The 93,220-nt window shown below is 69.1% G+C and carries 88 protein-coding genes; 52 read left to right on the forward strand and 36 right to left on the reverse strand.

Going from position 1 to position 93,220, the window contains the following annotated elements; translation table 11 throughout:
* Positions 1-404: 404 nt before the first annotated feature.
* From IEZ09_RS32165 to IEZ09_RS32180, 4 genes are all read right to left on the reverse strand, one after another.
* Positions 405-1,076: a lysophospholipid acyltransferase family protein gene (locus tag IEZ09_RS32165; protein ID WP_189257567.1), complete on the reverse strand. Its 672-nt coding sequence runs from the start codon at positions 1,074-1,076 to the stop codon at positions 405-407.
* 135 nt (positions 1,077-1,211) lie between these two features.
* Positions 1,212-2,252 carry an anthranilate phosphoribosyltransferase gene (gene trpD / locus IEZ09_RS32170; protein ID WP_189257568.1) on the reverse strand — a complete coding sequence of 347 codons (1,041 nt, stop codon included), beginning with the start codon at positions 2,250-2,252 and terminating at the stop codon, positions 1,212-1,214.
* Between the two features lie 6 nt (positions 2,253-2,258).
* On the reverse strand, positions 2,259-2,669 hold the full coding sequence (locus IEZ09_RS32175) for a hypothetical protein (protein WP_189257569.1): 411 nt from the start codon (positions 2,667-2,669) through the stop codon (positions 2,259-2,261).
* A 65-nt stretch (positions 2,670-2,734) separates the two neighbouring features.
* Positions 2,735-3,124, reverse strand: coding sequence for a hypothetical protein (locus tag IEZ09_RS32180; RefSeq protein ID WP_189257570.1), 390 nt, complete (start codon positions 3,122-3,124; stop codon positions 2,735-2,737).
* A gap of 106 nt (positions 3,125-3,230) precedes the next feature.
* On the opposite strand from IEZ09_RS32180, the gene ctaE reads away from it, so the two are divergent.
* From ctaE to qcrB, 4 genes are all read left to right on the forward strand, one after another.
* A complete protein-coding gene (ctaE, locus tag IEZ09_RS32185) occupies positions 3,231-3,842 on the forward strand; it encodes an aa3-type cytochrome oxidase subunit III (protein WP_189257571.1) in 612 nt (203 codons plus the stop codon).
* 61 nt (positions 3,843-3,903) lie between these two features.
* Positions 3,904-4,716: a cytochrome bc1 complex diheme cytochrome c subunit gene (qcrC, locus tag IEZ09_RS32190; protein WP_189257572.1), complete on the forward strand. Its 813-nt coding sequence runs from the start codon at positions 3,904-3,906 to the stop codon at positions 4,714-4,716.
* Entirely contained in the window at positions 4,713-5,837 is a 1,125-nt protein-coding gene (gene qcrA, locus IEZ09_RS32195) for a cytochrome bc1 complex Rieske iron-sulfur subunit (protein ID WP_189257573.1), read from the forward strand. Before qcrC ends, qcrA begins: the two co-directional genes overlap by 4 nt.
* Positions 5,834-7,498: a cytochrome bc1 complex cytochrome b subunit gene (gene qcrB / locus IEZ09_RS32200; RefSeq protein WP_189257574.1), complete on the forward strand. Its 1,665-nt coding sequence runs from the start codon at positions 5,834-5,836 to the stop codon at positions 7,496-7,498. Before qcrA ends, qcrB begins: the two co-directional genes overlap by 4 nt.
* 70 nt (positions 7,499-7,568) lie before the next feature.
* On the opposite strand, the gene IEZ09_RS32205 is transcribed toward qcrB, so the two are convergent.
* The 3 genes from IEZ09_RS32205 to IEZ09_RS32215 form a co-directional block, all read right to left on the reverse strand.
* Positions 7,569-7,856, reverse strand: coding sequence for an Lrp/AsnC family transcriptional regulator (locus IEZ09_RS32205; protein ID WP_045309335.1), 288 nt, complete (start codon positions 7,854-7,856; stop codon positions 7,569-7,571).
* 93 nt (positions 7,857-7,949) lie between these two features.
* Positions 7,950-8,318 (reverse strand): VOC family protein, encoded by a 369-nt coding sequence (locus tag IEZ09_RS32210; protein ID WP_189257575.1) that lies wholly within the window; start codon positions 8,316-8,318, stop codon positions 7,950-7,952.
* Positions 8,319-8,717: 399 nt separating this feature from the next.
* Positions 8,718-10,466, reverse strand: a complete 1,749-nt coding sequence (locus tag IEZ09_RS32215; protein ID WP_189257576.1) for a DEDD exonuclease domain-containing protein — start codon at positions 10,464-10,466, stop codon at positions 8,718-8,720.
* 128 nt (positions 10,467-10,594) lie between these two features.
* Between IEZ09_RS32215 and IEZ09_RS32220 the strand changes: the two genes are divergently transcribed.
* From IEZ09_RS32220 to IEZ09_RS32235, 4 genes are all read left to right on the forward strand, one after another.
* Complete coding sequence (locus IEZ09_RS32220; RefSeq protein WP_189257643.1) at positions 10,595-11,950, forward strand: NYN domain-containing protein; 1,356 nt, start codon at positions 10,595-10,597, stop codon at positions 11,948-11,950.
* Between the two features lie 91 nt (positions 11,951-12,041).
* On the forward strand, positions 12,042-13,046 hold the full coding sequence (locus IEZ09_RS32225) for a C40 family peptidase (protein ID WP_189257577.1): 1,005 nt from the start codon (positions 12,042-12,044) through the stop codon (positions 13,044-13,046).
* 10 nt (positions 13,047-13,056) lie between these two features.
* Positions 13,057-13,824: a hypothetical protein gene (locus tag IEZ09_RS32230; RefSeq protein ID WP_189257578.1), complete on the forward strand. Its 768-nt coding sequence runs from the start codon at positions 13,057-13,059 to the stop codon at positions 13,822-13,824.
* A gap of 10 nt (positions 13,825-13,834) precedes the next feature.
* Complete coding sequence (locus tag IEZ09_RS32235) at positions 13,835-14,938, forward strand: glycosyltransferase family 4 protein (RefSeq protein ID WP_189257579.1); 1,104 nt, start codon at positions 13,835-13,837, stop codon at positions 14,936-14,938.
* Here IEZ09_RS32235 and IEZ09_RS32240 read toward each other — a convergent pair.
* Entirely contained in the window at positions 14,928-17,792 is a 2,865-nt protein-coding gene (locus IEZ09_RS32240) for an AfsR/SARP family transcriptional regulator (protein ID WP_189257580.1), read from the reverse strand. The two genes, IEZ09_RS32235 and IEZ09_RS32240, sit on opposite strands and share 11 nt — an antisense overlap.
* Positions 17,793-18,040: 248 nt before the next feature.
* A complete protein-coding gene (locus IEZ09_RS32245) occupies positions 18,041-19,837 on the reverse strand; it encodes an AMP-dependent synthetase/ligase (protein ID WP_189257581.1) in 1,797 nt (598 codons plus the stop codon).
* Between the two features lie 98 nt (positions 19,838-19,935).
* Between IEZ09_RS32245 and IEZ09_RS32250 the strand changes: the two genes are divergently transcribed.
* From IEZ09_RS32250 to IEZ09_RS32275, 6 genes are read left to right on the forward strand one after another with little or no spacing between them, the layout of a single operon-like run.
* A complete protein-coding gene (locus IEZ09_RS32250; protein WP_189257582.1) occupies positions 19,936-20,316 on the forward strand; it encodes a polyketide cyclase / dehydrase and lipid transport in 381 nt (126 codons plus the stop codon).
* A 39-nt stretch (positions 20,317-20,355) separates the two neighbouring features.
* Positions 20,356-21,144 carry a metallophosphoesterase family protein gene (locus tag IEZ09_RS32255; RefSeq protein ID WP_189257583.1) on the forward strand — a complete coding sequence of 263 codons (789 nt, stop codon included), beginning with the start codon at positions 20,356-20,358 and terminating at the stop codon, positions 21,142-21,144.
* Between the two features lie 23 nt (positions 21,145-21,167).
* Positions 21,168-21,608, forward strand: a complete 441-nt coding sequence (locus IEZ09_RS32260; protein ID WP_189257584.1) for an SRPBCC family protein — start codon at positions 21,168-21,170, stop codon at positions 21,606-21,608.
* Complete coding sequence (locus IEZ09_RS32265) at positions 21,605-22,813, forward strand: ArsA family ATPase (protein WP_189257585.1); 1,209 nt, start codon at positions 21,605-21,607, stop codon at positions 22,811-22,813. The genes IEZ09_RS32260 and IEZ09_RS32265 overlap by 4 nt, the downstream gene beginning before the upstream one ends.
* Positions 22,814-22,826: 13 nt before the next feature.
* Positions 22,827-23,177 carry a hypothetical protein gene (locus IEZ09_RS32270; RefSeq protein ID WP_189257586.1) on the forward strand — a complete coding sequence of 117 codons (351 nt, stop codon included), beginning with the start codon at positions 22,827-22,829 and terminating at the stop codon, positions 23,175-23,177.
* Positions 23,177-24,151 carry an ROK family glucokinase gene (locus tag IEZ09_RS32275; RefSeq protein ID WP_229813147.1) on the forward strand — a complete coding sequence of 325 codons (975 nt, stop codon included), beginning with the start codon at positions 23,177-23,179 and terminating at the stop codon, positions 24,149-24,151. The genes IEZ09_RS32270 and IEZ09_RS32275 overlap by 1 nt, the downstream gene beginning before the upstream one ends.
* 273 nt (positions 24,152-24,424) lie before the next feature.
* Here IEZ09_RS32275 and IEZ09_RS32280 read toward each other — a convergent pair whose 3' ends face one another.
* Positions 24,425-26,122, reverse strand: a complete 1,698-nt coding sequence (locus IEZ09_RS32280; protein ID WP_189257587.1) for a M16 family metallopeptidase — start codon at positions 26,120-26,122, stop codon at positions 24,425-24,427.
* Positions 26,123-26,449: 327 nt separating this feature from the next.
* Here IEZ09_RS32280 and IEZ09_RS32285 point away from each other — a divergent pair, with 327 nt between their 5' ends.
* A complete protein-coding gene (locus tag IEZ09_RS32285; protein WP_189257588.1) occupies positions 26,450-28,762 on the forward strand; it encodes a beta-L-arabinofuranosidase domain-containing protein in 2,313 nt (770 codons plus the stop codon).
* Between the two features lie 218 nt (positions 28,763-28,980).
* On the opposite strand, the gene IEZ09_RS47535 is transcribed toward IEZ09_RS32285, so the two are convergent.
* A complete protein-coding gene (locus IEZ09_RS47535; RefSeq protein ID WP_268247662.1) occupies positions 28,981-29,112 on the reverse strand; it encodes a hypothetical protein in 132 nt (43 codons plus the stop codon).
* Positions 29,113-29,178: 66 nt separating this feature from the next.
* Positions 29,179-29,649 (reverse strand): hypothetical protein, encoded by a 471-nt coding sequence (locus IEZ09_RS32290; protein ID WP_229813148.1) that lies wholly within the window; start codon positions 29,647-29,649, stop codon positions 29,179-29,181.
* Between the two features lie 179 nt (positions 29,650-29,828).
* Between IEZ09_RS32290 and IEZ09_RS32295 the strand changes: the two genes are divergently transcribed.
* From IEZ09_RS32295 to IEZ09_RS32305, 3 genes are all read left to right on the forward strand, one after another.
* Positions 29,829-30,563 carry a lysophospholipid acyltransferase family protein gene (locus IEZ09_RS32295; RefSeq protein WP_189257589.1) on the forward strand — a complete coding sequence of 245 codons (735 nt, stop codon included), beginning with the start codon at positions 29,829-29,831 and terminating at the stop codon, positions 30,561-30,563.
* A 22-nt stretch (positions 30,564-30,585) separates the two neighbouring features.
* Positions 30,586-31,098, forward strand: coding sequence for a polyadenylate-specific 3'-exoribonuclease AS (locus tag IEZ09_RS32300; RefSeq protein ID WP_189257590.1), 513 nt, complete (start codon positions 30,586-30,588; stop codon positions 31,096-31,098).
* 76 nt (positions 31,099-31,174) lie between these two features.
* On the forward strand, positions 31,175-32,203 hold the full coding sequence (locus tag IEZ09_RS32305; RefSeq protein ID WP_189257591.1) for a 6-phosphofructokinase: 1,029 nt from the start codon (positions 31,175-31,177) through the stop codon (positions 32,201-32,203).
* A 117-nt stretch (positions 32,204-32,320) separates the two neighbouring features.
* Here the strand turns inward: IEZ09_RS32305 and IEZ09_RS32310 are convergent, their stop codons facing one another.
* The gene (locus IEZ09_RS32310; protein ID WP_189257592.1) at positions 32,321-33,328 is read right to left on the reverse strand and encodes a DUF2891 domain-containing protein; all 1,008 of its coding nucleotides are present in this window, start codon (positions 33,326-33,328) and stop codon (positions 32,321-32,323) included.
* A 149-nt stretch (positions 33,329-33,477) separates the two neighbouring features.
* On the opposite strand from IEZ09_RS32310, the gene IEZ09_RS32315 reads away from it, so the two are divergent.
* Entirely contained in the window at positions 33,478-34,866 is a 1,389-nt protein-coding gene (locus IEZ09_RS32315) for a class II 3-deoxy-7-phosphoheptulonate synthase (protein WP_189257593.1), read from the forward strand.
* Between the two features lie 73 nt (positions 34,867-34,939).
* Here the strand turns inward: IEZ09_RS32315 and pknB are convergent, their stop codons facing one another.
* Positions 34,940-36,955, reverse strand: a complete 2,016-nt coding sequence (pknB, locus tag IEZ09_RS32320; protein ID WP_189257594.1) for a Stk1 family PASTA domain-containing Ser/Thr kinase — start codon at positions 36,953-36,955, stop codon at positions 34,940-34,942.
* Between the two features lie 77 nt (positions 36,956-37,032).
* On the opposite strand from pknB, the gene IEZ09_RS32325 reads away from it, so the two are divergent.
* Together IEZ09_RS32325 and IEZ09_RS32330 are read left to right on the forward strand one after the other, a co-directional pair.
* Complete coding sequence (locus tag IEZ09_RS32325; protein WP_253730459.1) at positions 37,033-37,398, forward strand: Rv2175c family DNA-binding protein; 366 nt, start codon at positions 37,033-37,035, stop codon at positions 37,396-37,398.
* 69 nt (positions 37,399-37,467) lie between these two features.
* Entirely contained in the window at positions 37,468-37,866 is a 399-nt protein-coding gene (locus IEZ09_RS32330) for a hypothetical protein (protein WP_189257596.1), read from the forward strand.
* Positions 37,867-37,874: 8 nt separating this feature from the next.
* Here the strand turns inward: IEZ09_RS32330 and IEZ09_RS32335 are convergent, their stop codons facing one another.
* The 3 genes from IEZ09_RS32335 to IEZ09_RS32345 form a co-directional block, all read right to left on the reverse strand.
* A complete protein-coding gene (locus tag IEZ09_RS32335; protein WP_189257597.1) occupies positions 37,875-38,750 on the reverse strand; it encodes a phytoene/squalene synthase family protein in 876 nt (291 codons plus the stop codon).
* Positions 38,747-40,261 carry a polyprenol phosphomannose-dependent alpha 1,6 mannosyltransferase MptB gene (gene mptB / locus IEZ09_RS32340; RefSeq protein ID WP_189257598.1) on the reverse strand — a complete coding sequence of 505 codons (1,515 nt, stop codon included), beginning with the start codon at positions 40,259-40,261 and terminating at the stop codon, positions 38,747-38,749. Before mptB ends, IEZ09_RS32335 begins: the two co-directional genes overlap by 4 nt.
* Positions 40,262-40,365: 104 nt before the next feature.
* Positions 40,366-41,433, reverse strand: a complete 1,068-nt coding sequence (locus IEZ09_RS32345) for a polyprenyl synthetase family protein (protein ID WP_308202442.1) — start codon at positions 41,431-41,433, stop codon at positions 40,366-40,368.
* Between the two features lie 104 nt (positions 41,434-41,537).
* Between IEZ09_RS32345 and metF the strand changes: the two genes are divergently transcribed.
* Entirely contained in the window at positions 41,538-42,419 is an 882-nt protein-coding gene (gene metF / locus IEZ09_RS32350; protein WP_189257599.1) for a methylenetetrahydrofolate reductase [NAD(P)H], read from the forward strand.
* On the opposite strand, the gene IEZ09_RS32355 is transcribed toward metF, so the two are convergent.
* Positions 42,416-43,069, reverse strand: a complete 654-nt coding sequence (locus IEZ09_RS32355) for a DUF3153 domain-containing protein (RefSeq protein WP_189257600.1) — start codon at positions 43,067-43,069, stop codon at positions 42,416-42,418. The two genes, metF and IEZ09_RS32355, sit on opposite strands and share 4 nt — an antisense overlap.
* A gap of 106 nt (positions 43,070-43,175) precedes the next feature.
* Between IEZ09_RS32355 and IEZ09_RS32360 the strand changes: the two genes are divergently transcribed.
* Complete coding sequence (locus tag IEZ09_RS32360; protein WP_189257601.1) at positions 43,176-44,828, forward strand: DUF885 domain-containing protein; 1,653 nt, start codon at positions 43,176-43,178, stop codon at positions 44,826-44,828.
* A 131-nt stretch (positions 44,829-44,959) separates the two neighbouring features.
* Here IEZ09_RS32360 and IEZ09_RS32365 read toward each other — a convergent pair whose 3' ends face one another.
* Positions 44,960-45,355, reverse strand: a complete 396-nt coding sequence (locus tag IEZ09_RS32365) for a hypothetical protein (protein WP_189257602.1) — start codon at positions 45,353-45,355, stop codon at positions 44,960-44,962.
* A gap of 63 nt (positions 45,356-45,418) precedes the next feature.
* Positions 45,419-45,913, reverse strand: coding sequence for a VOC family protein (locus tag IEZ09_RS32370; protein WP_229813149.1), 495 nt, complete (start codon positions 45,911-45,913; stop codon positions 45,419-45,421).
* A 24-nt stretch (positions 45,914-45,937) separates the two neighbouring features.
* On the opposite strand from IEZ09_RS32370, the gene IEZ09_RS32375 reads away from it, so the two are divergent.
* Positions 45,938-47,503 (forward strand): alkaline phosphatase D family protein, encoded by a 1,566-nt coding sequence (locus tag IEZ09_RS32375; protein WP_189257604.1) that lies wholly within the window; start codon positions 45,938-45,940, stop codon positions 47,501-47,503.
* Here the strand turns inward: IEZ09_RS32375 and IEZ09_RS32380 are convergent.
* Positions 47,480-48,226 (reverse strand): maleylpyruvate isomerase N-terminal domain-containing protein, encoded by a 747-nt coding sequence (locus IEZ09_RS32380; protein ID WP_229813150.1) that lies wholly within the window; start codon positions 48,224-48,226, stop codon positions 47,480-47,482. The two genes, IEZ09_RS32375 and IEZ09_RS32380, sit on opposite strands and share 24 nt — an antisense overlap.
* Complete coding sequence (locus IEZ09_RS32385) at positions 48,223-48,627, reverse strand: SAV_6107 family HEPN domain-containing protein (protein WP_189257605.1); 405 nt, start codon at positions 48,625-48,627, stop codon at positions 48,223-48,225. Before IEZ09_RS32385 ends, IEZ09_RS32380 begins: the two co-directional genes overlap by 4 nt.
* 203 nt (positions 48,628-48,830) lie before the next feature.
* Between IEZ09_RS32385 and IEZ09_RS32390 the strand changes: the two genes are divergently transcribed.
* Both IEZ09_RS32390 and IEZ09_RS32395 read left to right on the forward strand, forming a co-directional pair.
* The gene (locus IEZ09_RS32390) at positions 48,831-49,319 is read left to right on the forward strand and encodes a YbaK/EbsC family protein (protein ID WP_189257606.1); all 489 of its coding nucleotides are present in this window, start codon (positions 48,831-48,833) and stop codon (positions 49,317-49,319) included.
* Complete coding sequence (locus IEZ09_RS32395; RefSeq protein WP_189257607.1) at positions 49,316-49,876, forward strand: GNAT family N-acetyltransferase; 561 nt, start codon at positions 49,316-49,318, stop codon at positions 49,874-49,876. The genes IEZ09_RS32390 and IEZ09_RS32395 overlap by 4 nt, the downstream gene beginning before the upstream one ends.
* Here IEZ09_RS32395 and def read toward each other — a convergent pair.
* Entirely contained in the window at positions 49,873-50,385 is a 513-nt protein-coding gene (gene def / locus IEZ09_RS32400) for a peptide deformylase (RefSeq protein ID WP_189257608.1), read from the reverse strand. The genes IEZ09_RS32395 and def overlap by 4 nt on opposite strands.
* 51 nt (positions 50,386-50,436) lie before the next feature.
* On the opposite strand from def, the gene IEZ09_RS32405 reads away from it, so the two are divergent.
* Together IEZ09_RS32405 and IEZ09_RS32410 are read left to right on the forward strand one after the other, a co-directional pair.
* Positions 50,437-51,072, forward strand: a complete 636-nt coding sequence (locus tag IEZ09_RS32405; protein ID WP_189257609.1) for a GntR family transcriptional regulator — start codon at positions 50,437-50,439, stop codon at positions 51,070-51,072.
* Positions 51,069-52,055, forward strand: coding sequence for a 1-aminocyclopropane-1-carboxylate deaminase (locus IEZ09_RS32410; protein WP_189257610.1), 987 nt, complete (start codon positions 51,069-51,071; stop codon positions 52,053-52,055). The genes IEZ09_RS32405 and IEZ09_RS32410 overlap by 4 nt, the downstream gene beginning before the upstream one ends.
* Here the strand turns inward: IEZ09_RS32410 and IEZ09_RS32415 are convergent, their stop codons facing one another.
* Positions 52,056-56,600: an ATP-dependent helicase gene (locus tag IEZ09_RS32415; RefSeq protein WP_189257611.1), complete on the reverse strand. Its 4,545-nt coding sequence runs from the start codon at positions 56,598-56,600 to the stop codon at positions 52,056-52,058. It lies immediately after the preceding gene.
* A gap of 109 nt (positions 56,601-56,709) precedes the next feature.
* Here IEZ09_RS32415 and IEZ09_RS32420 point away from each other — a divergent pair, with 109 nt between their 5' ends.
* The 8 genes from IEZ09_RS32420 (at position 56,710) to IEZ09_RS32455 (ending at position 63,801) form a co-directional block, all read left to right on the forward strand.
* The gene (locus tag IEZ09_RS32420; protein ID WP_189257612.1) at positions 56,710-58,554 is read left to right on the forward strand and encodes an Hsp70 family protein; all 1,845 of its coding nucleotides are present in this window, start codon (positions 56,710-56,712) and stop codon (positions 58,552-58,554) included.
* Positions 58,555-58,607: 53 nt separating this feature from the next.
* A complete protein-coding gene (locus tag IEZ09_RS32425) occupies positions 58,608-59,858 on the forward strand; it encodes an MFS transporter (protein WP_189257613.1) in 1,251 nt (416 codons plus the stop codon).
* Positions 59,859-59,867: 9 nt separating this feature from the next.
* Positions 59,868-60,062, forward strand: a complete 195-nt coding sequence (locus IEZ09_RS32430) for a DUF3046 domain-containing protein (RefSeq protein ID WP_189257614.1) — start codon at positions 59,868-59,870, stop codon at positions 60,060-60,062.
* A 146-nt stretch (positions 60,063-60,208) separates the two neighbouring features.
* Complete coding sequence (recA, locus tag IEZ09_RS32435) at positions 60,209-61,255, forward strand: recombinase RecA (protein ID WP_189257615.1); 1,047 nt, start codon at positions 60,209-60,211, stop codon at positions 61,253-61,255.
* Positions 61,256-61,268: 13 nt separating this feature from the next.
* Positions 61,269-61,778 (forward strand): regulatory protein RecX, encoded by a 510-nt coding sequence (locus IEZ09_RS32440; protein WP_189257616.1) that lies wholly within the window; start codon positions 61,269-61,271, stop codon positions 61,776-61,778.
* Positions 61,775-62,389, forward strand: a complete 615-nt coding sequence (locus IEZ09_RS32445) for a nucleotidyltransferase family protein (RefSeq protein WP_229813151.1) — start codon at positions 61,775-61,777, stop codon at positions 62,387-62,389. The genes IEZ09_RS32440 and IEZ09_RS32445 overlap by 4 nt, the downstream gene beginning before the upstream one ends.
* A gap of 45 nt (positions 62,390-62,434) precedes the next feature.
* Entirely contained in the window at positions 62,435-62,887 is a 453-nt protein-coding gene (locus tag IEZ09_RS32450; RefSeq protein ID WP_189257617.1) for a MarR family winged helix-turn-helix transcriptional regulator, read from the forward strand.
* A gap of 113 nt (positions 62,888-63,000) precedes the next feature.
* Entirely contained in the window at positions 63,001-63,801 is an 801-nt protein-coding gene (locus IEZ09_RS32455; RefSeq protein WP_189257618.1) for an alpha/beta fold hydrolase, read from the forward strand.
* A gap of 50 nt (positions 63,802-63,851) precedes the next feature.
* Here the strand turns inward: IEZ09_RS32455 and IEZ09_RS32460 are convergent, their stop codons facing one another.
* Complete coding sequence (locus IEZ09_RS32460) at positions 63,852-64,655, reverse strand: S1 family peptidase (RefSeq protein ID WP_189257619.1); 804 nt, start codon at positions 64,653-64,655, stop codon at positions 63,852-63,854.
* 185 nt (positions 64,656-64,840) lie between these two features.
* Between IEZ09_RS32460 and IEZ09_RS32465 the strand changes: the two genes are divergently transcribed.
* From IEZ09_RS32465 to IEZ09_RS32480, 4 genes are read left to right on the forward strand one after another with little or no spacing between them, the layout of a single operon-like run.
* On the forward strand, positions 64,841-65,584 hold the full coding sequence (locus IEZ09_RS32465; RefSeq protein ID WP_189257620.1) for a hypothetical protein: 744 nt from the start codon (positions 64,841-64,843) through the stop codon (positions 65,582-65,584).
* Positions 65,585-65,626: 42 nt separating this feature from the next.
* Positions 65,627-66,394: an RNA ligase family protein gene (locus IEZ09_RS32470; RefSeq protein ID WP_189257621.1), complete on the forward strand. Its 768-nt coding sequence runs from the start codon at positions 65,627-65,629 to the stop codon at positions 66,392-66,394.
* Entirely contained in the window at positions 66,387-67,520 is a 1,134-nt protein-coding gene (locus IEZ09_RS32475) for an AAA family ATPase (RefSeq protein WP_189257622.1), read from the forward strand. Before IEZ09_RS32470 ends, IEZ09_RS32475 begins: the two co-directional genes overlap by 8 nt.
* A gap of 57 nt (positions 67,521-67,577) precedes the next feature.
* Positions 67,578-67,958 (forward strand): hypothetical protein, encoded by a 381-nt coding sequence (locus tag IEZ09_RS32480; protein WP_189257623.1) that lies wholly within the window; start codon positions 67,578-67,580, stop codon positions 67,956-67,958.
* Positions 67,959-68,131: 173 nt separating this feature from the next.
* On the opposite strand, the gene IEZ09_RS32485 is transcribed toward IEZ09_RS32480, so the two are convergent.
* Positions 68,132-69,349, reverse strand: coding sequence for a DUF4142 domain-containing protein (locus tag IEZ09_RS32485; RefSeq protein ID WP_189257624.1), 1,218 nt, complete (start codon positions 69,347-69,349; stop codon positions 68,132-68,134).
* Positions 69,350-69,619: 270 nt separating this feature from the next.
* On the opposite strand from IEZ09_RS32485, the gene IEZ09_RS32490 reads away from it, so the two are divergent.
* From IEZ09_RS32490 to IEZ09_RS32500, 3 genes are all read left to right on the forward strand, one after another.
* On the forward strand, positions 69,620-70,147 hold the full coding sequence (locus IEZ09_RS32490) for a sigma-70 family RNA polymerase sigma factor (protein ID WP_189257625.1): 528 nt from the start codon (positions 69,620-69,622) through the stop codon (positions 70,145-70,147).
* Between the two features lie 34 nt (positions 70,148-70,181).
* On the forward strand, positions 70,182-70,574 hold the full coding sequence (locus IEZ09_RS32495; RefSeq protein WP_189257626.1) for a zf-HC2 domain-containing protein: 393 nt from the start codon (positions 70,182-70,184) through the stop codon (positions 70,572-70,574).
* A gap of 210 nt (positions 70,575-70,784) precedes the next feature.
* Positions 70,785-73,325: a BREX system ATP-binding domain-containing protein gene (locus IEZ09_RS32500; protein WP_189257627.1), complete on the forward strand. Its 2,541-nt coding sequence runs from the start codon at positions 70,785-70,787 to the stop codon at positions 73,323-73,325.
* On the opposite strand, the gene IEZ09_RS32505 is transcribed toward IEZ09_RS32500, so the two are convergent.
* The 4 genes from IEZ09_RS32505 to edd form a co-directional block, all read right to left on the reverse strand.
* Complete coding sequence (locus IEZ09_RS32505; protein ID WP_189257628.1) at positions 73,285-74,520, reverse strand: MFS transporter; 1,236 nt, start codon at positions 74,518-74,520, stop codon at positions 73,285-73,287. The genes IEZ09_RS32500 and IEZ09_RS32505 overlap by 41 nt on opposite strands.
* Positions 74,520-76,487, reverse strand: coding sequence for a PEP/pyruvate-binding domain-containing protein (locus IEZ09_RS32510; RefSeq protein ID WP_229813152.1), 1,968 nt, complete (start codon positions 76,485-76,487; stop codon positions 74,520-74,522). The genes IEZ09_RS32505 and IEZ09_RS32510 overlap by 1 nt, the downstream gene beginning before the upstream one ends.
* 214 nt (positions 76,488-76,701) lie before the next feature.
* On the reverse strand, positions 76,702-77,325 hold the full coding sequence (gene eda / locus IEZ09_RS32515; protein ID WP_229813153.1) for a bifunctional 4-hydroxy-2-oxoglutarate aldolase/2-dehydro-3-deoxy-phosphogluconate aldolase: 624 nt from the start codon (positions 77,323-77,325) through the stop codon (positions 76,702-76,704).
* A 323-nt stretch (positions 77,326-77,648) separates the two neighbouring features.
* Entirely contained in the window at positions 77,649-79,505 is a 1,857-nt protein-coding gene (gene edd / locus IEZ09_RS32520) for a phosphogluconate dehydratase (RefSeq protein WP_189257630.1), read from the reverse strand.
* A 227-nt stretch (positions 79,506-79,732) separates the two neighbouring features.
* Here edd and IEZ09_RS32525 point away from each other — a divergent pair, with 227 nt between their 5' ends.
* From IEZ09_RS32525 to IEZ09_RS32540, 4 genes are all read left to right on the forward strand, one after another.
* Positions 79,733-80,023 (forward strand): Rv0250c family protein, encoded by a 291-nt coding sequence (locus tag IEZ09_RS32525; RefSeq protein ID WP_109640511.1) that lies wholly within the window; start codon positions 79,733-79,735, stop codon positions 80,021-80,023.
* An 85-nt stretch (positions 80,024-80,108) separates the two neighbouring features.
* Entirely contained in the window at positions 80,109-80,873 is a 765-nt protein-coding gene (gene sdhC / locus IEZ09_RS32530; protein WP_189257631.1) for a succinate dehydrogenase subunit SdhC, read from the forward strand.
* A gap of 9 nt (positions 80,874-80,882) precedes the next feature.
* Positions 80,883-82,751, forward strand: coding sequence for a fumarate reductase/succinate dehydrogenase flavoprotein subunit (locus IEZ09_RS32535; protein ID WP_189257632.1), 1,869 nt, complete (start codon positions 80,883-80,885; stop codon positions 82,749-82,751).
* Positions 82,748-83,497 (forward strand): succinate dehydrogenase/fumarate reductase iron-sulfur subunit, encoded by a 750-nt coding sequence (locus tag IEZ09_RS32540; protein WP_189257633.1) that lies wholly within the window; start codon positions 82,748-82,750, stop codon positions 83,495-83,497. The genes IEZ09_RS32535 and IEZ09_RS32540 overlap by 4 nt, the downstream gene beginning before the upstream one ends.
* Here IEZ09_RS32540 and IEZ09_RS32545 read toward each other — a convergent pair whose 3' ends face one another.
* Entirely contained in the window at positions 83,498-84,145 is a 648-nt protein-coding gene (locus IEZ09_RS32545) for a response regulator (protein ID WP_189257634.1), read from the reverse strand.
* A 127-nt stretch (positions 84,146-84,272) separates the two neighbouring features.
* On the opposite strand from IEZ09_RS32545, the gene IEZ09_RS32550 reads away from it, so the two are divergent.
* Positions 84,273-84,554 (forward strand): hypothetical protein, encoded by a 282-nt coding sequence (locus tag IEZ09_RS32550; protein ID WP_189257635.1) that lies wholly within the window; start codon positions 84,273-84,275, stop codon positions 84,552-84,554.
* 91 nt (positions 84,555-84,645) lie between these two features.
* Here IEZ09_RS32550 and IEZ09_RS32555 read toward each other — a convergent pair whose 3' ends face one another.
* From IEZ09_RS32555 to IEZ09_RS32570, 4 genes are all read right to left on the reverse strand, one after another.
* The gene (locus tag IEZ09_RS32555; protein ID WP_189257636.1) at positions 84,646-85,542 is read right to left on the reverse strand and encodes an amino acid ABC transporter permease; all 897 of its coding nucleotides are present in this window, start codon (positions 85,540-85,542) and stop codon (positions 84,646-84,648) included.
* Entirely contained in the window at positions 85,539-86,186 is a 648-nt protein-coding gene (locus tag IEZ09_RS32560) for an amino acid ABC transporter permease (protein WP_189257637.1), read from the reverse strand. Before IEZ09_RS32560 ends, IEZ09_RS32555 begins: the two co-directional genes overlap by 4 nt.
* A gap of 78 nt (positions 86,187-86,264) precedes the next feature.
* Complete coding sequence (locus IEZ09_RS32565; protein WP_189257638.1) at positions 86,265-87,155, reverse strand: glutamate ABC transporter substrate-binding protein; 891 nt, start codon at positions 87,153-87,155, stop codon at positions 86,265-86,267.
* 39 nt (positions 87,156-87,194) lie between these two features.
* Positions 87,195-87,923, reverse strand: a complete 729-nt coding sequence (locus IEZ09_RS32570) for an amino acid ABC transporter ATP-binding protein (protein ID WP_189257650.1) — start codon at positions 87,921-87,923, stop codon at positions 87,195-87,197.
* A 159-nt stretch (positions 87,924-88,082) separates the two neighbouring features.
* Here IEZ09_RS32570 and IEZ09_RS32575 point away from each other — a divergent pair, with 159 nt between their 5' ends.
* Complete coding sequence (locus tag IEZ09_RS32575) at positions 88,083-88,760, forward strand: response regulator transcription factor (protein ID WP_189257639.1); 678 nt, start codon at positions 88,083-88,085, stop codon at positions 88,758-88,760.
* A gap of 31 nt (positions 88,761-88,791) precedes the next feature.
* Positions 88,792-90,177: a sensor histidine kinase gene (locus IEZ09_RS32580; protein ID WP_189257640.1), complete on the forward strand. Its 1,386-nt coding sequence runs from the start codon at positions 88,792-88,794 to the stop codon at positions 90,175-90,177.
* 28 nt (positions 90,178-90,205) lie between these two features.
* Here the strand turns inward: IEZ09_RS32580 and IEZ09_RS32585 are convergent, their stop codons facing one another.
* Positions 90,206-91,120, reverse strand: coding sequence for a TAXI family TRAP transporter solute-binding subunit (locus IEZ09_RS32585; protein ID WP_229813154.1), 915 nt, complete (start codon positions 91,118-91,120; stop codon positions 90,206-90,208).
* Positions 91,121-91,177: 57 nt separating this feature from the next.
* Here IEZ09_RS32585 and miaB point away from each other — a divergent pair, with 57 nt between their 5' ends.
* Together miaB and IEZ09_RS32595 are read left to right on the forward strand one after the other, a co-directional pair.
* Positions 91,178-92,644, forward strand: coding sequence for a tRNA (N6-isopentenyl adenosine(37)-C2)-methylthiotransferase MiaB (gene miaB, locus IEZ09_RS32590; protein WP_268247663.1), 1,467 nt, complete (start codon positions 91,178-91,180; stop codon positions 92,642-92,644).
* Positions 92,641-93,108 carry an Rv2732c family membrane protein gene (locus tag IEZ09_RS32595; protein WP_229813156.1) on the forward strand — a complete coding sequence of 156 codons (468 nt, stop codon included), beginning with the start codon at positions 92,641-92,643 and terminating at the stop codon, positions 93,106-93,108. The genes miaB and IEZ09_RS32595 overlap by 4 nt, the downstream gene beginning before the upstream one ends.
* Positions 93,109-93,220 lie beyond the last annotated feature (112 nt).

The raw sequence follows: 93,220 nt of genomic DNA on the forward strand, positions 1-93,220 counted from the left end.
AAGCTCCTGGCCCAAGCCAGTTGATCAGTTGTGTTGCGACGACCCCTAGAACTCGCCACGGAGGGGGCCCCAGTCGTTGAGGGGCTCAGTCGTTGAGGGGCTCAGTCGTTGAGGGGCTCAGTCGTTGAGGGGCTCAGTCGTTGAGGGGCCTCGGTCGTTGAGGGGCCTCGGTCGTTGAGGGCCTCAGTCGTTTCTGCGCTTGTGCGGCCCGATATCCCGCATGTGATACATCGCATACCGGATATCGCCGGGGTGTCGTCGTTCGCCCAATATCCCATATGCGATGTATCGGTCCGATATCCCATATATCGCATCTCGCGCGCGATATATCACGCGAAAGGGCCCTCCCCGCCGTGTGGTGGCAGGAAGGGCCCTTCGCAGGTCCTGAGTGCGCCGTTGAGGCGCTACGCGGCGACCGGGGTCTTCTGGTACGCGTCGACGTACTCCTGGCCGCTCAGGTCCAGGATGCGGTAGATGATCTCGTCGGTGACGCTGCGCAGCACCGGCAGCGACTCCTGCATGCCGTCGTAGCGGCTGAAGTCGAGCGGCTCGCCGAAGCGGACCGTCACAGGGACGATCTTCGGGATCTTGCTGCCCACGGGCTGCACCTTGTCCGTGCCGATGATGCCGACCGGCACGACCGGCGCCCCGGACTCGAGCGCCATGCGAGCCACACCGGTGCGGCCGCGGTGCAGCTTGCCGTCGAGCGAGCGGGTGCCCTCCGGGTAGATCGCGAAGGCCTCACCGCGCCCGAGGATCTCGGCGGCGGTGTCGAGCGCGGCGCGCGCGTCGCGGCCCTTGCCGCGGTGCACCGGCACGTGGCCGAGCGACGAGAAGAACCAGCGGGACAGCGACCCCTTCACCCCGGTACCGGTGAAGTACTCCGCCTTCGCGAGGAACGACACGCGCCGCGGCACGACCATGGGGATCACGACGCTGTCGATGAAGCTGAGGTGGTTGGCAGCCAGGATGACGGGGCCGTCGGTGGGGATGTTCTCCAGACCGTCGACCACCGGGCGGTAGACGAGACGGGCTGCGCGCGCGACGACATGCTTCATCACCGGGTAGAGGACCATGCCTCCAGCATTCCAGGTGGCGATTGCCGACGCGTTACCACGTGGTGCGCATCTCCGGCCGGTCACTCGCTCGGACTACACCGATGCGGCGGCCGTGCGAGCAGGGTCACGCACCGGGGACGGCGCGTGACCGAACTAGCCCTTCAGAGCCGTGGAGAGCTCCACCCAGCGGCTCAGCAGCGTCGCCGCCGCACCCGAGTCGACGGCGTCCGCCGCACGGCTCAGTGCGGCAGCCAGGTCGGCGTGCAGGTCGTCGGAGAACCCGCCGTGCGCCGCGATCGCGCCGGCGGCGTTCACGAGCACCGCGTCCCGCACCGAACCCGTCTTGCCGGCCACCAGGTCTCGGACCACCTGGGCGTTGACGGACGCGTCGCCGCCCTTCAGGTCCTCCTCGCGCGCGGGCTTCACCCCGAGCACGGCAGGGTCGATGGTCGCCGTGCGCACGACACCGTCCTGGGCGAGCCAGGCCGACGTCGTCGTGGTCGTCGTGATCTCGTCGAGGCCGTCGTCGCCCCGCACCACCAGCGCGGTGTTGCGGCGACGGGCGAAGACGCCGGCGATCAGCGGTGCCGCGGCGGCGCGTGCGCAGCCGATGAGGCCGACGCTGGGCTGGGCCGGGTTCGTCAGCGGGCCGAGCAGGTTGAACGACGTCGGGATGCCGATCTCGCGGCGCACCGGGCCCGCGTGCCGGAAGCCGGGGTGGAACACCGGGGCGAAGCAGAACCCGACGCCCAGCTGCCGCACCGTCTCCTGCACGCCCTCCGGCGGCAGGTCGATCGCGACGCCCAGCGCCTCCAGCACGTCCGCCGTGCCGCACTGGGACGACGCCGCGCGGTTGCCGTGCTTCACCACGGGCACGCCAGCGGCGGCCGTGACGATCGCGGCCATCGTCGAAATGTTCACCGAACCGGAATGATCGCCGCCGGTGCCCACGATGTCCGTCGCCCGCACGTCCACCGTGAAGCGACGCGCGTGGTTCAGCATCATGGTCGCGAGGCCGTCGATCTCCTCCGGCGTCTCACCCTTGGCGCGCAACGCGACGATGAACGCCGCGACCTGCGCCGGGGTCGCCTCGCCGGACATCACCTGGTCCATTCCCCAGGCGGTGTCGTCGGCGGTCAGGTCGACGCCGTCGAGCAGCCGGTTGAGCAGCGAGGGCCAGGTGCGCTGGCTCATGGCCGATCAGCCCTTGACGGCAGGAACAGCCGAGCCCCGCAGCACCTCGGCCACGGTCTCGGCGGCGGCCAGCGGGTCCAGCGGGTGCACGAGCACCGCGTCGGCCTGCGACCACGTCGCGAGCCAGCGGTCGTCCTTGCGGCGGACCGCGACGACGATCGGCGGGCAGTTCGTGATCTCGTCCTTGAGCTGGCGCGACAGGCCCATGCCGCCGGTCGGCTGCGCCTCGCCGTCGAGGATCAGCAGGTCGACCGAGCCGTTGTCGACCTCGTAGAGGACGTCGGCGATCGCACCGGCCTCGACGTAGTCGACGCGCGGCAGGTCGGGCGCGGGACGGCGGCCGACGGCAGTGATGATCGTCTCACGCACCTCGGGCCGGTGGCTGAACACCAGGATCTTCGTGGTCTGCGTGCTCATCTCACGATCCTCCGCTGCTGCTGCGACTGCGGTCCTGAAGAAAAGTGACCAAGGTCGCCGCGATGCTATCGGGCGGGCTGCAGGGCGTCCCACCCCAGGGCTTCGCCGCCGAGCCGCTGGGCGAGCGACGCCATCCGCGACCGCTCCTGGGCGCAGTGCAGAGCGTCGAGCTTCTGCACGCGGCTGATATGCGATATATCACCTGCGACGAGCACCCAGCCGTCCGGCGTGAGCAGCTCTCGCGCGCGTTCTACCTGGTCAGCGGGGATGCGGACGTGGTGTCGCAGCACCGCGGGCTCGTCCGCGCGCCACTGCGGGGAACGCGCCAGAGCTGCCGAATCGGCCTCCGCGATGTCGAAAGCCTCGACGACCACGACGAGGTCCGGGTCGTCGATCGACAGCGCCGGCTCGTCCTGTCGGTGCAGCAAGTCCCGCAATCGGCCCAGCAAGCCCATCCGTTGATCTCCTCGCGATCACCCGCCAGGATCACGCACGGTGTGACCCAGCCGACCCATGATCCGCCCAGGACCCGATGGGCGGACGGAAATAGCGCAAGCAATAATGCTGCCCGTGACCACGGCAGCGCCTTCAATCGGCCAGCGCGTGCACTCGCTGAACCGTCCGAACATGGTCAGCGTCGGCACGATCGTCTGGCTGTCCAGCGAGCTCATGTTCTTCGCTGGCCTCTTCGCCATGTTCTTCACGGTGAAGGCCCAGAACGACACGGGGCATTGGCCACCACCGCCAACCCACCTGAACATCCCCTACGCGTCGTTCTTCACGATCATCCTCGTGGCGTCGTCGTTCACGTGCCAGTGGGGCGTGTTCGCGGCGGAGCGGGGTGACGTCTTCGGTCTGCGTCGCTGGTACATCGTGACGCTGATCATGGGCGCGATCTTCGTCGGCGGCCAGGCGGGGGAGTACTTCAACCTGGTCCACGAGGGAACGACCATCCCGTCGTCGGCCTACGGCACGGTCTTCTACCTGACGACGGGCTTCCACGGCCTGCACGTCATCGGTGGTCTGATCGCGTTCGTCTACCTGTTGATCCGGACGAAGCTCAGCAAGTTCACCCCGGCGCAGGCCACCTCGGCGATCGTCGTGTCGTACTACTGGCACTTCGTCGACGTCGTGTGGATCGGCCTGTTCGCCGTCATCTACATCGTGCCCTGACCTAGTCAGCACACAGCAAAGCCACGAGCTCCCGAACTGACAGCAAGGGTTGCCGCACACCATGACCACCACTACGAAACGCCCTCGCGGCGCCCGCACGAAGCTGCGCCGCCGGGTCGCCGGCCTGCTCGCGCTGGGCTTCGGCCTGCTGAGCGCCGGCATGCTGTTCGCCGCGTTCGCGCCCCAGGCGCAGACCGCCAACGCACAGCAGCAGGACGCACTGGTCCGCCAGGGCGAGCAGATCTACCTCAACACCTGCCTGAGTTGCCACGGCAACTCGCTCGAGGGTGTCAAGGACCGCGGGCCGAGCCTGATCGGCGTCGGCGACGCCGCGGTCTACTTCCAGACTTCCTCCGGCCGCATGCCCATGGCGCGGCAGGAGGCGCAGGCCATCCGCAAGCCCGCGAAGCTCTCCCCCGAGGAGATCAACGCGCTGATGGCCTACATCACCGCGAATGGCGGCGAGGGCCCGAAGAAGCCCGCCGAGACCGGTGAGGCCCTGCGCGGCGACAACCCGGCGCGCGGTGGCGAGCTCTTCCGCCTCAACTGCGCCAGCTGCCACAACTTCACGGGTCGTGGTGGCGCGCTGTCGTCCGGCAAGTTCGCGCCGACGCTCGACGGTGTGGCCGAGGAGCAGATCTACACGGCGATGCTGACCGGCCCGCAGAACATGCCGAAGTTCGGCGAGCGCCAGCTCACGCCGGAAGAGAAGAAAGACATCATCGCGTACGTCAAGTCGGTCACCGACGGAAACAACAACTCCGGCGGTAACCCCCTGGGCGGGTTCGGACCCGTGTCCGAGGGATTGATCGCGTTCATCGTGGGTATCGCCGCGCTCATCGGCGTGACCCTCTGGATCGGAGCCAAGGCATGAGCGGCGACAAGCCGACCGAGCTGCCCAGCGAGGCAGAGCTCGCGGAGATGAGCCGGGACGACCTCGTCAAGCTCGGCACCAAGCTGGACGGCGTCGAGCTCGTCCACTACGAGGAGAAGTGGCCGGTCCCCGGCACCCGTGCCGAGCGTCGCGCTCAGCGGGTCGTCGCGCTGTGGTTCGCGATCTCCGCGCTGTCGGGTCTCGCCTTCCTCGGCGTGTTCCTGTTCTGGCCGTGGCAGTACGAGGCCCCGCACACCGACGGCCACCTGCTGCACACGCTCTACAACCCGCTGATCGGCTTCTTCCTGGGCCTGTCGGTGGTGGGCCTGGGCGTCGGCGCCCTGCTCTACACCAAGAAGTTCATCCCGGACGAGCTCGCGGTGCAGCAGCGCCACGACGGCCCGTCGGCCGAGGTCGACCGCGCCACGCTCGTCGCGGAGCTCTCCGACGCCGGTGAGCGCAGCGGCATCGCCCGCCGCAACATGATCAAGCGCACCGCGGGCCTCGGCGCCGGCGTGCTCGGTCTGAGCGTCGCGGCCGTCCCGCTGGGCGCGCTGATCAAGAACCCGCACTCGGACAGCGAGACCAAGAACTCGCTGTGGCACACCGGCTGGAAGTCGGAGAAGGGCGAGAAGGTCTACCTCCGCCGCCACACCGGCAACTTCCACGAGGTCTCCCTGGTGCGTCCCGAGGACGTCGAGCCGGGCGGCTTCGAGACGGTGTTCCCGTTCCGCGAGTCGGAGCGCAACGACGAGCACGCGCTGGTCGCGGCCCTCAAGCGGGCCGACGCGCCGGTCATGCTCATCCGCATGCGCCCGAACCAGGCGATCACCAAGCGCGCGGGTCAGGAAGACTTCAACTACGGCGACCTGTACGCGTACTCGAAGATCTGCACGCACCTGGGTTGCCCGACCTCGCTGTTCGAGCAGCAGACCGGTCTGCTGCTCTGCCCGTGCCACCAGTCGCAGTTCGACGTGTTCGAGTACGCCAAGCCGCGGTTCGGTCCGGCGACCCGTCCTCTTCCCCAGCTTCCTATCACTGTGGACGAAGAGGGATACTTGGTTGCCCGCAGCGACTTCATCGAGGCTGTGGGTCCGGCGTTCTGGGAGCGGAAGTCATGAGTGCCATCACCACGCCGACGAAGCCGGCCAACGCGGCCGCGCGCGTCGCAGGGGCCGCGGCCAACGCTGCCGACGAGCGGTTCCACGCAGCCTCTGGCCTGCGCAAGCAGCTGAACAAGGTCTTCCCGACGCACTGGTCGTTCCTGCTCGGTGAGATCGCGCTGTACAGCTTCATCGTGCTGCTGCTGTCGGGTACGTACCTGGCGTTGTTCTTCGACCCGTCGATGACCGAGGTCACCTACAACGGCGCGTTCGAGAACCTGCGCGGCATCGAGATGTCGCGCGCGTTCGCCTCGACCCTCGACATCTCGTTCGAGACGCGCGGTGGCCTGTTCGTCCGCCAGGTGCACCACTGGGCGGCGCTGCTGTTCATGGCCGCGATCGTCGTGCACATGTTCCGGATCTTCTTCACCGGCGCGTTCCGCAAGCCGCGTGAGATCAACTGGGTCATCGGCATCGTGCTGTTCATGCTCGGCGCGATCGAGGGCTTCCTCGGCTACTCGCTGCCGGACGACCTGCTCTCCGGTACCGGCCTCCGCGTCATGGCGGCACTGCTGATCTCGATCCCGGTCATCGGCACGTGGCTGAACTGGCTGATGTTCGGCGGGGAGTTCCCCGGCACGGACATCATCCCGATGCTCTACACCGCGCACATCCTGATCATCCCGGCGATCATCCTCGGCCTGATCGCGGCGCACCTCGCGCTGGTCTGGTACCAGAAGCACACGCAGTTCCCCGGCGTGGGCCGCAAGGAGACCAACGTCGTCGGCGTCCGCATCATGCCGGTGTTCGCGGCCAAGGGCGGTGGCTTCTTCGCCATCGTCGTCGGTGTCATCGCGATCATGGGTGGCGTCTTCCAGATCAACCCGATCTGGAACTTCGGCCCGTACAACCCCGCGCAGGTCTCCGCCGGTTCGCAGCCGGACTGGTACATGGGCTGGACCGACGGCCTGGTCCGCATCTGGCCCGCGTGGGAGTTCTACCTGGGTAACTACACGATCCCTGCGCCGTTCCTGCCGTTCATCCTCGGTCTGCCGCTGCTGACCGGCATCGCGGCGGTCTACCCGTGGATCGAGCGCAAGATGACCAAGGACTACGCGCACCACAACCTGCTGCAGCGCCCGCGTGACGTGCCCGTCCGCACCGCGCTCGGCTGGATGGCGATCACGTACTTCATGGTCCTGCTGCTCATGGGCGGCAACGACATCTTCGCGTACAAGTTCGACATCTCGTTGAACCTGACGACGTGGATGGGCCGCATCGGCATGCTGATCCTGCCGCCGATCGCGTACTTCGTCGCCTACCGCATCTGCATCGGCCTGCAGCGCGGCGACCGCGAGGTGCTCGAGCACGGTGTCGAGACCGGCATCATCAAGCGCCTGCCGCACGGCGAGTTCATCGAGATCCACCAGCCGCTCGGCCCGGTGGACGACCACGGCCACCCGATCCCGCTCGCCTACCAGGGCGCGTCGGTGCCGAAGAAGATGAACAAGCTCGGCTCGGCCGGTCACCCGGTCCCCGGCAGCACGTGGTCGCCGGACCCGGTCGAGGAGACCGTGGCCCTGGAGAACGCGCGCAAGAAGGCGCACGCCTCCGAGGAGATCAGCGCAGAGGACAAGGCAGGCGAGCTCGCGGGCAAGCCGGCCGACCCGAAGGCCTGACCTTCTGCAACTGCGAAAGCCCCCGTGATGGTTCACGGGGGCTTTCGTTTGCGCTGGGTTCCGGTGACGACTACTGCGCGTCGTCCAGGCCGATGGCGAACGCCGCCTCGTCGTCGCGCTTCGAGTAGCTGCGGAACGCGATGTGCGTGTCGGTGTTCAGCACGCCGGCGACCTTGCTGATCTTGCCCGGCACCAGCGCGGCCAGGTCCTCGTGCTTGCTCACCCGCACGAGCGCGATCAGGTCCACGTCACCGGCGCAGGAGTACACCTCCGTGACTCCGTCGATGTCGGCGATCTCCTGCGCCGCCTCGGGAATGCGTTCGGCGGCGGCCTGGATCAGCACGATGGCGGTGACCACGGCGTCCTCCTCTGGTCTCAGCACGGGTGACTAAAGCACTCGTAGTCTGCCCTACCGGCTCCTCGCCGACGTGAGGACGTCGCCGCGGACTCGTCACGCGGGCGTCATGAACTCCAGCCGGTTGCCCACGTTGTCGAACGTGTGGAAGCGGCGGAAGGCGGGGAAGTTCTCGTCCCACGTGATCTCGGTGCCCGCGCCGACGAGCCGCTCGGCAAGCGCGTCCAGGTCGCTGACGAGGATGCCGGGGTGCCCTTTGCGGGCCGGGCGGAAGTCCGCCTCGACCCCGAGATGGATCTCCAGCGACCCCGACCGCACCCACAACCCGCCGCGCGCCGCGAGCGCCGGGGGCTTCTCCACCTCTTCCATGCCGAGCACGCCGACGTAGAAGGCGCGGCAGTCGTCCTCGGCGCCCGCCGGGATCGTCAGCTGGACGTGGTGCAGTGCGTACCCGATCTCGCTCATGATCGCGATTCTGCGCTCGCAGCGTGCCCGGCGTGCCAAAACCGATATATCAGTTGCCAGCATCGCGCTGACCTGCGCCTTAGCAATGAGACTTTGGACTTCGTCCGCAAAACACTCATTGCTAAGGGCGCGGCGTGGGTCAGGTCCGGCGGTCGTGCTGGGGGTCTGTGGCTTGTTCGGCTGACGGCAGCCAAGCTGCGGCGACGCCAGGGAGGAGGGCAGGACTCGTCGGCGTAGACCAGGCCGGGCTGGTCTACGCCGAGGGGGGACGTCGCAGGTTTCTTCGGGCGGTTCGCTGGGCCGGCGGTCGGCACGACTGTTTCGCCGATGCGACGAGTGTCGACAATCGGCGGCGGGCGCGTGCTCAAGGAGGACGACGCCAGTGGAGGCGCAGCGGGGTCAGGTCCAGCGGTCGTGCAGGGGGCGGGCGCCCGCGGCTTGTTCGGCCCAAGGCAGCCAGGCTGCGGCGGCGCCGACAGGGGAGGACCAGGGCTCGTCCGCGTACACCAGGCGGGTGCCCGGCTGGTCGAGCCAGCGCAGCACGACGCCGGTCTCCTCGGGTGGTGCGCCGCGCAGGGGACCGGCGGTCGGGACGACCGTCTCCGCCGACGCGACGAGTGCGTCGACCACCGGCATCGGGCGGGTGCCGCGGCGGGCGACGCCGGCGGAGGCGAGGCGGCCGTAGCGGACGACCGAGAACTCCCAGCCGCCCTCGCGGTCCGGGCGGGCCGCCACGAGTTGGGGCAGCGCGGCGAGGGCGGCCAGGCGCTGGGCGCGGTCGAGTGACCGGACCAGGCCGGCCAGGCGGTCGCGGCGGGTTGCCGCTTCCTCGAAGCGTTCGGCTGAGGCCAGGGTGCCCAGGTGGTCGATGAGTTTGCGTAACGGGTCGGCGCTGCGGCCGACGACGAGATCGCGGACCGCCACGACTGCGGGCGAGTACTCCTCGACGGTCTGACGGCCCGCGCACGGGGCCTGGCAGCGGCCCAGCTCGGCCAGGGCGCAGGGGGAGGCCCGCTGGTTGGTCGCCGGGATCTTGATCGTGCACGAGCGCAGCGGCACGGCGTCGAGCAGCGCGCTCGCCACCGACTCGGCTGCCTGGCGCGTGCGGAACGGGCCCAGTGCGCCGTCGCGCGGGGTCCTGACCATGGACAGCCGCGGGAAGGGCTCGTCGGTCAGCACGAGCCACCACGCGTGGTGCGGGTTCTTCGATCTGCGGTTGTAGGCCGGACGGTGCGCTCGCAGAAGCCGCAGTTCGCGCACCTCGGCTTCCAGGGCGTGGGCGCACTCGACGGCGTCGACGCGGACGGCGAGCGCGACCATCTCGCGGAGCCTGCGTCTGCCCTCGCTGGCGGTGAAGTACTGCCGGACGCGGCGGCGCAGATCCGACGCCGTGCCGACGTAGAGCACCTCTTCCTTGGGGCCGCGGAAGAGGTACACGCCCGGCTTGGACGGCAGGTGCGCGGCCAGGGAGCGCTTGCGGCGTTGTTCCGGCGTCACCTCCGGCAGATAGGCCAGCAGTTCTTCCAGGGAGTGCACGCCCACGTTGCCGACCCGCTCCAGCAGCGAGTGCAGCACCTCGACCGTGGCCTGGGCGTCGGCCAGCGCCCGGTGCGTCGGTCTGGTCGACGTGTGGAAGAGGTCGGCCAGCGCGGACAGGCGGCACGACGGCGCCTCGTCGCGGCTCAGCACGCGCCGCGCCAGCTTTACCGTGCAGACCACCGGCGGTTTCGGCCAGCGGTAGCCGTACCGCTCGCAGGCCGCCTTGAGGAAGCTGATGTCGAAGCCGGAGTTGTGCGCCACCAGCACCGCTCCGGCGGCGAACTCGAGGAACGCCGGCAGCACCGTCTGCAGCCTCGGCGCGCCCGTGACCATCAGCTGCGTGATACCGGTCAGCTGCGCCACCTGGACGGGGATGCCGCGCTCCGGGTCGACCAGCGTCGCGAACTCGCCCAGCACCTCGCCGCCGCGCACCTTCACCGCGCCGATCTCGGTGACGGCGTCCTCCTCGGCGCTTCCGCCCGTCGTCTCCAGGTCGAAGACGACGAACGTCGTGTCGCGCAGGGGCGTCCCAAGCTCGTCGAAGGACAGTTGACCGGTCACGATGTGGGACGGTAGCGGCGGGGTCTGACAATTTTCGGCCGCGATCATCCGCGGGGGCGTTGACCTGCGGTTGTCAGGCCGCGTGGTGGGCTTGTCCAGATCGTTGTTCCGAAGGCTGGAGATGTCCGTGCGCTGCTCAAGCGCCGGGGCTCTAGCCTGTTGGGGTGCCAGACCCGATGCCCGAGCCCGAGTTCGACCAGCCCGCCGAGGAGGTGGGCGAGTCCGCGGACGATTCCCCAGAGGAATCCACTGTGGACTGGTCGGCCCTGCCGGAGCCGTTGCGGGTGAGGCTGGCGGAGCTCGGTGCCGACGCGCTGGGCGAGATGGCGAAGGTCGACGTTCCCCAGCACCTGCGTCCGGTGGCGAAGTTCGCCCCGACGAAACGCGCCCGGCTGGGCGGGGCTCAGGTCGTCGCCGGCCTGCGGAACTCGGCGAACTTCCGCACCGCTGTCGTGGAGTGGTTGCGCAAGAACAGGCCGTCGACGCTGGAGGTGACCTCGCCGGACCCGGTGACGGCCGCCGCGGCGGCGGTGCTGACCGGTGACGAGGTCGCGCCGCACTACGTGGAACTGGTGTCGCGGCGGGTCGGCGACGCGACGTTGCGCGCCGAGCGGGATGCCGCGGTGGCACGAGCGGAACGGCTCGAGAGCGAGCTGGAACGGCTGAAGGCCGAACGCAGCCAGCTCGACGGCGCCGCCGAACGCGTCCGCGCGGACGCCGAGATCGAACTGGAACGACTGCGCAAGCGGTTGCGCGAGCAGGGCGTGAAGCTGCGCGAGGCCAAGGACGCCGCGGAGGCCGCCGCCGCCGAGGTGGAGAAGATCCAGGTACGCACGGCCGAGGAGGTCAAGCGCCTCACCGCCGAGCGCGACCGGGAACGGGAACGGGCGGAGACCGAGCGGGCCAAGGCACAACGGGCGATCGCCGACGCCGAGGTCGCGCGCCAGTCCGCTCGGGAGGCACGGCAGGCCGACGAGGTGCGGCTCGCGCTGCTCGTCGACACGCTCGACGGTGCCGTGACGGGCCTGCGTCGTGAGCTCGCGCTGGGCGGCACCGGGCCGCGTCCTGCCGACCTCGTGCGAGGCGCGAGTGCGTCGCAGGGTGCCGTTGGACGCGTGGAGGACCCCGCCGCCCTCGATCGGCTGCTGGCGTTGCCGGCTGTCCACTTGGTGGTGGACGGCTACAACGTCACGAAGACCGGCTATCCGGAACTGTCGCTGTCGGACCAACGGGATCGGCTCGTGCACCAGCTGGCCGTGCTGGCCGCGCGCACGGGTGCCGAGGTCACGCTGGTGTTCGACGGCGCCGGGGTGGTGGCTGTCCCCGCGGCGGCGCCACGGGGCGTGCGCGTCCTCTTCAGCGATCCCGGTGTTCTGGCCGACGACGTCATTCGTGCACTGGTCACCGCAGAGCCGGAGGGGCGTCCCGTGGTGGTGGTGACGTCGGACCGCGCGGTCGCCGACTCGGTGCGCCGGCGTGGTGCGCACCCGGTGCCGTCCGCGGTGTTGCTGGCCCGTCTCGGGCGCGTTTGATCACCCGGTAGCCTGACGCGCATTCGATCTTCGGGTCGATCTCCGGCTCAATCTTGACGGTCTTGTTCTCGCGAAGGGGATCGGCGACGTGATGTCGCGCAAGCTCACCCGCGGTGTTCTGGTTACCGCCCTGCTCTTCTCCGCACTCCCGGCCGTGTCGTTCGCCGCACAGCCGGCGGATCCGGCGCGCGCGTACGCCGATCTGACCGCACAGGCGACAAAGCTCAACGAGGAAGTGCTGCGCGCACAGGAGGATCTCGTCCAGCGACGCGCCGAGCTCGAACGCGCGACCGCGGATGTCGCGGCGGCACAGCAGATCGAGCGGCAGGCGAAGTCCGAGGAGGACGACTTCCGCGGCCAGGTCGACCTCATCACGCAGGCGTCGTTCGAGGGCGCGCGGTTCAACCAGCTGTCGGCGCTGCTCGTCGCGGACTCGCAGCAGGACTTCCTGAACCGCCTGGAGATGATGCGGGTGCTGGCTTCCGACAAGGCCGACTCGCTGGCACGGCTGTCCGGTGCGGTGGAGAAGGCCCGTCAGGCGCACCAGGCGGCGGAGAACGCGCGCACCCGTGCCGCCGAGGCCACTGCGGCGGCCGAGAAGCTGAAGAGCGACCTGGACGCGCGCAACCGCGCGTTGCAGGCCCAGATCGGCGAGGTGCGCGCGGCGTTGACGCGGCTGCCCGCGCCGGTTGTGAACCAGCTGCGCGATCCGGGCGACAGGTCACCGGTCCGCGTGCCCGAGGGCGCGGCCGGCATTGCGCTGGCGTTCGCGCTGGCGCAGCGCGGCGACGAGTACCAGTACGGCGCGACCGGGCTCGACAAGTGGGACTGCGCCGGTCTGACGATGAAAGCGTACGCGGCTGCCGGGTACGCGATTCCGCGCACGTCCGGCGGACAGGCCGCGATCGGACGGGTCGTGGGGCGGGGCGACGTCCGCGCGGGCGACCTGATCATCTACTACTCGAGCCGGTCGCACGTCGCGATGGCCGTCGACAACGCACGAGCCGTGCACGCTTCCACCGAGGGGCAGCCGGTGAAGATCGCGCCGATCGACGCCATCGGGCCTATCGCGGTGATTCGGCGCATCGAGGGCTAGCGTTGCGCCGGTGAAGCACCTCCGGACGTTGCTGGCGATCACGGTCGCCATGACGTTCCTGCTCGGCCTCACCATTGCAACACGGCCCGTTGAGTTGCCGCCGACTGCAACAACTCATTGCAAAGAGACGGTGCTCAAGGTCTCCGCAGGTACCGTGACCAGCAGTTCTTGTGACGGCGAGCTGGCAGCACGGGTGTCGGGGCTGGTGGACGAGTCGGTCACCGGAGTCGCCGATATATTGGATGTCAGCTGGGTGCGGCGGGTCGACGTCGTCATCCCGGCGACGGATGCCGAGCTGGTGTCGCTCGTCGGACCGGCGTTCGCGGACATGGCCGGCATCGCGATCCGCGACGGTTCCGGGCAGCGAGTGGTGCTCAACCGGGCGCGGGCGGCGTCGCTCACGCTGCTGGAGTTGCGGGTGCTGCTGCGGCACGAGATCACGCACGTGGCGACGCGCGACCTGACGTCGGACTCGGCTCCGCTGTGGCTGGTGGAGGGGTTCGCGGACTGGGTGGCGTTCCACGGGCTCGGGGTGCCGCTGCGCCAGGCCGCGCCGGCACTCACCTCGAACGTCTCGGCACTGCCGTCCGATTTCGGCGGACCAGGGCGTGACCTGGCCTACCAGCAGGCGTACTCGATCATGGTCTACCTGGAGTCGAAGCTGGGGGAGCGGGGCGTCGTGGACTTCTTCCTGCGGCACGCGTCGTTGTCCGCTGTGGACCCGCGGGTGGTCGACGTGGCGGGCTGGCGCGAGTTCCTGCGGTCGAGCATCGGATAGCGTTGGTCCCGTGCGCCGAACCTTGCTGGTGACCAACGACTTCCCGCCCCGCCCCGGTGGCATCCAGTCCTACCTGCACGCGCTGGCGACACGGCTGCCCGAGGACTCCCTCGTCGTGTACGCGCCGAAGTGGAAGGGCGCGGCGGAGTTCGACGCCGAGCAGCCTTTCCCCGTCGTGCGGCATCCCACGTCGCTGATGCTGCCGACGCCCGACGTCCTCAAGCGCGCCCGCGAGATCGCGCGCGCCGAATCCTGCGACGCCGCGTGGTTCGGTGCGGCGGCTCCGCTGGCGTTGCTGGCGCCCTCGCTCGGCCTGAGCCGCGCGGTGGCGTGCACCCACGGCCACGAGGTCGGCTGGTCGATGCTGCCGGTGGCACGGCAGGCGTTGCGGGCCATCGGGTCCGGTGTGGACGTTGTGACCTACGTGAGCCGCTACACGCGTTCGCGGTTCGCGGCGGCGTTCGGTCCGATGGCGGCGCTGGAACATCTTCCGTCCGGTGTGGACACCGACCTGTACCGCCCGGATCCGGCCGCGCGTGCCGAGATCCGCCGCCGTCACGGGCTGGGCGACCGTCCGGTGATCGTGTGCGTGTCCCGGCTGGTGCCGCGCAAGGGCCAGGACGTTCTGATCCGCGCGTTGCCGCTGATCCAGCGCACGGTGCCGGACGCGGCACTGCTGATCGTCGGCGGCGGGCCGTACCGGGGCACGCTCGAGAAGCTGGCCGCCGGCAACCGCGACGTCGTGCTGACCGGCTCCGTGCCGTGGGAGGAGCTGCCCGCGCACTACAACGCCGGCGACGTCTTCGCGATGCCCTGCCGCACCCGCGGGCGCGGACTCGACGTCGAAGGCCTCGGCATCGTCTACCTGGAGGCCTCGGCGACCGGGCTGCCGGTGATCGCGGGACGGTCCGGCGGCGCACCGGAGACCGTGCGCGACGGCATCACCGGCAACGTCGTCGACGGTCGCGACGTCGAGAACGTCGCCGAGCGGGTCGCCGCCCTGCTCGCCGACCCCGAGATGGCCGCCAAGATGGGCCGTGCCGGGCGGGAGTGGGTGAGCGACCACTGGCGGTGGGACCAGCTCGCACACCGCCTCGAAGGCCTCATCGGCTGAGTTCGCGGGCCCTGTTCTCCAGCGCGCGCAACCCGAGTTCGGCGCTGCGGCGCGCGGCCTCGTCGGCGGCCGAGCGGGAGTCGGAGTCGCGGTCGAGATCCCGCCACACCACGGCGAGGTTGATCAACGCGCGGATCTCGCCCGAGGCGTAACCGATCCGGCGCGCCGTCACCAGGGCCTGCTCGAACAGCTCGGCCGCGACGTCGAGGTCGGACAGCGCGCGGCGGACCTCGCCGAGCGTGATCCGCACCGACGTCGCCACCTGCGGGTCGCCACCGTCGGCGATCAGCGACAACGCCCGCGAGGCCAGCGGCAACGCTGCCTCGGGGTTGCCCGCGGCGAGCTCCACTGCGGCGAGGTTCTCCAAGGCCTCGGCCTCGCCCGCGGGGACGTTGCCGAGCTCCAGGGCGCGTTCGAGGTGCGTGCGTGCCTCGTCGAGATGTCCCTGCAGACGCAGAGCCATGCCGAGGTAGGTGTGGCTGTCGGCGTTCGGCGCGAGAGCCAGAGCCTGGGAGAAGTGCTCGACGGCGCCGTCGATCTCGCCGAGCTCCACCGCGAGCTGGCCGAGGTTGTACAGGCCGGAGCTGACGCTGTCGGCGGAACGCAGCATCTCCAGGCTGCGGACCAGCGCCTGCTTCGCCTCTGGCAGCTGGCCGGAGCGGCGGTGGACGAGGCTGAGGTTGTTCAGCACGCTCGCCTCGGCGTCCTCGTCACCCAGCGCCCGGTACAGCTCGATGGCCTGGTTGTGGTGCTCGACCGACAACGCGTACTCGCCGAGCCGCAGGTAGAGGGTGCCGAGGTTGGCGTGCATCGCGGCCTCGGCCGGGCGGTGCCCTGACCTCTGGGCGGCCTGCAGTCCGTGGTGCGCGGTCGCGAGCCACTCACCGATGTGCTGGCCGATCCACAGGTACCCCCGCAGCGCGTCCGCGAGCTGCCACGCCATCGGCGCCGGGCCGTGGTCGGCGGCGTGCCGGATCGCGGCGGTCAGGTTCGGGCGTTCCGCGTCGAGCCACGCCAGCGCCTCGTCCGGGGTCGAGATCCGCGGCGCCGGACCGGAGGCGGACGACGGCAGCCGCACGATGCCGGGGTAGAGCAGCTCGGCACAACGCTCCACGCCGCGCAGGTAGTGGTTGAGCAACGCCGTCCACGCGATCTCCTGCTCGGCGTCGCTGTCGGACTGTTCGCGCAACGTGGCCGCGTAGCGCACGAGCTCGTCGTGGAACCGGTAGCGGCCGGGCACCACCGGCACCACCAGTTTCGCGATCGCCAGCACCGTCAGCAGGCCCTCGGCGTCCACATCGGCCAGTGCGGAGGCGGCCTCCGCGGTGAAGTCAGGGCCCGGCACCAGCGACAGCAGCCGGAACAACCGCTGCGGCGCGGGCGGGAGAGCCGCGTAGGCGAGCTCGATCGGCGAGCCCGAGATCGTCACGTCGTCGCGCCCTGCCAGGTAGGCGGCGGCCACCCGCAGCGCGAGCGGCAGATGCCCGCACCGGTCGGCCAGCTCCGCGTGATCGCCTGGGCCCAGCAGCGTCGTGAGCAGCGACGCGGACTCCGCCGGCGTGAACACGTCCACCGTCACCGTCCGCGCGCCGTTCATCGCGATCAGGCCGCGCAGGTCGTCCCGTGACGTCACGATCACCCGGCACGACGCCGTCCCCGGCAGCAACGATCGCACCTGGTCCGGCGCGGACGCGTTGTCGAGCACGAGCAGCATCCGGCGGCCCGACAGCAACGACCGCAGCATCGTGCTCTGCTCGTCGGCGTCCGGCGGGATCTCGTCAGGGGGCACGCCCAGCGCCCGCAGGAACCGCGACAGCACGTCCATCCCGTCCGCCGGCGGCCCGAGCGAGTACCCGCGCAGGTCGACGTACAGCTGCCCGTCCGGGAAGTGGTCGCGCAGCAGGTGCGCCACGTGCACCGCCAGCGTCGTCTTGCCCACGCCCGGCTGCCCCGCGAGCGTCACGATCGGCACCGACCCGCTCGTGATGAGCTCGGAGATCCGCTCCACGTGCCACGCGCGTCCCGTGAAGTCGGCGATGTCGTCCGGCAGCCGCATCGGTGACGCGGGTGCTCGTTCCGGTTCGCGCGCGGCCACGGGTGCGGCGAGCTCGGGCGCGCCCACGAGGATCGCCTGGTGCAGCTTGCGCAGCTCCTCGGTCGGGTCGATGCCGAGCTGCTCGTCCAGCGTCCGGTCGAGCTGCCGGAACGCCTCCAGCGCCTCCGCCTGCCTGCTGCTGCGGTACAGCGCGAGCATCAGCTGGCCCCAGAACCGTTCCCGCAACGGGTGGTCCCGCGTCAGCGCGAACAGCTCCGGCACCAGGTCCGCGTGGTTGCCCAGTGCGAGCTCGACGTCGATGCGCTGCTCGTGCACGGTCATCAGCAGCTCGGTCAGCCGCGGCGCGTGCTCGGAGTACAACGTCTCCGACGGCACGTCCGAGAGCACCGGCCCACGCCACAGCTCCAACGCCTCGGCAAACGCTTTCCGCGCGCTGACCAGGTCGTTCGACGCCGCCGCAGCACGTCCGCGGGCAGCCGCGTCAGCGAACCGGTGCACGTCCACGGCCAGCGGGTCGACGCGCATCCGATAGCCGTCGGCGGCGGTCTGGATCAGCGACGGGTCACCCAGCGCCGCCCGCAGCCGCATCACGTACGTCTGCAACGTGCCACGCGTGCGCGCCGGCGGTGTGTCACCCCACACGTGCTCGACCAGTTCCGTCACGGGAACGACGCGGTTCGGCCGCAGCAGCAACGCCGCCAGCAACGCTCGGTGCTTGCCCGCCCGCAGCACCACCGGCGCGTCGTTCAGGCGCACCTCCATCGGGCCGAGCAGCCGGAACTGCGGACCCGGAGCCATCGCCTTCCCCTCATACGTGTCGAATGATCCCCGTCTACCGGACAGCCTATTAGCGCGCTGTCGCCGAGTGACATCGGCGCGTCAGCGATACGTCAGCGCCGTACGGCAATCTTCTACACGTCCCGGTCGGGGGGCCGGGGCAACAAACTTCTCGGGTTCCGCGGAGATCCGCGGATCACGATCGCTGGGGGTCGAAAGGCCCAGGAGCTCCTCCTGTGAGCTCCTGGGCCTTTCGCGCATCTGACCTGTTACTTCGCGTAGATCGCGTCGATGTCCGACGCGTACGTCGTCGCCACGACGGCGCGCTTGAGCTTCAGCGACGGCGTCATCTCGCCACCGGCCTCGGTGAAGTCCACGGGCAGCACCCGGAACTTGCGGATCGCCTCCGCCTTCGACACCGACTTGTTCGCCTCGTCCACCACGGCCTGGATCTCGGCCAGCAGGTCGGCGTCCTCGATCAGGTCCGCGACCTCGGCCGACGCCGGCTTGCCGTGCGACTCCTTCCACGACGGGAAGAACTCGGGGTCGATCGTGATCAGCGCGCCGATGAACGGCTGCTTGTCGCCGACGACCATGCACTGCGACACCAGGGGGTGCGCCCGGATGCGGTCCTCGAGCTGCGCGGGGGAGACGTTCTTGCCACCGGCGGTGACGATGATCTCCTTCTTGCGGCCCGTGATCTTCAGGAAGCCCTCGCTGTCGAGCTCGCCGATGTCACCGGTGTGGAACCAGCCGTCCTCGAGGGCCTCCTTGGTGGCGGCCTCGTTGTTCCAGTAGCCGGTGAAGACGATGTCGCCCTTGATGAGGATCTCGCCGTCCTCGGCGATCCGCACCGACGTGCCCGGCACCGGCAGGCCCACCGTGCCGACCTTCTCCTGGCCCTTGAACGTCACGCACGCCGCCGCCGACGTCTCGGTCAGGCCGTAGCCCTCGTACACCGGGATGCCCGCGCCGCGGAAGAAGTGCGACAGCCGGTCACCCAGCGGCGCGCCACCGGACACCGCGGCGATCGCCCGGCCGCCGAGCGCGGCCCGCAGCTTCGCGAACACCAGCTTGTCGAACACCGCGTGCTTGAGCCGCAGCACCAGGCCGGGGCCACCGTTGTCCAGCGCGCTCGAGTACTCGACGGCGGTCGCCTCGGCCGCGTCGAAGATCTTGCCCTTGCCGCCGGCGTGCGCCTTCTGCTTGGCGCCGTTGTAGACCTTCTCGAACACGCGCGGCACCGCGACCACGAACGTCGGGCGGAACTGGCCCAGGTCCGCGACGAGGTTCTTCACGTCGGCGGTGTGGCCCAGCGTCGCGCGCGAGTACACGCACGCCAGCGCCAGGGCACGCGCCAGGATGTGCGCGAGCGGCAGGAACAGCAGCAGCGAGTTGCCCGCGGTGAGGATCTCGGGGAACCGCGACAGCGCCGACCGCACCTCGGACAGCAGGTTGCGGTGCGTCAGCGTGCAGCCCTTCGGACGGCCCGTGGTGCCGGACGTGTAGACCAGCGTCGCCGTGTTGTCGGCCTGCACCTGCTTGCGGCGCTCGTGCACCTGCTCGTCGGTGATCTCGGCGCCCAGGGCGGTCAGCTCGTCGACCGCGGCTGCCGAGCCCTCGATCTGCCACACGTGGCTCAGCTCGGGCAGCTTGCCGACGACCTCGTCGACGGACGCGCGGTGCGCCGACGTCTCGACGAAGACCGCCTTCGCGCCGGAGTCGGACAGGATCCACTCGATCTGGTCCGCCGACGACGTCTCGTAGATGGGCACGACGACGCCGCCGGCCGCCCAGATGGCGAAGTCGAGCAGCGACCACTCGTAGCGGGTCTTGGAGACCAGGCCGACCCGGTCACCCAGCTCGATGCCTGCGGCGATGAGGCCCTTCGCGACGGCCATGACCTGCGCGGCGAAGTCACGCGCAGTGATGTCGACCCAGGTTCCGTCGATCTGCCGGCGGAAGCTGACGGCGTTGCCGAAGCGCTCCGCGTTGGCCCACACCATGTCGGTGAGGTTCTCCTCCGGAGCCACTGCGGCGGTGGCGGGGACGCTGAACTCGCGCACGTCAACCTCCGTACGGTGATTTGTTACTGGTGGGGAAACTTAGCGTGTGATTCCAGCGATACAAAGGTTGGTACGCCCTTCCGTTACCTTTTGACCTCATGGCCAGCGTGGACGTCGTTGACGAGACATTCCTGGCGGTACCACCCAGCGTGGTCGCCGCCGCCTTCGCGTCGCCATCGTCGTGGCGGACGTTCTGGCCGGATCTCGAGCTCGACGTCTACGCCGACCGCGGCGACGAGGGACTGCGCTGGACGGTCGGCGGCGCGCTCGTCGGCACGATGGAGGTCTGGCTCGAGCCGATGCTCGACGGCACCCTGCTGCACTACTTCCTCCGCGCCGATCCACCCGCAGGCTCGTTCACCCCGCGCACCGCGCGTCGTGAGGTGCAACGCCGCCAGCTCGACGCGAAGTCCGTCGCTCTGGGCCTCAAGCTGACTCTGGAGGACGGTCGTCCGCCTGGCTGCCCGCCAGGCGAGTGATCTTGGTTGACGCGCGTCTCACGAACTAGGTTGGGGACCGTGCGGGTTCACGTGGTTTCGGACGTCCACGGCAACGCCGAGGCGCTGGCGCGAGCAGGTGACGGTGCCGACGCGCTCGTCGTGCTGGGCGACCTGATCGACTTCGTCGACTACCACGACCATTCCAAGGGGATCCTCGGGCGCGTTTTCGGGCCCGAGAAGGTGGGGATCTTCGCCGAGCTGAGACGCGGCACCAGGCGTGCCGACACGGCGAGCTACATCCGGTCCCTCTGGGACGGTCTCTCCGACGCCCGTTCCGTGGTGGAAGAGGCGGTGCTGGAGCAGTACCACGCGTTGTTCTCGGCGATGTCGGCGCCGACGTACGCGACACCGGGCAATGTGGACAGTCCGCACCTGTGGCCGCAGTTCGCCGGTGACGGTGTGCACGTCGTCGACGGCGACGCGGTGGAGATCGGCGGGCTGAAGTTCGGGTTCGCGGGCGGTGGGCTGATGCTGCCCGGACTCGTGCGCAACCCCAACGCGCCGTGGTTCCCGTACCTGCGCACGGAGGAGGACATGGCGGACGCCCTCGACCGGATGGGCCCGGTCGACGTGCTGTGCACGCACATCCCGCCCGCGGTCGCCGATCTGACCTACGACGTCGTCGCGCGCCGTCCCGAATGGGGTTCGCGGCCCGCGCTGGAGAAGATCCTGCGCGAGCGTCCGCGCTGGTCGGTGTTCGGGCACGTGCACCAGCCGCTGGCCCGGCGGGTGCGGATCGGCTACACCGAATGCGTCAACGTCGGGCACTTCCAGCGCAGCGGCAAGCCTCACGTCCTCAACTGGTAAAGACGCGAGTAACCTCCTCACACATGGCCGACGAGTCCACTCAGTCCATCGTCATCGACGCGCCGCCTGAGAAGATCATGGCGATCATCGCGGACTTCCCGTCGTACCCGGACTGGGCGAACGGGATGAAAGAGGTCGAGGTCCTCGACGCCCGCGACGACGGCCGCGCGGAGCAGGTGCGCTTCGCGATCGACCAGGGTCCGGTCAAGGACGAGTACGTCCTGAAGTACGACTGGGCCGCGGACGGTCTGTCGGTGCAGTGGGACCTCGTCAAGGGCACCATGCAGAAGTCCCAGCACGGCAGCTACGTGCTTGAGCCGTCCGGTTCCGGCACCAAGGTCACCTACACGCTGTCGGTGCAGCTCGTGATCCCGATGATCGGGCTGTTCCGCCGCAAGGCCGAGAAGCTGATCCTCGACACCGCGCTCAAGGAGCTCAAGAAGCGCGCGGAGAAGGCGGCTTGAGCCGGGTCCTGCTCTTCACCGGCAAGGGCGGGGTCGGCAAGACGACGCTGGCCGCCGCGACGGCGGCCTCGCTGGCGGCGCACGGCCGCAAGGCGCTCGTGGTGTCGACCGATCCCGCTCACTCGCTGGGCGACGCCCTCGACGTCCGCCTGGGCGCCTCACCGTCCGAAGTGGACACGGCGGACGGGTTGTTCGCGTGCCAGATCGACCCGCGCGGTCTCGTCGACGAGGCCTGGGGCGAGCTGCGCGGCCACCTGCGGACCGTGCTCGCGGGTGCGGGTGTCGACGAGCTCGACGCCGAGGAGCTGACCGTGCTGCCGGGCGTCGAGGAACTTCTCGCGCTCGCGGAGGTGCGGCGGCTGGCGTCGAGCGGCCCGTGGGAGGTCGTGGTCGTCGACTGCGGGCCGACCGCGGAGACGTTGCGGCTGCTGTCGTTGCCAGAGGCGTTCGCGGGCTATCTGGAACGGCTCTTCCCGACGCACCGGCGGGTGGTGCGCGGGCTGCTGGCCGGTGTCGCGGGCACCGGGACCGTCGAGAAGTGGGACGCGACGGCCGACGCGCTGAGCAGGCTCGCGGAACGGCTGGACGCGCTGCGGGGCATGCTCGCCGATCCGTCGTCGTGCTCGGTGCGGCTGGTGCTGACGCCGGAACGGGTCGTCGCGGCCGAGACGCGGCGAACGTTGACCGCGTTGGCGTTGCAGGGAATCCGAGTCGACAGCGTCATCGCGAACCGGCTGGTGCCGTCGCCGGGTTCCGCGCGTGGTGCCGCCGCGACGTGGCTGCGGACGCGCAGGCACGAGCAGGACGCGGTGCTGGCCGAGCTGACCGGCATCGGTGAGATCCGCACCGTCGACCACCGGGCTTCCGAGCCTGTCGGTGTGCCGGCGTTGCTGGAGGTGGCCTCGCAGCTCTACGGCTCGGAGGACCCGTTGCCCGGTGCCGCCGTGCGGGACTCGTTGCTGGAGGTGTCGGGCAGCGGACGTGGTCTCGACGCCCGATACTCGCTGCGGATCGCGTTGCCGCTCGCCGACGACACGGAGCTGGACCTCGCGCGCGTGGGCGACGACCTGGCGTTGACCGTCGACGGCCGGCGCCGGCTCGTGGCGCTGCCCTCGTTGCTGAGGCGCTGCATCGTGACCGGCGCGGAGATGGACTCGGGTGGCGTGACGGTGGGGTTCCGCCCAGACCCCTCGCTGTGGCGCTGATCAGGAGCTTTTCATGACTCAGGACAACACCGGAAAGCTCGCCGAGGAGCTGCGGCTGCTCATCGACGCGGCCGCCGAGCGCATGCAGCCGTGGCTGCAGCGCGTGGCGGAGGCGGGTGACGGCTCGCACACGCCCGAGACGTGCGGCTGGTGCCCGCTGTGCAACGGCGTGGCGCTGCTGCGCGGCGACCGCTCCGAGCTGGCCGCGAAGGCCGCCGAACACGCGGCTGGCCTGATTGCGGTGCTGCGCGCGGCCCTGCGCGAACCCGGTGCACCGCCGCCTCCGCCGGAACCCTCCGGTGGTGCGGAGGAGCCTTCCGGGCAGCGGGTGCAGCACATCAAGGTCGTCAGGAAGAGCGACTAGTGCTCACCGTAGGAGTGGACATCGGTGGCACCAGCGTGCGCGCGGGCGTCGTGGACGCGCGCGGCTCGGTGCTCGACACCTCACGCGCCCCGACACCGGCCGGCGAACGCGCCCTCGAAGACGCGATCGTCGCCGCCGTGGAGGAGGTGGCGGACCGCCACGCGGTGAACGCCGTCGGTCTCGCCGTGGCCGGTTTCATCGCCTCGGACCGCCGCACGGTCCGTTTCGCGCCCCACCTGGCATGGCGGCAGGCCGACGTGGCCGACCGCATGAGCGACCGCCTGGGCATGCCCGTCGTGCTCGAACACGACGCGAACGCCGCCGCCCTCGCCGAACACCGCTTCGGTGCCGCGCGCGGCGCCCGCACAGCCGTGCTGGTCGCCATCGGCACGGGCATCGGCGCCGCGCTGCTGCTCAACGGCGAGGTCTTCCGCGGTGCCCACGGCGTGGCCCCCGAACTGGGCCACCTGCGCGTCGTCCCGGACGGCCGCCCCTGCCCGTGCGGCAAGAACGGCTGCTGGGAGCGCTACTGCAGCGGCACGGCCCTGTCGGCCACCGCGGTGGAACTGCTGGCCAAGCATCCCGGCGTCTCGACGGTCCTGGCCCGTGAAGCCGCGGGCGACTCTCGCGCGGTGACCGGCCGCCGCGTCGCCGGAGCGGCCCGCGACGGCGACCCGCTGGCCAAGCGCGCGATGGCCGACCTGGCCCGCTGGCTGGGCGAGGGCCTGGCACTGGTGGCCGACGTCTACGACCCCGAGGTGATCGTCATCGGGGGAGGGGTGTCGGAGTCGGCACCGCTGTTCCTCGACGACGCCCGCGAGCGCTACGCCGCCGTGGTGACCGGCGCGGGCCACCGCCCGCTCGCCCGCATCCGCACCGCGCAGCTCGGCGACGACGCAGGCATCGTGGGCGCGGCGACCCTGGCCCGCGAGATGACCGCCTCGATGACGCGCAACAGCTCACGCCGCTCCTGACTGCCACCGGCTGTCCTCGACGTCGCCGTGCGGCCGCTGCACGTTCGACGACTTTGCATGCGCCGGTAGTCGTCGGGCGGGCATCCTGTCGCGTCCTGAGCCTCCTTCGAGTCGGCGGTGTCAAGCCACCGATCCAGCCGTGCCGCCCGGCGCGGCTGACCCGCCCTGTTCGAATCCCTTGCAACGAGTCTTTTGCGGACGAAGTCCAAAGACTCATTGCTAAGGTCCAGGTCAGCGGCCGTGCCGCAAACTGATATATCGGTTGGAATGCGGTCAGTGCGCAGTTCGCAGCTTCGTGAGGTAGCGAAGCACGGCGTTCTTGAACGGCCAGCCGATGAACCAGATGAGGGCGATCGCGACCCAGTCGGTGGCGTCCGCGTCGCTTCTCGTCGCCACCCCGGCCGTCGCGAGAAGCGCGAACACGAACCACGCGGTGAACACGATCCCGGTCATCACCCGGACCGAGGTCCTCAGCACGGAGCGCACAGGCCGCTGCTCGGTCCGGGGCTCCTCGGCCACGGGATTCGCCGGCTTCTCCGGCTCGTCCGGGAGCGCCGGCCGCCAGATCACCGCCGAGGGAGGCACCCCCGCGTCGATCATCGCCATCGCCTTCTGGTCGATGGCGAAGTACCTCGGGTCGATGCCGACGATCAAGCCGTCCGCGCCTACCAGCCTGCGCGCGCCGTGCGGCCACGCTTCCGCGGCGACGCACTGGTCGTACCGGATCGTGATCGGCCCGTGCGGGGTGATCAGGCTGACGCCGGAGGTGCCGACCACGATGCTCTCGTCGGAGGACTCGTGGGTGGCGTACTTGGTCCCAGGGACCGCGGCAGGGGAGAACAGCGGGGCTCGCGCGAATCCCGCCCAGTCGGCCTCGTGCCCCTCCGGAAGCCGCAGCAGTGCTGATCCCATCGCCTCGACGGCGACCGCGTGCACGTCGTCGGTGGTGATCGCGTCCGACTCGGCGAGCAGCTCCTCGACGGTCAGGGGCCGGCCGCCGTTGAGGAGGTCGGCGCTGTCGTTGCGCAGGCTGATCGCCTCGAAGTCGGGGTCGCGGACGAACTCCTGCAGCGCCGCCTTGCCGGCTTCGACGTCCGCGGCGGGGATGTCGCCCGCTTTCAACGCCGCCAGCACCTCGATGAAGCCGTTGACCACGACGCCCTGGTTCTCCGGCAGGGTGTCGGCCAGTGCGGTGATGGTCCCGTGTTCGGAGTTCAGCCACTTGTAGACGGCGGCGGTCACGTACGACCCGCCCCGCTCGTGCCGCAAGGTCTGGAACAACCGCCGCTCGATGACCGTCGACAACACGTTCGCGCTCATGGACCGCGACACGACGGCATCCATCATGACCTGCCCGCTGCCGTTGACGACGTAGGCGGGCAGAAGCGGAAGGATCGACTTCGCGGGCGGTGCCGGGCGCCGAACGCCGCCGGGGAGTCGCAGGCGCAGTCCGGGTGGCACGTCGTCACCGGCGATCCACAGCATCGCGTTCTCGCGGGTGAACCAGTCCGCGGCCCACGCGCGGACGTCCTCCGCCCGCAGCGTCTCGACTCCGAAGTCGCAACTGCCCGCCAGACCGTAGCCCTGCGCGCCGTAGCGCCAGACCGGCATCTCGGTGGCGGCGCCGCTGCCGCGCGTCGCGGCCTCCGTGCGCACGATCGTCCTCTCCCGCTCCAGCCGATCGAGCGGGAGCGCGGTGATCGCGTCGCACGCGCGGGTGAGGAACGTGCTGACGTAGTCCGGCGCGCCCTCCACGTAGAAGTGGGTGTTGATCATTCCGGTCGCGCCGTTGGCGTGCGAGTCGGGCAGCGCGAACTCGCTGAGCGCCAGGTGTTCGACGAGGTGGGTGATGCCCGAGGTGGCCAGCGTCTCGTCAGCCATGCCGACGCGGAACACCAGGCCCGCCTTCATGGGGCCTTGGGTCGGCGCGATCATGGTGGGGATGCCGTCCACTTCGATGTGTCGAATCATGACCCAGCCCCCGATCAGCGCGTTTGATGCGTACAAGGTGACTGTCGGCGTGATCGACATCCATCCCCGTGCGCCACTAATGGCCGATCGGCCGACAACAACCTGTCTCATCGGGGGACACGGGCCCAGGGCTTGATCGCCAGAGGAAGCGTGGAGTGACGACCCGCCGTGTGAGCGCTAACCCTTGGATAGCGATTCGAACGTCATTCGACGGTATATGCACAAGTTAGCGTTAACATCCAGCGTTGACCGCCGAGTGAGGTCGTGGCTACATTCCGTCGCAGGAACGCCACCGCACCGTTTCGCCGAAGAAACCGGAGCATCCTCATGTCCTCATCGTTGAGTCGACGCAGGCTCTTCCAGGCGGCGGGTGTGGCAGCCGTCGCGACCGCGGCGCCGTCGCTGGTGCAGGGTTCGGCGCAGGCGGCCACAGTGCCCCCGGTCCGCGGTGACGCGGGCGTGTCGGCCTACCCGTTCGACCTGTCCGAGGTGCGGCTGACGCCGGGCAGGTGGCTGGACAACCAGAACCGGACGCTGTCCTACCTGCGGTTCGTGGACGTCGACCGGCTGCTGTACAACTTCCGCGCCAACCACCGGCTGTCCACCAACGGCGCCGCGCCACTGGGCGGCTGGGAAGCTCCGGACTTCCCGTTCCGCACGCACAGCCAGGGCCACTTCCTCACGGCCTGGGCGCAGGCGTGGGCCGTCCTGGGCGACACGACGTGCCGGGACAGGGCGAACTACATGGTGGCCGAGCTGGCCAAGTGTCAGGCGAACAACTCGGCGGCCGGGTTCAACACCGGCTACCTGTCGGGCTTCCCGGAGTCGGACTTCGACGCGATGGAGGCCGGCTCGCCGAAGTCGGCGTCGTACTACTCCCTGCACAAGACCCTCGCCGGGCTGCTGGACGTGTGGCGCTACATCGGCAACACCCAGGCGCGGGACGTGTTGCTGCGCCTGGCCGGGTGGGTGGACTGGCGCACGGCCAGACTGTCCTACAGCCGGATGCAGAGCGTCCTGGGCACCGAGTTCGGCGGCATGAACGCGGTGCTGGCCGACCTGTACCAGCAGACCGGCGACTCTCGCTGGCTGACGACGGCTCAGCGGTTCGACCACGCCGCGGTGTTCGACCCGCTGGCGGCCAACCAGGACCGCCTGAGCGGCCTGCACGCCAACACCCAGGTCCCGAAGTGGATCGGCGCGGCCCGCGAGTACAAGGCGACCGGGACCACCCGTTACCACGACATCGCCGCCAACGCCTGGAACATCACCGTCGGCGCGCACACCTACGTCATCGGTGGCAACAGCCAGGCCGAGCACTTCCGCGCGCCCAACGCCATCGCCGGCTACCTCAACACCGACACGTGCGAGCAGTGCAACACCTACAACATGCTCAAGCTGACCCGTGAGCTGTGGCTGACCGACCCCGGCCGCGCGGCCTACTTCGACTACTACGAGCGCGCCCTGCTCAACCACCTGATCGGCGCGCAGAACCCGGCCGACCCGCACGGCCACATCTGCTACTTCACCGGCCTCAACCCCGGCCACCGGCGGGGCAACACCGGCCCGGCGTGGGGCGGCGGCAACTGGAGCACGGACTACGGCACGTTCTGGTGCTGCCAGGGCACCGGCCTGGAGACCAACACCAAGCTCGCAGACTCCATCTACTTCTTCAACGGCACCACGCTCACGGTGAACCTGTACGCGCCGTCGGTGCTGACGTGGTCGTCGCGCGGCATCACGGTCACCCAGAGCACGAGTTACCCGGTGAGCGACACCACGACGCTGACCGTCACCGGCAACGCGAGCGGGTCGTGGACGATGCGCTTGCGCATCCCCGCGTGGACCACGGACGCGACCATCAGCGTCAACGGCGTCGCGCAGAACGTGACCGCCACGCCCGGCAGCTACGCGTCCCTGACGCGGTCGTGGACGTCCGGCGACGTCGTGACGCTGCGGCTGCCGATGCGCGTGACCGTCCAGCCCTCCAACGACAACGCCAACGTCGTCGCGCTGACCTACGGCCCGGTCGTGCTGGCCGGCAACTACGGCAACACCAGCCTGTCGGCCTTGCCGTCGCTGGACGTCAACTCCGTCACGCGCACCAGCACGTCGTCGCTGGCGTTCACCGCGACGGCGAACGGCACGAAGGTGAACCTCGGACCGTTCCACGACGCGCACGGCTTCAACTACACCGTCTACTGGAGCACGGGCGGTGGCACGACGAGCTACCGGTTGGTCAACGCCGGCACCGGCATGGTGCTGGGCATCCAGAACATGTCCACCGCGGACGGCGGCCTGGCCGTGCAGTGGCACGACAACGGAACCGCCGACCACAACTGGCAGCTGATCACCGACGGGTCGGACGTGCGGCTGCGCAACGTCAACAGCGGCAAGGTGCTGGGCGTGGAGAACATGTCCACGGCCGACAACGCCCGTGTTCTGCAGTGGTCCGACAACGGCACCGCGGACCACAGGTGGACCCTGATCGCCAACGGCGACGGCACCTACAAGGTCCGCAACGCCAACAGCGGCAAGCTGCTCGGCATCCTCAACGGTTCCACCAGCGCCGGTGCGCAGGTCGTGCAGGATTCGGACAACGGCAGCGCGGACAACCGCTGGCGCTTGGTGGCCAACTGACTCCGGCAGGGGTTTCGCAGCCTTTGAGAGGTGTCGCGGCGGGCGTGTCGGGGTCTGTTCGCCCGCCGCGAACACCTTGTCTGAAATGCCCGCTTCGCGCGTGCTGAGGGCGCGGGACTGTCGGACGTCGCGAGGAGAATGAAAGCAAGGGGTCCCCCTTCGCGGGGGACGCCTGCGTCAGCGTGGAGCCGGGGAGGGCTCTGGGGAGAAGCTTCGGGTCAGCGGCCGAGCACGCGCAGGATGCGCGGGCGGCGGCGCTTGGCGCGCTCCGCGTCCTTCTTGCTCAGGGTTGCCAAGGCGCGGGCCATCATCAGGTGCTGCATCTGGTCCATGCCGGACACCGTAGGCATGACCGAATCGTTATCTGAAGGTTTGAGTGGCCGTTATCACGCCGTTACCAACCGGGACGTGACCTGTCACACCTGCGCGCCGTCGTCCCATCCCGAGTCGGGCGGCGGGGTGTTGCGCATCCGCAGGATCAGCCAGCCGACACCCGCGCAGAGAGCCACCAGCGACAGCGGGGTGCCGATGCGCGGTTGCAGGCCGAAGATGCCGGGAGCGACCAGCAGGACGATGCCGAGCACGAAGAGGCCGAGCGCCGCGATCGTGGACGCGCGCAGCACCGGGAACGGCGGCGGCTCCGGCGGGACGTAGTGGTCCTCGTCGTCGCGGTCTCGCCGTTCGGGCTCGTCCGCGGGCTCGGAGGCGAAGTCGTCGGTCGCGTCGTCGCGTGGATTGAGGTCCTCTGGGCTCGCCTCGTCGAGGTCGAGCCAGTCCTTGCCGACCCCGTCCCGTTCGAGACCCGCGACGATCTCGGCAAAGAGCTCGTCGACGTTCTCGGGGCCGTCGGTCGAGTCGCGCCGGGCGTTCATCCAGAGCCTCTCCATGTGCCGCAACCCTCTTGACCCCTCATCGTTGCACGGGCGGGATGTGTTGCGGGTTACGGCAGTCGGCTCAGTCCCGGCCGTCACGCACTACTTTGGGACTCGTTGTGTGAGCAGCGGTCGGCTCCGTAGGCTGGTTGCCGGGATCAAGGTTCGCGGGGTCTGAGGAGGCGCTTCCCAAGGTGCTGTACTGGTTGATGAAGCACATCCTCCTGGGGCCGATTCTCCGGCTGTTCTTCCAGCCGAAGATCATCGAGGGCGCCGAGAACATCCCGAAGGAGGGCGGCGCGATCCTGGCGAGCAACCACCTCGCCGTCTCCGACTCCTTCTTCCTGCCGCTGATGCTGTCGCGGCGCGTGACCTTCCCCGCCAAGATCGAGTACTTCACCGGCACGGGACTCAAAGGCAAGCTGCAGAAGTGGTTCTTCTCCGGCGTCGGCCAGGTGCCGATCGACCGGTCCAGCGCCTCGGCTGCCCAGGGCGCGCTCGACACCGGCGTGCGGATCGTGCGCGAGGGCAAGCTGCTCGGCATCTACCCCGAGGGCACGCGTTCGCCCGACGGCCGCCTCTACAAGGGCAAGGTCGGTGTCGCGTGGATCGCGCTGGAGTCCGGCGCGCCGGTCATCCCGGTGGCGATGTTCGGCACGGACAAGGCCAACCCCATCGGCTCGAAGATGTGGAAGCCGTACCCGATCCGCATCAAGATCGGCAAGCCGCTCGACTTCTCCCGCTACGAGGGGCTGTCCGGCGACAGGTTCGTGCTGCGGTCCATCACCGACGAGATCATGTACTCGCTGATGGAGCTCTCCGGCCAGGAGTACGTCGACGTCTACGCGGCGAAGGCGAAGGAGCAGTCCACGGCCGTGCCCGAGCAGGGCAAGGCCGCCGACCGGGTGCCCGAGACGAAGGCGAGCTGACCGCACCCCCTAGGGTGTCGCGGTGCGGTTCTTCTACGACTGTGAGTTCATCGAGGACGGGGTGACGATCGACCTCGTGTCGATCGGTGTGGTCGACGAGGAAGGCCGCGAGTTCTACGCCGTGTCCACCGAGTTCGACCCCGAGCGCGCCGGGCCGTGGGTGCGGCAGAACGTCCTCAACCAGCTGCCCTCGCCCGCGGACAAGGCGTGGCGCAGCCGCGAACGCATCCGCGAGGACCTGCTCGACTTCCTCGGCGCCCGCAACGCCGCCCGTGACGAGGTGGAGCTGTGGGCGTGGTTCGCCGCCTACGACCACGTCGCGCTGGCGCAGCTGTGGGGTGCGATGCCGGCGTTGCCGCGTGCCCTGCCCCGGTTCACCCGCGACCTGCGCCAACGCTGGGAGGACGTCGGGCGCCCCAAGCTGCCCGCCCCGCCGGCCGACGCGCACGACGCCCTCGCCGACGCCCGCCACAACCTCGCGAGGTGGAAGGTGATCGAGGAACACCGGCGGAAACTCGGTTTTCCCGTCCGGTAAGTGAGACCCGCGTTGCTGCACCGATACAGCTCGTGAAAGTCTGAGTGACACAGAACACGAGAGATTGGGCAAGCAGATGCGCATCGGTGTGCTCACTGGCGGTGGTGACTGCCCCGGTCTGAACGCCGTGATCCGGGCCGTCGTCCGAAAGGGCATCAAGGCACACGGCTGGGAGATCGTCGGGTTCCGCAACGGCTGGCAGGGTCCGATCGAGAACCTGACCAAGCCGATCGGCCTCACGGACGTCGAGGACATCCTCACCCGCGGTGGCACCATCCTGGGCTCGTCGCGCACGAACCCGTACAAGGTCGACGGCGGTGTCGACCGCATCCGCGAGGTCCTCGCGGAGAACCAGGTCGACGCGCTGATCGCGATCGGCGGCGAGGACACCCTGGGCGTCGCCAAGCGCCTCACCGACGACGGCATCGGCGTCGTCGGCGTGCCGAAGACCATCGACAACGACCTCGGTGCCACGGACTACACGTTCGGCTTCGACACGGCCGTGCACATCGCGACCGAGGCCATCGACCGCCTCCGCACCACGGCCGAGTCGCACCACCGTGCGCTCGTCGTCGAGGTCATGGGCCGCCACGCGGGCTGGATCGCGCTGCACTCGGGTCTCGCCGGCGGCGCGAACGTCATCCTCGTCCCGGAGCGCCCGTTCAACGTCGACAAGGTCGTCGAGTGGGTCGAGCGCCGCTTCGAGCGCGAGTTCGCGCCGATCATCGTCGTCGCCGAGGGCGCGATGCCCGAGGGCGGCGCCGAGGTGCTGCACTCCGGTGAGCGCGACGCCTTCGGCCACGTCCGCCTCGGTGGCGTCGGCCAGTGGCTCGCGGAGGAGATCGCGGACCGCACCGGCAAGGAGTCCCGCGCGGCCATCCTCGGCCACATCCAGCGCGGTGGCACGCCGACCGCGTACGACCGCGTCCTCGCCACCCGCTTCGGCCTGCACGCCGTCGACGCCGTCGCCGCCGGCGACTTCGGCACCATGGTCGCGCTGCGCGGCACCGACATCGTGCGGGTGAAGCTGTCCGAGGCGACCGCCGAGCTCAAGACCGTTCCGACGGAGCGCTACGAAGAGGCCGAGGTCTTCTTCGGCGCCTGAGATCCGATATATCGCCGGCCTCCGCAGCGTCGCGCAGGCCAGCCGATATATCAGTTATGCAAAAGACGTTTGCGGACGACCGCAAACGTCTTTTGCATAAGCAGGTGTTGGCGCAGGTCAGAAGGTTTTGACGTCGAGGTAGGCGGCGAAGGTGCCGAGCCAGTGGTCGGCCATGTAGCCGTGCCCGCCGAAGACGTAGGTCCACCCGGCCTCGCGGTGAGCCGCGGAAGCGGTGCGGGCCAGCTCGGCATACCGGTGCCCCGCCGGCAGCGAGTCCGCGATCGCCTCCCAGTTCCACGCGCGCGACAACGCGAGCCCGGCGAGGTGCGAGCCGTAGGGATCGCTGGGGTCGTCGACCGGGAAGGGCTCGCGCAGCACGCGCCACCGCGGCGAGTCGAGCTCGGGCAGGTACGCGTCGAACCACGCCCCGAACTCCGAGGTGTCCAGCGCGCGGCGCATCAGGTCGGCCGTCGTCAGCGCGGGCGACAGGAAGTCGGCGGCATCCGGCTCGAACCCGCCGTACGCCGTCTCGTCCCGGTGCCACCGCAGCGCGGCGTCGACGCACGCCGAAGCCAGCTCGGCATCCCCGTTCGCCTGAGCGGCGTCGAACACCAGCCCGGTCGCGAACGCGGTGTTGCCGTGGGTCCCCGTCCGCACCGGCAGCCGTGCTGCCGAGATCCACTCCAGCCACCGGTCGCGCAGCACGTCGGCGATCGGCGCCACCGACCACGGCAGGCCGGACGTCCGCAGCTCCGCGTCGAGCAGCAGCAGCCACGCCCACCCGTAGGGCCGCTCCCAGTGCCGTCCCGTCGGCGAGGCGAAGAAGGCGGCCTCGACGGCGCAGTTGTCGGGCGTGATCAGCTTGTCCAGCGCGTCGCGGGCCAGATCGGCGCCGGACAACGACGGCCGCAGCCGGAGCAGCCGCACGGCCAGCCACGTCTGGTGCACGCACGAGTGCCAGTCGAACGACCCGGCGAAGACCGGGTGCAGCACCCGCTGCGGTATCAGCCGGTCGTCGCAGTCGATGACGTGCGTCCAGTGCACCGGGTGATCGCGCTGGATGTTGTCGATCGCGATGGCCAGCAGCCGGGTCGCGGTGCCGTCATCCAATCGGGTGGCGTTCATGGCCACATCATGCAATGGGCCGTCTCAATAGGGCAGAGGCTGATAGTTGACAAGTAACAGACATCAGCTGGGCTACCTCACAGCCACCTAACGGGGTAACTGACAGGCCCGGCCCGGTCTCTCAGTGTGGGACAACTAGGATGAGCAGCGTGAACTGGACCGTGGACGTGCCCATCGACACGCTTCCCGAGCTTCCGCCGCTGCCTCCCGAGATGCGCAAGCGCCTGGACGACGCCCTGTCGCGCCCGGCCGCCCAGCAGCCCGAATGGCCCGACGCCGAACAGGTGCGTCGCGTGCGGACCGTGCTCGAGAGCGTGCCGCCGATCACCGTGCCCGCCGAGATCGACCGGCTGCACACGCAACTGGCGCAGGTCGCGAACGGTGAGGCGTTTCTTCTGCAGGGCGGTGACTGCGCCGAGACGTTCGCGGACAACACCGAGCCGCACATCCGCGCGAACATCCGGACCCTGCTGCAAATGGCCGTGGTGCTGACCTACGGCGCGAGCCTGCCGGTGGTGAAGGTCGGCCGCATCGCCGGCCAGTACGCCAAGCCGCGTTCGTCGAACATCGACGCGCTCGGCCTGCCGTCCTACCGCGGCGACATCATCAACTCCCTGGTCGCGACGCCCGAGGCGCGCATCCCCGACCCCAGCCGCATGATCCGCGCCTACGCCAACGCCGGCGCGGCCATGAACCTGCTGCGCGCGCTCACCGGCGCCGGCCTCGCGGACCTGCACCGGGTGCACGACTGGAACCGGGACTTCGTGCGCACCTCGCCCGCCGGCGAGCGCTACGAGGCACTGGCCAGCGAGATCGACCGCGGCCTGAAGTTCATGTCGGCCTGCGGCGTCAACGACCAGTCGTTGCACGCCACGGAGATCTTCGCGTCGCACGAGGCGCTGCTGCTCGACTACGAGCGTGCGCTGCTGCGCCTGGACACCACCGGTGACCAGCCGAAGCTGTACGACCTGTCGTCGCACTTCGTGTGGATCGGCGAGCGCACCCGTCAGCTCGACGGCGCGCACATCGCGTTCGCGGAGATGCTCGCGAACCCGATCGGCCTGAAGATCGGCCCGACGACGTCGCCGGAGATGGCCGTCGAGTACGTCGAGCGCCTCGACCCGCGCAACGAGCCGGGCCGCCTGACGCTCATCTCGCGCATGGGCAACCAGAAGGTGCGCGACGTGCTGCCTGCGATCGTCGAGAAGGTCGAGGCGAGCGGCCACAAGGTCATCTGGCAGTGCGACCCGATGCACGGCAACACGCACGAGTCGAGCACCGGCTACAAGACCCGGCACTTCGACCGGATCGTCGACGAGGTCCAGGGCTTCTTCGAGGTGCACCGCCGTCTCGGCACGCACCCCGGCGGCATCCACATCGAGCTCACCGGTGAGGACGTCACCGAGTGCCTGGGCGGCGCGCAGGAGATCTCGGACGACGACCTGGCCGGCCGCTACGAGACGGCGTGCGACCCGCGTCTGAACACGCAGCAGTCGCTCGAGCTCGCGTTCCTCGTCGCCGAGATGCTGCGCTCGTAGCGAGTTTCCTGAAGAGGAGCTGAAGAACGAAGGGCCCCGCGTCGAGAACGCGGGGCCCTTCGCTCTGTTCTGGTCAGAGGCCGACGATCGTGATCTCCGTACCGCGCCGCACACGCGTGCCCGGCGGGATCGACTGGTTCACGACGGTCGCGTTGTTGCTCCTGTTGAACTCGACCCGCACCTTCAGGCCGAGCTTCTCGAGCTCCTCCTTGGCCTCGCGCACCTTCTGCCGGGTCACCTCGGGGACCTCGACCTCCTTGTTGCTCTGGAAGAACACGGTGACGCGCTTGTTCGCCGTGCCCTCCAGCACCGTCCCCGCGGGCGGATCCGTCCGCACCACGCGCGCCTCGTCGCCGTCCGCGGCGTCCTCACCGCTCGCCTCGACCGGCTCCAGACCGGCGCGCTGCAGCTCGGCGAACGCGTCGTCCTTCGACTTGCCCGTGACGTTCGGCACCGGCCTGCGCGGGGCAGGGCCCTTGCTGAGCACCAGGGTCACCGGACTGTTGATCTTGAGTGCCGTGCCGGGACGCGGGTCCAGTGCGACGACCTTGCCGATCGGCACGCTGTCGTGGAACGCGTCCTTCGTGGCGTCCTTGACCGCCTTCAGGCCCGCCGCCTCGATCTCCTTCGTCGCGGCCTCGACGTCGACGCCGACGTTGACGAACGGCACCAGGGGCTTGCCGCGCGACACGACGATCTTCACGGACTGGCTCTTGCGCAGCTCCGTGCCCGCGGGCGGGTCGGTGCTGATGACCTGACCGTTCGGCACGTCGTCGGACGGCACCTTGTCGACCAGGCCGGTGAGGTCCGCCGCCTTCATCAGCTGCGCAGCGTTCGCCTCGGACTGCCCCACCACCGCGGGAACGGCCGTCCAGCGGCCCGCGCCGAGGTACCAGGCGAACAGGCCGACGATCAACGCCAGCACGGCGACCACGGACCCCCAGATGATGAAGAGCTTCTTGCGGCGCTTGCGCTCTTCCTCGACCGGGTCGACCTTCGGCTTCTTCGCGCGGGTCTGGGGCGGACGACGGCGGGGCTGCTCCGGGCGCGCCATCGTGCGCGTGGCCGACATACCCGGTGGGGGCGTCGGCGGGCCCGTGTTGATGGTCGTCATCGCCGACTGCACGGGATGCACCGGCCGGGTCGCCTCCGCGATCGACGGGGGAGTGGCGCCGACCGCGACCGGCACCGGCCGCATCACCATCGTCTTGTCGTTCTCGGGCGCCGAACCGGGAACGGGCACCGGCTGCGGCGTCAGGCCGACCTCCGCGCCCACGCGCTCGAGCTCGGCGAGGAACGCGTCCGCGTTCGGCGGCCGCAGCGACGGGTCGCGCCGCGTCGCCTTGCGCACCAGCGTGTCGAGCGCCAGGGGGACGTCAGGGATGGACGGGACGTCCGAGTTCACGTGCTGGTAGGCCACTGAGATGGCCGTGTCGCCGCGATAGGGCGCCTGCCCGGCCAGCATCTCGTAGAGCACGATTCCGGCCGAATAGACGTCACTGCGCGCGTCCGCGGCGCCGGTCTCCACCTGTTCGGGCGAGAGATAGGCGACGGTGCCGAGGATCTCGCTGTCGCTCGTGACGCCGTTCTCGGCGATCGCGCGGGCCAGTCCGAAGTCCGCCACCTTGACCTGGCCGCCCGGCCCGATCAGCACGTTCTCCGGCTTCACGTCGCGGTGCACGAGCCCTGCGCGGTGCGCGGCGCCCAACGCCGACAACACCGGGCCGAGAACGCTCAACGCAACGGCGGGAGGCAGCTTACCGCGCTGGTTCAGCAGGTCACGGAGGTTTCCGCCGTCGATCAGCTCCATCACCAGGTACACCTGGTCACCGTCGACGCCCTGGTCGTGCACGGACACCACGGCCGGGTGATGCAACTGGGCCGCCGCGCGTGCCTCGCGCTCGAAGCGCGCGACGAAGGCCGGGTCCGCCGTCAGGTGCGGATCCATCACCTTGATGGCGACATCTCGATCGAGGCGGGTGTCGCGACCTCGATAGACGGTGGACATGCCGCCGCGCGCGAGCACGGAGTCCACCCGGTAGCGCTGCTCGAGCAGTCCACCCATCACGTTCGAAACCGACCTCTCCACAGTGCGAGATGGTAAAGCTCAGGATGACCCGGTTGGCGGAAGGGCGTTCACAGTTCGGTTATGGCATCGTGACCCCCGTGAGTGCGATTCCTGCCGCTGCGGATGTACTGGCTGCCGACCTGGAGGTTCTTCCTCTCCCCGAGGTGGCCGACCGAATGGGACTTCCGGTCACCCGGGTCCACCAACTGCTGCGCGACGGGCAACTGCTCGCCGAGCGGCGTGACGGCGTTCTCGTCGTCCCCGAAGCGTTCCTCGCCGCCGGAGGCGTGGTGAAGGGTCTGCCCGGCACCATCACGGTGCTGCGCGACCAGGGCTTCTCCACGGACGAGATTCTGCGCTGGCTCTTCACGGAGGACGCGAGCCTCCCTGGCACTCCGATCGAAGCATTGCGCGGAGACCGTGGGCGTGAGGTAAAGCGACGCGCGCAAGCCATGGGCTTCTAGTTCACACGATGTGGCGGTTCCGGGCGTCTCCCCAGGCGAGAGACGCCCGGAACCCCTGAACTGGTGCGCATGATCACCAAGACTGTGCTCGCCGGCCTCACGGCTGTCGGGCTGCTTCTCTCGCCGGTCGTCGCCAGTGCCGCGCCGGCCGTGCACGCCAAGCCCACCACGCTGGAACTCGACGCGGGTGGCGCCAAGGTCAAGCTCAAGAAGGGCAACCAGCTCCAGATCAAGGGCAAGCTCGGCGCTGCCGGCGAGCGTCAGCTCACCCTCGGCCTCGACGTGTTCGCCCAGATCAAGGTCGGTGCGTCGACGTGGACCAACATCTACACCCGGTCCTGCACGCCGAACTCGACGTTCACCGCGAAGCTCACGATCGACGCGTCCGCTGATCTGCGCCTCTACTTCCCCGGCACCAGCGTGTACGCCTCCTCGACGTCGAACATCGTCGGCGTCGTCGTGATCTAAAGCCGGGCTCATCTGGTCATCGCACGTGCGAGCAGTGCCCGGCCCGCGCCGGGCACTGCCACCGCGAGACGTCGTGAGTTCGGCACAGCGACCCTCCGCCACAGCACCTCGCAGCCGACGAGGCCGAGGATGTCGCGATACAGCGTGAACGCCGTCCGAATGCAGGGCCGCGACGCCGGCGACAGCATCTCGATGCCCGGCTCGGCCGACTGATATATCGCATGCGTGCGGGCGACGAGGTCGTCAAGAGCGCTTTGCACCCGGTCGTTTGCGCGACGACGCAAACGACACCATTGCAAAAGGTCGCGGTCGACGCCGTGCGCGCCGAGGACGTCCTGCGGCAGGTACACGCGGCCGCGGTCGAGGTCCTCGCCGACGTCGCGCAGGAAGTTCGTCAGCTGGAACGCCACCCCGAGCCGGGCGGCGTACGGCTCGGCCTCCGCGCGGGGCACGACGGTGCCGAGCACCGGCAGCATCTGCAGCCCGATGACCTCCGCGGAGCCGTGCATGTACACGCCGAGCGCGTCGAGGTCGGCGTACTCGGTGACGTGGAGGTCCATCCGCATCGACGCGAGGAAGTCCGTGAAGAGCGACCTGTCGATGTCGTAGCGGCGCATCGTGTCCGTCAGCGCGTGCAGGACCGGGTTCGACGGCTCCTTCTCTAGCAGTCGCTCAAGGCGAGCGAGCTCGCCTTCGCGGTCGTCGACCCCGGCCGCGTCGACGATCTCGTCGGCCCACCGCGCGAACGCGTACAGCGCGTGCACCGCAGGCCGTTGCTCGGGACGCAGCAGTGTCGTCGCGAGGAAGAAGGTCTTGCCGTACCGCGCGTTCACCCGGCGGCACGCGGCATACGCGGACGCCAAATCCACTGTATTGGCGCTCATTCGTAGCGGCTGGACAGGCCGAACGGGTCCGGCTTCACCAGCGACCGCGCGGCGAGGCACGACACGACCAGCGCGAAGAAGAGGTAGCCCCACGAGTACAGCGCCGTGTCGCCGTTGGGGTACGTCACCAGCAGCAGGAAGACCGACGCCAGCGACACCGTCACCAGCGCGCCCGTGGTCCACAGGAATCCGGCGGCGAGCGCCAGCGGCCAGCTGAAGTACCACGGCAGCGTCGCGGGCGAGAGCAGCGCGACGGCCAGCATCGTCAGCGCGCCGCGCCGGATGCTGTCGCGGACGTCGCCGTCCCGCGCCGCCCACCACTGCGTCCACGCGATCCAGATCAGCACCACCGAGCCGAGCGCTCGCGCCACGCCGATGAAGATGCCGCCGTCGACGTAGACGAACCAGTTCACGACCATGCGCACGAAGTCGCCGACCGCGCTCGGGATCGAGAGCCAGTTGATGATCATCGACGAGCTGCGCAGCGCGGGGATCCAGCCGAGGCTCACGCCGGCGACCAGCGTGCACGCCACGAACGCGCCGAGGAACGCCGCCGCGCCCGGCAGCAGCGCCTTGCGGAACTGGGCCCGCTTGTCGCCCTCCAGCCGCGCGGCCCAGATCCAGATGAGGAACGGCACGATCACGACCGCCGTCGCCTTCACCGAGAACGCGAGGCCGAGCAGCACGAAGCCCAGCACGTGCCTGCGGTCGAGCACCAGCAGCACGCCCGCGGCCATCAGGCCGATCATCAGCAGGTCGTTGTGCGCGCCGCCGACCAGGTGGATCAGCAGCAACGGGTTCGCCGCCACCAGCCAGAGCGCGATCGCCGACCTGCCACCCAGGTGACGGCTGAGGCCCGGCAGCGCCCAGCACAGCAGCACGAGCCCGCCGGCGAGCGAGAAGCGCATGGCGACGACGCCGAGGATCACGCTGGCGTTGGTGAGCCACACGATCGCCTTGGCCACGAGGATGAACAGCGGCCCGTACGGCGCGGGCGTGTGCTGCCACACCCAGCTGACGTTCTCGCTGAGCGTGCTCTGCAGCACGGCGGGCCCGACCTCGTACGGGTCGTAGCCGCTCAGCGCGAGCTGGCCCTGCGCGAGGTAGCTGTAGATGTCCTTGCTGAACAGCGGCGGCGCGAAGAGCAGCGGCAACGTCCAGACCGTCACCGCGACCAGCACCGCGAAGTCGCCGATCTCACCCCACCGCACCAGCCTGCCGAGCCGGATCCACGCCCAGATGACGAGGCCCAGACCCAGGTACAGCACCATGCTCGCGAGGTCACGGCCGTGCCCGTAGCGCAGCCAGCTCAGCCCGACCTGGGCGAGCAGCGGATCGCGCTCCAAAATCGCGCCCGCGCCCATGCCGCCGAGCGCGACCAATGCCACGCCGAGGAGGCCCAGCATGGTCGTGCGGATGGGGATGGCGTAGGTGTTCGCGCGCACGACAGGTGAGGGCTCCAGCGGAGACACCTCGGAGCTCGTGCGGGGAAGGGACGGAGTTGCTGCCATCGCCCGAACATCGTTGCACAACGCGTGGAAGCGTCAGCAAGCAACGGCCCAGACTGGTCACGAGGAGTTAATCAAGCAACCAGAAGCGCGAGGCATGATCGACTTCAGAAGGTCCGCTTCGTGGAACTGATCGCGAGGTCGGCGAGCTTCGTCGCGGCGGGCTCGGCCACGGGAGCCGCGTCGAGGGCGGCCAGCGCGCTTTTCGTCAGCTCCTCGATGCGCTCCTCGACGGCGTCGACGGCACCCACCTTCACGAGTGCGCGGCGCACCTCCTCGACGGTCTCGAGGTCGAGGTCCGGCTTGCCCAGAGCGATATCCAATATATCGGCGCCGAACTGCATGCCCAGCGCCACGAGCAGCGTGCGCTTGCCCTCGGCGAGGTCGTCACCAGCGGGTTTGCCGGTGACCTCGGGGTCGCCGAACACGCCGAGCAGGTCGTCGCGCAACTGGAACGCAACGCCGATGTCGGCACCGAAGGCCCGCAGCCCGTCGATCAGCTCCGGCGAGCCGCCCGCCATCGCCGCGCCCATGTGCAACGGCCGTTCGACCGTGTACGCGGCGGTCTTGAGCCGGTCGATGCGCAGCGCCGCGTCCGCGGACGAGTCGCCGCGCGCCTGCGTCAGCACGTCGAGGTACTGGCCCGCGAGCATCTCGGTGCGCATGTCCCGCCACGGCTCGCTCATCCGCCGCAGCACCTCGGCGGGCAACCCGGCGGCGAAGAGCATGTCGTCCGCCCACGCCAGCGCGATGTCGCCGATCAGAACTGCAGCCGACATGCCGAACCGCTCCGACGAGCCGAGCCAGCCGTGCTCGCGGTGCCGTGCGCCGAACGCGATGTGTACGGTCGGCTTGCCCCGGCGCACCGACGAGGCGTCCATCAGGTCGTCGTGGATCAGGGCACACGCCTGGATGAGCTCCAGCGAACTCACCGCCGTGAGCACCTCGTCCGCGAGCTCACCGTCCGGGTCGCCGCCCGCCGCGCGCCACCCCCACCACGCGTAGGTCGGGCGGATGCGCTTGCCGCCGCCCAGCACGAAGTCCGAGAGCGCATCCACCGCGCTCGCGAAGCTCCGGTCCATCGCCTCACCGGACGCGCGCCGGGAGGCCAGGTACGTGGTCAACGCTTCTTCGACGTGCTGGGGCAGGGCAACGTCGATGGGGTGGTGGGACACATGTCCATGGTCCGCTGTGTCCGGGACCACCCGCATGTCGGGGCCCGTGTACCACATGCTGGGCTCTAGTCTCACTCAGCGGAAGTGCCACTAATGTTGTTCCCATGACGTCGGTGGTGGAAAGGCTGCAGGGAGACACTCCCAAGTTCTCGGTCGAGTTCCTGCCGCCGCGGGACGCCGAGGACGAGAAGATCCTCTGGAAGGCCGTCCGCGAACTGGAAGGCCTCGACCCGGCTTTCGTGTCGATCACCTACGGCGCCGGCGGATCACGACGGGACCGCACGATCCGCGCCACCGGCCGGATCGCGCAGGAGACGACACTGCTGCCCGTCGCGCACCTGACGGCCGTCGACCACTCGGTGGCCGAGCTGCGCAACGTGATCGGCTGGTACGCGGCGATCGGCGTGCGCAACGTCCTGGCGCTGCGGGGCGACCCGCCCGGCGACCCGATGGGCGAGTGGGTCGCGCACCCCGAGGGCCTCAACTACGCCGACGAGCTGGTGCGGCTGGTGCGCGAGCTCGGCGACTTCTGCGTCGGCGTGGCGGCGTTCCCGTACGGGCATCCGCGCTCGGCCGACCTCGACACCGACCTGAAGTTCCTGCTGCGCAAGCTGAACGCGGGTGCGGACTACGCGGTGGCGCAGCTGTTCCACGAGCCGGAGCCGTTCCTGCGGCTGCGCGACAGGGTGGCGGCGGCTGGCTGTTCGGCGGCGATGCTGCCGGGAATCATGCCGATGCTGTCGGCGCGCGGCCTGGCCAAGATCGTGGAGCTGTCCGGGGCCGACCTGCCGGTGGAGATCTCGCGCAGGCTGGAGCCGTACGCCGACGACCCGGCAGGATTCCGCGCGACGGGCATCGACATCGCGACGGAGATGTGTCAGCGGCTGCTCGACGAGGGCGTGCCCGCGCTGCACTTCTACACGATGAACCGGTCGAAGGCGACGCGGGAAGTACTGGGGCGCTTGGGTTTGGTGGCTCGCGCCTAGACCATCACGTTGCGCTTGTGCGCGATGAGGGCGAGCACGACGACGATCAGCGCGGCGCCGCCGGTGAGCCCGGCGACGAGCAGCGCCCAGCCGAGGAACGAGTCGGAGTCCTCGCCCGCGTACTGCACGGTGGCCTGGAGCATCGACGCCTGACCGGGTTTCGGAGACCACGCGATGGTGTTGTTCTCCTCCTCGCGGCCGTTGGTGTTCACGATCTTGCCGGGGAAGCTGACCTTCACCTGGATGTCCGCGCGCTCGACGGGCACCTGGGTGAGATCGACCGAGCCCGAGAGCGTGACAAGATCACCCGACCGGCGGAAGTTGAGGCTGTAGCGGCTGTTCGACGAACTGGTGGCCGAGGAGAGCGTGCGCATCTCCTCGAACGACAGGCCGTTGAAGAACAACTGCGTGCCCGCGTACGACTCCACCCGGTACGGCTTGGTGGTGACGCGGCTCGCGAGCTCCGGTGGCACCTTCAGCTGGGGACCGGGGTCGTTGTCCTGCGTGGGCGGCGTGGCCGCGACGATCTCACCCGAGATGCGGTCGTCGTCCGACACGGCCATGGCCGCGTACACACGAACGCAACCGCTCAACGAGAACAGGGTGAGCAGCAGGAAGACCGGCACCAGAAGTGCCCGGGATCGACACACGGCGGACATCCTGCCAGGGCGGTCCAAACGACGCAGTACCTCCATTGGTCGTGAGCTTGACTAACTACCTTTTGGTGTCGAGGGCCGCGAGGTAGCGTCTCGCGCCATGGCATCCGTGCACGACATCAGCAACAAGTACGTCAGCGACTACGTGGCACTCGACCCCATCGCAGCCACCAACCTCGGCTTCGCGGGATCCGACGACCAGCTGACGGACTTCTCGCCGGAAGGGCACGCGGCACGCGACGAACTCGCCGTCCGCGCCCTGGCCGACATCACCGCCGCCACCCCCGCGGATGCTTCCGAGGACGCCGCACGCGCCGTCTTCCTGGAACGAACGGGTCTCGAGCACGAGCTCTACGAGGCCGGCCAGACCGAGTCGTCGTTGAACGTGATCGCCAGCCCCATCCAGTCGATCCGCGACATCTTCGACCAGATGCCGACCGACACGCCGGAACAATGGGCCACGATCGGGCGTCGTCTTTCCGCCGTGCCCGCCGCCCTGGAAGGTCTGCGCGCTTCTCTCTCGCACGCCGCATCCCGTGGCCACGTTTCGGCGCTGCGCCAGGTGACCAAGGTCGCCGCACAGTGCGATGTCTGGGCTTCGACGTTCTTCACCTCGTTCGTCGCCTCGTCCAATGCCGAGGGCGCGCTGCGGTCGTCGCTGGACGCCGGTGCCGCCGCCGCTTCGGCCGCGTACGCCGAGTTCGCCTCCTTCCTGCGCACGACGCTGGCCCCGCAGGCACCCGAGAAGGACGCCGTCGGCGAGGAGCGCTACCGCCTCGGTTCGCGTTACTTCACCGGCTCGCGGCTCGACCTGGCCGAGGCCTACGCGTGGGGCTGGGAGGAGTTCCTCGGCATCGAGGCCGAGATGAAGGAGGTCGCGGCACGGTTGAAGCCGGGCGCCACCCTGGCGGAGACGGCCGCCTACCTCGACGAGCACCCGCGCTACCAGGTCCACGGCCAGGACGGCCTGCAGGCGTGGATGCAGGAACTGTCCGACAAGGCCCTGCTCGACCTGCGCGACGTGCACTTCGACCTGCCGGACGCGCTGATGAACCTCGAGTGCAGGATCGCGCCGCCCGGCGGTGGCGTCGGCGCGTACTACACGCCGCCGACCGCCGACTTCTCGCGCCCCGGCCGCATGTGGTGGTCGATCGCCGAGGGCAAGACGGTGTTCCCGACCTGGCGCGAGACCTCGACCGTGTACCACGAGGGCGTGCCGGGCCATCACCTCCAGTGCGCGACGGCGGTGTACCAGTCGAAGACGCTCAACGACTTCCAGCGCCTGATGTGCTGGGTCTCCGGCCACGGCGAGGGCTGGGCGCTCTACTCGGAACGTCTCATGCGCGAGCTCGGCTACCTCGACGACGACGGCGACCTGCTCGGCATGCTCGACGCGCACCTGTTCCGCGCGGCCCGCGTGATCATCGACATCGGCATGCACCTGGAACTGGAGATCCCCGCGGGCACCGGCTTCCACCCCGGCGAGCGCTGGACCCCGGAGCTGGGCCTCGAGTTCATGCTGACGAGGACGCTGCAGGAGCCTGCGGCCGCCCGCGACGAGGTCGACCGGTACCTCGGCTGGCCGGGGCAGGCGCCGGCGTACAAGCTCGGCGAGCGCCTCTGGCTCGCCGCCCGCGAGGACGCTCGGGCCCGCAAGGGCGCCGACTTCGATCTCAAGCGCTTCCACAAGGACGCCCTGGAGATGGGCTCGATGGGCCTCGACACCTTGCGTGAACGGTTGGCAGCGCTCTGACCGACCTGGCCGTCGCAGCCCTCTGACCTGCGTCAACGCACCCTTATGCAAAATACGTTTGCGGACGTCCGCAAACGTATTTTGCATAACTGATATATCGGATATTGGTGGGCGGGTGCTGGGCGTCGTTGTCAGGGGTGACGGAGGCGGAACATCGAGATGTCGAAACCGGTGCTGGTGAGGCTGCTGTCGAACGGTTCGCCGTCCGGTCCGGTGTAGGTCAGCCTGCACACGTCGTCGTTGGACAGGAAGGCGCCTTCGATCTCGTAGCCGTCGCCACCGTTCTTGATGCGCTGCGACAGCTGGTTGGCCAGGTACTGCGCAAGGCTGTACCCCTTGCCGGTGCCTCCCACCTCGACCTTGAGCTCCTTGGCGATCTCCGGGTGCGCCTGATCGACCTTGATCGCGAGCTGGTACGCGGTCATGTAGGGGCGGCCGAAGTGGTGGCCCGACTCGTTGACGATCGTCACGGTCCCGAGCGCTGCCCGGACCTTCTCCTGGACCGACAGCTTCTCCCAGATGCTCACGTGGCACGTCCTCCTGCGGCAGCGGATCGGATGGACGGCCTGTCGCGGGCTCGCCGGCAGTCGTTACGACGGATCGCGCCACCGGACGCGGACGCGGTTCGTGATCGGCTCCGAGTCGTTGGTCCGCACGAACTCCAGCCACGGTCCCGGCTCCGGGCGCACCGAGGCCCAGCCGTCGCCGCTGCGCACCACCGGATGCCCGGTCGCCTGAGCCGACGCCAGCGGATCCGGGGAGTCGACGACGACGGCCGCGATCGCTCCGGTGTACTCGGGCCGCGGCTCCAGGACGCAGAACTCGTTGCCCTGCGGATCTCGCAACACGACCCACGGCACATCGCGCTGGCCGATGTCGGCGTGCTCGGCGCCGAGTTTCAGGGCCCGCGCCACGATGTCCGCCTGGTGCTCGGGCGACGACGAGGCGAGATCGAGGTGCACCCGGTTCTTCTCGATCTTCGGGGCGTCGCTCCACACGAACGTCAGCTCGATCTCGTCACCGGCGAACTCGGACCAGAACGCGGCCAGTGCGGGAGGATCGGCTGCGTCGAACGTGATTTCCACCCGTGCGAGGGTACTGTCTCGCGCGTGGCGAAGCTGGTGCTCGGACCGCTCCTCAGGCATGTGAACGAGACGTCCGCGACCGTGTGGGTCGAGACGGACGCCTCCTGCGAGGTCACGATCGCGGGGCACACCGCGCGCACGTTCCAGGTCGGTGAGCAGCACTTCGCCCTGGTCAGACTGGAGAACCTGGGGCCGCGCACGGAGTACGACGTCCGGCTGAACCACGAGGCCGTCTGGCCGGAACCCGGCAGCGGGTTCCCGAAACCGGTCATCCGCACCGGCGAGGTCCGCCGGATCGCCTTCGGGTCGTGCCGCGCCGCGCCGGGCCAGCCGGTCGGGCCCGACGCCCTCGACGCGTTCGCGCAACGGCTCATGAGCGTTCCCGAGCAGGAGTGGCCACAGGCGCTGATCCTGTTGGGAGACCAGGTCTACGCCGACGAACCCACCGAGGCCACCAAGCAGTGGCTGCGCGACCACCGTCACGGCACGCGGGAACCCGATGGCGAGGTCGTGCACTTCGCCGAGTACGCCCATCTCTACCACGAGACCTGGGGCGATCCGGAGATTCGCTGGCTGCTGTCGGTCGTTCCGACGTCGATGATCTTCGACGACCACGACGTGCGCGACGACTGGAACACGTCGGCCGTGTGGCGCAAGGAGATGGAAGGCAAACCGTGGTGGCGCGACAGGATCCGCGGCGCCATCTCCTCGTACTGGGTGTACCAGCACCTCGGCAACCTCGGCCCGGACGAGCTCGCCAGGGATCCCTTGTACGCCAAGGTGAAGGCCCAGGACACGGACGTGCTGCCGCTGCTGGAGGAGTTCGCGGAGGAAGCGGACAAGGAAACCTCAGGCCGCAAGGCCACGTGGTGGAGCTACCGCCGCGACTTCGGCCGCACCAGGCTGCTCATGATCGACACGCGCTGCGGCCGCATCCTCGGCAACGGCATGCGGAAGATGGTCAGCGACGAGGAGTTCGAGTGGCTCGAGCGCAACGCCGAAGGTGACTACGACCACCTGCTGATCGGCACGTCGCTGCCCTGGCTGATGCCGCACTCGCTCAGCCACTTCCAGTCCCTCAACGAGATCGGCGCGCGCAAGAAGGGCTGGCAGGGCCGGGCCGCCGAGAAGATCAGGCAGGCGGCCGACCTCGAGCACTGGCCGGCGTTCCGCGAGTCGTTCGACCGGCTCACCCGCATGATCGAGAAGGCCGCGAACAACGGCGCCGCAACGGTTTCCGTCCTCTCCGGCGACGTCCACCACAGCTACGTCGCCGAGGCAGAGTTCCCCACGCCCACCAAGGCGACCGTCACGCAGCTCGTCTGCTCGCCCGTGCACAACGAGCCGCCGAGCGTGTTCCTGCCGATCTTCCGGCTGTCGTGGTCCCGCATCGCCGCGTGGGTGTTCCGCGGGCTCGCGACCCTCGCCGGCGTGCCGAAGGACCTGGTGCACTGGCGCAAGACCAGCGGACCGCACTTCGGGAACTCCGTGGCACTGCTGGAGTTCGACGGCCGCCGCGCCCGCTACCGGCTGTTGTCGGCAACGGGCGCAGAGACGGCGTCGGTGCTACTTGGTCGCGAGCCGCAGTAGCGCCCACAGCTGTGCGATCGCGTCGTGGTCGCCGATCACCTCGACCATCCGGTCCGGCAGTCGTCCCCACAGCCAGCGGTACATCGTCATCGGGGGCGCCGACACCTGTGCGTCGGCGAGGTGGGCGTCCTCCGGGTCGACGACGCGCCACGCCGACGCGCCGTGCGGACCGCACCGCGTGAGCCACACGTCGTCGCCCACGCGCACGGCGACCAGCGCGTCCCGCGACCCCCGCACCCCGAGCACGTCCAGCTTGTGCCCCAACCACAACGTGAGCACCTCGTCGACACCGTCGATCGCCACCTCGTCGGTGACGGCACCGACCTGCATCCCCGCGGCGCCCTGGACGTCCATGCGGTGCAACGTGGTCTCGTGCGCGAGCCGCCGCCGCCAGAACCCGTAGTTCTGCTGCACCGGCCACCAAGTCGCGCACGGCTCGGTCTCCTCGTGCGCGCCCAGTTCCTCCAGCACGGCTTCCGCACCCGAACGCATGAAGTCCAACGGGTCCTCGCCGTCCGCGGGAAACTCCTGCCATTCCCCGGTTTCGGGCTTGCGGCCGAGCCTGATCCACTCCAGCGCGATGCGGTAACCGCTGCCGACGTGCCGCACGGTCTCGCCGAGATTGAGTCCTGGACACGCGGGCACACCCTTGTGCGGTGGCTGGCCGATCGCGGACATGGCGAGCAGTTCGGCCTCACGACGCAACACTTCGAGAGAGTTCACCGACTCGCCTCGTTCATGACGCGGTCGACGAGAGACACGAACTGATCTGTCTGACGCACCAGGTCGTCGGCCGTGCGCGCGGTGACGTGCCGTGTGATGCCCGCGAGCACCGCGGCACGCGTCGACGACCACGACGCGAAGAAAGCGGCCCACTCCTGCATTTCCGGCGCGATCGCGGCGAGCAGCACCCACGCGCTGGTCGGCTTCGAACGTCCGCGATGGGGCCGTCCCCGCAACGCGAGCACCGCGGCGGCGGCACGCAACGCGGCGAGGTAGGCGGTGGCGAACCGCTCCGGTGGCTCCGGCGTGCGCTCCGACTCGGCGAGCGAGTCGCGGGCCTGCTGCAGCAGCGCCAGCGCGGATGCGGGCGGCAGGGGGAGGGGGAAGTCGATGGCAGTCATCTCGGCCTCCTCGTGGCGTCGGTGAACGACGTCTCCGCCGAGGGGAAGCCGGCGGCTCTCGGAGGTGGGGTGCTTCCCCCACCCCACCTCCGAGGCATGGTGAGACTCGAACACATGTTCGAGTCGCTCCCAGCGTAGCTCCCGGCCGATGGATTCCTCAACCCGGCCCACCACGTGGTGGCCAGTCGTGGTCTGATGGTTACGTGAGTGCGCTCGAACACCCCGGAATCCGCAAGGTCGCGGAAGCCCTGCCACCCGCCACCGCCGAACGCATCGTCGTGCTGCCGGACGCCGTGCGGACCGCGGCGGCCGCTGCCGAGGCGGTGGGCGTGCAGGTGGGCGCGATCGCGAACAGCCTGCTCTTCGCCGCTGTGCGCGACGGCGTGGCGGCCCCGCTGCTGGTGCTGACCTCGGGTGCGCACCGGGCGGACACGGCGCTGGTCGCCCAGCTCGTCGGCGCGGACGCGGTGAAGCGCGCCGACCCGGAATTCGTGCGCGAGCACACGGGCCAGGTGATCGGCGGAGTGTCGCCGGTCGGGCACCCCGCGCCGATCGAGACGGTGGTGGACGAGGCGTTGTCCGGCTACGAGGAGATCTGGGCGGCCGCGGGCCATCCGCACGCCGTGTACCCCACGACCTTCGCCGATCTGGTGGCGCTGACGGGCGGGCGCGTGGCGGTGGTGTCGTCATGACGGCGTCGCCGCGGCTGGAGCGCATCGTCGAGATGACCGCTTCCGAGCTGAACGTCCGGCTGGGCGAAGCGCTCGCGCTGTACGTGACCGCGATGAACTACCCGCCCGGCACCGTCGAGCAGCGCGCTCCGATGTGGCTCGCGCACATGATGCGCGAGGACTGGCGCTGCGTCGTGGCGCTGGGGGAGCAGGACGAGCTCGTCGGCATCGGCTACGGCTACCGCGGCGCCGCCGGGCAGTGGTGGCACGAACAGGTGCGGCGCGGGCTGATGGCCGTCTCGTCGCCTGCCGTCGTCGAGCACTGGCTCACCGACTACTTCGAGCTGACCGAGCTGCACGTGCTGCCGCGCGCGCAGGGCCGCGGCCTGGGTGAAGACCTGTTGCGGCGCCTCCTGGAGGGCGTGTCGTCGTCCCGCGTGCTGCTGTCCACGCCCGAAGGCCCGAGCAAGGCGTGGAAGCTCTACCGGCGCGTCGGATTCGTGGACGTGCTGCGGCACTACCAGTTCACCGGCGACCCGCGACCGTTCGCGGTGCTCGGCCGGGCGCTGCCCCTCTAGCTCGCCCAGAACCACTCCGACTCCCGTGCCGCGCGCAACGCCTTGCGCCGCAGTTCGGGAGTGAGCCGGGACAGGTACAGCTTCCCGTCGAGATGATCGGTCTCGTGCTGCAGGCATCGCGCCAGCAGGCCGGTCCCGCGCACGACCACGGGCTCGTTGCGCAGATCCACGCCGCGCACGACGGCCTCCCGCGCACGTCGCGTCGGGTACCAGAGCCCTGGCACCGACAGGCATCCCTCGTCGTCGTCCTGGGTCTCCTCGGACAGCTCGACGATCTCCGGGTTGATCACGTATCCGAGCAGACGGCCGTTCTCGCTCGGAACGTCGTAGCTGAACGCCCGCAACCCCACGCCGATCTGCGGCGCCGCGAGTCCCGCCCGCCCGTCCGGCTTGACGGTGTCGAGCAGGTCGGCGATCAACGCTTCGAGGTTGCGGTCGAACCGCGTCACCGGGTCGGCGCGGCTCATCAGCACGGGGTCGCCGAAGTATCGGATATCGCGTACTGCCATGCCTTCCAGCCTAGGTTGCGATCACCTGGCCGCAGCCCTACTCTCACCAATATGCAATATATTGGATATGGGTCGCTGAAGGAGCGGGCGGCGGCTGAGATCAGGTCGGCGATCGTGCGCGGCGACCTCCAGCCGGGCACCGCCATCAAGGACGTCGAACTGGCGGAGAAGCTCGGCCTCTCCCGCACCCCGGTGCGCGAGGCGCTCGCCACGCTGGCCGACGAGGGCCTCGTCGAGACCAAGCCGCACGCGTACACCCGGGTCACCGCACTGGAAGCGGAGCCGGTGCTCGACGCTCTCGTCGTCGTGCAGTCGATGCACTCCCTCGCCACCGGCATGATCGTGCAGTCGGGATCGATCACGGCCGAGGACATCGCCGCCATGCGCGCCGCGAACAAGGCCTTCAAGAAGGCGCTCGACGTCAACGACGCCGACGCCGCGCTGGCCGCCGACGACGAGTTCCACGCGGTGGCCGTCCACCGTTGCAACAACTTCGCGATCGCCGCGACCATCGAGCGCTACACCCCGCTGATCCGCAGGCTCGAGCACAGCCGCTTCTCCTCGCCGAACGCCCGCCACTCCGTGACCCAGCACGACCAGATCATCGAAGCGTGCGAGCAGGGCGACTACGCGCTGGCCTCCACCCTGGTCGACAAGAACTGGAACACGCTGCGGGAGGAACTGTGAACAGGTTCCCGCTCCTCTTCGGCCCCTCACCGGTCCACCGCCTGGACCGCCTGTCCGCGCACCTCGGCGGCGCGTCGGTCTGGGCGAAGCGCGAGGACTGCAACTCCGGTCTCGCCTACGGCGGCAACAAGACCCGCAAACTCGAGTACCTCGTCGCCGACGCACTGGCCACCGGCTGCGACACCCTCGTGTCGATCGGCGGCATCCAGTCCAACCACACCCGCCAGGTCGCGGCCGCCGCAGCGCGCGCGGGCCTGAAAGCCGTGCTGGTGCAGGAAAGCTGGGTCGACTGGACCGACGTCGGCAGTGACCGGGTCGGCAACATCCTGCTCAGCCGCATGATGGGAGCCGACGTCCGCCTGGTGAACGCCGAGTTCGGCATCGGCATCAAACCCGCCTGGGAACAGGCCATCGAGGACGTCCGCGCATCCGGCGGCAAGCCCTACCCGATCCCGGCCGGCGCCTCCGACCACCCGTTGGGCGGCATGGGCTTCGCGAGCTGGGCCGACGAGGTCCGCCAGCAGGAAGCCCAGCTCGGCGTCTTCTTCGACACCATCATCGTCTGCTCGGTCACCGGCAGCACCCAGGCGGGCATGGTCGCCGGTTTCGCAAACGACACCAACCGCCGCGTGCTGGGCATCGACGCGTCCGCCAAACCCGCCGAGACCCTCGAGCAGATCACCCGCATCGCCCACAACACCGCCAAGCTCCGCGAGGTCACGGTGTCCGAAGAGGACATCCTCCTCGACGACCGCTTCCACGCCGGCACCTACGGCATCGCCGACGAGTCCACTGTGGACGCCATGCGGCTCGGCGCCCGCCTCGAAGGCATGATCACCGACCCCGTCTACGAGGGGAAGTCGCTGGCAGGCCTCATCCACCTCGTGTCGTCCGGCGAGATCGACCGCGACTCCACGGTCCTCTACGCCCACCTCGGCGGCCAACCGGCGCTGAACGCCTACAGCTCGCTCTTCCCGGCCTGATCAAGCTCTCAACCGGAGTCCCTTCGGCGTCGCGCGGAAACCCGCTTCCTGCAGCACCGTCGCGAGGTGCGAGGTCAGCGCCACCTCGCCGTCGGCCCGCTGAACGGCCAGCTGACCCAGCCAGCCGTCGCGGACCGCCCGGCTCAGGGCGTTCGCGGCGGTGCGCAGTGTCGGATCGTCGTCGGTGAACGAGAGCAGGGACTTGCCACCCCGCTCGACGTACAGCGCCGGACTGCCGTCGACCAGCACCGCCAACGCACCGGCCTTGCGCGCCGGACGGTGTTTGCCCTCGCCCAACGGGTCCGGCCACGGCAGCGCGGCACCGTACGGCTGGGCCGGATCGGCCGCGGCGAGCACCACAGCCGCCTGGTCGGTCTGCGCCGGTTGCCCCGGTGGACGCGACAACGCCCGCAGCCGGTCCACCGCGCCCCGTGCCGCGAACTGGGCGGCACCCAGCCCCTCGACGACGTAGCCGCGGATCACCTGACCCGACTCCTCCATCGCCCGCAGCACCTTGTAGACGCCGCTGAACCCACCGGTCACCCGTTCGGTGTCGAGGGCACCGCGGGTCAGCACGCCGTGGCGTTCCAGGAACGCCTCGGCTCGGGCGTGCGCCCGGCGAGTCGGGTCCTCCGCCGGGCTCACCGCGAGCGACCAGCGGCCCGCGGCTGTCGGCGGACCCGTCCGCGACGGCATGTCCGGACGCGCGGCACGCAGCCGTGCGTAGCGACCTCGCGGAGCGCTGCGGCGAGGCTTGTGGGCCGCGCCGCCACCGGACACCAACGCCCGCAGCGGGGACAACGTGTCGTTGGTGATCAGACCTGCCCACACCAGATCCCACAGCGCGCCGACGACCTCGCTGTCCGTGCACTCCACGGACAGCGAGACGCGATCGACCACCTGCCGGAAGAACAGTGCTCCACCGGACAGGGCCTCCAGCACCGCCGTGTGCAGCGGCGACTCCGGGATTGCCTCCGGCACCAGATCCGGCAGCAGCAGGTCCGCCACATCCATCGGGGCCAGCGCGATCCAGCCGTCGCCACCGGCCAAAGCGCCGCAACCGGTCCACGTCACCTCGCCGGACGCGGTCAGCTCGTCCAGCAACGCCGGGTAGTAGCCCGGCAGCCGGGACGGCAGCAGCAGGGATTCCAGCGCACTCGCGGGAAGTGGTGCTCCCGCGAGCTGTTCCACCACCGAGAACACGTCGTCGACCGTCGGCGCCGACCGCAGCCGCCGGCCCAGGCCGTGCCACGCCGGCAGGAACCGGCCCAGCGCCGCCGGTTCGACCGGCTCCACCTCCGAACGCAGCCGGGCCAGCGACGCACGGCGCAGGCGGCGGAGCACGTCCGCGTCGCAGTACTCGGTGTGGGTGCCGCCGGGCCGGAGCTCACCGCGCACCAACCTGCCCGTGGCGGCCATCCGTTCCAGCACACCCGTCACCACGGCCACGCCCAGGCCGAAGCGCGCCGCGGGTTCCGCGGCGGCGAACGGACCGTGGGTGCGGGCGTAGCGGCTCAGCAGGTCGCCCAGCGGATCGGCCACCGGTTCGGTGAACGCCTCCGGAACGCCGACGGGCAAGGCGACACCGAGCGCGTCGCGGACACGGCCCGCGTCCTCGATCGCGATCGTGCGTTCCTCACCGGCGATCCGGACGCGAATGGCCCGGCGCGCGGACACCAGCTCGTCCAGCCACTCGCGCGGCACGCCGCGCTCGAGAGCCTCGGCGTCGGAGAGATCTCCCAGGAACCGCAACAGGTCCGCGGCGTCCTCGGCGTGGCGCGGGCGGCGGTCCTCGGTCAGGCGTTGCAGGCTGCGTTCGACCTCGGCCACGACCTCCTGGTCGAGCAGCTCGCGGATCGCCTCCGAACCGAGCAGCTCCGCGAGCAGCGTCGAGTCCAGCGACAGCGCCGCCGCACGGCGTTCCGCCAGAGGAGCGTCCAGCTCGTAGAGGAACATGCCCACGTAGCCGAAGAGCAGGCTGCGGGCGAACGGCGACGGCGACGGCGTCTCCACCTCGACCACGCGGACCCGGCGCGCGCGGACGTCCGACATCAGCTCGCGCAGGCCAGGCACGTCGTAGACGTCCTGCAGGCACTCGCGCATCGCCTCCAGCACCACCGGGAACCGCTCGTACTTCGCCGCCACCGACAGCAGCTGCGCCGAGCGCTGCCGCTGCTGCCACAACGGAGTCCGTCGTTTCGGATCACGGCGGGGAAGCAGCAGCGACCGGGCGGCGCACTCGCGGAACCGGGCCGCGAACAACGCCGAACCGCCCACCTCGGCCACGACGATCTGCTCGACCTCGTCGGGATCGAGCAACACGTCCTCGGCGCCCGCGGTGACTTCCATGCCCTCGTGGTCCAGGGCATCGGGCAGCCGCAGCACGATGCCGTCGTCGGAGTGCGCCGCCTGCACCTCGACACCACGGCGTTCGCGCAGCCGAGCCGCGATCGCGAGGGCCCACGGCGCGTTGACCTGGGCACCGAACGGCGAGTGCACCACGAGCCGCCAGTCGCCCAGCTCGTCGCGGAACCGTTCCACCAGAACGGTTCTGTCGTTCGGGACGTGCCGCGTCGCCTCCCGCTGCTCGCCCAGGTACGCGAGCAGGTTGTCCGTCGCCCACTCGTCGAGACCGGCACTCGCCGCTCGTTCGCGCGCGGCCGAATCCTCCATCGTGGACACTTCGCGGAGGAACTTGCCCATCGCCCGGCCCAGTTCCAGCGGGCGGCCCGGCGCGTCGCCCTTCCAGAACGGCATCCGCGCGGGCTGTCCCGGCGCGGGCACGACAATCACCCGATCGTGGGTGATGTCCTCGACCCGCCACGACGACGTGCCCAGCAGGAACGTGTCGCCGACGCGCGACTCGTACACCATCTCCTCGTCGAGCTCGCCGACGCGTGAGCCGGGACCGTTCTCCGACGGTGGCGTCATCACCGCGAACAGCCCTCGGTCCGGGATCGTGCCGCCGGACGTGACGGCCAGGCGCTGAGACCCCGGCCGGCCGCGCAGCTCGGAGTTCACCCGGTCCCAGGTGATCCGCGGCCGCAGCTCACCGAACTCCTCGGAGGGGTAGCGGCCCGACAGCATGTCCAGCACGGCGTGCAGCGCCGAGTCGGGCAGGCCCGCGAACGGTGCCGCCCGCCGCACCAGCGCCGTCAGGTCCTGCACCGTCCACGTCTCCATCGCCACCATCGCGACGATGTGCTGTGCCAGCACGTCCAGCGGGTTGCGCGGGAACTTCACGGCCTCGATCGCGCCGTTCTGCATCCGTTCCGCCACCACCGCGCACGACACCAGGTCGCCGCGGAACTTCGGGAACATCACGCCCCGCGACACCGCGCCCACCTGGTGCCCCGCGCGACCGACGCGCTGCAGCCCGGAGGCGACCGACGGCGGCGCCTCGACCTGCACCACCAGGTCGACCGAGCCCATGTCGATGCCGAGCTCCAGCGACGACGTCGCCACCACGCACGGCAGCCGGCCCGACTTGAGGTCCTCCTCGACCGCGGTGCGTTGCTCACGCGACATCGACCCGTGGTGCGCACGGGCCACGGACGCCGTCTTCTGGACCGTCAGCCCCGACTGGCCGATCGCCTCGGCCGGGAACGACTCCAGCTCCGCCGCTTCCTCCGCGAGCTCGTTGAGGCGCGCGGTCAGCCGTTCCGCGAGCCGCCGCGAGTTCGCGAAGACGATCGTCGACCGGTGTGCCCGCACCAGTTCGAGCACCCGTGCCTCGACCGACGGCCAGATGGAGGTGCGTTGCTCCGCCCCGGCCGCCGAGCCCGACACCTCACCCGTCGGCTGGCCGAGCAGCGACATGTCCTCGACCGGCACCTCCACCTCGACCTGGATGGTCTTGGGGGTCTTCGGCTGCACCACCGCCACCGGACGCCCGCCGGCGAGGAAGGTGCTGATCTCCTCGACCGGACGCACCGTCGCGGAGAGGCCGATGCGCTGAGCGGGCTTGTCCAGCAGCGCGTCCAGCCGTTCGAGTGACAACGCCAGGTGCGCGCCGCGTTTGGTGCCCGCCACCGCGTGCACCTCGTCGACGATCACCGTCTCCACGCCGCGCAACGACTCGCGGGCCGACGACGTGAGCAGCAGGAACAACGACTCCGGTGTCGTCACCAGCACGTCAGGAGGAGTGCGCCCGAACGCCCGCCGTTCCTCCGGAGAGGTGTCGCCCGTCCTCATGCCCACGGTGATCGACGGCTCGGTGAGGTTCAGCCGGTGCGCGGCCTGCCGGATGCCCGCCAGGGGCGCGCGCAGATTTCGCTCGACGTCGACCGCCAGCGCTTTCAGCGGCGACACGTAAAGCACCCGGCACCGTCGTTTCGGCTCCGCGGGCGTCGGAGAAGAAGCGAGCCGGTCCAGTGCCCACAGGAACGCGGCCAGCGTCTTGCCCGAGCCCGTCGGGGCGATGACCAGCGCGTGTTCGCCCGCCGCCGCGGCCGCCCACGCACCTGTCTGCGCCTGGGTGGGCGCGGCGAAGGCTCCGGCGAACCACTGCCTGGTCGCCGGTGAGAATGCCTTCATCACGTCCATGGCGACCATCATGACGCCGGGGTCTGACAATTTCTGATTGCGCAGGTCCGGGCACCCGCCGAAGGCCGCTGTGGCACGATCACCCCGTACGTCTTTCGAGGGGAGCACGGTGCGCGTCCTGTCCGTCGACCTGGGCACCGCCAACACGGTTGCGGTGCTGTCCGACCACGGTGTGGTGGATCTGGACGGAGGGCCCACCATGCCTTCGTCCGTCTACCTCGACGAGGACGGCACCCTGCACGTCGGCAGAGAGGCGGAGCGGCGTTCGCGCCAGGACCCGTCGCGCTACGAGCCGAACCCCAAGCGTCACATCGACGAGGTGACGATCAAGCTCGGCGAGACGACCGTGCCGGTCAACGACGCGATCGCGGCCATCTACGCGCGCGTGATGGAGGCCGTCACGCCGCTTCTCGGTGGCGGCCAGCTCGACGAGATCCGGCTGACGCACCCCGCCGAATGGGGCCCCACCAGGCGCAACAAGCTGCTGTCCTCGGCCAGGCTCGCGGGCATGACCGGTGAGCTCGTGCCGGTTCCCGAGGCCATCGCGGTGGCGTCGCTCGGCGGCGGCCGCCCGCTCGCCGTCTACGACTTCGGCGCCGACACGTTCGACGTCTCCGTGCTCGACTCCGAGCACCGCATCCTCGCCGACGGCAGCCTCAGCGACGTCGGCGGTCTCGACGTCGACCAGGCGCTGCTCGAGCACATCGGCCGCTCGGTCTCCCACAAGGACCCGGCCGGCTGGCAGCGGCTGCTGCGCCCGGTCACCGTGGACGACCACCGCGCCCGCCTCGGCCTGCGCGAGGAGCTGCGCCTCGCCAAGGAGGACCTCTCCGAGGTGCCTCAGGTCGAGGTGATGATGCCCGAGCCGTTCGAGAAGGTCGTCGTCACGCGTGCCGAGCTGGAGGCGCTGATCCGGCCGAGCCTGATCCGCAGCGCCGAGCTCCTCATCTCCACCGTGCACAAGGCGGGCGTCACGCCCGAGCACGTCTACCTCGTCGGCGGCTCCTGCCGGATGCCGCTGGTCGCGCAGGTCATCGCGGAGAAGGTCGGCATCGTCCCGACCAACCCCGACCACCCGGAGACGATCGTCGCGTCCGGCGCGCTGGTCGTGGACCGCGCGACGATCACGCTGAAGCCCGAGGACGACAAGCCCAAGTTCGTCGAACCGCCCACGGTCGTGACGACGCCGGTCAGCCCGGCCGTGAGCGGCCCGCACCAGGTGAACCCGAACGTCAGCGGCCCGAACCCGGTGATCAGCGGCTCGTACCCGAACCCGAACGTGAGCGGGCCGTACTCGGCGAGCGGCACCTACCAGCTGACGTCGCCGTACCCGGTGAACCCGAACGTCAGCGGCAGCTACCCGATGAACTTCCCGCAGCAGGCGCCGAAGAAGGACAACAAGAAGGTCCTCCTCGGCATCGGCGGCGCGGTGGTGGCGCTGGCCGTGGTCATCGGCGCCGTGTTCGCGTTCTCCGGACCGGACCTGCCCAGCGCGGACGAGTGCAAGGACGACACGGCCCGGGACGGCCAGGGCTTCACGAGGTGCCTGCGCCAGCTCGCGGGCCACGTGCCCGACGGCGGCGGCTGCGAGAAGGCCGACTCCGCGCAGATCACCGGCATGGAGGAGATCAAGGGCACGGTCGTGAGCTGCACGATCCGCGACGGCTACGCGGTCCAGTACATCCTCACCGACAGCGTCACCGGCGCGGAGAACAACGCCGCCGCCATCGCGAAGTCGTTCCAGACCGACCGCGTCGAGGCCGACTGGACCGGCAACGGCCTGGAGGGCAACTACCGCGCGGCGACGTCGAGCGGCACCGGCGTGCTGGTGTTCACCGCCAAGGGCCGCCCCATGTTCGGCATCCTCACCAAGACCGCCGAGGAGAACGCCGACGAGCTCAAGCCGGACGAAATCGCCGACTTCTTCGAGAAGTCCGTTCAACCGGGTGAGTAAGCGCCACTGATGGACCTGTCGGCGCGCCGCCCGAGCGTGCCACCATCGCGATCATGGTGACCGTCGCGCCGCAGGTCGAACGCGTGCAGCGCAAGGTCGTTCGCGTGCTGACCGGCACCCAGGTCCTGGGGTCGGCCGCGGTGACGATCGGCCTCGCGATCAGCACGTTGATCGCCGCGTCGTTGTCCGGGTCCGATGCCGTCGGCGGGTTCGCGCAGACCGCGGCCGTCGCCGGTGCCGCGGTGCTCGCCCTGCCCGGTGCCCGTCTCGCGCAGCGGCGTGGACGTCGTCCCGCGCTCATCCTCGGCTACGGCATGGGCGCGCTCGGCGCGTTGGTCGCCGCTGTCGCCGTGAGCGCCGGGTTGTGGCAAATGTTGTTGGTGGGGCTTCTTCTGTTCGGAGGGGCGTCCAGCGCGAACTACGCGGCCCGTTATGCCGCAACGGATCTGGCGGATCCGCAACGTCGTGCGCGGGAGCTCTCCCGTGTGGTGTGGGCGGCGATGATCGGCGCGATCATCGGCCCCAACCTCGCCGATCCCGCCGGCCGGACGGCTGCTTCGCTGGGCCTGCCGGTGGGTGTGGGACCGTTCCTGCTCGCCGCTCTCGTGCTCGGCGCGGCGGTGCTGGTGATCCAGTTCGGGCTGCGGCCGGACCCGTTGGCCGTCGTGAAGAGCACCCGACCGGTTGAATCCCCGCACTGTTCCGGCGGGGGCACGCCCGGTGGCCTGAAGATCTGGGGCTCGCTCGGGCCGATGGCGCGACTTGCACTCGTTGGAGTGATGTTGTGCCACACGGCGATGGTCGGGCTGATGTCGATGACGCCGGTGCACATGAACCACGCCGGGTCGTCGTTGCGCGTGGTCGGTGTGGTGATCAGCCTGCACGTCGCCGCGATGTACGCCGCGAGTCCGTTGTTCGGGTGGATGGCGGACCGGCTGGGACGTGTGCCGGTGCTCGCGATCGGCGCGTCGCTGGTGGTGGCGGCGTCCGGGATCGCGGGGATGGCGCCGTCGCACGACGCTCCGCAGCTCGGCGCGGGTCTCGCGCTGCTCGGCTTCGGCTGGTCGGCGGGGCTGGTGTCGGGGTCCGCGCTGCTGACCGAGTCGGTGCGGGTCGAGGACAGGCCGGCCGCGCAGGGACTGTCCGATCTGCTGATGAACGTCGGCGGAGCCGTTGGTGGCGCCGTGTCCGGGATCGTCGTGACGGCGTGGTCGTACGGCGTGCTCGGACTGATCGTCGGGTTCACCGCGCTGCCGTTGCTGATCGTGTGCCTCTTCGCATCGCTGCGCAGGCCCGTTCGTTAGTGTCTTCCGGTGCGCATCACGATGTTCCGCAAACTCATGGCAGGGGAGTTCGGCCAGGTCAGGGCCGAGATGATCGCCCGCGACCACGTGCTGTCCTCGCTCGGCGGCCGCACCGCCGACCAGGCGCTGGAGGCGGGGATCGGCGCCAAGGAGGTCTGGATCGCGGTCTGCGACGCGTTCGAAGTTCCCGAAAATCGTCGCTGAGCTGGCTGTTCGGAGTGTCGCGTGTGCTCGAACACGTGTTCGGCTAGAGTGGCCCCGACCCCGGCTTCGCAAAATTGTCAGACCCCGCCAGTAGCGTCAGGTCCAACATGACGAAGCAACGGCAGACGACAAAAGGTGGACCCAAGATGGCACCCGCAGCACCCGACCGGGACAAGGCGCTCGAGCTGGCCCTGGCGCAGATCGACAAGCAGTTCGGCAAGGGCTCCGTGATGCGCCTCGGCGAAGAGGGCCGCGCCCCGATCGAGGTCATCCCGACCGGCGCGATCGCCCTGGACGTGGCGCTCGGCATCGGTGGTCTGCCGAAGGGGCGCGTCGTCGAGATCTACGGTCCTGAGTCCTCCGGTAAGACGACGGTGGCGCTGCACGCCGTGGCGAACGCGCAGAAGAACGGTGGCATCGCGGCGTTCATCGACGCGGAGCACGCGCTCGACCCCGAGTACGCGAAGAAGCTGGGCGTCGACACCGACGCGCTGCTGGTGTCCCAGCCCGACACCGGTGAGCAGGCGCTCGAGATCGCGGACATGCTGGTCCGCTCCGGCGCGCTCGACATCCTGGTCATCGACTCGGTCGCCGCGCTCGTGCCGCGCGCCGAGATCGAGGGCGAGATGGGCGACAACCACGTCGGTCTGCAGGCCCGCCTGATGAGCCAGGCGCTGCGCAAGATCACCGGTGCGCTCAACGCGTCCGGCACCACCGCGATCTTCATCAACCAGCTGCGCGAGAAGATCGGCGTGATGTTCGGCTCCCCGGAGACCACGACCGGTGGTAAGGCGCTGAAGTTCTACGCCTCCGTGCGCCTCGACGTCCGCCGCATCGAGACCCTGAAGGACGGCGGCGAGCCCGTCGGCAACCGCACCAGGGTCAAGGTCGTGAAGAACAAGGTCGCGCCGCCCTTCAAGCAGGCCGAGTTCGACATCCTCTACGGCCAGGGCGTCTCGCGTGAGGGCTCGCTCATCGACATGGGCGTCGACCAGGGCATCCTGCGCAAGTCCGGTGCCTGGTACACCTACGAGGGCGACCAGCTCGGCCAGGGCAAGGAGAACGCGCGGAAGTTCCTGCGCGACAACCCGGACATCGCCAACGAGATCGAGAAGCGCATCAAGGACAAGCTCGGCATCGGCGCCACCCTCGACGCCGACGAGTCGGCTCCCGCCGCGCCGGTCGAGTTCTAAGAGGTAGCAGAGGTTGGACGAGGCTGAGGAGCAGCGCAAAGCACGCGACATCTGCTACGCGCTGCTCACCGCTCGCGCCCGATCCCGGCACGAGCTGAACGAAGCGTTGCTGCGCAAGGGAATCAGCCCCGGCGTGGCCGAGACCGTGCTCGGCAAGTTCGACCGTGCCGGTCTGATCGACGACGCCCAGTTCGCCGAGATGTGGGTGCAGTCGCGGCACAACTACAGCGGCCTGGGCCGTCGTGCCCTCGCCATGGAGTTGCGCCGCAAGGGCGTGGCCGACGAGCTGGTGGCCGAGGCGGTGGCCGCGGTCGACGGCGAGGCCGAGGAGGAGAAGGCGCGCGAGCTGGTCCGCAAACGCCTGCGCACGATGTCCGGTGTGGACGAGACGGCGAAGATCCGCCGGCTCGTGGGGGCGTTGGCGCGCAAGGGTTACGCGGAGGGGCTCGCGTACCGGGTGGTGCGTGACGAGCTGCGTGCGGCCGGCGACGAGGCGTCGGCGCTGGACGAGCCCTGGTCGTGAGGCCGGTGCCGATCGGCCGGCTTCCGCTGGACGCCCAGGTCGACGCCCTCCGAGCGACCCTCGCGCGCAACGACCTGGTGATGGAGGTCCTGGCCCGCGCCGCGCGGCTCGGCCTTCCGGGGTGGTACCTGACCGCAGGGTGTCTGGTCCAGACCGTGTGGAACGTGGTCACCGGCCGGCCACCGGCCGACGGCATCAGGGACTACGACCTGTTCTACTTCGACGACTCCGATCTCGGTTGGGACGCCGAGAACGAGGTCATCAAGGCGGGTGCGCACGCCTTCGGCGACTTGCCCGTCGTCGTCGAGATCCGCAACGAGGCGCGCGTGCACCTCTGGTACGAGGACCGCTTCGGTGTTCCCTGCGAGCCCTACCCGTCCACGGAAGCGGCGATCGACTCCTTCGCGGCCACAACGTGTTGTCTCGGCATCCGCACCGACCGCGAGGGCCGGTGGCGCATCTACGCCCCGCACGGTCTCGCCGACGTGTTCAACCTCGTCGTCCGCCCCAACCCGGTGCTCGCTCCCCGCGAGGTCTACGAGGCGAAAGCCCGCCGCTGGCGCGAACAGTGGCCTGAGCTGACCGTGCTTGCCTGGCCCGGCGCCCCGTGACCGATCTCGCCGCTCGACCGGTTCGTCCCGAGTAGCCTGAAACCCGTGAGCACCACTCCCGACGCGCCGTCCGCCGCCACGCCCACGGTCGCCGACCTGCTCTGCTTCGACCTGTACACGACGTCGCGGGCGGTCACGGGCTTCTACCGCCCGATCTTGGACAAGGCCGGCATCACCTACCCGCAGTTCCTGGTGATGCTCCTGCTGTGGGAGCGGGACTCACGGCCGATCCGGGAGCTCGTCCACGAGCTCGACCTCGAGTACAGCACGCTGTCGCCGTTGATCAAACGGCTCGAGAAGAGCGGCCTGCTGGTCCGCGTCACGCATCCCGACGACGAGCGGTCGGTGCTCGTCCAGCTCACCGACAAGGGTCGTGACCTGCGGTGGATCGGTGCCGAGATGACCAACCGCCTGGGCGAGGCACTCGGCATGACCAACGAGGAGATCGCCGTCCTGCGCAAGGCCCTGCACCGGGTCAAGCACGGCGCCGAGCGCTAGTGGCCTGAAACACATCGCGCGCGAGGTATCTCGCCGGGTAACTTACATCGTGCACGACCTAATCGAGCACGATGCACCGCCACCGCGGTGCTCGACGAGAGAGTGAGAGACCAATGCGAGTTCGTAAGGTGTTCGTCCTTCTCGGAGCCCTGCTGGCCCTGGCTGCTTCCGTCCCGTCGGGTGCCGGTGCCGCGGACGACGCAGAGAAGTCCGGCGCCAAGAAGCCGACCGTCGTGCTCGTGCACGGCGCGTTCGCCGACGCGTCGAGCTGGAACGGGGTCGTGGAACGCCTACAGCGCAAGGGATTCCCGGTAGTCGCGGTCGCGAACCCGTTGCGCGACCTCAGCTACGACGCGAACTACCTGCGCAAGGTGCTCGCCTCGATCGACGGCCCGATCGTGCTCGCCGGTCACTCCTACGGCGGCATGGTCCAGTCCCAGGCGGCGCTGGGGAACCCGAACGTGAAGTCGCTCGTCTACGTCGCGGCGTTCGCGCCGGAGGAGGGCGAGAGCGCGCTCGAACTGTCGAACAAGTTCCCCGGCAGCACACTGGGCGACACGTTGCAGATCATCGACCTCGGTGACGGCACCAAGGACTTCGCGATCCAGCAGGACAAGTACTGGCAGCAGTTCGCGGCCGACGTCTCCCGCAAGGACGCGACCATCGCGGCGGCGACGCAGCGGCCGGTCAACGACAGCGCGCTGACCGAGGGCGCCGGCGAGCCCGCGTGGCGCACGATCCCGTCGTACTTCGTGGTGGCGGGCAAGGACAAGAACATCCCGATCGCGGCGCAGAAGTGGATGGCAGAGCGTGCCCACGCCCGCGCCGTCGTCGAGGTCGGCACCGCCTCGCACTCGGTGGCCGTGTCCCACCCGGAGACCGTGGCCGATCTGATCGTCCGCGCGGCGCGGTAGTGAAAGCAGAAAGCCGGGGCGCTGCAGGGGCGCCCCGGCTTTCGTCGTGTCTACGGTTTGGCGACCTTGCAGCCGGGCAGCGACAGGTCCAGCGTCGTGCCGGGGCGGAAGCAGGCCACGAAGTCGAACGTCTGCTGGCCGTAGTTGATGCCCTTGCGGACGGTGACGTTTCCGGCGGCGTCGACCTCGCACGGGTTGTTCATCGTGCAGCGCTCGCCGCTCTCGTTGCCGGTGTTGTTGACACCGACGACCTTGCCGCTCACGTTGTCGATGATCGGCGAGCCCGAGGTGCCGCCGATGGTGTTGCAGGACGACGTGTAGCGCAGCGAGTCGCGCCAGGTCCAGTCGGCTTCCTTGAGCTGGTGGACGAAGCCGTCGATCTGGCAGGAGTAGATCTTCTTCCAGTAGCCGGAGACGACGCGGATGTCCGTCTTGGCCACGGGGTGCGAGGCCGACAGCTCCAGCGCGCGGCTGCCGTACTGCTGCTGGATCTGCCCGTAGGTCGTGTTGAGCTGGTAGAGCGCGGCGTCGGTGCCGGTCATCGTGGCGTAGAGCAGCTTGGTCGCCTTCAGCTTCGTCGGGAACGGCGAGCCGGAGCTGTTGAGCAGCGTGAACTCGCGACCGTCCGGCCGGTTGACGACGACCTGACCGGCTTTCATGAGCTGGAAGCAGTGGCCGTTGGTGAGAACGAGCGCCTTGTCCGCCGCGGTCGAGTTCGGCAGGCGGACCAGTGAACCGGAGCAGTTGCTGAGTTTCACGATCCCGGTGTAGTCGACGGCGGCCTGTGCGGGTGCCGTCGTCACGCCGAGTGCGGCGATCGCCGCGAGCAGGGTTCCGACGAGTCGTCGTGCCATGTGCAGGGTTCCTTTCAGGGATGGCATCCAGTGCCAGCCTGTACGGATCGTAGCCATCTCGCTACCTTCGGAAGTCGGCTGACGTGCCGTCGGTAACTCGATCGAGTGACGCTCCGGGGCTGAGCTAACGGGTAAAGCAGACCAATCGACGTCGTGGTCACACATCGCAACCGCCAGGAGCCGTGATGACCTATCCGACGCAGCCCGTCTACGCCCCGCCACCGGTCGCACCGCCCAAGCCCTCGCGGTTCGGTGCGCTGGCCTGGAGCGCGTTGATCCTCGGGATCGTCGGTGTCGTCGGCTCGCCGGTCATCGTCTTCAACAACCTCACCGCGATCGCGGCATTCGTCGGGCTCGTGCTGGGCATCATCGCGTTGTTCGGGACGCGCAAGATCCTGGCGGCCATCGGCGTTGTCCTGTGCGTGCTGGCGATCGTCTTCACCGTGGTCGCTCAGCAGGCCGCGGTCGAAGAGCTCGACAAGATCCTCGACCAGGGCGTCGTGAGCGAAACCCCGAAGCAGCAGGCGCTCGTCGATCCCCCGACGTGGGGCAAGCGCTTCACGTGGGCGAACGGCCTCTCGGTCGAGGTCGCCGCGCCCGTCGCCTGCACGCCCGGCCAGTACGCGGCGCCGCAGGACATCGCCCGCGCGGTGAAGTTCAAGGTCACCATCACCAACGGCACCAGCGCCGCGTTCGAGACCGCGTTGCTGTCGCTCGGCAACGACGCCCAGTTCAACAGCCAGAAGGTCTCGAAGGTGTTCGACAGCAACGGAGACTGCAACAGCACCGTCGACAACACGACCGTGCTGCCCGGCAAGACCTACACCTACGAGGTGGCGTACTCGGTGGGCGCGGAGCGAGGTGAGATGCAGCTCGTGTTCGAACCGACCTTCAACTCGGACAAGGCCGTGTTCGTCGGTCAGGCGTAAACCGTTCGCGAGCGGGCGCTCGGACGGGTTACAAATCGGGGCATGTTGCGCAAGTACCCGCGAACGCCCCACCTCGAGGGCTCGCGCCTGCAGCCAGGTGACGAGGACCTCGACCAGGTGCCGTTCCGCGCGATCGCGGGACGGCATCTGGTCGTCGAGGAGAAGCTCGACGGCGCCAACGCGGGCATCAGCTTCGACTCCGCCGGTGTGCTGAAGTTGCAGTCACGCGGCCATTTCCTGACGGGCGGACCGCGCGAGCGGCAGTTCGCGCCCCTGAAGGCGTGGGCCGCGACGCACCAGAGCGTGCTCTGGGAGCGGCTCGGCACGCGTTACGTCCTCTACGGGGAATGGTTGTACGCCAAGCACACCGTGTTCTACGACGCGCTGCCGCACCACTTCTGCGAGTTCGATCTGCTCGACCGCGAGACCGGCGACTTCCTGTCCACACCCGAGCGCCGCCGTCTGCTCGAAGGAACGCCGGTGGTCTCCGTGCCGGTGCTGCACGAGGGTCCGCTGCGCAAGCTGGAAGAGCTGACGTCGCTGATCGGCCCGTCCACGTGCCGCACGCCCGGCTGGCGTGACGTGCTCGTGGAGGCGGCCCGTGCCGCGGGACAGGACCCGGAAGTCGTTGTCGCGGAAACAGATTCCGACGACCACATGGAAGGCCTCTACATCAAGGTGGAGGAGGACGGGCGAACGGTCGAGCGCTACAAGTGGGTGCGGCCGACGTTCCTCACCGCCGTGCTGGACTCGGGCAGCCACTGGCAGGACCGCCCGATCCTGCCGAACCGGGTGGTGTCCGGTGTTTGAGCAGCTCTGCCCGGCGGGTCCACAGTGGACGCTGGACTGGGACGCCGTCCGCACGGCGTTCCCGTGGGTGCGCGCACTGGAAGGCGTGCCACAGGATCCCATCCACCACGCGGAAGGCGACGTCGCCACGCACACCCGCATGGCCTGCGAGGTGCTCGCCTCGCTGCCGGAGTGGCGAGCGCGCCCGGAGCCCGATCGCGTGCGCTTGTTCGCGGCGGTGTTGCTGCACGACGTCGCCAAGCCGTTCCGCACCCAGATCGAAGACGGCCGCATTACCGCACACGGCCACTCCCGCGCCGGTGACCTCATGGCGCGCAAGGTGTTGTGGGAGATGGGACGCCCGATCGCCTGGCGCGAGCACGTCGCCGCGCTGGTGCGCCACCACCAGGTGCCGTTCTGGGCGCTGGAGCGGCCCGACCTCGACCGCATCGCGTTCCGGGTGAGCCTGCTCGCCCGCAACGACGACCTGGCGACGCTGGCCCGCGCCGACATCCTCGGCCGGATCTGCGGCGACGCCGAGTCCGTGCTGGAGAACATCGCCCTGTTCGAGGAGTACTGCCGCGAACGCGACTGCCTCGACCGCCCGCGCGACTTCCCGTCCGACCACGCGCGGTTCCAGTACTTCCGCACCCCCGGCCGCGACCCGGACTACGCCGCCTACGACGACACGCGCGTCGAGGTGACAGTGCTGTCCGGCCTGCCGGGCGTCGGCAAGGACCACTGGATCGCTGCCAACCGGCCAGGCTGGCCGGTGGTAAGTCTCGACTCCGTGCGCACGCGGCTCGGCATCGCCCCGGACGGCGACCAACGCGCCGTGGCAGCCGCGGCCTTCGAGGAAGCGCGGACGCTGCTTCGCGCGGGGGAGCGGTTCGTCTGGAACGCGACCAACATCTCCCGCCAGCTCCGCGACCGCTGCATCAGCTTGGCCGCCGACTACCACGCCCGAGTCACGCTCGTCGGCCTCGAAGCCCCGAAGCCGGTGATCCACGCCCGCAACCGCGCCCGCCCGGAACCGGTGCCGGCGGCGGTGATCGACCGGCTCGTCGACAAGTGGGAAGCGGTCGACGTCACCGAAGCGCATGCCGTCGAACGGGTGGACACGGCACAGACGTCGACACGTACTTAGCTCCGCCGCCGATGCCTCATACAAGGGAGCCCTGCCCACCCCCTGGAGGCGCGCGCCATGACCGACGTTCCGCTGACCAGATCGGTCCGCCTGATCTTCGAGTTCACCGCGGACGGCGTCCGGCTCCTGGAGCAACACCCGGTCAACGTCACCGTGGGACTCTTCCGCGACCAGGACGCCGGCGACTACGTCGAGGTTCGCAACCGCGACGGCCGCACCATCAGCCGGGTACCGGTCTGGGCCGGCATCGGCAGCAACGTCGAAACGTTCCCCGAAGATCCATATATCAGCTCGGACACCCCGCGCGTCCTCACCGTCGTGGTGCCTTCCCCACCTGACGCCGACCACGTCGCCGTCGTCCGCGACAGCCGGGCCAACGGCCACAACACCGAGGGCTCCGGCACCGAGGTCCTCGGCACCTTTCGCCTCTCACCCTGATTATGTCAACCCGTCACCGCGCCGACCTGCGCCTTAGCAATGAGTCTTTGGACGACGTCGTCAAAAGACTCGTTGCTAAGGGGTGCGGGCGGGCGGCCCGGCGGGCTGGCGGAAGGCACGCCGGGCGGTGATATATCGGTCGGCGAGGGCGGCGGCCGATATGTCGGTGGGAGCTAGCGGCGGTGTCCGCCGCGGTGGCCGATGGCTCGGACGAGCCAGAGGGTGCCCGCGCCGGCGACGACGAGGACGGCGATGCCGGTGAGGAAGCCGACGCTCGTGGAGGAGTCGTCCGGCTGGGCCGGCGGGCTGGCGTTGGACCTGGTCTGGGTGATGGCGGGGACGTCGGTCATCTGCAGGGAGTTCGACTTCACCAGGCCCGTGCCCTCCAGCAGGAGCATGTGCTTGAGGAGGAGTGTCAGACCGGTTTGTGCTGCGACTCGCGCGGGGACGCTCTTGGTCGTCGCGCGTGCCCTGGCGACCTGGACGATGAGTGAGCCGTCGGCGGCGCGCGACAGGTTCGCGTACATGCGGTCGAGCTCCTCGCCCGAGCTGGACGAGATCGCGTTGGCCCACGACTTCTGTTCGGTCGTCGGTTCAGCCGGGAGGTCCACGCCGATCTGGCCGGCGGCCTCGTTCACCGCGGCGACGAGCTGGGTGTGCTCGGCGGCGAGCTGGCCGGCCACCTTGCGGACCTTCGCGTCACGGGCGCGGTCGGAGCTCTCGCGGCTCGCCGGTTTCTGCCACAGCGAATGCTGCATGAGCAGAACGAGCAATTCCCGGTCCGACGGTTCGATGTTCTGGCCGATGACGCGGACCGCGTTCACCTGAGCCTTGGCCGTCACCAATTCGAGAGCGGACGGGTCGACCTGTCCGGTGTTCTCGAGGACCGTCATCGTTCGGATCAGCATTTGCACGGTTTGGTGGGCGAGCGTGCGAATTGTGGTGTTCTGCGTTGTGGCGCGCGTTTGTGTTGCCATCACGAGAAGGCCGCCCTGCGTCTGCCGGACGATCGTCGCGTAGGCGCGGTCGTGGTTGTCTCCGGTGCGGCCTTCCATCTCGTTGATGAGGGCCTGGTGTTCACTGCTCACGTCGTTCGGCAGGACCACACCGAGTTCGCCGGCGGCTTTGAGGAGATCGACGTCGAGTCGGGAGTGTCCTTCGAAGATGTCCCTTCCGGCATTGCTGATGCCCGCATTGGTGGTGCGTGCCGGAGCCTCTTTGCTTACTGGTACCAACCACGAGTTCGCTTGGCGCAGAGATACCATGAAAGAGCGGTCCGAGGGTTGCACTTCTGTGGACTGCGCATTCGCCGGGACTGCTCCGATGAAAGCCCCGATAAATACAGCCGACGTAACGGCAAAAAGCGCTGCGTGCTGCCCCAGCGTGCCCAACCGGTGACGCATAGTGCCCGTTCCCTCCCGCGATCGAGCTGCCTTCAAAGGTGATACGCGCTGGTTGGGCCGTGGTTCACGACGCATGCACAGGTGTCGATGTGACGTGCATCACACAAAGATCTGCGAACCATTCGGGCGTGATTTACGTACCCGAGAGGATTTCGCGTTCGCGAGGTAGTATGCGAACGATTCCGCTCGGCCACCGAGTCGCTAGGCCTGCCGCCCGAAGCGAAGACGTCGCCGATATCTGGGGAGGGCGCAAGCTTCATGGTCGATCAGGGCAGGGTTGCCGAGGCCCAGCAGGACGAGGAATTGCTGACGTTGCTCTACGGGCAGTTTCAGCGGATGTTGTTCTCGCAGGTCCTGTGTCTGACCAACTACGACCGTCAATGGACGGAAGATGTCGTCCAGGAGACGTTGATCAGGGCTTGGCAGAACTCCGCGCATCTCGTTCGTGAACCGGGGATGTTGCGCGGCTGGCTTTGTACTGTCGCTCGTCGCATTGTGATCGACGGATGGCGCAGCCGGCAGGCGCGCCCGCAGGAAGTGGAATTGCTTCGTCCGGACATCGCCGAATCTCCCGATGACACGGAACAGACACTTTCGGTGATGGTCATTACCGATGTTGTACGCCAATTGAGTGATGAACACCGTTCGGCTATCTACGAAACGTATGTCATGGGACGAACGGTGAAGGAGGCCGCAGTCGTTCTCGGAGTCCCGGAAGGAACCGTCAAGTCCCGGCTGTACAAGGCGATGCACACCATCCGCCGGGCGCTTCAGGACAGGAGCTAGCGCGATGGTGACCCGTCAACCACATCAGGAGCACGTGCACACAGCCGTGAACGCCGAAAACCGCACGAGCCCCGACGGGCCGTGCGGTGACGTTGCGGCGTATGTGCTCGGGGTACTCGAACCCGCCCAGCACGTGATCTTCTCCCGGCACCTAGCCGGGTGCGAGAGCTGCCGGCGCGACGTGGCCGACTTCGGCGTGTTCGCGCCGGTGCTGCGTCAGGTCGTCAGTCAGCCCGCGGCGCGCCGTCCGTGCCCGATCACCCGCAGCATCCTGCTGGTGGCGGCGGGCGTCGTGGTCGCCATCGCCGCGGTGCTCTCGGTCGTGGAGTCGCTGTCTTCTCACGTCGACGACGCGGTCGAGGTCGGCTCCCTGACGCGCGCGCAGCCCGTCCGCGGTGAGCCGTTTCCGCTGTTCCGTCACGTGTGAACGCGTGAGCAGGCAGGCGAGGCGGAGCCACCCGCGCACCAGCCTGGCCCAGATCATCGCTCTCTCCCGGACAGCTCACAGTTCCGTTGACCGTTACCTGTGGGTAAGTTTGCCCGACGACGAAGCGCAGGTCTTTACGGTCCGCACCGAAGGAACACCGACACCTTCGAGCCGCGGTCCTCTCGGTACCGAAGGCGGGGGTAGGTAGAGGTGACATCTCCACTACTCGGCCGGGACGCGGAACTCGCAGCTCTCGGGCGTTTGCTGGACGACGCACTGAACGGCACGGCCTCCTGCGTGGTGGTCACCGGGGGCTTCGGCATCGGCAAGACCGCCCTGCTCGACGCCTTCACCGCCCAGGCGCGGGAGCGCGGCTTCGCCGTCCGCCTGGCCAAGAGTGCCCGCCTGGAGAGTCACTTACCGGGCGCCGTGGTCCGCCAGCTCGCACCGTGCCTCGCGAACGAGCACGACCTTGAAGAGCTGTACGCGCGCGCCGCGGCCTCCGCCCGCAAGGCACCGATCCTGATGGTCGTCGACGACGTCCACGTCGCCGACACCTTCTCCAAGCGCGCACTCGCGTACCTGCGCCCGCGCCTGCAAGGCCTCCCCGTCGTCATGGCTCTCGGTGCCTCCCAGGGCTACCTGTCCACGGACGAGGTGACGCTGCCCGAGATCGCGGGCGCCCACCCGCACCGCATCGACCTCGACGGTCTCGACGTCGCGGCCATCGCGCAGCTCACCGAAGACTTCCCCGACCGGGATCCGCAGCGCTGTCACGAACTCACCGGCGGAAACCCGTACCTGCTCCAGGCGTTGCTGCGCGAGGAAGGCGAGGGGTCGGCCGCGGTCGGCGAGATGATCGGCATGCGGCTGCGCGAGTACACCGGCGCTGCCGAGGTCGCCAGGTCCGCCGCGGTGCTCGACGGTGACGCCGGCCTGGAACTGCTGTCCGCGCTGACCGGCTTCGACGCGTTGCCCGCCGTCGACACGCTCGTCCGCCTCGGCGTGCTCGCCGACACCGACCCGCTGACGTTCCGGCATCCGTTCGTGCGCAACAGCATCCTCGCCGACATGCCGATCGCCGTGCGCTCCGCCGCGCACGCCCGTGCCGCCTGGCTGCTGTTCGAGTCCGACGCTCCCGACGAACGCGTCGCCGAGCACGTGCTGAAGGCGCGGTCCGTCCGTCTGCCGTGGTCGGTGGACCTGCTGCGGGAGGTCGGCGGCGTCGAGCACCTCGAACGGGCGCTCGAGGAACACCTGTCCGAAGAGGACCGCCTGTCGATCGAGGTCGAGCTCGGTCACGCGGAACACCTCAAGGACAACAGGGAAGGCCGCGACCGGGTCCGCGACGCGCTGACCGCCTGCGAGGACCCGCACCTCGCCGCGAACGTCGCGCTGTCGTTGATCCAGAACATGTGCACCGGCTCGGACGCGCACTTCGCGGTGTCGCTGGCGATCATGGTGATTGCCCGGCTGCTGCCAGAAGACCGCGACATGGTCTGGAACATCGTCTGCACCACTTATCTTCTCGCTGCCAACCGCGACGTGCAGATGGCCAACTGCGCGGGCAAGTACTTCGACGACCTCATCGGCGAGATCCCGCAGGACCCGAACCTGAAGCGTGCGCGGCTCGCGTTGCTCGCGGTCGCCAACGCCCGCAGCGGTGACTCGTCCGACGAAGCCGTCGGGCGCGCGCTGGAAGCACTCGACGGCGAGTGGGTCGACGTCTTCGGCGAGCCCTACCTGTTCACGTTCCTGGTGCCGGTGCTCGCCGACAACCCGCAGCACATCAACAAACTCTGGCTGACGCACAGCACCGCGCCGGTCTCGCACGACCCGCACCTGCGCCGCGGAATGCTGAGCATGATCGCTCGCGCCGCGGCCTTCCACAACAGCGGCGATCTCTCGCGCGCGTACACGTTCCTGACGCCGCCGGTCGCGACGGGGAACACGGACTGTCCCGCAGTGCTGCTCGCCACGGCGAAACTCGCCGAGGTGTGCATCGAGATGGGCCAGTTCGACGAGGCGGCCCCGCTCGTCACCGTGGACGGCGACCTGTTGCAGCACATCAACATCCGCTACGCCCGCGGCCGGCTCAAGCTCGCGTCGTGCCACGCGGAGGGCGCGCTGGAAGACCTGCTCGAAGTGGGCAGGCGGCTCGCCGAACGCGACATGCCGAACCCCGCGCTGATGCCGTGGCGTCACCACGCCGTGCGCGCGTACCTGGCGCTGGGCAACCGCGACGACGCTGCCCGGCTGGCGCACGAAGAGCTGGATCTGGCCAAGCGGTGGGGTTCCACGCGCGTCATCGGAACCGCGTTGATGAGCGTCGGCATCAGCACCGACGACATCGATGTCCTCGCTGAGGCGGAACAGCTTCTCGCCTCGTCACCGCACCGGCTGCTGCACGCCCAGTCCTTGTACTGGCTCGGCCACCACCTGCGTCGCAAGGGCCGCACCGACGCCGCGGCCCCACACCTGCGCCGCGCATTCGACCTCGCCCGCCAGCTCAGCGCGCACCCGCTGGCCAAGCTCGCCGGTGACGAGGTCCGCGACGGCGACGACCAGGTGCAGGGCCTGACCAAGCAGGAGAACAGGGTCGCGCGGATGGCGGCGCAGGGCCTGACGAACCGGCAGATCGCCGAGACCCTGCACCTGACCCGCCGCACGGTGGAGCTGCACCTGTCGAGCGCCTACCGCAAGCTCGGCATCACGGGACGAGCTGAGCTCGTCGCCGCCTTGTGGTCCTGACCGCGATCAGCAGTCCGGCCAGCAGCGCCATCAGGATCACGGTGACGACCGACGACAGCACCAGGAACTCGTTGAGCTGCCCGCCCGCGAGGTAGGCGCCGAGCGCGACCGCGACGACCGCGCACACGGCACGGTCCATGATGGACTCCATCGACAGAAGCGTTGCGCGGTAACGGGAATCCGGGATCGCGTCGTTGAGCAGCTTCTTCTGGATGGGGAAGCTCATGCCCGCCGTCACCGAGAACAGGCACAGCAACACGATCGTCACGATCCCGCCGGACGGCACGATGAAGCCGATCGACAACGCCATCACCACCGTCAGCAGGAACACCGACTTCGCGGGCCCGATCTTCTTCGACAGCCAGTGCGGACGCGCGGCGGCGACGGCCTCGAAGATCGTCATCGCGGCGAGCACGGAGCCGTACCAGGTGACGGAGACGCTCTTCGACTCCAGCACCGGCTGGAACAGGTTCACCTGCAGAATCCGGACGAGCGTGAACATCGCGATGCCCTGGACCATCAACAGCAGCAGCCACCGTGACTTCCTGAGCGCTCCGAACGCGCCGCCGACACCCGCCAGCAGCTTGGACGTCTTGCCTTCCGGTCGTTCCCAGCCCGGAATCGGCGGCAGCCTGAGCGCCAGGACGACGGCGATCGCGGCGTTGATCGCGGTCAGCCAGTACGGCGACGGCATGTTCCACTGCATCAGCAGACCGATCACCGGCCAGTACACGATCTTGCCGACCAGGCTGTACGACCGGCCGACACCTTCGACCTTGAGGTAGAGGTGCCCGGCGTTGTGCGCGTTGAGGTACTCGTACAGGTAGGCGCTCTGGGCGCCCGAGATCAACGACCTGGCCAGCGCGATCAGCAGGAAGTGGACGAGGAAGCCGGTGTAGTTGCCGGCGAGCACCGGCACCGCGTTCGCCACGACGAGAACACTCGCGCCGAGCCACAACGACGTGCGGTAGTCGAAGCGGTCCGCGACCATGCCGGTCGGGATCTCCATGAGGCAGAACGCGATGTAGTAGATCGACTGGATGCCGAAGATCTCGGCGTCGCTCAGCCCGAGCTGCTTCTGGTACTCGTAGAAGATCGGGATCCACAGCAGCAGCCCGAAGAAGAACTGGAAGCCGTACGTCAGGCGGACGGCACGCGCCACTTCCGGAGTCGCCGGTACGCGAAGACCCAGCATCAGATCGAGTACGGCCGGAGCTGCAGGACGTACAGGACCTCGTCGGTGGCGAGCCACTCGATGTCGACCGGCGAGTCGAACGTGTAGTCCGGCGAGAAGTGCGCCTGCAGCAACCGGCCCACGATCGCAAGCCGCTGCAGCTGTGCGTGCGCCCTGGTGCTGAGGTCCTCCTTCGCGTCACCGAGGGAGACCGTGCGGCCGCCACCCTCCACAGTGGAGTAGAGATACTGCATCGGCTGCTTCGAGCCCTCGACGACGTCGGTGACGTTCGGTGAGACGTTGATGTAGACGTTGCGGAAGTCGTTGCGGTTCATGGGGTTCGTGGTGACCATGACGCCACCGAAGTCCGCGTTGACCTGCTCCTGGATCACGACACCCATGAAGCAGTCGTCGAGCGAGATGCCGGCCTGCTGCCTCAGCCGCACGCTGCGCGCGGAGACGAGGGAGGCCCACACCTCCTTGACCGACTCGACGATCTTCTCGGCGCTGGTGACGTGGTTGTACGACTCGTAGATGCCCGCGGCGGAAAACCCGGCGAGGTCCTCGGCGTTCGACGAGCTGCGCACCACGAAGGTCCGGACGCCCGCGAGGTTCTCGACGAGCGCGGTGTCCAGTTCGGACAGCAGGTGGTCGGGCACGCGGGTCTTGCGGATCAGCCGCTGCAGCTCCACGCACAACGGCTCGATCTCGCGGGCGTTGAGCTCCAGCGCCATCTTCAGCTTGCCGATCGCCTGCTGGATCTTCGGCGACGACTCCAGGAACCCCTGGTGCATCGAGAACGGCAACGCGATGCCGCGCGGCACCCGCACCCGCTCCGCGAGCAGCTGCCGAGCGGCGGCGAGCAGGTCGTCGCCCTCGGTGCGGCCGAGCAGCTTCGCCAGGTACGGCAGGAGGTTGTCGCGCGGCGGCCGCGGCACCGAGAAGAAGCCGAGGAGGCGGCGCGGCGTCTCGGTGGTGAGCACGTGGTGCAGCTCGCCCAGGTTCGCGGCCTTGGTGCCGTAGCGGTGGCTGTCGTTGTAGCGGATCTTGCTGAGGTTGAGGATCGGGTTGTAGGTGTCCTCCGGCTCCTCGAGCGTGACGCGCTGCGCGTACCAGGCGGGCCGCTGGCCGAGGTCGGACGGCTCGTCGATCAGCCGCAGCGCGACACCGGCGTTCTTCGGCGACACCTCGTACTCGACCCACTGGCCGTCCAGGTTCTCCCGGTCGATCAGGTCGAACGCGCCGATCTGGATGGCGTTCGGAATGGACCAGCCGGTTGCCAGGACGTTGGTGTGCGACAGGGGAGTGGTGTGGCTCGCGTTGATGATGCCGGCGAGCCGCGGAATGTCGTCGGGAACGCGGTGCATCACGACGATGTCGAACCACTCGAGCGTGTTCTCCCGGTACTCCTTCTCGGTGCGGAATGCGCGCAGGCGGCCCTTCGCCGTGCCCGGATTCAACGCCACGAACTCCGCGGTGGAGAACAATTCGTGTGCCAGGATCCGTGGAAGCCTTTCCACGGGCAGTTCCGCGACCTCCTGTTCCTGGAGGTGATTGGCGGGTTTGAAGAACAACGGCACCGCGGCGTCGACGTTCCTCCGCACTTCCGCGTAGAAGAACTCGATCATGTCGGCCGACATCGTGTCGACCTCGACCGTCTCCAGCGAGAACATCCGCTTGTCCTCGCGCTGGTGCAAGGAGAGGATCCCAAGGAAAAAGCGCCGGTCAGGGGCGTGGTAGAAGCTCTGGTTGAACTCGTCGATCCGCGCGCGCATCTCCTGCTCGCCGATGCCCAGGATCTCCTGGCCGATGTAGAGCGCGTGGAACTCGTGGCGCGCGTTGTTCAAGAAGTGGATCGTCCCGTCCTGCCGGTCGACGACCACCTTGACGAAGGAATAACCACCCAGACTGCCGGAAAGCTGGTTGAACGCCGACATCGTCAGCTGCTCCCCGACCAACCCCGCCACGTCGGCTTCCTGGACAGCCACACCCGCTCCTCTCGTGCTCCATTGCAACGAGCAAGTGTGACACCGGGGAGCCGGCCGTTATTCCGGGAGAAATCTCATTTGGCGGCGGTTCGGTTCATCTTTCCTCAAACCCCTGTTAATTCGAGACCGGCGTCACCGCCTGTTGGGTGAACAATCCAACGTGGTGGGACGCCGGTCTCGTGATGCGAGCCGAAATTCCGGTTCGTGACCCCGGTTACCCGAGCGCGGTGGACTCGCGGGCGAGCGTCTCGATGCGGTCCCAGTCGCCGGCCTTGAGCGCGTCCTTGGGAGCGAGCCACGAGCCGCCGACGCAGCCGACGTTCGGCAGCGCGAGGTAGTTCGGCGCGGTCTGCGGGGTGATGCCGCCGGTCGGGCAGAACCGGACGTGCGGGATCGGCCCGCCGATCGACTTCAGGTAGTCGACGCCGCCCGCCGCCTCGGCCGGGAAGAACTTCAGCGCGGTGAGCCCGCGCTCGGCCAGCCGCATCACCTCGGTCACCGTGGCCGCGCCCGGTAGGTACGGCAGCCCGGTGGCGTCGGCGGCGTCGAGCACGCGCTCGGTGGTGCCGGGCGTGACGAGGAACGCCGCCCCGGCCTTCGCCGCCTGCTCGGCGTGCTCCGGCGCCGTGACGGTGCCCGCGCCGATCACGATCTCCGGCACCTCGCGCGCGACGTTCTCGATCGCCGCGAGCGCGGCCGGGGTGCGCAGCGTGAGCTCGATGACGCGGACGCCCCCGCGCAGCAGCGCCTGGGCGAGCGGCACCGCGTGGTCGGCGTCGTCGACCACGACGACGGGGATGACGGGCGACAGCGCGAGCAGGTCTGCCCCGGTGGTCACCCGAAGATTGTCACCGTTGGTCACGAGCGCACTCCTTGATCGAAAACCGATATATCGCATGCCGTTCCACGCCTGCCGAGCCCCACCCGGATGCAAAAAACGTTTGCGGACGAAGTCAAAAGACTCATTGCAAAGGCTGGCAAGCGGGCGGCGGAGCGGGCGGGTTGCGGCTGTCGGGCTGGTCGGCGGGCTGGTCGGCGGGCGGGGTCTGGCGTCGCTGCGGCCTTTGCAACAGGTCTTTTGACGACGAAGTCAAAAGAGTCGTTGCTAAGGGGCAGGTCAGCGGGTGGATGGGACCAATATATTGGTGGTGCGGGGTCGGGCTAGTGGTGTGTGACCGGGGCGAAGTGGTCGGCGGTGATGGGGCCGAACACCGTCGCGCCGCGGTCGGCAGGTCCGACGGTACGGCGCAGTGCGGCGAACAGCTCGCGGCCGGTGCCGACCCACTCGCGGCCGGTCGGCGGGAAGTCGACGAGCGGGCGTGAGGCGAGTTCCTCGGCGGGCACGCGGACCTCCAGTGTTCCGGCGGTCGCGTCGAGGCGGATGACGTCGCCGTCGCGGACCCGGCCGAGCGGGCCGCCCACTGCGGCCTCCGGGGTCAGCTGGATGGCGGCCGGGATCTTGCCCGAGGCGCCGGACATGCGGCCGTCGGTAACGAGGGCGACCTTGTGGCCGCGGTCCATCAGGACGCCGAGAGGCGGGGTCAGCTTGTGCAGTTCGGGCATGCCGTTGGCCTGGGGTCCCTGCTGGCGGACGACGACGACCACGTCGCGGTTGAGCTCGCCCGCCTTGAAGGCCTCCTGGAACGCCTCCTGCGTGGTGAACACGCGGGCCGGTGCCTCGACGACGTGGTTCTCGGGCGCCACGGCCGAGACCTTGATGACCGAGCGGCCGAGGTTGCCGGAGAGCATGCGCAGACCGCCGTCGGAGGCGAACGGGTCGGAGGCCGGGCGCAGGACGTCGAGGTCCAGGGAGTGGCCGGGGCCGTCCACCCAGACCACCGAGCCGTCGGCGAGCTTGGGTTCCTGGCGGTAGCGGTCGAGGCCGTGGCCCGCGACGGTGGTGACGTCGTTGTGCAGCAGGCCCGCGTCCAGCAGGGTGCCGACCACGAACTGGACGCCGCCGGCGGCCTGGAAGTGGTTGATGTCGGCGCTGCCGTTCGGGTAGACGCGCGCGATCAGCGGCACGACAGCGGACAGGTCCGAAAAGTCGTCCCAGCTCAGCTCGATGCCCGCGGCGGCCGCGACGGCCACCAGGTGCATGGTGTGGTTGGTGGAGCCGCCGGTGGCCAGCAGGGCCACCACGCCGTTGACCACGGCCTTCTCGTCCACGATGTGGGCGATCGGCGTGTAGTCGTCACCGCGGGCCATCTCGACGGCGCGGCGGCCCGCGTACTCGGTCAGCGCGCGGCGCAGCGGGGTGCCCGGCGGGACGAACGAGGCTCCCGGCAGGTGCAGGCCCATGACCTCGACGACCATCTGGTTCGAGTTCGCGGTGCCGTAGAACGTGCAGGTGCCGGGGGAGTGGTACGAGGCGGCCTCGGCCTCGAGCAGGTCCTCGCGGGTCGCCTTGCCCTCCGCGTAGAGCTGGCGGACGCGGGCCTTCTCCTTGTTCGACAGGCCGGTCGACATCGGGCCCGCGGGCACCAGGATCGACGGCAGGTGACCGAACGACAGCGCGCCGATCAGCAGGCCCGGCACGATCTTGTCGCACACGCCGAGCAGCACGGCGGCGTCGAACATCTCGTGCGACAGGGCGACGCCGGTGGACATGGCGATCACGTCGCGGCTGAACAGCGACAGCTCCATGCCCTCACGGCCCTGGGTGATGCCGTCGCACATCGCGGGCACACCGCCCGCGAACTGGGACACGCCGCCCGCCGCGCGGACCGAGTCCTTGATCCAGGCCGGGTACTCCTGGAACGGCTGGTGCGCGGACAGCATGTCGTTGTACGACGACACGATCGCGACGTTGGACTTGCGCAGCGCCCGCAGCGCCGCCTTGTCGCCGCCGGTGATGCCGGCGAAGCCGTGCGCCAGGTTGCTGCACGCGAAGCCCGAGCGGGAGGTGCCGTCCTGCGCGGCCGCTGCCACACGTTCGAGGTAGACGCGACGCGAATCGGCGCTGCGGGCGGCGATCCGGCGTGTGACCTCAGTCAGTACGGGATGCAGTTGGCTCATGGGTCTCTCCGGGTCATCACGGGCCGTGGTGAGGCCCTCACGAGACGACAACGGTGGCGTCCCACGGACGGGCGTGACGCCACACACAGTAAGTCATTGCAGGTCGTCGACACAAAAACGATTCAGTAACTGGGAAGGAACCAGTTCCGAATCTTGGCGTGTGGTGCTTGTCACATGGCTTGAGATTGGGCAGAGTGCGGGGCACGACCTTGGAACGGAGGTGTCCCATGACGTCCACGGAGATCGTCGAACTGCGCCGGGTCATCGGTCAGATGCGGCACTGCGTCAGCTCGTTGCGCGCCAGGTACGGCGACGTGGCGGCCGTTCAACGCCTTGCCAACGACGTAGAACGCATGGACATCGACGCCACCGAACTCGTCGACCTCAGCACCCCGAGGCAGCGGGAAGCTCCTCAAGTGGAACGCGAGGTCGTGGTCGTGCCCGACACGCCCTACGACGAGTCGTTGTGGAAGGACGCAGACGACGAAGGACTCGGTGGCTACCGCAACCGGACCTGAGCCGAGCTGACCAGACGGCCCCCGCGTGACGCGGGGGCCGTCGTGCGTTCCTCCACAACGGCGTGGACCCCCAGAAAGGTGAGTAATGGCGAGGGCAGAGATCGCCGCCAGGACTCTGCGCACGGACCGATGGTGGTTGCCGCCGCTGACGACCTTCGTCGGCCTGCTGCTCATCTCGATCTACGCGGCGTTCCGCACGTTCCAGGGGGACTTCTACTGGGTCGACCAGTACCACTACCTCACACCGATGTACTCCCCGTGCCTGAGCGAGGAGTGCCTGCCGGCGGCGTCGCACTTCGGCCAGCCGCTCCCGGCGCTGCCGGGCTTCCTCACTCCGCCGGTGGTGATCATCCCGTTCCTCCTGGGATTCCGGATCACCTGCTACTACTACCGCAAGGCCTACTACCGGGCCGCCTGGGCGTCGCCGCCCGCGTGCGCCGTGGCCGAGCCGCACAGCAAGTACACCGGTGAGACCCGGTTCCCGCTGATCGCGCAGAACCTGCACCGCTACTTCTTCTACGCGGCCTCGATCCTGCTGCTGATCAACATCTACGACGCGATCGTCGCGTTCGGCACGGGCGTCGGACTGGGCAACATCATCCTGCTCGTCAACGTCGGCCTGCTCGCCGCGTACACGCTGTCGTGCCACTCGTGCCGCCACATCGCGGGCGGGCGGCTCAAGCACTTCTCCAAGCACCCGGTCCGGTACTGGATGTGGACGCAGATCTCGAAGCTGAACAACCGGCACATGCTGCTGGCGTGGACCTCGCTGATCTTCGTCTGCCTCACCGACCTCTACGTCGCGCTGGTCGCCTCGGGAACGATCTCCGACCTCCGCTTCATCAACTAAGGAGTGGTTTTGCCCGAGCTGGAAAGGCATTCGTTCGACGTTCTCGTGATCGGCGCGGGTGGCGCCGGTCTGCGTGCCGCGATCGAGGCCCGTGAGCACGGCATGCGCACCGCCGTTCTCTGCAAGTCGTTGTTCGGCAAGGCCCACACGGTGATGGCCGAGGGTGGCATCGCCGCCGCCATGGGCAACGTGAACTCGAGCGACAACTGGCAGGTGCACTTCCGCGACACCATGCGCGGTGGCAAGTTCCTCAACAACTGGCGGATGGCCGAGCTGCACGCGCAGGAGGCGCCGCAACGGGTCTGGGAGCTCGAGACCTACGGCGCGCTGTTCGACCGCACCAAGGACGGCCGCATCTCGCAGCGCAACTTCGGCGGCCACGAGTACCCGCGCCTCGCCCACGTCGGCGACCGCACCGGCCTCGAGCTGATCCGCACGCTGCAGCAGAAAATCGTGTCGCTGCAACAGGAAGACCACAAGGAGTTCGGCGACTACGAGGAACGCCTGCGGGTGTTCCAGGAGTTCACGGTCACCGACCTGGTCAAGGACGGCGACCGGATCGCCGGCGCGTTCGGCTACTGGCGCGAGTCCGGCCGGTTCGTGCTGTTCGAGGCTCCGGCGGTGATCCTCGCGACCGGCGGCATCGGCAAGTCCTTCAAGGTCACCTCGAACTCCTGGGAGTACACCGGCGACGGCCACGCGCTGGCACTGCGCGCGGGCGCCTCGCTGATCAACATGGAGTTCATCCAGTTCCACCCCACCGGGATGGTCTGGCCGCCGTCCGTCAAAGGCATCCTCGTCACCGAGTCCGTCCGCGGTGACGGTGGCGTGCTGCGCAACTCCGACGGCAAGCGGTTCATGTTCGACTACATCCCCGAGGTGTTCAAGGACAAGTACGCCGACAACGAGGAAGAAGCCGACCGCTGGTACACCGACCAGGCCAACAACCGGCGCCCACCGGAGCTGCTGCCGCGTGACGAGGTCGCGCGCGCGATCAACTCCGAGGTGAAGGCCGGGCGCGGGTCACCCCACGGCGGCGTTTTCCTCGACGTGTCCACGCGCCTGCCCGCCGAGGAGATCCGGCGCAGGCTGCCGTCGATGCACCACCAGTTCAAGGAACTCGCGGACGTCGACATCACCGCGCAGCCGATGGAGGTCGGCCCGACGTGCCACTACGTGATGGGTGGCGTCGAGGTCGACCCGGACACCGGATCCTCGTCCGTGGCAGGGCTTTACGCCGCCGGTGAGGTGTCCGGCGGCATGCACGGCTCGAACCGGCTGGGCGGCAACTCGTTGTCGGACCTGCTGGTGTTCGGCCGGCGCGCGGGCGCGGGAGCCGCGGAGTACGTGCGGGCGATGACCGACCGACCTGTCGTCTCCGAGGAATCCGTCACCGAAGCGCGGGCGACGGCGCTGAAGCCGTTCCAGCAGGAGGGCGGCGAGAACCCGTACACGCTGCACATGGAGCTGCAGCAGTCGATGAACGACCTCGTCGGCATCATCCGCCGCGCCGGTGAGATGGAAGAGGCGTTGCAACGGCTGGAGAAGCTCAAGGAACGCGCCCAGTCGCTGACGGTCGAGGGACACCAGCAGTTCAACCCGGGCTGGCACCTCGCGCTCGACCTGAGGAACATGTTGCTGGTGTCGGAATGCGTGGCGAAGGCGGCGCTGCTGCGCACGGAGTCCCGTGGTGGCCACACCCGTGACGACTACCCGTCGATGGACGCCGAGTGGCGGCGCAAGCTGCTGGTGTGCACGGCATCCGGCGACGGGGTCGCCGTGGAGGAGAAACCGCAGATCCCGATCCGCAGCGACCTGCTGGACCTGTTCGACCGCACCGAGCTGGAGAAGTACCTCACCGCCGAGGAGTTGTCATGAGCTACCAGGGGAAGTTCCGGGTGTGGCGCGGTGACGACTCCGGCGGCGCGCTGGAGGACTTCACCGTCGAGGTCAACGAGGGTGAGGTCGTGCTCGACATCATCCACCGGCTGCAGGCCACGCAGGCACCGGACCTCGCGGTGCGGTGGAACTGCAAGGCGGGCAAGTGCGGCTCGTGCTCGGCGGAGATCAACGGCCGGCCGCGGCTGATGTGCATGACCCGGATGTCGGTCTTCGAGGAGTCGGAGACGATCACGGTCACGCCGATGCGGACGTTCCCGATCATCCGCGACCTCGTCACCGACGTGTCCTTCAACTACACCAAGGCGCGTGAGGTCCCGTCGTTCGCGCCGCCGAAGGACCTGGCCCCGGGCGAGTACCGGATGCAGCAGGTCGACGTCGAGCGCTCGCAGGAGTTCCGCAAGTGCATCGAGTGCTTCCTGTGCCAGAACACCTGCCACGTGGTGCGTGACCACGAGGAGAACAAGGAGGCGTTCTCGGGGCCGCGGTTCCTGATGCGGGTCGCCGAGCTCGAGATGCACCCGCTCGACACGGCCGACCGAGTCGACCAGGCGCAGGACGAGCACGGGCTCGGGTACTGCAACATCACCAAGTGCTGCAGCGAGGTGTGCCCCGAGCACATCCACATCACCGACAACGCGCTCATCCCCATGAAGGAGCGCGTCGCCGACCGCAAGTACGACCCGGTCGTCTGGCTCGGCAACAAGCTGTTCCGGCGCTCGTAGTCATCCGGCGGGCTGCGGCGTGACCAGTCCGGACTCGTAGGCCGTCACCACGGCCTGCGCCCGGCTGGTCAGCCGCAGCTTCGTCATCACGCGGTTGAGGTGCGTCTTCACCGTGCCCTCGGTGACGCTCAGCCTGGTCGCGATGGCGGCGTTGGTCATGCCGGTGGCGACCAGTCTCAGGACCTCGCGTTCGCGTTCGGTGAGGTCGTCGAGCCCCACCGGGACCCACGGCGCGGAACGCGGATCACCCAGCAGGTACGCCGCGACCAGCCGGCGCATCACCGTCGGGCTGAACTGCATCTCGCCGGACGCCACCGCGCTGATCGCGGCCAGCAGCCGCTCGGGTTCCGACTCCTTCAGCACGAACCCGGCGGCACCGAGGCGCAACGCCTCCTGGACGTACTCGTCCAGGTCGAACGACGTCAGCACCAGCACCCGCGCGGACTTCGTGACGCGGGTGAGCGCCGCGAGCCCCGGCAGGCGGATGTCCAGCAGGATCACGTCCGGCGCGCACGACTGCGCCAGCCCCACGGCGGTCTCGGCGTCCGCCGCCTCGCCGACGACGGTCAGATCCGGTGCAGCGTTCAGCAACGCGACCAGGCCCGCTCTGAACAACGGCTGGTCGTCAACCACAAGCACGCGCGTCACAATGTCCCTCATTCATGTGACGTCACCGCAGTAGATTCCCCCAACCGGGAGCGTACCGCGAAAGTTGACGCGAGATCCACTGTTCGTGAGACGACCTGGTTCCGTTGACGCCGATACGTTGCGGCACATGCGAACCGCATCGGCCGATCTGCTCGCCGTCCGCACGATCACCGCCGACGGCTCGGACGTCTACCTGCGGGTCACGTCCAGCCCAGTCGACCTGGAGATCCGCTGGTACCGCGACGACGACCACCGGGTGGCGGGCAGTCCCGTCCTGTTCCCCGCGGGGGATCACGCACGTCGGCGCATCGGCGCGAACTTCCGCGCCGGCACCACGTTCTGCCTGGACGTCGTCGGTGACGCGGGGGACGCCTGGTGCGGCGTCGTCGACTGGAACGTCTACTCCTGAAGGGCAACCGTGTCGAACTGCGAATCAGTGATCCGGAAACAGCGAACGGGGCGTGTCCGATGTGGACACGCCCCGTCGTTCGAGTGCCGGCTCAGACGGTCAGTCCGCCGCCGACGGTGGCGGTGGACGCCGCGCCGAGCTGGACCTGGGCGGCCGCGTCGTCATCGGTGTGGATGACCTTCTTGTTGCGGCGGTTGCGCTTCTCCAGGTAGTTCGCGAGCCACGTCAGCAACAGGCACAGTCCGATGTAGATCAGGGCGACGACGATCATCACCGGGATCATCGGGCGGCCGAAGTTCACCGCGTCGTTGCCGATGCGGGTACCCCAGCGCAGCAGCTCCTCGTAGGTGATGAGGAAGCCGAGCGCGGTGTCCTTCAACAACACGACGAGCTGGCTGATGATGGTCGGCAGCATCGCCCGCAACGCCTGCGGCAGCAGCACGAGCGTCATCACCTGCGTCTTGCGCATGCCCAGCGCGTACGCGGCCTCGCTCTGGCCCCTCGGCAGCGCGTTGATGCCCGCGCGGAAGATCTCCGCGAGCACCGAGCCGTTGTACAGCATCAGGCTGATCACGACCGCCGTGAACGCGCTCAGCTTCACCCCGGCCACGGGAAGGCCGTAGTAGAAGAAGAACATCATGATCACCAGCGGGATGGCGCGGAAGATCTCGACGATCACCGCCGCGGGAGCACGCACCCACCCGTGGTCGGACAGCCGGGCCGCCGCGAAGATCGCGCCGAACACGAGCGCCAGCACCGCGCCGACGGCGAACGCGCTGAGCGTGTTGCCGATCGCCTCGACCAGCGAGAGCTGGATCTGCTTGTAGTTGATCCAGTCGAGCCTGCGGGCCGAGAACTGGTCGGTGGCGATGAACCGCCAGACCACGTACGCGACGGCCGCGAGCGCCACGACGATGCCGGCGACGGCCATGATCTTGTGGCGGACGCGGGCCTTCGGGCCGGGGACGTCGAACAGCACCATGCTCATCGGGCCACGCTCCACCGCTTCTCGAAGACCTGCTGCACGTACGTCAGCGGCATCACCAGGATGACGAACCCGACCGCCACCCACAGGAGTCCGAACAGGACGTTCTCACCCTGCTCCGACAGCGAGTCGCGGATCGAACCCGCCTGGACGACGGCGAAACCGGACGCGACCGTCGTGTTCTTCAGCAACGCGATCATCGTGCTCGTCATCGGCGGCACGACCGAGCGCAACGCCTGCGGCAGCACCACGTTGCCCAGCATCTGGGTGAACGTGAGACCGAGCGCGCGCGACGCCTCGGCCTGACCGACCGGCACGGTGTTGATGCCCGACCGCACGACCTCGCAGACGAAGGCCGCCGTGTAGAGCGACAACGACACGACCGCCGCGGTGTAGGGCTCGATCTTCACGATCTCCAGGAGCGGGTACGCGAAGACGAAGAAGACGAAGACCAGCGTCAACGGCGTGTTGCGCAGCACCGTCACGTAGGTCGCGCCGATGCCGCGGAACACCGGCACGGGGCTGACCCGCAGCGCCGCCAGGATGGTGCCGAGCACCAGCGACAGCACCGCGGAGATCGCGAAGAGTTGGAGGGTCTGCCCGAACGTGTACAGGAACAGATCCAGGTGGTTGGTGAGGACGCTCATCGGTTTCCTTGCCGTCCGTCCGCCATCAATGGAACGGCCGGCGGACCCACGTGGGGTCCACCGGCCACGTGAGCGACGTCAGTAGCGGTCGATCGTCGGCTTCTGCGCCGTCGAACCCGACTTGCCGAGCGTCCCGTCGTAGATCTTCTGCCAGGTGCCGTCGTCCAGCGCCGCCTGCAGGATGTCGTTCACCTTGTCGCGCAGGGCCTTGTCCTCCTTGGGCAGGCCGATGCCGTACGGCTCCTTGGAGAACGTCTTGCCGACGACCTTCAGCTTGCCCTCCTCGGCGGCCGCGTAGCCCTTGAGGATCGCGTCGTCGGTGGTGACCGCGTCGGCCTCACCGTTGAGCAGCTTGGTGACGCACTGCGAGTAGCCCTGGAACTCCAGGATGTTCTCCGGCTCGGTGTAGCCCTTGTCCCGGATCTGCTTGATCGGCGTCGAGCCGGTGACCGAGCAGACCTTCTTGCCCTTGAGGGTCTCCGGGCCGGTGATGTCGGTGTTGTCCTTCTTCACCAGCAGGTCCTGGCCGGCGACGAAGTACGGACCGGCGAAGCCGACCTTCTCCTTGCGGCCGGCGTTGATCGTGTAGGTGCCGACGTAGTAGTCGACGTCACCGTTGATCAGCGCCTGCTCGCGCGCGGCGGACTGGATCGTCTTGAACTGGATCTTCTCGGGGTCGAAGCCCAGCTTCGCGGAGATCAGGCGCGCCATGTCGATGTCGAACCCGCTGTACTTGTTCGTCGTCGGGTCCTTGTAGCCCAGGCCGGGCTGGTCTTCCTTGACGCCGATGACGAGGTTGCCCCGCGCCTTGGCCTTCTCGAACGTGGGCGAGCCGTCGACCTTGACGTCCTTGGCGACCTCGAAGAGGCCGGCGGGCGCGCCCTGGTCGGTCGGGCTGCCCTCCTTGCCACACGCGGTCAGGGCCAGTGCGCCCGTCAGCAGCACCGCCGCAAGGGTGCGAACCCTCATCGTCCTTCTCCTGCCATTCGTTCGAAAGTGGGCTGACTTCTAGTGAGTCAGGATCTTGCCAAGGAAGTCCTTCGCGCGGTTGGACTTCGGGGCCGAGAAGAACTCTTCCGGGGTCGAGTCCTCGACGACCTCGCCGTCGGACATGAAGATCACCCGGTCCGCGGCCTTGCGGGCGAAGCCCATCTCGTGGGTGACGACCAGCATCGTCATGCCGTCCTTGGCCAGGCCCGTCATGACGTCGAGGACCTCCTGGACCATCTCGGGGTCCAGAGCGGACGTGGGCTCGTCGAACAGCATCACCTTGGGCTTCATCGCGAGCGCGCGGGCGATCGCCGCACGCTGCTGCTGCCCACCCGAGAGCTGAGCCGGGAACTTCTCCGCCTGGTTGGCGATCCCGACCCGCTCGAGCAACTCCATCGCGGTCTTGCGCGCTTCCGTCGCCGGGGTCTTGCGCACCTTCACCGGAGCGAGCATCACGTTCTCGACGATGGTTTTGTGCGCGAAAAGGTTGAAGGACTGGAACACCATGCCGACATCGGCGCGCAGGCGGGCCAGTTCCTTTCCTTCGGCGGGAAGTGGCTGACCGTCGACCTCGATCACACCGGAATCAATCGGCTCGAGTCGGTTGATGGTCCGGCACAGGGTCGACTTACCGGAACCCGACGGCCCCAGCACGACCACGACCTGCCCCTTCGGCACTTCCAGCTGCACGTTCTTGAGCACGTGCAACGGGCCGAAGAACTTGTCCACACCCGCCACGCGAATCATCGGCGAGGTAGAGGCGGCAGTCATCCAGTCCTCCATTTGGGGTCGTCGGCGTTGGCGGAAACCTAGGTGTCCGCCACCACACCAGTCCAGGACATTGAGCAAGACTTAGGGTCTCAACTCTGTCACAGGCAGACATCGGTTGCCCGGGAGGTAGCGAAAGTGCGCGTGCTGCTCGTCGAGGACGACGACAGGGTCGCAGAGGCCTTGGTCCCAGCCCTGACCAGACGGGGTTTCCAGGTGGACCGGCAGGCCACCGGGCGCGGCACGCTCGACCGCCTGACCGGCGTCGACGTGGTGCTGCTCGACCTCGGCCTGCCCGACATGGACGGCGTGACGCTGTGCCGTGCCATCAGAGCCGCGTCGGACGTCGCGATCATCGTGGTGTCGGCGCGAGGGGAGATCGACGACCGGATCCTCGGCCTGCACGCCGGAGCCGACGACTACCTGGTGAAGCCCTATGACGTGGGCGAACTCGTCGCGCGGGTGCACGCCGTGCGCCGACGTCGCGGCGCCGATCCCGTCGGGGTGGGGGCGGTGTCGACGGAGGTGTTCGAGACCGGGGACGTGCGAGTCGACCTGGGACGCCACGAAGTCACCGTGGCGGGTGAATCCGTCGCCCTTTCGCGCAAGGAGTTCCAGGTGCTCGCGCTGGTCATGGCGGCGGGTGGCGCGGTGTGCACACGGGAGCGGATCCTCGCCGAAGTGTGGGGCCGCACGTGGTCCGGCGCCAACCGCACGCTCGACGTGCACGTCGCCACGCTGCGCACCAAGCTCGGCCGCCCGGCGCTGCTCGAAACCGTGCGCGGCGTCGGCTACCGGTTGGGCCAGGTGTCGTGAATCTTCACCTGATCGTGTTCGGTGACGTGTCGTGAGGTCGCGGCTGCTGGGCGTGGTGCTCGCCCTGATCGTGCTGGTGCTCGTCGGCCTGGGCGTGCCGCTCGGGCGCGGCGTGGCGGCCGCGGAACAGCAGGAGATGTTCCTCGACCGGCTCACCGACACCAGCCGGTTCGCCTCGCTGGCGCAGCGCCCGTTGATCGACGACAAGCCGAACCTGCTGCGGCCCGAGCTGGAGCGGTACAGCGAGCTCTACGACATCGGCGTGGCCGTGGTGGGCCGCGACGCGCCGACGGTGCCGCTCGTGGCCTCCCGCAACGACCTCGCGCTCGGCGACAGCGCCGTCCAGGACCTCGTGAGCAAGGCCCTGGCCGGACGGTTGCCGGTCGCGCCGCCGTTGTTCATGCCGTGGAGCGACACGAAGCTGGTGCTCGCCGAGCCCGTGCTGGTCGACGGCGAGGTGCGCGGTGCGGTGATCACGTTCTCGCCGACGTCGAAGACCCGGTTCGAGGTGCTGGCGTGGTGGGGGTTGCTGCTCGCGGCGAGCCTTCTGGTGCTGGCGCTCGCGGTGCTGCTGGCGCTGCCGGTGGTGCGGTGGACGTTGCGTCCGGTGCAGGCGCTGGACGACGCGACCGGGAAGCTGCTCGCCGCGGTGGTGTCCGGCCGGCCGGTGCCGCCGGTGGGCGCGGAGAGCGGGCCGCCGGAACTGCGGCAGCTCAGCCGCTCGTTCGACCAGATGGCCGCGAACGTGAGCGATGTGCTTGCCGCGCAACGGGCTTTCGTCGCCGACGCGTCACACCAGCTGCGCAACCCGTTGACCGCGTTGAAGCTCCGGCTGTCCAACCTGGAGGGTCACGTCGACGCCGAGGCCGAGGTGCACCAGGTGGAGGCGTTGAGCGAGGCCGACCGGCTGAACCGGATCCTCGACGAGCTGCTCGCCATGGCGCGCGCCGAGTCCAGTTCGGTCGATCCGGTGCCGGTCGACGTCGACAAGTCCGTGGCGGCGCGGCTGTCGGCGTGGCAGGCGGCGGCGACGGCCAAGGAGGTTCACCTCGTGCTCGACGGTGAGCGTGTCGGCATGGCACTGGCGCCTCCGCGTGGTGTCGAGACGGTGCTCGACGCGCTGCTCGACAACGCGCTGAAGTTCACCCCGGAGGGAACGCTGATCGTGGTGGACGTGCGCAAGGACGGCGACGTCGTGCGGCTGTCGGTCGCGGACCACGGGCCCGGTCTGCAACCCGAGGAGCTCGAACGCGCGACCGACCGGTTCTGGCGCAGCCCGGCGCACCAGAACGTTCCCGGTTCGGGGCTCGGTCTCTCGATCGTGCGCCTGGTCGTCGAGCGCGTCGGCGGGACGGTCCGCCTCGAGTCGCCGGAGGAGGGCGGCCTCAAGGTCGTCGTCGAACTGCCCGCGGTCTGACGTTCCCCGCCGACCAATATATTGGATATTACACTTTGGCTTCGCGGTAGTAGCGCATGGCGCCGTTGTGCAGCGGCACCGGTGACGTCTCGATCGCCGACCGCTGCTCTATCGTCCGCGCCGCCGAATGGGCCTTCACGAGCTCGGGCTGCCCCTCGAACAGCTGCCGCACCAGCGCCTCGGCGACGTCGTCGGGCATCTTCTCGTTGACGAGCAGGAAGTTGCGCACGACGAGCGTGATGACCGGCCCGGACTGCAGGTTGTAGGTCGACGCCGGCAGCGTCGCGGACCCGTACACGGGATATTGCTCGCGGAACGACGACAGGTCGTCCCTGAGGTCGAGCATCCGCACCCCGAGCTCCTTGGTGAGCTGCGAGATGCGCGAGGTCGGCAACCCTCCCGACCAGAAGAACGCGTCGAGCCTGCCCTCGCGCATCCACTGGGCCGACTCCTCGAGGCCGAGGTTCAGCGTCTGCGGCGTGACGTTCAGCGACTTCAGCAGCCGGCTCGCGATGATCTCGACACCCGACTCCTGGGCGCCGATCGACACGCGCAGCCCCGACAGCTCGCGCAGCTTCGTCACCGGCAGGTCGGCGCGCACGATGACCTGCAGGTAGTCGTCGTGCATGCGGGCCAGCGCACGCAGCCGGGACGCGCCCTCGACGCCCTCGACGGCGTCCGCCTGCGAGAAGCCGACCTGGGCCTGGTCGTTGACCAGGCGGGTGACGTTGTCCTTGGACCCGGCCGTCGCCACGACCTGGGGCCGCACGATGCCCAGACGCCCGCTCCAGATGTCCGCGAGGCCGTTGCCGAGCCGGTAGTAGACGCCGCCCTCGCTGCCGGTGGCCATCGTGATCTTGACGTCCTCGACCGTGCTGCCACAGCCCGTCAGGACCGTCGCGGCGGTCAGCAGGCTCACGGCGGCATGCACTCGTCCCAGCACCTGCGCATCGTGCCACGCGGGCGTTCTACGCTTGCACCCGACGAAAGGTTGGTTGCAGTGACCCGCAGTTACCAGATACGCACGTTCGGTTGTCAGATGAACGTGCACGACTCCGAGCGGCTCGCCGGTCTACTGGAGGACGCTGGCTACGCGCGGGCCGCCGAGGACGAGCAGGCCGACGTCGTCGTCTTCAACACCTGTGCGGTCCGCGAGAACGCCGACAACAAGCTCTACGGCACCCTCGGCCACCTCGCGCCGCAGAAGGCCGCGAAGCCCGGCATGCAGATCGCCGTCGGCGGCTGCCTCGCGCAGAAGGACCGCAGCGAGATCGTCCGCCGTGCCCCGTGGGTCGACGTCGTGTTCGGCACGCACAACATCGGCTCGCTGCCGGTGCTGCTCGAACGCGCGCGGCACAACTCCGAGGCGCAGGTCGAGATTTTCGAGGCGCTGGAGACGTTCCCGTCGTCGTTGCCCGCCACCCGCGACTCCGCCTACTCGGGCTGGGTGTCGATCTCGGTGGGCTGCAACAACACCTGCACGTTCTGCATCGTCCCGTCCCTGCGCGGCAAGGAGAAGGACCGCCGCCCAGGCGACGTGCTCGCCGAGGTCGAGGCCCTGGTCGCCGAGGGCGTGCTGGAGGTGACGCTGCTGGGGCAGAACGTCAACTCCTACGGCGTCGAGTTCGGCGACAGGTTCGCGTTCGGCAAGCTGCTGCGCGCCTGCGGTGGCATCGAGGGCCTCGAGCGCGTGCGGTTCACCTCCCCGCACCCCAAGGACTTCACCGACGACGTCATCGCCGCCATGGCGCAGACGCCGAACGTGTGCCACCAGCTGCACATGCCGCTGCAGTCCGGTTCGGACCGCGTGCTCAAGGCGATGCGCCGCTCGTACCGCACCGAGAAGTACCTCGGCATCATCGACAAGGTCCGCGCGGCCATGCCGGACGCCGCGATCACCACGGACATCATCGTCGGCTTCCCCGGTGAGACCGAAGAGGACTTCCAGGGCACGCTCGACGTGGTGCGCCAGGCCAGGTTCTCCTCGGCGTTCACGTTCCAGTACTCCAAGCGTCCCGGCACGCCGGCCGCCGAGCTGCCCGACCAGCTGCCGAAGGCCGTCGTGCAGGAGCGTTTCGACCGGCTCGTGGCGCTGCAGAACGAGATCACGCACTCGTTGAACCTCGAGCAGGTCGGCCGGACCGTCGAGGTCCTCGTCGCGACCGGCGAGGGCAAACGCGACGCCGAGACGCACCGCATGAGCGGCCGTGCCCGCGACGGACGCCTCGTGCACTTCACGCCCGGTGCCACGGCCCCGCGTCCCGGCGACGTCGTCGAGACCGTCGTCACCTACGCCGCGCCGCACTACCTCGTCGCGGACGGCGAACCGCTGACGTGGCGCCGCACCAAGGCCGGTGACCGGTCCGAGGCGGGCATCAAGCCCAAGACCGCGGGTGTGGGTCTGGGTCTGCCGTCGTTCGGGGCTCCGGCTCCGCTGCCCGCCGTGTCGGGGTGTTCCGCGCAGTGAGCGAAGAGGAGTACCTGCGCAAGGAGATCGACGCGGTGGAGCAGCAGGCGGCCCGCCGCATCGATCCCGGCACCGGGGCGCTCACGATCTCGATCGCGGTGCTGGCGTTGCTGGTGTCGCTGATCCTGCCGTGGGTCGGCGACGACACGGGTCTCTCGGTCGTGCTCGGCGAGTCCACGTCGTTCGTGCCGCGGCTGTTCTCGTTCTTCGCGCTCGGGGTCGGGGTGCTCGGTTCCGGGATCACGCTCGCGGTCCGCCGGTGGGGTCTGGCGTGGGTGTGCGCGCTGGGCCTGTTCGCGGGCTCCGTCACGGGTGTGCTGTCGATCTGGACGCAGCAGACGACCACGAGCAACAAGGCGATCGGGCCGGGTCCCGGTGCCGGGTTGATCATCGCGGTGATCGCGGTGATCGTGCTGCTGGTGAAGTGGGTGAAGATCGCGGCTTCGCGTCCGCCCCAGCTGTAATCGCCCCTCAACACGCCAGAGGCCCCCTCTCGTTCCCGGCGAGTTCTAGGGGGCGTCGCAACACAACTGATCAACTGGCTTGGGCCAGGAGCTTAGTCAAGCGCTCGGCTGG

Source organism: Lentzea flava, assembly GCF_014648475.1.
In the GTDB taxonomy this organism is placed as follows: domain Bacteria; phylum Actinomycetota; class Actinomycetes; order Mycobacteriales; family Pseudonocardiaceae; genus Lentzea; species Lentzea flava.

Coding starts and splice junctions, on each gene's coding strand:
- IEZ09_RS47535 (WP_268247662.1), bottom strand. CDS start 29,112: ATGCCTACGGTGTCCGGCATGGACCAGATGCAGCACCTGATGATGGCC.
- recA (WP_189257615.1), top strand. CDS start 60,209: ATGGCACCCGCAGCACCCGACCGGGACAAGGCGCTCGAGCTGGCCCTG.
- IEZ09_RS32415 (WP_189257611.1), bottom strand. CDS start 56,600: ATGGACGTGATGAAGGCATTCTCACCGGCGACCAGGCAGTGGTTCGCC.
- ctaE (WP_189257571.1), top strand. CDS start 3,231: ATGCTGCCCGTGACCACGGCAGCGCCTTCAATCGGCCAGCGCGTGCAC.
- IEZ09_RS32360 (WP_189257601.1), top strand. CDS start 43,176: ATGGCATCCGTGCACGACATCAGCAACAAGTACGTCAGCGACTACGTG.
- IEZ09_RS32525 (WP_109640511.1), top strand. CDS start 79,733: ATGACGTCCACGGAGATCGTCGAACTGCGCCGGGTCATCGGTCAGATG.
- IEZ09_RS32180 (WP_189257570.1), bottom strand. CDS start 3,124: ATGGGCTTGCTGGGCCGATTGCGGGACTTGCTGCACCGACAGGACGAG.
- sdhC (WP_189257631.1), top strand. CDS start 80,109: ATGGCGAGGGCAGAGATCGCCGCCAGGACTCTGCGCACGGACCGATGG.
- qcrB (WP_189257574.1), top strand. CDS start 5,834: ATGAGTGCCATCACCACGCCGACGAAGCCGGCCAACGCGGCCGCGCGC.
- IEZ09_RS32215 (WP_189257576.1), bottom strand. CDS start 10,466: ATGATCGCGGCCGAAAATTGTCAGACCCCGCCGCTACCGTCCCACATC.
- IEZ09_RS32335 (WP_189257597.1), bottom strand. CDS start 38,750: ATGAGCGCCAATACAGTGGATTTGGCGTCCGCGTATGCCGCGTGCCGC.
- metF (WP_189257599.1), top strand. CDS start 41,538: ATGACGTCGGTGGTGGAAAGGCTGCAGGGAGACACTCCCAAGTTCTCG.
- IEZ09_RS32165 (WP_189257567.1), bottom strand. CDS start 1,076: ATGGTCCTCTACCCGGTGATGAAGCATGTCGTCGCGCGCGCAGCCCGT.
- IEZ09_RS32425 (WP_189257613.1), top strand. CDS start 58,608: ATGGTGACCGTCGCGCCGCAGGTCGAACGCGTGCAGCGCAAGGTCGTT.
- IEZ09_RS32220 (WP_189257643.1), top strand. CDS start 10,595: ATGCCCGAGCCCGAGTTCGACCAGCCCGCCGAGGAGGTGGGCGAGTCC.
- IEZ09_RS32480 (WP_189257623.1), top strand. CDS start 67,578: ATGACCGACGTTCCGCTGACCAGATCGGTCCGCCTGATCTTCGAGTTC.
- qcrC (WP_189257572.1), top strand. CDS start 3,904: ATGACCACCACTACGAAACGCCCTCGCGGCGCCCGCACGAAGCTGCGC.
- mptB (WP_189257598.1), bottom strand. CDS start 40,261: ATGGCAGCAACTCCGTCCCTTCCCCGCACGAGCTCCGAGGTGTCTCCG.
- IEZ09_RS32330 (WP_189257596.1), top strand. CDS start 37,468: ATGATCACCAAGACTGTGCTCGCCGGCCTCACGGCTGTCGGGCTGCTT.
- IEZ09_RS32550 (WP_189257635.1), top strand. CDS start 84,273: ATGCGAACCGCATCGGCCGATCTGCTCGCCGTCCGCACGATCACCGCC.
- IEZ09_RS32260 (WP_189257584.1), top strand. CDS start 21,168: ATGGCCGACGAGTCCACTCAGTCCATCGTCATCGACGCGCCGCCTGAG.
- edd (WP_189257630.1), bottom strand. CDS start 79,505: ATGAGCCAACTGCATCCCGTACTGACTGAGGTCACACGCCGGATCGCC.
- IEZ09_RS32270 (WP_189257586.1), top strand. CDS start 22,827: ATGACTCAGGACAACACCGGAAAGCTCGCCGAGGAGCTGCGGCTGCTC.
- IEZ09_RS32540 (WP_189257633.1), top strand. CDS start 82,748: ATGAGCTACCAGGGGAAGTTCCGGGTGTGGCGCGGTGACGACTCCGGC.
- IEZ09_RS32565 (WP_189257638.1), bottom strand. CDS start 87,155: ATGAGGGTTCGCACCCTTGCGGCGGTGCTGCTGACGGGCGCACTGGCC.
- def (WP_189257608.1), bottom strand. CDS start 50,385: ATGGCAGTACGCGATATCCGATACTTCGGCGACCCCGTGCTGATGAGC.
- IEZ09_RS32290 (WP_229813148.1), bottom strand. CDS start 29,649: ATGGAGAGGCTCTGGATGAACGCCCGGCGCGACTCGACCGACGGCCCC.
- IEZ09_RS32505 (WP_189257628.1), bottom strand. CDS start 74,520: ATGCTGGGTCTTCGCGTACCGGCGACTCCGGAAGTGGCGCGTGCCGTC.
- IEZ09_RS32225 (WP_189257577.1), top strand. CDS start 12,042: ATGTCGCGCAAGCTCACCCGCGGTGTTCTGGTTACCGCCCTGCTCTTC.
- IEZ09_RS32455 (WP_189257618.1), top strand. CDS start 63,001: ATGCGAGTTCGTAAGGTGTTCGTCCTTCTCGGAGCCCTGCTGGCCCTG.
- IEZ09_RS32175 (WP_189257569.1), bottom strand. CDS start 2,669: ATGAGCACGCAGACCACGAAGATCCTGGTGTTCAGCCACCGGCCCGAG.
- IEZ09_RS32210 (WP_189257575.1), bottom strand. CDS start 8,318: ATGAGCGAGATCGGGTACGCACTGCACCACGTCCAGCTGACGATCCCG.
- IEZ09_RS32560 (WP_189257637.1), bottom strand. CDS start 86,186: ATGAGCGTCCTCACCAACCACCTGGATCTGTTCCTGTACACGTTCGGG.
- trpD (WP_189257568.1), bottom strand. CDS start 2,252: ATGAGCCAGCGCACCTGGCCCTCGCTGCTCAACCGGCTGCTCGACGGC.
- IEZ09_RS32310 (WP_189257592.1), bottom strand. CDS start 33,328: ATGAACGCCACCCGATTGGATGACGGCACCGCGACCCGGCTGCTGGCC.
- IEZ09_RS32470 (WP_189257621.1), top strand. CDS start 65,627: ATGTTGCGCAAGTACCCGCGAACGCCCCACCTCGAGGGCTCGCGCCTG.
- IEZ09_RS32405 (WP_189257609.1), top strand. CDS start 50,437: ATGCAATATATTGGATATGGGTCGCTGAAGGAGCGGGCGGCGGCTGAG.
- IEZ09_RS32570 (WP_189257650.1), bottom strand. CDS start 87,923: ATGATTCGCGTGGCGGGTGTGGACAAGTTCTTCGGCCCGTTGCACGTG.
- IEZ09_RS32385 (WP_189257605.1), bottom strand. CDS start 48,627: ATGACTGCCATCGACTTCCCCCTCCCCCTGCCGCCCGCATCCGCGCTG.
- IEZ09_RS32555 (WP_189257636.1), bottom strand. CDS start 85,542: ATGAGCATGGTGCTGTTCGACGTCCCCGGCCCGAAGGCCCGCGTCCGC.
- qcrA (WP_189257573.1), top strand. CDS start 4,713: ATGAGCGGCGACAAGCCGACCGAGCTGCCCAGCGAGGCAGAGCTCGCG.
- IEZ09_RS32395 (WP_189257607.1), top strand. CDS start 49,316: ATGACGGCGTCGCCGCGGCTGGAGCGCATCGTCGAGATGACCGCTTCC.
- IEZ09_RS32250 (WP_189257582.1), top strand. CDS start 19,936: ATGGCCAGCGTGGACGTCGTTGACGAGACATTCCTGGCGGTACCACCC.
- IEZ09_RS32465 (WP_189257620.1), top strand. CDS start 64,841: ATGACCTATCCGACGCAGCCCGTCTACGCCCCGCCACCGGTCGCACCG.
- IEZ09_RS32285 (WP_189257588.1), top strand. CDS start 26,450: ATGTCCTCATCGTTGAGTCGACGCAGGCTCTTCCAGGCGGCGGGTGTG.
- IEZ09_RS32240 (WP_189257580.1), bottom strand. CDS start 17,792: ATGGCTCCGGGTCCGCAGTTCCGGCTGCTCGGCCCGATGGAGGTGCGC.
- IEZ09_RS32280 (WP_189257587.1), bottom strand. CDS start 26,122: ATGATTCGACACATCGAAGTGGACGGCATCCCCACCATGATCGCGCCG.
- IEZ09_RS32305 (WP_189257591.1), top strand. CDS start 31,175: ATGCGCATCGGTGTGCTCACTGGCGGTGGTGACTGCCCCGGTCTGAAC.
- IEZ09_RS32460 (WP_189257619.1), bottom strand. CDS start 64,655: ATGGCACGACGACTCGTCGGAACCCTGCTCGCGGCGATCGCCGCACTC.
- IEZ09_RS32490 (WP_189257625.1), top strand. CDS start 69,620: ATGGTCGATCAGGGCAGGGTTGCCGAGGCCCAGCAGGACGAGGAATTG.